Source organism: Mesorhizobium sp. LNHC252B00 (assembly GCF_000502955.1).
Taxonomy (GTDB): Bacteria; Pseudomonadota; Alphaproteobacteria; order Rhizobiales; family Rhizobiaceae; genus Mesorhizobium.
On sequence record NZ_AYWO01000019.1, the window covers coordinates 1 to 109594 of the forward strand.

123 protein-coding genes, 1 tRNA gene, 3 pseudogenes and 1 riboswitch (1 of these 128 cut by a window edge) are annotated in these 109594 nt (G+C 63.4%); of the genes and pseudogenes, 41 read left to right on the forward strand and 86 right to left on the reverse strand.

Annotation, left to right across the window (positions count from 1 at the left end):
• The first annotated feature begins 116 nt into the window (after positions 1–116).
• Positions 117–1253 carry a VWA domain-containing protein gene (locus X744_RS149165; RefSeq protein WP_023760973.1) on the forward strand — a complete coding sequence of 379 codons (1137 nt, stop codon included), beginning with the start codon at positions 117–119 and terminating at the stop codon, positions 1251–1253.
• Positions 1253–2140 carry an amidohydrolase gene (locus X744_RS149160; RefSeq protein ID WP_023760974.1) on the forward strand — a complete coding sequence of 296 codons (888 nt, stop codon included), beginning with the start codon at positions 1253–1255 and terminating at the stop codon, positions 2138–2140. Before X744_RS149165 ends, X744_RS149160 begins: the two co-directional genes overlap by 1 nt.
• A gap of 45 nt (positions 2141–2185) precedes the next feature.
• On the opposite strand, the gene X744_RS149155 is transcribed toward X744_RS149160, so the two are convergent.
• The 6 genes from X744_RS149155 to X744_RS149130 form a co-directional block, all read right to left on the reverse strand.
• Entirely contained in the window at positions 2186–2593 is a 408-nt protein-coding gene (locus tag X744_RS149155; RefSeq protein ID WP_023760975.1) for a carboxymuconolactone decarboxylase family protein, read from the reverse strand.
• A 341-nt stretch (positions 2594–2934) separates the two neighbouring features.
• The gene (locus X744_RS149150) at positions 2935–4431 is read right to left on the reverse strand and encodes a sugar ABC transporter ATP-binding protein (protein ID WP_023760976.1); all 1497 of its coding nucleotides are present in this window, start codon (positions 4429–4431) and stop codon (positions 2935–2937) included.
• Entirely contained in the window at positions 4431–5486 is a 1056-nt protein-coding gene (locus X744_RS149145; RefSeq protein ID WP_023760977.1) for a hypothetical protein, read from the reverse strand. Before X744_RS149145 ends, X744_RS149150 begins: the two co-directional genes overlap by 1 nt.
• Positions 5483–7606, reverse strand: a complete 2124-nt coding sequence (locus X744_RS149140) for an SMP-30/gluconolactonase/LRE family protein (protein ID WP_023760978.1) — start codon at positions 7604–7606, stop codon at positions 5483–5485. Before X744_RS149140 ends, X744_RS149145 begins: the two co-directional genes overlap by 4 nt.
• 75 nt (positions 7607–7681) lie before the next feature.
• The gene (locus X744_RS149135) at positions 7682–8707 is read right to left on the reverse strand and encodes a sugar ABC transporter substrate-binding protein (RefSeq protein WP_023760979.1); all 1026 of its coding nucleotides are present in this window, start codon (positions 8705–8707) and stop codon (positions 7682–7684) included.
• A 62-nt stretch (positions 8708–8769) separates the two neighbouring features.
• Positions 8770–9756 (reverse strand): ABC transporter permease, encoded by a 987-nt coding sequence (locus tag X744_RS149130; RefSeq protein WP_023760980.1) that lies wholly within the window; start codon positions 9754–9756, stop codon positions 8770–8772.
• On the opposite strand from X744_RS149130, the gene X744_RS0137675 reads away from it, so the two are divergent.
• Positions 9755–10009, forward strand: coding sequence for a hypothetical protein (locus X744_RS0137675; RefSeq protein WP_156938593.1), 255 nt, complete (start codon positions 9755–9757; stop codon positions 10007–10009). The genes X744_RS149130 and X744_RS0137675 overlap by 2 nt on opposite strands.
• Before the next feature lie 17 nt (positions 10010–10026).
• Here X744_RS0137675 and X744_RS149125 read toward each other — a convergent pair whose 3' ends face one another.
• From X744_RS149125 to X744_RS149075, 13 genes and pseudogenes are all read right to left on the reverse strand, one after another.
• Complete coding sequence (locus X744_RS149125) at positions 10027–11460, reverse strand: DHA2 family efflux MFS transporter permease subunit (protein WP_023760981.1); 1434 nt, start codon at positions 11458–11460, stop codon at positions 10027–10029.
• A 185-nt stretch (positions 11461–11645) separates the two neighbouring features.
• Positions 11646–12446, reverse strand: coding sequence for a 3-methyl-2-oxobutanoate hydroxymethyltransferase (locus X744_RS149120; protein WP_023760982.1), 801 nt, complete (start codon positions 12444–12446; stop codon positions 11646–11648).
• A 35-nt stretch (positions 12447–12481) separates the two neighbouring features.
• Positions 12482–12652 (reverse strand): annotated as a pseudogene (locus X744_RS0137685) (Rieske 2Fe-2S domain-containing protein); the annotation flags it as partial.
• Between the two features lie 4 nt (positions 12653–12656).
• Positions 12657–12905: pseudogene (locus X744_RS0137690) on the reverse strand (MocE family 2Fe-2S type ferredoxin); the annotation flags it as partial.
• 17 nt (positions 12906–12922) lie between these two features.
• Positions 12923–14005: a fatty acid desaturase family protein gene (locus X744_RS149115; RefSeq protein WP_031260701.1), complete on the reverse strand. Its 1083-nt coding sequence runs from the start codon at positions 14003–14005 to the stop codon at positions 12923–12925.
• A 49-nt stretch (positions 14006–14054) separates the two neighbouring features.
• Positions 14055–15236: an aldose 1-epimerase family protein gene (locus X744_RS149110; RefSeq protein WP_023760984.1), complete on the reverse strand. Its 1182-nt coding sequence runs from the start codon at positions 15234–15236 to the stop codon at positions 14055–14057.
• A 59-nt stretch (positions 15237–15295) separates the two neighbouring features.
• The gene (locus tag X744_RS149105) at positions 15296–16210 is read right to left on the reverse strand and encodes a sugar phosphate isomerase/epimerase (RefSeq protein ID WP_023760985.1); all 915 of its coding nucleotides are present in this window, start codon (positions 16208–16210) and stop codon (positions 15296–15298) included.
• A 55-nt stretch (positions 16211–16265) separates the two neighbouring features.
• Positions 16266–17351, reverse strand: coding sequence for a Gfo/Idh/MocA family oxidoreductase (locus tag X744_RS149100; protein ID WP_023760986.1), 1086 nt, complete (start codon positions 17349–17351; stop codon positions 16266–16268).
• Between the two features lie 35 nt (positions 17352–17386).
• The gene (locus tag X744_RS149095) at positions 17387–18448 is read right to left on the reverse strand and encodes an ABC transporter ATP-binding protein (RefSeq protein WP_023760987.1); all 1062 of its coding nucleotides are present in this window, start codon (positions 18446–18448) and stop codon (positions 17387–17389) included.
• 1 nt (position 18449) lies between these two features.
• Positions 18450–19541, reverse strand: a complete 1092-nt coding sequence (locus X744_RS149090) for an ABC transporter ATP-binding protein (protein WP_023760988.1) — start codon at positions 19539–19541, stop codon at positions 18450–18452.
• Entirely contained in the window at positions 19538–20497 is a 960-nt protein-coding gene (locus X744_RS149085) for a sugar ABC transporter permease (RefSeq protein ID WP_023760989.1), read from the reverse strand. The genes X744_RS149090 and X744_RS149085 overlap by 4 nt, the downstream gene beginning before the upstream one ends.
• On the reverse strand, positions 20494–21354 hold the full coding sequence (locus X744_RS149080) for a carbohydrate ABC transporter permease (protein WP_023760990.1): 861 nt from the start codon (positions 21352–21354) through the stop codon (positions 20494–20496). The genes X744_RS149085 and X744_RS149080 overlap by 4 nt, the downstream gene beginning before the upstream one ends.
• An 81-nt stretch (positions 21355–21435) precedes the next feature.
• Positions 21436–23049: an extracellular solute-binding protein gene (locus X744_RS149075; protein WP_023760991.1), complete on the reverse strand. Its 1614-nt coding sequence runs from the start codon at positions 23047–23049 to the stop codon at positions 21436–21438.
• A gap of 336 nt (positions 23050–23385) precedes the next feature.
• On the opposite strand from X744_RS149075, the gene X744_RS149070 reads away from it, so the two are divergent.
• Complete coding sequence (locus X744_RS149070; protein WP_023760992.1) at positions 23386–24414, forward strand: LacI family DNA-binding transcriptional regulator; 1029 nt, start codon at positions 23386–23388, stop codon at positions 24412–24414.
• Positions 24415–24472: 58 nt separating this feature from the next.
• On the opposite strand, the gene X744_RS149065 is transcribed toward X744_RS149070, so the two are convergent.
• From X744_RS149065 to X744_RS148990, 16 genes are all read right to left on the reverse strand, one after another.
• Positions 24473–25492 carry an aliphatic sulfonate ABC transporter substrate-binding protein gene (locus X744_RS149065; protein ID WP_023760993.1) on the reverse strand — a complete coding sequence of 340 codons (1020 nt, stop codon included), beginning with the start codon at positions 25490–25492 and terminating at the stop codon, positions 24473–24475.
• Between the two features lie 39 nt (positions 25493–25531).
• Complete coding sequence (locus X744_RS149060) at positions 25532–26431, reverse strand: ABC transporter permease (RefSeq protein ID WP_156938594.1); 900 nt, start codon at positions 26429–26431, stop codon at positions 25532–25534.
• Positions 26432–26443: 12 nt separating this feature from the next.
• Positions 26444–27280 carry an ABC transporter ATP-binding protein gene (locus X744_RS149055; protein ID WP_023760995.1) on the reverse strand — a complete coding sequence of 279 codons (837 nt, stop codon included), beginning with the start codon at positions 27278–27280 and terminating at the stop codon, positions 26444–26446.
• A gap of 47 nt (positions 27281–27327) precedes the next feature.
• Positions 27328–27654 carry a ferredoxin family protein gene (locus X744_RS149050; protein ID WP_023760996.1) on the reverse strand — a complete coding sequence of 109 codons (327 nt, stop codon included), beginning with the start codon at positions 27652–27654 and terminating at the stop codon, positions 27328–27330.
• Between the two features lie 70 nt (positions 27655–27724).
• On the reverse strand, positions 27725–29350 hold the full coding sequence (locus X744_RS149045; protein WP_023760997.1) for an FAD-binding protein: 1626 nt from the start codon (positions 29348–29350) through the stop codon (positions 27725–27727).
• A 38-nt stretch (positions 29351–29388) separates the two neighbouring features.
• The gene (locus X744_RS149040; protein WP_023760998.1) at positions 29389–29985 is read right to left on the reverse strand and encodes a thioredoxin family protein; all 597 of its coding nucleotides are present in this window, start codon (positions 29983–29985) and stop codon (positions 29389–29391) included.
• A 362-nt stretch (positions 29986–30347) separates the two neighbouring features.
• Positions 30348–30806: a DUF126 domain-containing protein gene (locus X744_RS149035; RefSeq protein WP_023760999.1), complete on the reverse strand. Its 459-nt coding sequence runs from the start codon at positions 30804–30806 to the stop codon at positions 30348–30350.
• Complete coding sequence (locus X744_RS149030) at positions 30803–32053, reverse strand: aconitase X (RefSeq protein ID WP_023761000.1); 1251 nt, start codon at positions 32051–32053, stop codon at positions 30803–30805. Before X744_RS149030 ends, X744_RS149035 begins: the two co-directional genes overlap by 4 nt.
• Positions 32054–32290: 237 nt before the next feature.
• Positions 32291–33358, reverse strand: a complete 1068-nt coding sequence (locus tag X744_RS149025; RefSeq protein WP_023761001.1) for an ABC transporter ATP-binding protein — start codon at positions 33356–33358, stop codon at positions 32291–32293.
• Positions 33358–34146 (reverse strand): ABC transporter permease, encoded by a 789-nt coding sequence (locus tag X744_RS149020; protein ID WP_023761002.1) that lies wholly within the window; start codon positions 34144–34146, stop codon positions 33358–33360. The genes X744_RS149025 and X744_RS149020 overlap by 1 nt, the downstream gene beginning before the upstream one ends.
• Positions 34146–35015 carry an ABC transporter permease gene (locus X744_RS149015; RefSeq protein WP_023761003.1) on the reverse strand — a complete coding sequence of 290 codons (870 nt, stop codon included), beginning with the start codon at positions 35013–35015 and terminating at the stop codon, positions 34146–34148. The genes X744_RS149020 and X744_RS149015 overlap by 1 nt, the downstream gene beginning before the upstream one ends.
• 254 nt (positions 35016–35269) lie before the next feature.
• Positions 35270–36331 (reverse strand): ABC transporter substrate-binding protein, encoded by a 1062-nt coding sequence (locus X744_RS149010; RefSeq protein ID WP_023761004.1) that lies wholly within the window; start codon positions 36329–36331, stop codon positions 35270–35272.
• 55 nt (positions 36332–36386) lie between these two features.
• A complete protein-coding gene (locus X744_RS149005) occupies positions 36387–37358 on the reverse strand; it encodes a PfkB family carbohydrate kinase (protein WP_023761005.1) in 972 nt (323 codons plus the stop codon).
• Entirely contained in the window at positions 37355–38395 is a 1041-nt protein-coding gene (locus X744_RS149000; protein ID WP_023761006.1) for an ADP-ribosylglycohydrolase family protein, read from the reverse strand. Before X744_RS149000 ends, X744_RS149005 begins: the two co-directional genes overlap by 4 nt.
• Positions 38396–38398: 3 nt before the next feature.
• Complete coding sequence (locus tag X744_RS148995; RefSeq protein WP_023761007.1) at positions 38399–39124, reverse strand: GntR family transcriptional regulator; 726 nt, start codon at positions 39122–39124, stop codon at positions 38399–38401.
• A 226-nt stretch (positions 39125–39350) separates the two neighbouring features.
• Positions 39351–39620 carry a DUF982 domain-containing protein gene (locus tag X744_RS148990; protein ID WP_023761008.1) on the reverse strand — a complete coding sequence of 90 codons (270 nt, stop codon included), beginning with the start codon at positions 39618–39620 and terminating at the stop codon, positions 39351–39353.
• A 74-nt stretch (positions 39621–39694) separates the two neighbouring features.
• On the opposite strand from X744_RS148990, the gene X744_RS148985 reads away from it, so the two are divergent.
• Positions 39695–39952: a hypothetical protein gene (locus tag X744_RS148985; protein ID WP_023761009.1), complete on the forward strand. Its 258-nt coding sequence runs from the start codon at positions 39695–39697 to the stop codon at positions 39950–39952.
• 443 nt (positions 39953–40395) lie between these two features.
• Here the strand turns inward: X744_RS148985 and X744_RS148975 are convergent, their stop codons facing one another.
• Positions 40396–41091, reverse strand: a complete 696-nt coding sequence (locus tag X744_RS148975) for an isoprenylcysteine carboxylmethyltransferase family protein (protein ID WP_023761011.1) — start codon at positions 41089–41091, stop codon at positions 40396–40398.
• 262 nt (positions 41092–41353) lie between these two features.
• On the opposite strand from X744_RS148975, the gene X744_RS148970 reads away from it, so the two are divergent.
• Together X744_RS148970 and X744_RS148965 are read left to right on the forward strand one after the other, a co-directional pair.
• A complete protein-coding gene (locus X744_RS148970; RefSeq protein ID WP_084025567.1) occupies positions 41354–42841 on the forward strand; it encodes a tetratricopeptide repeat protein in 1488 nt (495 codons plus the stop codon).
• A 47-nt stretch (positions 42842–42888) separates the two neighbouring features.
• A complete protein-coding gene (locus X744_RS148965; protein WP_245266796.1) occupies positions 42889–43644 on the forward strand; it encodes a hypothetical protein in 756 nt (251 codons plus the stop codon).
• A gap of 105 nt (positions 43645–43749) precedes the next feature.
• Here X744_RS148965 and X744_RS1000000174555 read toward each other — a convergent pair whose 3' ends face one another.
• From X744_RS1000000174555 to X744_RS148950, 4 genes and pseudogenes are all read right to left on the reverse strand, one after another.
• Positions 43750–44772, reverse strand: coding sequence for an ABC transporter substrate-binding protein (locus X744_RS1000000174555; protein ID WP_023761014.1), 1023 nt, complete (start codon positions 44770–44772; stop codon positions 43750–43752).
• Positions 44765–45531 (reverse strand): annotated as a pseudogene (locus tag X744_RS1000000174560) (ABC transporter ATP-binding protein). The gene X744_RS1000000174555 and the pseudogene X744_RS1000000174560 overlap by 8 nt, the downstream one beginning before the upstream one ends.
• Entirely contained in the window at positions 45528–46265 is a 738-nt protein-coding gene (locus tag X744_RS148955; protein ID WP_084025551.1) for an ABC transporter permease, read from the reverse strand. Before X744_RS148955 ends, X744_RS1000000174560 begins: the two are co-directional and overlap by 4 nt.
• Before the next feature lie 106 nt (positions 46266–46371).
• Positions 46372–46980 carry a YkoF family thiamine/hydroxymethylpyrimidine-binding protein gene (locus X744_RS148950; RefSeq protein ID WP_023761016.1) on the reverse strand — a complete coding sequence of 203 codons (609 nt, stop codon included), beginning with the start codon at positions 46978–46980 and terminating at the stop codon, positions 46372–46374.
• Positions 46971–47084: riboswitch (TPP riboswitch) on the reverse strand. It overlaps the preceding gene by 10 nt.
• Positions 47085–47301: 217 nt before the next feature.
• Here X744_RS148950 and X744_RS148945 point away from each other — a divergent pair.
• Positions 47302–47637 carry a hypothetical protein gene (locus X744_RS148945; protein WP_023761017.1) on the forward strand — a complete coding sequence of 112 codons (336 nt, stop codon included), beginning with the start codon at positions 47302–47304 and terminating at the stop codon, positions 47635–47637.
• Between the two features lie 282 nt (positions 47638–47919).
• On the opposite strand, the gene msrA is transcribed toward X744_RS148945, so the two are convergent.
• Positions 47920–48438, reverse strand: coding sequence for a peptide-methionine (S)-S-oxide reductase MsrA (gene msrA, locus X744_RS148935; RefSeq protein ID WP_023761019.1), 519 nt, complete (start codon positions 48436–48438; stop codon positions 47920–47922).
• A gap of 131 nt (positions 48439–48569) precedes the next feature.
• Positions 48570–50006, reverse strand: a complete 1437-nt coding sequence (locus tag X744_RS148930) for a glycosyltransferase family 39 protein (RefSeq protein ID WP_245266797.1) — start codon at positions 50004–50006, stop codon at positions 48570–48572.
• Positions 50007–50307: 301 nt separating this feature from the next.
• Between X744_RS148930 and X744_RS148925 the strand changes: the two genes are divergently transcribed.
• Entirely contained in the window at positions 50308–51015 is a 708-nt protein-coding gene (locus X744_RS148925) for a hypothetical protein (RefSeq protein WP_023761021.1), read from the forward strand.
• 203 nt (positions 51016–51218) lie between these two features.
• Here X744_RS148925 and X744_RS148920 read toward each other — a convergent pair whose 3' ends face one another.
• From X744_RS148920 to X744_RS148905, 4 genes are all read right to left on the reverse strand, one after another.
• A complete protein-coding gene (locus X744_RS148920; RefSeq protein ID WP_023761022.1) occupies positions 51219–51542 on the reverse strand; it encodes a hypothetical protein in 324 nt (107 codons plus the stop codon).
• Positions 51543–51711: 169 nt separating this feature from the next.
• Entirely contained in the window at positions 51712–51939 is a 228-nt protein-coding gene (locus X744_RS148915) for a hypothetical protein (protein WP_023761023.1), read from the reverse strand.
• A gap of 1 nt (position 51940) precedes the next feature.
• Positions 51941–52159 carry a hypothetical protein gene (locus X744_RS148910; RefSeq protein WP_023761024.1) on the reverse strand — a complete coding sequence of 73 codons (219 nt, stop codon included), beginning with the start codon at positions 52157–52159 and terminating at the stop codon, positions 51941–51943.
• Positions 52159–52878, reverse strand: a complete 720-nt coding sequence (locus X744_RS148905) for a glycosyl hydrolase 108 family protein (protein WP_023761025.1) — start codon at positions 52876–52878, stop codon at positions 52159–52161. Before X744_RS148905 ends, X744_RS148910 begins: the two co-directional genes overlap by 1 nt.
• A 183-nt stretch (positions 52879–53061) precedes the next feature.
• Here X744_RS148905 and X744_RS1000000173935 point away from each other — a divergent pair, with 183 nt between their 5' ends.
• Positions 53062–53445, forward strand: a complete 384-nt coding sequence (locus X744_RS1000000173935; protein WP_156938595.1) for a hypothetical protein — start codon at positions 53062–53064, stop codon at positions 53443–53445.
• Between the two features lie 200 nt (positions 53446–53645).
• Here X744_RS1000000173935 and X744_RS148900 read toward each other — a convergent pair whose 3' ends face one another.
• Both X744_RS148900 and X744_RS1000000174565 read right to left on the reverse strand, forming a co-directional pair.
• Positions 53646–54659 carry an EpsG family protein gene (locus X744_RS148900; RefSeq protein WP_023761026.1) on the reverse strand — a complete coding sequence of 338 codons (1014 nt, stop codon included), beginning with the start codon at positions 54657–54659 and terminating at the stop codon, positions 53646–53648.
• 158 nt (positions 54660–54817) lie between these two features.
• Entirely contained in the window at positions 54818–57313 is a 2496-nt protein-coding gene (locus tag X744_RS1000000174565) for a hypothetical protein (RefSeq protein ID WP_198032261.1), read from the reverse strand.
• Positions 57314–57518: 205 nt separating this feature from the next.
• Between X744_RS1000000174565 and X744_RS148890 the strand changes: the two genes are divergently transcribed.
• Together X744_RS148890 and X744_RS148885 are read left to right on the forward strand one after the other, a co-directional pair.
• Positions 57519–57788 carry a hypothetical protein gene (locus X744_RS148890; protein WP_023761028.1) on the forward strand — a complete coding sequence of 90 codons (270 nt, stop codon included), beginning with the start codon at positions 57519–57521 and terminating at the stop codon, positions 57786–57788.
• 102 nt (positions 57789–57890) lie between these two features.
• Positions 57891–58196: a hypothetical protein gene (locus X744_RS148885; protein ID WP_023761029.1), complete on the forward strand. Its 306-nt coding sequence runs from the start codon at positions 57891–57893 to the stop codon at positions 58194–58196.
• Between the two features lie 9 nt (positions 58197–58205).
• Here X744_RS148885 and X744_RS148880 read toward each other — a convergent pair whose 3' ends face one another.
• Positions 58206–58649 (reverse strand): DoxX family protein, encoded by a 444-nt coding sequence (locus X744_RS148880; protein ID WP_023761030.1) that lies wholly within the window; start codon positions 58647–58649, stop codon positions 58206–58208.
• 255 nt (positions 58650–58904) lie between these two features.
• Here X744_RS148880 and X744_RS148875 point away from each other — a divergent pair, with 255 nt between their 5' ends.
• The 4 genes from X744_RS148875 to X744_RS148860 all read left to right on the forward strand — a co-directional run bounded on the left by X744_RS148875 (position 58905) and on the right by X744_RS148860 (position 60268).
• Entirely contained in the window at positions 58905–59084 is a 180-nt protein-coding gene (locus X744_RS148875) for a DUF3606 domain-containing protein (protein WP_023761031.1), read from the forward strand.
• Positions 59085–59182: 98 nt separating this feature from the next.
• Positions 59183–59626: a GFA family protein gene (locus tag X744_RS148870; protein WP_023761032.1), complete on the forward strand. Its 444-nt coding sequence runs from the start codon at positions 59183–59185 to the stop codon at positions 59624–59626.
• Positions 59627–59773: 147 nt separating this feature from the next.
• On the forward strand, positions 59774–60010 hold the full coding sequence (locus X744_RS148865) for a DUF982 domain-containing protein (protein ID WP_023761033.1): 237 nt from the start codon (positions 59774–59776) through the stop codon (positions 60008–60010).
• A 12-nt stretch (positions 60011–60022) separates the two neighbouring features.
• Positions 60023–60268, forward strand: coding sequence for a DUF982 domain-containing protein (locus X744_RS148860; protein WP_023761034.1), 246 nt, complete (start codon positions 60023–60025; stop codon positions 60266–60268).
• 109 nt (positions 60269–60377) lie between these two features.
• Here the strand turns inward: X744_RS148860 and X744_RS148855 are convergent, their stop codons facing one another.
• Positions 60378–60680: a hypothetical protein gene (locus tag X744_RS148855; RefSeq protein ID WP_023761035.1), complete on the reverse strand. Its 303-nt coding sequence runs from the start codon at positions 60678–60680 to the stop codon at positions 60378–60380.
• A 148-nt stretch (positions 60681–60828) separates the two neighbouring features.
• Here X744_RS148855 and X744_RS148850 point away from each other — a divergent pair, with 148 nt between their 5' ends.
• Positions 60829–61737 carry an alpha/beta hydrolase gene (locus X744_RS148850; RefSeq protein ID WP_023761036.1) on the forward strand — a complete coding sequence of 303 codons (909 nt, stop codon included), beginning with the start codon at positions 60829–60831 and terminating at the stop codon, positions 61735–61737.
• Between the two features lie 23 nt (positions 61738–61760).
• Here X744_RS148850 and X744_RS148845 read toward each other — a convergent pair whose 3' ends face one another.
• Positions 61761–62825, reverse strand: a complete 1065-nt coding sequence (locus X744_RS148845) for a PAS domain S-box protein (RefSeq protein WP_031260707.1) — start codon at positions 62823–62825, stop codon at positions 61761–61763.
• Between the two features lie 81 nt (positions 62826–62906).
• Here X744_RS148845 and X744_RS1000000174570 point away from each other — a divergent pair, with 81 nt between their 5' ends.
• From X744_RS1000000174570 to X744_RS148835, 3 genes are all read left to right on the forward strand, one after another.
• Positions 62907–63125, forward strand: a complete 219-nt coding sequence (locus tag X744_RS1000000174570; protein ID WP_031260708.1) for a hypothetical protein — start codon at positions 62907–62909, stop codon at positions 63123–63125.
• A gap of 23 nt (positions 63126–63148) precedes the next feature.
• Positions 63149–63442 carry a hypothetical protein gene (locus X744_RS148840; RefSeq protein ID WP_023761039.1) on the forward strand — a complete coding sequence of 98 codons (294 nt, stop codon included), beginning with the start codon at positions 63149–63151 and terminating at the stop codon, positions 63440–63442.
• An 80-nt stretch (positions 63443–63522) separates the two neighbouring features.
• A tRNA-Gln gene (locus tag X744_RS148835) sits at positions 63523–63596 on the forward strand.
• A 21-nt stretch (positions 63597–63617) separates the two neighbouring features.
• Here X744_RS148835 and X744_RS148830 read toward each other — a convergent pair.
• Both X744_RS148830 and X744_RS148825 read right to left on the reverse strand, forming a co-directional pair.
• The gene (locus tag X744_RS148830) at positions 63618–63935 is read right to left on the reverse strand and encodes a transcriptional regulator (RefSeq protein ID WP_023761040.1); all 318 of its coding nucleotides are present in this window, start codon (positions 63933–63935) and stop codon (positions 63618–63620) included.
• Entirely contained in the window at positions 63932–64282 is a 351-nt protein-coding gene (locus X744_RS148825; protein ID WP_023761041.1) for a type II toxin-antitoxin system RelE/ParE family toxin, read from the reverse strand. Before X744_RS148825 ends, X744_RS148830 begins: the two co-directional genes overlap by 4 nt.
• A gap of 216 nt (positions 64283–64498) precedes the next feature.
• On the opposite strand from X744_RS148825, the gene X744_RS148820 reads away from it, so the two are divergent.
• Positions 64499–64705, forward strand: coding sequence for a hypothetical protein (locus X744_RS148820; RefSeq protein WP_023761042.1), 207 nt, complete (start codon positions 64499–64501; stop codon positions 64703–64705).
• 69 nt (positions 64706–64774) lie between these two features.
• Here the strand turns inward: X744_RS148820 and X744_RS148815 are convergent, their stop codons facing one another.
• Positions 64775–65014 carry a hypothetical protein gene (locus X744_RS148815; RefSeq protein WP_023761043.1) on the reverse strand — a complete coding sequence of 80 codons (240 nt, stop codon included), beginning with the start codon at positions 65012–65014 and terminating at the stop codon, positions 64775–64777.
• Positions 65015–65284: 270 nt separating this feature from the next.
• Between X744_RS148815 and X744_RS148810 the strand changes: the two genes are divergently transcribed.
• The 3 genes from X744_RS148810 to X744_RS148800 all read left to right on the forward strand — a co-directional run bounded on the left by X744_RS148810 (position 65285) and on the right by X744_RS148800 (position 67033).
• Positions 65285–65584, forward strand: a complete 300-nt coding sequence (locus X744_RS148810; protein ID WP_023761044.1) for a hypothetical protein — start codon at positions 65285–65287, stop codon at positions 65582–65584.
• A gap of 128 nt (positions 65585–65712) precedes the next feature.
• Entirely contained in the window at positions 65713–65958 is a 246-nt protein-coding gene (locus X744_RS148805; RefSeq protein ID WP_023761045.1) for a DUF982 domain-containing protein, read from the forward strand.
• Between the two features lie 73 nt (positions 65959–66031).
• Complete coding sequence (locus X744_RS148800; protein ID WP_023761046.1) at positions 66032–67033, forward strand: aldo/keto reductase; 1002 nt, start codon at positions 66032–66034, stop codon at positions 67031–67033.
• 196 nt (positions 67034–67229) lie between these two features.
• On the opposite strand, the gene X744_RS148795 is transcribed toward X744_RS148800, so the two are convergent.
• A complete protein-coding gene (locus X744_RS148795; protein WP_023761047.1) occupies positions 67230–67664 on the reverse strand; it encodes a hypothetical protein in 435 nt (144 codons plus the stop codon).
• Between the two features lie 341 nt (positions 67665–68005).
• On the opposite strand from X744_RS148795, the gene X744_RS1000000175380 reads away from it, so the two are divergent.
• A complete protein-coding gene (locus X744_RS1000000175380; RefSeq protein ID WP_084025555.1) occupies positions 68006–68197 on the forward strand; it encodes a hypothetical protein in 192 nt (63 codons plus the stop codon).
• A 78-nt stretch (positions 68198–68275) separates the two neighbouring features.
• Here the strand turns inward: X744_RS1000000175380 and X744_RS148790 are convergent, their stop codons facing one another.
• The 7 genes from X744_RS148790 to X744_RS148765 all read right to left on the reverse strand — a co-directional run bounded on the left by X744_RS148790 (position 68276) and on the right by X744_RS148765 (position 73589).
• Positions 68276–69040, reverse strand: a complete 765-nt coding sequence (locus tag X744_RS148790; RefSeq protein WP_023761048.1) for a slipin family protein — start codon at positions 69038–69040, stop codon at positions 68276–68278.
• Complete coding sequence (locus X744_RS148785; RefSeq protein WP_023761049.1) at positions 69037–70485, reverse strand: nodulation protein NfeD; 1449 nt, start codon at positions 70483–70485, stop codon at positions 69037–69039. Before X744_RS148785 ends, X744_RS148790 begins: the two co-directional genes overlap by 4 nt.
• A 173-nt stretch (positions 70486–70658) precedes the next feature.
• On the reverse strand, positions 70659–71018 hold the full coding sequence (locus X744_RS148780; RefSeq protein WP_023761050.1) for an SPW repeat protein: 360 nt from the start codon (positions 71016–71018) through the stop codon (positions 70659–70661).
• A gap of 124 nt (positions 71019–71142) precedes the next feature.
• Positions 71143–72216, reverse strand: a complete 1074-nt coding sequence (locus X744_RS148775; protein WP_023761051.1) for a D-alanine--D-alanine ligase family protein — start codon at positions 72214–72216, stop codon at positions 71143–71145.
• A gap of 24 nt (positions 72217–72240) precedes the next feature.
• On the reverse strand, positions 72241–72858 hold the full coding sequence (locus X744_RS148770) for a C39 family peptidase (RefSeq protein ID WP_031260709.1): 618 nt from the start codon (positions 72856–72858) through the stop codon (positions 72241–72243).
• 135 nt (positions 72859–72993) lie between these two features.
• On the reverse strand, positions 72994–73152 hold the full coding sequence (locus X744_RS1000000173945; RefSeq protein WP_023761053.1) for a hypothetical protein: 159 nt from the start codon (positions 73150–73152) through the stop codon (positions 72994–72996).
• Between the two features lie 8 nt (positions 73153–73160).
• Entirely contained in the window at positions 73161–73589 is a 429-nt protein-coding gene (locus X744_RS148765) for a VOC family protein (RefSeq protein WP_023761054.1), read from the reverse strand.
• 340 nt (positions 73590–73929) lie between these two features.
• Here X744_RS148765 and X744_RS148760 point away from each other — a divergent pair, with 340 nt between their 5' ends.
• The gene (locus X744_RS148760) at positions 73930–74184 is read left to right on the forward strand and encodes a hypothetical protein (RefSeq protein ID WP_245266798.1); all 255 of its coding nucleotides are present in this window, start codon (positions 73930–73932) and stop codon (positions 74182–74184) included.
• Positions 74185–74211: 27 nt separating this feature from the next.
• Here X744_RS148760 and X744_RS148755 read toward each other — a convergent pair whose 3' ends face one another.
• Together X744_RS148755 and X744_RS148750 are read right to left on the reverse strand one after the other, a co-directional pair.
• Positions 74212–75411 (reverse strand): PLP-dependent aminotransferase family protein, encoded by a 1200-nt coding sequence (locus X744_RS148755; RefSeq protein ID WP_031260710.1) that lies wholly within the window; start codon positions 75409–75411, stop codon positions 74212–74214.
• A 231-nt stretch (positions 75412–75642) separates the two neighbouring features.
• Positions 75643–76161, reverse strand: a complete 519-nt coding sequence (locus X744_RS148750; protein ID WP_245266799.1) for a hypothetical protein — start codon at positions 76159–76161, stop codon at positions 75643–75645.
• An 81-nt stretch (positions 76162–76242) separates the two neighbouring features.
• On the opposite strand from X744_RS148750, the gene X744_RS148745 reads away from it, so the two are divergent.
• Entirely contained in the window at positions 76243–76839 is a 597-nt protein-coding gene (locus X744_RS148745; protein WP_023761058.1) for a DUF922 domain-containing Zn-dependent protease, read from the forward strand.
• 76 nt (positions 76840–76915) lie between these two features.
• On the opposite strand, the gene add is transcribed toward X744_RS148745, so the two are convergent.
• The 4 genes from add to X744_RS148725 all read right to left on the reverse strand — a co-directional run bounded on the left by add (position 76916) and on the right by X744_RS148725 (position 80429).
• Positions 76916–77908 carry an adenosine deaminase gene (add, locus tag X744_RS148740; protein ID WP_032907865.1) on the reverse strand — a complete coding sequence of 331 codons (993 nt, stop codon included), beginning with the start codon at positions 77906–77908 and terminating at the stop codon, positions 76916–76918.
• Positions 77909–78025: 117 nt separating this feature from the next.
• Entirely contained in the window at positions 78026–79084 is a 1059-nt protein-coding gene (locus tag X744_RS148735) for a Gfo/Idh/MocA family oxidoreductase (RefSeq protein WP_023761060.1), read from the reverse strand.
• A 46-nt stretch (positions 79085–79130) separates the two neighbouring features.
• On the reverse strand, positions 79131–79835 hold the full coding sequence (locus X744_RS148730; protein WP_023761061.1) for an SDR family oxidoreductase: 705 nt from the start codon (positions 79833–79835) through the stop codon (positions 79131–79133).
• A 126-nt stretch (positions 79836–79961) separates the two neighbouring features.
• Positions 79962–80429 (reverse strand): Lrp/AsnC ligand binding domain-containing protein, encoded by a 468-nt coding sequence (locus tag X744_RS148725; RefSeq protein ID WP_023761062.1) that lies wholly within the window; start codon positions 80427–80429, stop codon positions 79962–79964.
• A gap of 181 nt (positions 80430–80610) precedes the next feature.
• On the opposite strand from X744_RS148725, the gene X744_RS148720 reads away from it, so the two are divergent.
• Positions 80611–81552, forward strand: coding sequence for an ornithine cyclodeaminase family protein (locus X744_RS148720; RefSeq protein ID WP_023761063.1), 942 nt, complete (start codon positions 80611–80613; stop codon positions 81550–81552).
• A gap of 268 nt (positions 81553–81820) precedes the next feature.
• Here X744_RS148720 and X744_RS148715 read toward each other — a convergent pair whose 3' ends face one another.
• Positions 81821–82384 (reverse strand): cytochrome b, encoded by a 564-nt coding sequence (locus tag X744_RS148715; RefSeq protein WP_023761064.1) that lies wholly within the window; start codon positions 82382–82384, stop codon positions 81821–81823.
• 289 nt (positions 82385–82673) lie between these two features.
• Between X744_RS148715 and X744_RS148710 the strand changes: the two genes are divergently transcribed.
• The gene (locus X744_RS148710; RefSeq protein WP_023761065.1) at positions 82674–82868 is read left to right on the forward strand and encodes a hypothetical protein; all 195 of its coding nucleotides are present in this window, start codon (positions 82674–82676) and stop codon (positions 82866–82868) included.
• Positions 82869–82922: 54 nt separating this feature from the next.
• On the opposite strand, the gene X744_RS148705 is transcribed toward X744_RS148710, so the two are convergent.
• Positions 82923–85094: an EAL domain-containing protein gene (locus X744_RS148705; RefSeq protein ID WP_023761066.1), complete on the reverse strand. Its 2172-nt coding sequence runs from the start codon at positions 85092–85094 to the stop codon at positions 82923–82925.
• 224 nt (positions 85095–85318) lie between these two features.
• Between X744_RS148705 and X744_RS148700 the strand changes: the two genes are divergently transcribed.
• Positions 85319–85768 carry an ester cyclase gene (locus X744_RS148700; protein WP_023761067.1) on the forward strand — a complete coding sequence of 150 codons (450 nt, stop codon included), beginning with the start codon at positions 85319–85321 and terminating at the stop codon, positions 85766–85768.
• A 290-nt stretch (positions 85769–86058) separates the two neighbouring features.
• Positions 86059–87129: a phosphatase PAP2 family protein gene (locus tag X744_RS148695; RefSeq protein WP_023761068.1), complete on the forward strand. Its 1071-nt coding sequence runs from the start codon at positions 86059–86061 to the stop codon at positions 87127–87129.
• 80 nt (positions 87130–87209) lie between these two features.
• On the opposite strand, the gene X744_RS148690 is transcribed toward X744_RS148695, so the two are convergent.
• Positions 87210–87710 carry a hypothetical protein gene (locus X744_RS148690; protein WP_023761069.1) on the reverse strand — a complete coding sequence of 167 codons (501 nt, stop codon included), beginning with the start codon at positions 87708–87710 and terminating at the stop codon, positions 87210–87212.
• A gap of 184 nt (positions 87711–87894) precedes the next feature.
• Positions 87895–88221, reverse strand: a complete 327-nt coding sequence (locus tag X744_RS148685; protein ID WP_023761070.1) for a DUF1330 domain-containing protein — start codon at positions 88219–88221, stop codon at positions 87895–87897.
• A 176-nt stretch (positions 88222–88397) separates the two neighbouring features.
• Here X744_RS148685 and X744_RS148680 point away from each other — a divergent pair, with 176 nt between their 5' ends.
• The 5 genes from X744_RS148680 to X744_RS148660 all read left to right on the forward strand — a co-directional run bounded on the left by X744_RS148680 (position 88398) and on the right by X744_RS148660 (position 92088).
• Entirely contained in the window at positions 88398–89090 is a 693-nt protein-coding gene (locus X744_RS148680; protein WP_023761071.1) for a helix-turn-helix domain-containing protein, read from the forward strand.
• Between the two features lie 65 nt (positions 89091–89155).
• Positions 89156–90283, forward strand: a complete 1128-nt coding sequence (ada, locus tag X744_RS148675) for a bifunctional DNA-binding transcriptional regulator/O6-methylguanine-DNA methyltransferase Ada (RefSeq protein WP_023761072.1) — start codon at positions 89156–89158, stop codon at positions 90281–90283.
• A 99-nt stretch (positions 90284–90382) separates the two neighbouring features.
• Positions 90383–90517: a hypothetical protein gene (locus X744_RS1000000176045; RefSeq protein WP_280948959.1), complete on the forward strand. Its 135-nt coding sequence runs from the start codon at positions 90383–90385 to the stop codon at positions 90515–90517.
• Positions 90518–90793: 276 nt separating this feature from the next.
• Entirely contained in the window at positions 90794–91348 is a 555-nt protein-coding gene (locus X744_RS148665) for a methylated-DNA--[protein]-cysteine S-methyltransferase (protein WP_023761075.1), read from the forward strand.
• The gene (locus tag X744_RS148660) at positions 91345–92088 is read left to right on the forward strand and encodes a 2OG-Fe(II) oxygenase (protein WP_023761076.1); all 744 of its coding nucleotides are present in this window, start codon (positions 91345–91347) and stop codon (positions 92086–92088) included. The genes X744_RS148665 and X744_RS148660 overlap by 4 nt, the downstream gene beginning before the upstream one ends.
• Positions 92089–92109: 21 nt before the next feature.
• Here the strand turns inward: X744_RS148660 and X744_RS148655 are convergent, their stop codons facing one another.
• The 3 genes from X744_RS148655 to X744_RS148645 form a co-directional block, all read right to left on the reverse strand.
• Complete coding sequence (locus tag X744_RS148655; RefSeq protein WP_023761077.1) at positions 92110–93045, reverse strand: sigma-70 family RNA polymerase sigma factor; 936 nt, start codon at positions 93043–93045, stop codon at positions 92110–92112.
• Positions 93046–93120: 75 nt separating this feature from the next.
• Complete coding sequence (locus tag X744_RS148650; protein ID WP_023761078.1) at positions 93121–94074, reverse strand: alpha/beta hydrolase; 954 nt, start codon at positions 94072–94074, stop codon at positions 93121–93123.
• 102 nt (positions 94075–94176) lie between these two features.
• Positions 94177–94776, reverse strand: a complete 600-nt coding sequence (locus X744_RS148645; RefSeq protein ID WP_023761079.1) for a dihydrofolate reductase family protein — start codon at positions 94774–94776, stop codon at positions 94177–94179.
• A 143-nt stretch (positions 94777–94919) separates the two neighbouring features.
• Between X744_RS148645 and X744_RS148640 the strand changes: the two genes are divergently transcribed.
• Together X744_RS148640 and dinB are read left to right on the forward strand one after the other, a co-directional pair.
• Complete coding sequence (locus X744_RS148640; RefSeq protein ID WP_023761080.1) at positions 94920–95336, forward strand: helix-turn-helix domain-containing protein; 417 nt, start codon at positions 94920–94922, stop codon at positions 95334–95336.
• Between the two features lie 135 nt (positions 95337–95471).
• Positions 95472–96719 (forward strand): DNA polymerase IV, encoded by a 1248-nt coding sequence (gene dinB / locus X744_RS148635; protein WP_023761081.1) that lies wholly within the window; start codon positions 95472–95474, stop codon positions 96717–96719.
• Positions 96720–96737: 18 nt separating this feature from the next.
• Here dinB and X744_RS1000000171085 read toward each other — a convergent pair whose 3' ends face one another.
• The 11 genes from X744_RS1000000171085 to X744_RS148585 all read right to left on the reverse strand — a co-directional run bounded on the left by X744_RS1000000171085 (position 96738) and on the right by X744_RS148585 (position 108124).
• Positions 96738–97769, reverse strand: coding sequence for a cupin domain-containing protein (locus tag X744_RS1000000171085; protein ID WP_050589572.1), 1032 nt, complete (start codon positions 97767–97769; stop codon positions 96738–96740).
• A 118-nt stretch (positions 97770–97887) separates the two neighbouring features.
• Positions 97888–99489: an FGGY-family carbohydrate kinase gene (locus X744_RS148630; protein WP_023761082.1), complete on the reverse strand. Its 1602-nt coding sequence runs from the start codon at positions 99487–99489 to the stop codon at positions 97888–97890.
• Positions 99490–99595: 106 nt separating this feature from the next.
• Entirely contained in the window at positions 99596–100324 is a 729-nt protein-coding gene (locus tag X744_RS148625; RefSeq protein WP_023761083.1) for an SDR family oxidoreductase, read from the reverse strand.
• A 22-nt stretch (positions 100325–100346) separates the two neighbouring features.
• Positions 100347–101606 carry an ABC transporter permease gene (locus X744_RS148620; RefSeq protein ID WP_023761084.1) on the reverse strand — a complete coding sequence of 420 codons (1260 nt, stop codon included), beginning with the start codon at positions 101604–101606 and terminating at the stop codon, positions 100347–100349.
• Positions 101603–102436 (reverse strand): ATP-binding cassette domain-containing protein, encoded by an 834-nt coding sequence (locus X744_RS148615; RefSeq protein WP_023761085.1) that lies wholly within the window; start codon positions 102434–102436, stop codon positions 101603–101605. Before X744_RS148615 ends, X744_RS148620 begins: the two co-directional genes overlap by 4 nt.
• 90 nt (positions 102437–102526) lie before the next feature.
• Entirely contained in the window at positions 102527–103591 is a 1065-nt protein-coding gene (locus tag X744_RS148610) for a sugar ABC transporter substrate-binding protein (RefSeq protein WP_023761086.1), read from the reverse strand.
• Positions 103592–103868: 277 nt separating this feature from the next.
• A complete protein-coding gene (locus X744_RS148605) occupies positions 103869–104753 on the reverse strand; it encodes an AraC family transcriptional regulator (protein WP_023761087.1) in 885 nt (294 codons plus the stop codon).
• 281 nt (positions 104754–105034) lie between these two features.
• Positions 105035–105754: a DUF982 domain-containing protein gene (locus tag X744_RS1000000176290; protein WP_348626174.1), complete on the reverse strand. Its 720-nt coding sequence runs from the start codon at positions 105752–105754 to the stop codon at positions 105035–105037.
• Positions 105755–105829: 75 nt separating this feature from the next.
• Positions 105830–106054 carry a hypothetical protein gene (locus X744_RS148595; protein WP_023761089.1) on the reverse strand — a complete coding sequence of 75 codons (225 nt, stop codon included), beginning with the start codon at positions 106052–106054 and terminating at the stop codon, positions 105830–105832.
• Positions 106055–106120: 66 nt separating this feature from the next.
• Positions 106121–107752: a chaperonin GroEL gene (gene groL, locus X744_RS148590; protein ID WP_023761090.1), complete on the reverse strand. Its 1632-nt coding sequence runs from the start codon at positions 107750–107752 to the stop codon at positions 106121–106123.
• 57 nt (positions 107753–107809) lie between these two features.
• Positions 107810–108124 carry a co-chaperone GroES gene (locus tag X744_RS148585; protein WP_023761091.1) on the reverse strand — a complete coding sequence of 105 codons (315 nt, stop codon included), beginning with the start codon at positions 108122–108124 and terminating at the stop codon, positions 107810–107812.
• A 350-nt stretch (positions 108125–108474) separates the two neighbouring features.
• On the opposite strand from X744_RS148585, the gene X744_RS148580 reads away from it, so the two are divergent.
• From X744_RS148580 to X744_RS148570, 3 genes are all read left to right on the forward strand, one after another.
• Positions 108475–108819, forward strand: coding sequence for a hypothetical protein (locus X744_RS148580; protein WP_023761092.1), 345 nt, complete (start codon positions 108475–108477; stop codon positions 108817–108819).
• 23 nt (positions 108820–108842) lie between these two features.
• The gene (locus tag X744_RS148575; RefSeq protein ID WP_023761093.1) at positions 108843–109121 is read left to right on the forward strand and encodes an usg protein; all 279 of its coding nucleotides are present in this window, start codon (positions 108843–108845) and stop codon (positions 109119–109121) included.
• Between the two features lie 338 nt (positions 109122–109459).
• Positions 109460–109594, forward strand: partial view of a hypothetical protein gene (locus X744_RS148570; protein ID WP_031260715.1) — the start only. The gene runs 756 nt beyond the window's last position; 135 of the gene's 891 nt are visible here — the first part of the coding sequence; it begins with the start codon at positions 109460–109462; the stop codon falls past the right edge of the window.

Below are 109594 nucleotides of genomic sequence, written 5' to 3' on the forward strand. Positions count from 1 at the left end.
AGAGGTCCTTTCAGAATCGATTTCCGCACACCACACAAGAGTCCCTTTGTACTCATGTGCGATTCCCCTGCCCTTGAGGGGGAGATGGCCGGCAGGCCAGAGGGGGGCGCCACGCAATGATGCGGGGGAAAAGCTTGCCCCGCGCCGCCGCGCCCTTGCTCGGCTTTGCCCGCCTTCTGCGCCGCTACGGCTTTGCCATAGCGCCGGATCAGGTCTCCAGCTTAATGCAAGCGGTGACATTGCTCGGGCCGCGCTCGATGGCCGATATCCGCGAGGCGGCGCTCGCGACGCTAGCGCCGCCGCCCGACCGCCGCGACGAATTCGAGGCGCATTTCCAGAGCCATTTCTACGGCAATACATCGGCGATGGTCGAAGGCGACGCCGACGAGGAAACCTGCATCAAGGATGATGGCGGCGCCGACGAACAACAGATCGAAGCCGACCGGCAGCAAGAAGGCGGCGAGCTGTCCTCGGCCCTGGAGCAATTGAGCCGCCGCGATTTCCAGCGCGACGATGACGGCCTTGCCGCGTTCCGCCGCAAGCTGGCGTCCGCCCTGCCCGCCCGCCGCTCCTTCCGCACCATGCGCACGCACTCGCGCGGCAAGCTCGATCTGCGCAGATCGCTCAGGGAAATCGTCAGTGCCGATGGCGACGTGCCCTCACCGCTGCTGCGCCGCCGCCAGACCGTCCCCCGAAAGCTGCTGCTGCTGATCGACGTGTCCGGCTCGATGAAGCTGCATACAGCGGATTATCTCAAACTGGCGCATGTCGCGGTGCAAGGCGCCGATCGCGCCGAAATCTTCACCCTCGGCACGCGGCTGACCCGTATCACCTCAGCACTGCGTATCCGCGACCGCGACCAGGCATTGGCCCGCGCGGCCGCCCAGGTTGACGACTGGGACGGCGGCACCCGCATGGGACCGACACTGCTCGCCTTCCTCTCAGTGCCGCGCTTTTCCGCTTTCGCGCGCGGTGCCGCGGTCGTCATCCTGTCCGACGCGCTGGAACGCGGCGACCATGGCGAGCTGGAAATGGCGATGCGCCGGCTGAGCGCCCGCGCGTTCCGGCTGTCGCTGGCAACGCCTTTGGCCGGCGACCCGCGCTTCAGGCCGGCAACGGCGGCACTTCGCGCCATCCTGCCGGTGATCGACGATCTCGTCGACGGCTCGTCGCTCAAGGGTCTAACCGATTTCATCCTGTCGCTCGCCCGCCCTGCCCCGGCGGCGACGACAATCTGGAAGAGGGTTTCGTGATGCAGAAGGTAATCGACGCACATTTTCACATCTGGCGCCAAAAGGACCAGCCCTGGCTGGTCGGACCGATGCTGCCGCGCATCTTCGGCCCCTACGAGCCAATCCGCCGCGACTATCCGATCGAGGAGTTTCTGGCCGATCAGAAGGGGTCCGGCGTCGAAAAGGCGGTCTATGTCCAGACCAACTGGGCCAGGGAGGATTTCGAGAATGAAGTCGCCTTCCTGCAGAAGACCGCTGACGAGACCGACTGGCCGCATGCCATCGTCGGCTACGCCGACATGACCGCCGACGACATCAGGCCCCAGATCGATCGCTTGAAAAAATATCCGCTGCTGCGCGGCGTGCGCATGCAACTACACTGGCACGAGACGCCGGCCTTCCGTTTTGCGGCTTCGGCGGACCAGGTCATCGACCGCAAGGTGCGGGCGAATGTAGCGCGGCTGAAGGATTATGGCTTGTCCTTCGACCTTCAGCTCTTCCCTGCTCAGATGAAGGACGGCCTGACGCTGGTCGGCGAAAACCCCGAAACGAATTTCATCCTCACCCATGCCGGCATGCTAACCGGCATGGAGCCGGAAGCCATCGAAGCCTGGAAGACCGGCCTGCGCACGCTGTCGGCCGCACCCAATCTCTACGCCAAGCTCTCCGGCCTCGGCACCTTCGTCCACCGCAACGACCCGGCGCTGATCGCCTACATCGTCGACCACGCGATCGAGATCCTGGGCGCTGACCATCTGATGTTCGGCTCGAACTTCCCGATCGAGAAGCTATGGACCAGCCACGCCGAACTGATCAAGGCGCACCGCAATGCGATCGCCAATCATGGCGCGGCGGCGGAGGCTGATATTTTCTGGAACACGGCGGAGAAGGTTTACCGGCCGGTGTGAGACGCGCGCTTCCCGCCCCACAAGTGAGAAGATAAGGTAAGCCGCCTACTTCACCTCGAACTGCGGATCGACCGGGATCTGCAGCGCCGTGACCAGATGGTTGGTCTGGCCTGCGAGCCCGATGATCGACACCAGTTCGCCATGCTGCGCGTCGGTCATGCCCTTGGCGCGAGCTGCTGCCGTGTGCGAGTGGACGCAGTAGGAGCAGCCATTGGCGGTCGACACCGCGATGTAGATCATCTCCTTGGTCAGCGGATCGATGGCGCTGTCAGCGACCATCACCACCTTCAACTGTTCCCAGATCCGCTTCAACGCCGGCGGATCGTTGGCCAGCCCACGCCAGAAATTGTTGACGAAATCGGATTTGCGCGTCGCGCGGATATCGTCGAACACGGCCTTCACCGCCGGGACTTTCTCCACCTCGGCATCGCTGAGAAGTCTTGTGGTGGCCATGGCGTGATCCTTTCGTTTCGATCGATGAACGTTAAATCAAGTTCCGAGCAAAGGCGGCTAACCAGCTTCTCTGACTCAATTTTTTGGCGCGCAATGGCCTTAACTTCGTCATCCTAGGGCGAAGCAGGAGCGAAGCTCCGTCGCGGAGACCCTGGGATCCATTCCGTGACCTCTGCCGAAGAGTGCAGCGAAGCGGAATTCTGCACCGCGGCAGCGCTACGGAGTAACGGCATGACAGGATCCTCGGGTCTGCGCCGCGTCGCTACGCTCCTTGCTTCGCCCGTGGATGACGAAGGGATGAACGTCCCAGCCAATTATCGACGTACGCACCACCCAGAGCCCTAGTGAACCGCCGCGTACATGATCTTCTCCTCGGTGGCCTCCGCCGGCGAAAACTCCTCCACAATACGCCCTTGCCTACAGACAAGAATACGGTCGGACAGGTTCATGATCTCCGGCAGGTAAGACGAGATCACCACCACGGCGAGGCCCTCGTCGGCCAGCCGATTGATGATCTGGTGGATCTCGGCGATTGCGCCGACATCGACGCCGCGCGTCGGCTCGTCGAAAATGACGATGCGCGGCTGCTGCACCAGCCCCTTGCCGATCACCACCTTCTGCTGGTTGCCGCCGGAGAGTTCGACCACACGCGCATTGTCGTTGATCGCCTTGATATTCAGCGTCCTCGTCCATTCGGCCGACAGCGCGCGCATCTCCTGCGCGTTGATCACCCACGCCTTTTCGCGGCCTGCCGCCAAAAGCCCGCCGAACAGGTTCTCGGCAATGCCCATCGTCTCGAAGATGCCTTCGCTCTTGCGGTCCTCGGTGACGTAGACGATGCCGTCGGCCACCGCTTCGCTGGGCACGAGATAGCGCACCGGCTTGTCGTCCAGTTCGATGGCGCCGCCGCGCAGGAAATCGCGCTTGTAGATGCCGGAGACGATCTTGAAGGTCTCGGTGCGGCCGGAGCCGATCAGCCCGAACACACCGGTGATCTGGCCTTCGAAGATCGAGAAGGAATTGTTGCGCACGACATTGCTCATCGAGATGTCCTGCACCGACAGCACCTTCTTGCCAGCCTTGCGCAGCTTGGACTCGTCGCGCTGGCGGTAGATCTGCCCCGACAGCGTGCGCCCGACCATGGCGGCGACGATCCTGTCACGGTCGAAGGCCGATGTGTCGTCGGTGATCACCAGTTCGCCATCGCGCAGGATAGTGATGCGGTCGGCAATCAGCAGCGCCTCTTCCAGAGCGTGGCTGATGAAGACGATCGACACGCCGCTCGCTTTCAGCCTGCGAATCAGCGCGAAGAAGTGTCGCTTCTCTTCCGGCGTCAGCGTCGCCGTCGGCTCGTCGAAGATGATGATCTCGGCATTGTGGTGCACCGCCCGTGCGATCTCGACCATCTGCCGCTTGGCCGCACCCAGCGTTGCCACCATGGCGTTCGGGTCGACCGGAAAATTCAGCGATTGCAGGAACTGCTGCGCGGAGATGTAGGTACCGCGCAGCCGGTTGAGGAACTTTTCGGTGCCGAGATAAAGGTTCTGCGCCACCGTCATCGACGGCACCAGGCTGGTTTCCTGGAACACCATGGCGATGCCGGCTTCAAGCGCGGCATGCGGCGAGGCGTAGGCGATCTCCTGGCCATGGTGGACCATCTTGCCTGATGTGGCGTCGACGACACCGGCAATGATCTTGGTCAGCGTCGATTTTCCCGCGCCGTTCTCGCCGAGCAGTGCGTGGATCTCTCCCTTGCGCAGCTCGAAGCTGACGTTCTTCACCGCCGGCACGCCGCGATAGGTCTTGGTGACGTTCTCCAGCCGAACGATCGGTTCCATCAAAAACCTCCCGACGCGAGGTCGACAGCCAGCACGCAATCGCCGCCTCTGGAGGCGATGAACAGGATGCCGTCCCTTTCCGCCACGCTGCAGATGCCGTGGCGCGTGCCGTTGGCGCGGCTGTGCAGGCTGAATTGCGGCTGCATGTCTTGGTCGAGCCTGACCACCAGCCCGTAGGAGCGGCTCGGCGACCATGGCTTGTGGATTCCCATGGTGCGGATGCCGCCACATTGCAGCGGTTCGAGAAAGCTGCGGCTGGAGGCCAGCGCGGGCGCGATCCAGTAGGCTGGCGGCACTTGGCTCAGCATGTCCTGGCGGTAGTGCTTCTCCTGCAGCACGAATTCGATCAGCCGGTTGCGCGGCGCAAACAGGGTCAGCCAGGCGCCCCCATCGGCGGAGGGCGACAGTCGCGCGGGATAGCCTGGCAGATGCGTCAGCACCGTCGAGCGGTTGCCCGTCGCGCCATCAAAGCGGACAAGCTGATGACGCCAGCTTTCACTGACCAGAACATCCCTGCCGACGGAATAGAGCCCATAGGGGAAGGCGATGTCGCCAGAGACCTTGCGGAAGCCGCCGCCTGCCGCGTCCCGCCTCCAAAGCGAACCGGACGCCCCCTTCCTCATCAGGTCGGCGGCCCATTGCGAAGGCGCGCGCTCGGCCGAGCCATTGGCCAGCCACAGCGTGCCGTCATCCGCATAGGCAAGTGCGGTGATGCAGCTGAGAGCAGCCGGCAGCGGAACCTCCTTGCCTGATATCAGCAGCTTGCCACTTTCCAGCCCCACGGTCAGTTCGCCGGATGGCGAGAGCGCCAGCGCCGTGACAGCAGACGGAAAGGTTTCGACAATTTTGGGCTCGGTTCGGGCAGCAAGCGAATAGATAGCGTTGCCGCTGGAAGCCAGCACCCTCTCACCAGAAACCAGCAGGTTGTCCGGCTCCGTCAATTCGGCAAAAGCTGGCGCATCGTCCAGCCGCGTATTGGGCCGAAAAGCGCCGTCGAGCGGCGGAATGGTCACGGCCTTGCCGCGAAACAGGTCGAGCACGGGATCAAGGATCATGACTTCGCTCCCCAGTAGGAAGCGGGGCTGGTCCAGTTCGGGTCGGCGCCAGCAACCTTGTAGCGGCCGATGCGGTTGTTGAGGATGCCGCCAACGAACAGATATCCCTTGTGCTCGCGCATCGAGGTGACCATCGGATGCGCGCCGCCCGAGAGGTCGCCCATCGCCTCGACGATGCCGCCCTTCTCAGTGAATTTCACCACGCCGCCGGTGTTGATGTTGGGGAACAGCCATTCGTCCTGCGGCAGCCGGCGCGTCATGCGCTTGCGCATATCGGGGTGGCGCAGCGACAGGTCGAAGCTCGGTGTGCGCATGCCGAGCCACGCCATCCAGTAATTGCCGTCGGAGGCACGGTTGATGTTGTCGGGATAACCAGGCATGTCGCGGATGACGCATTCGGCTGTGCCGGCCTTCGGCCCTTCCAGCCAGTAGCGATGCACGCGGCAGGCCCAGCTTTCGGCGAAGAACAGCGACTTGCCATCATGCGCCATGCACACACCATTGGTGTAGCGGTAGCCGTCGAGCAGCGTCCTGGTCGATCCGTCCTTCGGGTCGTAGACCAGCAGACGCCCGGTGGCGCGGTTCTCGATCGAGTCCAGCGCCCAATCGTGGGCATCGTAGCGCTTGGTCGAATCGGTGAAATAGATCCGCCCGTCCGGCGCGATGTCGCAGTCGTTGGGATCGCGCAACCGCGCATCGTCAACGATCGAAGTCCACGAGCGCGATGTTTCCGCTGACAGGCGTTTGACCTCCCGATCGGGCGAGACCGAATAAAGCCCCATGGCGCCGACGCAGCTGATCAGATTGCCCGATTTGTCGAAGGCGAGGCCGAGCGGGAATCCACCGATGTGAGCGAATACTTCCGATTTGACATAGTCCGGCGCGAAGAAGCGGACGATCTCGCCGTGGCGCGTACCGCAATAGAGGTTGTCGTCGCGGTCGAGGATGACGTCTTCCGGCCCCTCCAACTCGCCAAGCCCGATATGGTCGGCGGCCGACAGCCGGTTGTCGAGCTCGTATGATGTGCCGGAGCCGGGCGCCGCCGACTGCGTTTTGCCCATCTTGAGATAGACCGGCGCGACATAGACCTCGTTCAGCACCTTGTGGCGGTTCTTCAGCCAACGGATGTCGATCGTCACCGCCACCGCCAGCATGATGCCAAGCACCATCTGGTTCGTGCCGGTGCCATAGCCCATCCGGATCAGCCCATTGGTCATGGTCAGCACGATGATCGCGCCCATCAGCCCCTTGATCACCGAGCCGCGCCCGCCGCCAAGGCTGACGCCGCCGACCACCGCCGCTGTCAGCGCCATGATCTCGAGGTTGAGGCCTGTGCCCGGCCCTGCCCCACTCAGCCGGCAGGCGATGAGGAAACCACCAATCGAGGCACAGAAGCCCGAGAAGACATAGGTCATGAACACGGTGCGGCGCACGCGGATGCCGGCATTGTGCGCCGAGCGCCTGGAGCCGCCGACCGCCAGCACGTGCCAGCCAGGCCGCGACCGCGTCAACGCAATATGGGTGACGATCGCCAGGATGATCGCCAGCCACACCGAGACGGAGAGCCCCCAGAAGGTGCTGTCGCCGATGAAGTCGAGCACATCCGAAGTGGCGGTCGAGAGCTGCACATCGGCGGCGTAGGTGGTGACCAGGATGTCGAACAGCGCCCGGCCGAAGATGAAGGTGACCAGCGTGGTGAGAAAGGCGCGCAGCCTGAGGTAGCCGACGAGATAGCCGTTGATGGCGCCGAAGACGAGTCCGGTGGCGACCGACGCGGCCAGCGCCAGCCAGATCGACTGTTCGAGGATGAAGAAGACATAAACGGCGGAGAAGCAGGACAGCGCGAAGATCGAGCCGACCGACAGGTCGATGCCGCCGCCCAGCATCACCACGGTCATGCCGGTGACCACCATCGAGAATTCACCGAGCTGGCGGGTCGATTCCTGCAGCGCCGTCAGCTTGAAGAAGCCGGGAATGATCGAGCCGAAGGTTGCCAGCGTCACCACGAGCGCCAGGAACGGAATGGCGTTGTCGGTCCAGCGTTTGGTCAGGATCTCGCCGACGACATGGTCGGGCACGAGATTGTAGCGCCAGGACTGGAGGCGTTCGCGAAAGGACATCAGGTCACTGCAGCAAGAGAAGGAGGTGGCCGGGCAATCCGGCCACCTCGTTGATCGGTGTTGGAGAGTAAGGCCTTATTTCGCCGCCGCTTGCGCCTGCAGCGCCTTCAGGTCCCAGCAGCTGTCTGGCTTGAGGTCGGCCTTGGTGGTCGCCTTTTCCAGCGTGTAGATGTAGGTGTGTGAGGTGCCGGCCGGTTGGCCGCTCTGCAGCAGGAACTTGATGATCGCGTTCATGTCGCCGGACTGGCGGGCAAGTTCGGTCATCACCACGGCGCCATAGGTGCCGTCCTGCAGCTTGTCGCAATCGGCCGCCTTCTCGCCGCCGCCGGTGGTGACCAGGAACACCTTGCCGTCGAGCTTGGCGTCGCGGATCGCGGCGGACGCGCCGGTGGCGTCACCATCCCAGAAGTCGATGATCGAGCAGATATCCGGGTTCTGCTGCAGCATCGTCGTCGTCACGTTGCGCGAGGTCGTCGCATCCCAGTTGGAATCGGGCTTCGCCACCACCTTGAAGTCGGGATGCTTGTCCAGCACCTTCATGATGCCGGCATACTGATAAAGGCTGGAGGAGTTCGCCTGGTCGCCCTGCACGAGGCCGATCTTCTTCGACGAATTTTCGCCGCAGCCCTTGATCGCCGCTTCGGCCTCGAGCTGGCCAAGCCGGTCCCAGTCGCTGCCGACAAAGGCGTCGGCCGGGAAGTTGGCGGGATTGTCGACCAGGATCACGTAGGTGCCGGCGGCCTGCGCCTTCTTCATCAGCTTGGAATAGGAGTTCAGGTCCGGTGCATGGATGATCAGCACGTCCGGCCTGGTGTCCGACGAGATGGCGTCGGTGATCGCCTGCGCGCCGGCATCGACCACCCAATTCGGGTCGCGCGTTTCGAACACGCCGCCCCAGGCTTCGACCTCGGTCTTCAGGTAGTGCGCCCAACCCTGCGCCAGGTCGAAGCCCATCGCCAGCGGCACCAGCATGACACGCTTGCCCTTGAGTGCCTGCGCGTAAGCCGCTGGGCCGGGATCGTCGGCGGCGAAGGTTGGCGCCACGAAGGCGGTGACGGCGAGTGCCGTGGCGGCGGCCATCAATGTCCTGATGAATTTCATGTCAGATCCTCTCGTTTCGATTTTCATTGCCGGCCGATCGGGATGGATCGGACCGGGTACCCCTAAATGTCGCCCTGTTGAGCGGTCTGCTCGTCACGTGGATTGATGATGCCGTCGACGATGATCGCCCCCAGCAGGATCGCCGCCTTGATCAGGTTCTGGTAGAGCAGCGGAATGTCGATGATGGTCATGGCGTTGAGCAGGATGCCGATCAGCGCCGCACCGACCAGCACGTTGCGCACCCCGCCCCGCCCGCCGGACAAGCCGATGCCGCCGATCACCGCCACGAGCACGATGTCGTAGAGCAGCGTCGAATTGACGATGCGGGTGTTGATCGAGTGCAGGCTGGCCGCCGTCAGCAGGCCGGCGATCAGGGCCACGAAGGCGGAAAGCACATAGCGCAGCATCAGCATCGGCCGCACCGGAATGCCGATGTTGCGGGCCGCCACCGGATTGTCGCCGGCGAAATAGATGTAACGACCCCATTTGGTGTAGCGCAGGAACAGGAAGAACAGGAACGCGAGGCCGACGAAGATGAACACCTCGATCGGAATATCGAGAAAGCGCAGGCCGCCGAGCAGTTCGACCCAGTGGCCCTGCGGCACCGGCACGGCGTCCTGCGTGATCAGTTGCGAGCGCACATAGCCGAAGACGAAAGAGCCGGTCGCCAGCGTCACGAAGATCGCCGGTACATCGGCATAGGCAACGAGAAAACCGTTGAGCAGGCCGATGGCCAGCACACCGGCCAGGACATAGGCGAAGGCCAGCCCGTCCGGCATGCCCGAATTCAGCAGTTGCAGATACCAGGCGACCGACATCGCCATGATCGCCACGGCGGAGAGGTCGATGCCGCGCCCGATGATGACGACGGCCATGCCGAGCGCGAGGATGCCGAGCACCGACACCGAGCGGACGATGGCGACAAGATTGTTGGGGTCGACGAAGCCCGGCAGGCCTATCGCCGCGGCAACGAACAGCACCACCGCGATTGCAAAGACAATGCCTTCCTGATTAAGGCTCCTGAAATTCGGCCAGCCGATCGTGTTCATGTCTGCGTTTGCCCCGATGGCAGTGCTGCCATCCCTGGGAAGAAAGCTAATCGGCCCGGCGCCGGTTCGTCAAATGAATCCGCGTTCAGAACCTGGGCTGGCAGTGATATTCACCGAGTGGACGCATCGATTGCCGAAGCTGGCGCAATCCATGGAAAACCCTGCATTTTTGGCAATCGGTTCCGCCATCACGGCCACCGGTGAAAGAACCACTTCAACACGAAAGCGCAAGGCGGAATTTATCTCCGCATGAGGTGGAAAAATTCGATGTCAATTTCCCGGCGTATGCCCGGAGACCTCGGCGCCCGCACCCGCCGGCAGAGCGAGAAAACGCAACGCCGCCACCAGCCCAATGGCGCCGATCACCAGGAAGGCGATTCGAAAATCCACAAGGTCGAGCGCCGGCCTGTCCCTGGCGATCTGCGACAAGTTGAGGACCGCCGCCGCCACCGCCACGCCGAACAGCATCGCCACCTGCTGCAGCATCGAGGACAGTGTCGCCGCCGAGCTACGCTGCGCCGCATCGATATCGGCGAAGGCCAGCGTGTTGAGTGCGGTGAACTGCATCGAGCGCGACAGACCGGCGATCAGCATCAGCGCCACCACCAGCGCCTGCGGCGTCTGCGGCGAGATTGCCGCGCTGGCCATGATCGCCGCCGAGGCGATCAGGCCGTTGACGACCAGCACCGAACGAAAGCCGAAGCGGCGCAGCGTCGGCGTCGTCACAGTCTTCATGCCGAGATTGCCGAGGAAATAGGCCAAGATCATCATGCCGGCATCGACGGGGCTGAGGCCAAAGCCGACCTGGAACAGCAACGGCAGCAGGAATGGCGTGGCGTTGATCGCCACCCGGAAGATGGTGCCGGCGGCCAGCGTCGAGATGGCGAAGGTCAGCACCTTGAACGACGAGAGATCGAGCAGCGGATGCGGCGCGCGCCTGAGATGGCACACCGCCAGCCAGCCGATGACGATCCCGGCAGCGATCAGCGCTACGGTCGGCAGAACACCGTCTTCCGGATGCGCGATGCGCTCGAGGCCGTAGAGCAGCAAAGCGAGCCCGGCCGATGTCAGCACGAAGCCCGGCCAGTCCAGCGGTTTGGGGTCTGCTTCGCGGTCGCCCGGAATGAAGCGGGCGACCAGCGCCAGCCCGATCACGCCGAGCGGGATGTTGATGAAGAAGTTCCAGTGCCAGGACAGATAGGTCGTGATGAAGCCGCCGAGCACCGGCCCGACCACCGGCGCAAACAGCGCCGGCCAGGTGATCAGCGCGGTGGCGTTGAGCAGCTCGGACTTCGATGCATTGCGCAAGACGAGAATGCGCCCGACCGGCGTCATCAGCGCGCTGCCCAGCCCTTGCACGACACGCGCGGCGACGAATTGGCTCAGGTCTTGAGAGAAGCCGCAGGCGAGCGAGGCCAATGTGAACAGGATAATCGCCAGCAGGAAGATGTTGCGTGCGCCGAACCGGTCGGCGAGCCAGCCCGACAGCGGCACGAACACCGCCATGGTCAGCATATAGGCGGTGATGCCGATGCTCATCGCCACCGCCGGCACGCCGAACGACGCGCCCATCTGCGGCAGCGAGGTCGAGATGATGGTCGAATCCAGCAGCTGCATGAAGAAGGCGATGGCGACGATCAACGCCACGCGCCGCGCATTGGTGGCCGTTTCGGGTAAGGTCTCGGTCTCGGGAATGGCAGTCATGACGGAAGCGGTTTGAACAGCATTTGTTAGCAGCGTCCAGGCACAGCGCAACAAACTTTCGTGTCGCGCCGCGCAAAAGCGAGGGCCAGACGGTGTTCGAGCCGCATGTCCATCTCGAGCCAATGCTCGGCATCGACGCCGAGATGCGCTACGCGGCGCTCGCCAGCGGAAGTTGGCAGACGGACTTAGCTCCGGCCGACCTTGTCCAGGAACAGGCGTAGCTCGGCCGGGTCCATGTGCACGACATGCCTGTCTTCGGGATAGGCCAGGCTGTTGACGTCGGCGACATATTCCGAGAACGCGGCGATGCGCTCGGCCTGCAAGCGATCATATTCGGCGGCGAAATTGCGATAGACCTTGGAGTGACGAGGCATGTGGCCACGGTTCTGTCCGAGAATATCGTCGGCGAACAGATATTGCGCGTCGCAGCCGGTGCCCGCCCCCATCGACAGCATGATCAACGATGTTCGTTCCGAGATCGCCTTGGCCACCTCGACAGGCACGACCTCGATCTCGGCGCCGATGGCGCCGGCGGCCTCCAGCTGCTTTACCGCTTCGAATATCTGGATGGCGGTGTCGGCGGTCTTGCCGACCGCTTTGAAGCCGCCGGTCCAGGTCGCGCGGGAAGGAATGAGGCCGACATGGCCGATCACCGGAATGGCATCGTCCGCCATCCGCTTGATCGTGGCGTAACCGGCGCTGCAATAGACCGCGTCGGCGCTGGCCTTGTAGAGCCGAAAGGCCCAGCGCACGAAATCGTCCGCCGTGCCGATCTCGTAGAAATTCTCGCCGGGCATTGTGAACAGGCTGGGCGCCGCATCGCGGTATTGCGGGTTGAGCACCAGTTCGGGCGGTACCGAGACGATGTCGACCCCTGCCCGCTCGGCGGCCTCGGCCTCGTCCATCGTCAGCACGCGTAGCATGGTCAGCTGGCGCTTGCCCTTCATGGCGCGCAGGTCGGCGACGGTCGGTCTTTTTCGGCTCATCGAAAGGGGTCCCCTCTGTTACATGGTGCGGCAGGTCAGCCGATCTCGATCATAACCTTGCCAGCTTCGATGCGCACTGGATAGGTCTTGAGATTGACGCACACCGGCGCGCCTTTGGCGACACCTGTCTTGTAGTTGAAGCGGCCATTGTGCTTGGGGCATTCGATGATGTCGTCCATCACCAGCCCGTCGGCCAAATGTGCCTTCTNGGTTGACGCAGACCGGCGCGCCCCTGGCCGCGCCCGTCTTGTAGTTGAAGCGGCCATTGTGCTTGGGGCATTCGATGATGTCGTCCATCACCAGCCCGTCGGCCAAATGTGCCTTCTCATGCGTGCAATAGCCGTCGGTGGCGAAGTACTCGTCATCCGGGCTGGCGAAAGTGCGTCCGCCGTGGTCGAAGCGGATGACGTCCTCTTCCTCGACATCATCGACGGCGCACGCTTCAACCCAGTCGGCCATCTCTGTCTCCTGCAACTCTATTCCGCCGCCGCCGGAACGGTCAGCGCGTGGAATTCCTCGCGGTACGGCCGCGCCGTCGGCGGCAATTCGCGCTTGAGGAAGTAGTCCTCGTACTGGAGCTGCTTGATCAGCACCGGCCAGACCTCGCGATAGGCATGCCAGATCGATGGATTGGGCTCCGGCAGGTCATGTTTGATCATTTCGTGCAGCTTCGGCAGCGCATGATAGGGCACCATCGGGAACATGTGATGTTCGACATGGTAGTTCATATTCCAGTAGATGAAGCGGCTGATCGGGTTCATGTAGACGGTGCGCGTATTCAGCCGGTGGTCGGTGACATTGTCTGCCAGCCCGATATGCTGCAGCAGGCCCGTCAGCACCATGTGCCAGCTGCCATAGAGGCGCGGCAGGCCGATCAGCACCAGCGGCAGGAACGACCACAAATAGAGCGCCAGCGCGATCGCCGCGACATAGATGGCGATATGCCAGCGCGCGGCGGTGACCACCTTGCGCAGCTCCATCTCGGGGATAAAACTCCTCTCGTCGGGCGAGATGCTGCCGAACGCATTGCGCACCAGTGTGGGCAGCGAATAACGGAAATCGAGAATGCCGGTGAAGGCAAGCGCGGCGCGCAAGAGGTCCGGCGGACGCATCACCGCGATCTCGGCATCGCGGCCGACGATGATGGTGTCGGTGTGGTGGCGTGCATGGCTCCAGCGCCAGGTCACCGGATTGCGCATCAGCATGAAACTGGCGATCTGGTAGACGACATCGCTCATCCAGCGGGTGCGGAAGGCGGTGCCGTGGCCGCACTCGTGCCAGCGCGAGTCGCTGGAGGAGCCGTAGAGCACGCCGTAGACGAGCAGGAACGGCACCACCCACCACGTGCCCCAGAACCAGATGATACCGGCGGCGGAGCCCAGTATGGCTGATATCCAGATGATCGTGTCGCGGATCGCCGGCCCGTCCGAGCGCTGCATCAGCTCCTTCATTGCCTTGCGAGGAACGTCGGTGTGGTACCACTCCGCCGAGGCCAATCCGGTCTCGATCGCGATGCGTGTGCTTTCGCCGACCAGGCTGTAGTCGCGCTTTTTTCCCATCACATCGACCTCCGATATCCGACCCGCCGGCCGGAGCATTCGTTTCGCATCATGCCCTGCCCGCCAGTCTCGGAAAGTTGCGCGACGGCGCAGGATAATCCTGTTGCGGTTGCCTGGCGATCGAGACGATCCTCCGTTCGGCAGCAGCGATCGCGCCGGCGCCGTCGATCACCCGGAATACCGCATCATAAGAGCGGCCTTCGCCATGCTCCAGCCAGATCATCTCGCCACGCTCGCGCGCCGCGAGATTGCCGAGCACATGATGCGTCGAGGGTTCGATGCCCAGCGCATATTGCCCGGCCTGGAAATTCTGCCATTGATAGGCGCAAGGCAGCTGGTCCTTGCGGGTCACGACCTCGAAGCCAAGTCCGAGGCGGTCGTTGACAACAGCCACTGGCACCTCGCCATTGCCGTCCGCCGCCATGTCGTGCTGCCAGACCTGTTCGCTGAAACCCAGTCGCGGCGCCGGCACGGTGCGGTAGCCGACCTTCTGCGCCTCGTAGCGCTCGCCATCATGCCCGGCCCAGACGACATCGCGGATCGGCGCCAGATAGCGCGCGCCCTCATCGAGCAAGGGGTGGCTGACATTGACATGGTAGAAATACATGTGCGGCGTGCGGTTGAAGCCGTGATTGACGACGCGGTCTGACAGCCGGATCTCGTTGCCGCCGACATCGGCCTCGATGCGCCGCAGCAAATGCAGGTCCTCGCCGAACACCGCCGATTGCTGGACGATGCCTTCGGCCCACAGCACGCAGCGGTCGCCGTCCCAGGCCTCGCCATAACCGGTCAGCCGCGCCGGAATGGTGCCGACGCGGCCGTGCAGCGAATGCACCACGGTCTTCCTGCCCGGATAGTTGTAGCTGTCGGCCGGCACTTCTTCCCGGCCCAATATGTGATCGAGGCCGCAGGTGACGAGCAGCCCGGAAAAAGAGCGCGCCCAGGCGAGCCCCCCTTCCCCTTCATAGTCGTGCAGGCCGGGATGACGAAAGCCGCTCGGCGAATGCCAGCCGATCGCCTGTCCCCTGAAGTCGCAGTCGGCGATATCGAGTGCCCGGTCGACCAGCGCTGTGAAGCGCAGGCCCGAGCCGGTGCGGAACTCCAGCATGCGGATGCCGCGTTCCACCCCGTCGCCAAGCGTCATCAGCCGCACGCCGGCAAATTGCGACAGCATGCCCGAGCGTTCCGAGACCTGCCGGCGCGAAAGCGTCTTGCCGTAAAGTTCTACCATGTCACGGCCGCTTCATTCACTGCACTGTCGTCCCCTCAATCGGCTGCGCTAACCACCTCTCACAGACCGTTTTCGCGGAACTTCCCGTCGAGGAATTTTTTGGCGCGCGGCACATCGTCTTCCGAGAGATGCTCGATGATGACAGGGATGTTCGGATGCTTTTCCGCCAGCCGCTGGAGATAGAGGTCGTAGTTCAGCGAACCGAGGCCAGGGGCCGGCAGTTCGATCTCACCGACGCCACGGAACGTGTGGCTCTCCAGCGCGTCCTCGTCGCCGATATCGGCGTGCTTCTCGGACTTGTCGCCGCCCGAACGCTTGACGTCCTTGGCGTGGGCTATCCTGATCTTGTCGGTCAACGTGTCGAACACCTGGTTCAGGATCTGGTCCATGCGGTCGATGTTGTGCGTCTCGAAATAATTGGTCGGATCCATCAGGAGGCCGAGGCCGGGATGATCGACCTGCGCGAACATCTTGACCGTCTCCTCGACCGAGCCGACGACGTTGTTGACATAGGTCTCGAGCAGGAACACCGCGCCGTGGTCATAGGCCGTCTGGGCAAGATCAGCGACCACCTTGCGGCATTCCTCGAAGCCTTCCTCGGTCTTGTTCTTGGGGTGATGCACCCAGTCGGATTCGGTGTTGTAGGTGCCGGTTTCCGAGATCACGTAGGGGCTGCCGAAATGGCGGGCATTGCGGATGATCTCCTTGAGGTAGCCGACGCGCCTGTCGCGCTCGGCCTTGTCGGGATGGATGATGTTGGTGTAGCCCGACACGCAGCAGACCGGCAGATTGTGGTCGCGGAAGACGTCGCGCACCGTCTTGGCCTTGTCCCTGGTGATCTGCCCGGCCGACAGGTCGACATCCTTGAAATGAAGGTCGAGCTGCACCGTGTTGAAACCGAGCCCGCGGATCTTCTTCGCCGTCTCTTCGAGACCGTACGGGAAATAGCCCGTAAAAATGCCAGCCTGCATCATGGTGTGAATTCCTCCCTGTAAGCGATTCAGTTGTCTGGTGTTTCAGTAGCGGTGATCAGGTAGCGATTTCGGAAAGCTTGACCGTGCGGCCTTCGTCGATCGAGCGGTAGCCCGCCTCGACCAGCGCCATGGTCTTGACGTTGTCGGCGACCGACAGCGCCGGCGGCGTGCCGGTCTTCACCGCGTGCTGGAGCTGTTCCATCACGCCGATAAAGGCATGCGGGAACCACATCGTGTCCCAGCTCGGGCTGATCCATTCGCCGCCGGTGGTCTCGGTTGAGGCATAAGTCAGCGTCGAGGCCGCTCCCGTCGGCCAGCCGATGGTGCCCTTGGCGACGCCCTTGGTGCCGTCGACGCGCCAGTTGATATGCTGGTCGTCCTTGTAGCCATCCTGGCGCGGACCGGACCAGACATCCTCCAGCGACACGGCGAGCACGCCGGAAGGGAAGCGCAGCGTCGACACGGTGATGCCGTCGGAATGGTCGAATTTCGTGCGCGGATCCTTGCGCGTCAGCGTGGTGATTTCGTCCGGGTCGCCGAACAGGAAGCGCAGCACATCGAGATGGTGCACGCTCATATTGGCGAGCGTCAGCCGGTCGTAGTCCTCCAGGAAGCTCTGCCAATGCGGGATGGCGTGCATGTCGATCTGCGCGAAGACGATGTCGCCCAGCGCACCGCTGTCGATGATCTGCTTCAAGACGCGCATCGACTGGTCGTAGCGCATGTTCTGGTTGACCGAGAGGATCTTGCCGGCCTTGGCCGCCTCGTCGCGCAGCTTGACCGCTTCGTCAACCGACAACGCCAATGGCTTCTGCGCCAGGATCGCCTTGATGTGCTTCTGCTTCAGCGCGTGCCGGATCAACGCCGGCTGCTGGTCGGGCGGAAAGGCAAGGTCGATGATCTCGACATTCGTATCCTCGATCAGCTGCTCCGGCGTATCGTGCACCGTCCCGATGCCCCAGCGGGTCGCCACCTTCTCGGCACTGGCCCGGGTGCGCGAGGCGATCGCCACCACCGGGAAGCCAGCTTCCTTGTAGGCAGCGAGATGACACTCGGCCATGATCATGCCGGCGCCGACGCAGCCGATCCGGTATTCCTTGGTTCGGACCTTCACATCCGGCTCGAAACCCTTGTGTGCCATCTGATCCTCCCGAGACTCTTTCCTTGCGGCCGCCGTCATCGTGCCAGCGCTCCCCCGCTCTGTCCGAAATAATGCACCCTGGCCGGCTCGCAGGATATCGCCACCATCGCGTCCGGCCGGATGTCGGGCTGGCCGCGCAGCAATGCCTTCAGCCGCGCCTGCCCGGCAGCGAGCGTCACCACGGTGTAGCCGCCAAGCGGCTCGACCTCGAACACCCGCGCCGGGCGGCCCGAGCCCCCGTCCGCCCACGCTGTAACCTTGATATCTTCCGGCCTGAGCCCAATCTCGACGGCATCGGCTGGAGCAGTCTTGTCGGCAATGCGGATCGTGCCTTCAGCCGCTTCGACACCGCCCTCGCCGCGCGCCGATTTCAAGATGTTCATCATCGGCGAGCCAAGCAGCCGCGCCACATAGGTGCTGGCCGGATGGTCATAGAGTTCGGCTGGTGCACCAATCTGCCTGATCCTGCCGTCCTCCAGCATAGCGATGCGGTCGGCGACCGACATCGCCTCTTCCTGGTCGTGCGTGACATAGATTAGCGTCTTGCCGAGCTCGCGCTGGATGCGCTTCAACTCGACGCGCGTTTCTTCGCGCAGCCTGGCGTCGAGCGCCGAGATCGGATCGTCCATCAGATAGGCGTTGGGATCGCGCATCAGGGCGCGCGCGATCGCCACGCGTTGTCGCTCGCCACCCGAAAGCTGTCCCGGCGGCTTATGCAGGATATGGCCGATATGCAGCTTCGCCGCGACGTCGGCGACCCGCCTTTTGATCTCGACCTCGGCGACCCGGCGTTCGACAAGGGGAAAGCGGACATTGTCGAGCGCACTCATATGCGGGAACAGCGCCAGGTTTTGGAACACCATCGCCACGTTTCGCTCGGCCGGCGACACAGTGTTGACCGGTCTGCCGCCGATCAGGATTTCTCCCGAGTCTGGCGTCTCCAGCCCGAGCACCAGACGTAGGATGGTCGACTTGCCCGACAGCGGTGGACCGAAGAAGCAGAAAAACTCGTTGTCGTTGACCGTGAACGAGGCGTCGTCGACAGCGAGTGTGCCGCCGTAGCGCTTGGTCACATTGCGAAAGACGATATCGGCCATCTCAACCTGCCTTGATCGCAAGGCCGCTGGCGGCGTCGAAGACGCGCACCGACGACGCGGCGGGAGCGACGATAGCGGTGTCGCCGATCGCCAGGCCGACATCATTGTCGAACACTGTCTTTACGGCAGCCTCGCCCTGCCCGAGATGAACGATGGTGCGCGCGCCGATCCGTTCGACGAAGGTGACCTGCATGGCGAGACCCTGACCATTCTGCACCAGCGTCGCCTGTTCCGGCCGGAATCCGTAAAGCACCTCGCCGCGCGCGCCGCGCATAGCCGCCGCGAGATCACTCGGCAGCGGCGGGGTGATGCCCAACGGTCCGAGATCGACGACCAGCCCGCGGTCGCTCTCCGCCGGTCTTCCCTTGAGCAGGTTCATGCCCGGCGCGCCGATGAAGCGGGCGACGAAGACATTGGCCGGATCGTTGTAGACCTCGAGCGGCGTGCCGACCTGCTGCAGCACGCCATGATCCATGACCGCGATGCGGTCGGCCATGGTCATCGCCTCGAGCTGGTCGTGGGTGACNTAGACCATGGTCTGGCGGAACTGGCGCTGCAGTTGCTTCAGCTCGGTGCGCATGACCGCCCGGAAAGCAGCATCGACATTGGACAGCGGCTCGTCGAGCAGGAAGATCGCCGGCTCCATGATCGCCGAACGGCCGATCGCCACCCGCTGCAAGATGTTGACCGACAGCCGGTCGGCCTTGCGGTCGAGCAGCGGCGTCAGTTGCAGCATCTCGGCGATCGCACCAACACGGCGGTCGATCTCGGCTTTCGCTGTGCCGTGCATCTTCGGCCCGTAGGCGAGGTTCTGGCGCACCGTCATATGGGTGAAGATGGCGTAATTCTGGAACACGAAGCCGACGCCGCGCCGCCCCATCGGCACGCCGGCCATGTCGCGCTCGCCGAACAGGATCTTGCCGCCGGTCGGTTCCTCCATGCCGGCGATCATATTCATCGTCGTCGACTTGCCGCAGCCCGACGGCCCGAGCAGCGCCATGAACTCGCCGTCTGATATTGCCAGGTCCATCGTCTTCAGCGCGGTAAAGTCGCCGAATTTCTTGACCAGGTTTTGCAGGTGAATGGCGCTCATGCCGGCACCTCGCGTGCCCGCACCATGCGCTTCATGGCGAACACCGCGACGATCGAGAGCACGATCAATATGGCGAGTGCTATCGCCGCCACATAGCCCCAGATCAGGTCCTGGGTGGTGAGCTTGTAAATGTAGACGGAGATGGTCTCGGTGGCGACGCCGGGGCCACCGCCAGTCATGATGTAGAGCGTGTCGAAAATCTTGAAGTTCTCGATCACCCTGATCGCCAGTGCGATGATGATGATCGTCTTCATCTTAGGCAGCACGATGGTGACGAAGCGCTGCCACGGATTGGCACCGAGCAGCGTCGCCGCCTTGATCTGATCCTCCGGCACGCCGATCAGGCCGGCGAGCAGGATGAGGAACATCAGCGGCGTCCACTGCCAGATGTCGGCGACCATGACGGCCATCAGCGCCAGCGTCGGGTCCGACAGCCAGGCGATGGTGACGGGAGAACCGGTGAGCGCCGACAATATGTCGTTCACCGGGCCGCCCGACTGGAACAGCATGAAGAACATGTAGCCGGCCACCGCCGGCACCACCATCATCGGCATCAGCAGGACCGAGTAGAAGATGCGCTTGCCCGGAAAGTCGTCGGCAAACAGCGTCGCCAGCGCCAGCCCGAGCAGGAACTCCGCCGGCACGCAGACGATCATGACGATGGCCGTGCGCTTCAACGCGCTCCAGAAGCGCGCATCGGCGGCAAGGTCAGTGTAGTTGGCAAAGCTGTTCCACAGCGACCAGGCATTCCACCAGCCAAGGCCCGACAGCGGCGACCAGTCGGTCACGCTGATGTACAGTTGCATCAACAGCGGGAAGGCCGAGATGAACAGCACCAGGATCTGCGCCGGCAGCGTCAGGCGGAAACCCAACCTTGCGCCCTCGTCGTGCGAAACCGGCCTTGCTCCGACGGTCTTCATTTCGTCCTTCAAGATCATGGCAGTCACCGCGCTCATTGTTTGAGCGCCCCGAATGTCAGCCCGCGCACCAGATGGCGCTGGATGGCGATGCCCATGATGACCGGCGGCACGGCAGCGATCAGGCCGAGCGCTGCCTTGGCGCCATAGAGCTGCCCGGTCATCGAGGACGACAACGAAGCCATGTAGACCGGGATCGTCACCCATTCGCGCGTCGTCAGAAGCAGCGCGATCAGATAGTCCGACCAGTTGAGGATGAAGACGAAGAGCGCGGCACTCGCCAGCGGCGCGCGCATCATCGGCAGCGTGATGCGGGTGAAGACGCGCAGCCGCGAACAGCCTTCGACAAGGGCCGCCTCCTCGATCTCGCGCGGCATGTCGTCGAAGAAAGTCTTCATCAGCCAGAAGGCGAAGGGCAAGGTGACGATGCCGTAGATCAGCGCCAACCCCCACCAGCTGTCGGTGAAGTTGAGGAAGGCCCACATGATCATCACCGGGATCATGACCGCCATCGGCGGAAACAGCCGCAGCTGGATCAAGGCCAGCGGCAAGTTCTGGCCGGAGCCGAAACGCGACAGGCCGTAAGCCGCGGCAGTGCCCGCCGACATGGCGATCACCGTGCCGAAAACCGCCGACAGCAGCGATGAGAGGATCGGCTTCAGCGCCGTGTGGTCGAGCGCGACGATCAGATTGTTGGTCGACTCGCCGAACACGAAACGGAAATTGCTGAGCGTCGGGTTCTTCGGCCACCATGTCAGGTCGGCGCCGGTCGCCGACCATTCCGCGATCGGCTTGAAGGCCATCGACACCATCCACAGGATTGGCACCAGCGTCACCGCCATGGTGGCGAAGATCGCGGCGTAGCGGAATATCTCGAAAGGAATCGAACGCTTCATCTGGCGGCTTTGCTGGTGGCGTTGTGGGCGGAGGGGAGAAGCACGCTCCTCCCCTCCTTCGGTGTGATCCAGGGAGACGGATCAGACGATTGGATCAAGAACAGTCGGCCAGGCCTCCTTGTTGGTCTTGATAGCTTCGAGCAATTTGTCCTCGCCGGTGCGCCGGGCGATCTTCTTCCACTCGGCCTCGGTATCGGCCATCGCCTGCTCCGATGTCTTGGCCTTGGTCAGCGCCGCCATCAGGTTCTCGTCGAGCGCATTGTGGAAGGCTGTCGCGCCGGGATAGTTGATGGTCGGCACGGTGCGAGCCACCGTCTCGCGCACCACGTCCATGTGGTAGGCATGATAGGTCTGGCGCACCAGCGGATCGGAGAAATCGGATAGCCGGAACGGGTCCAGGTAACCACCGGGGTTGGCGCTCATCCATGCGTAGATGCGGGCGGAACCCAGCCACTGCAGCAGGAGGTAGGCGGCCTCCTGGTTTTTCGACTGCGCCGAGACCATGCCGGTAAGCGAGAACCAGAGCACGGAACGGCTGATCAGCTTGCCGTCTATCTCGCGCCCGGGCGGCAGCATCGAGCCGATCTTGCCGGTGACAGCCGAATCCTTGTTACCGACATTGTCGAGGAATTTCGGCAAGTTGGAGAAGGCGCAGGTCATCGCCGCGCCGCCCTTGGCGAAGTTGCCGTATTGCTCGGGCCAACCCCAGGAGATCGCATCCGGCGAATGATGCGCGAGCGAAGCGACATATTCGTTGGTCGCCGCAATGCCTTGTTCCGAATTGATCATCGGCTTGCCGTCGTCGCCAAACAGGAACTGGTTGGGCGAGGCCATCGAGACGTAGCGCTGATACCAGTTGGTGTAGCCCCAGCCCTGGTTGCGCAGATCGGTCGAGCCGAACAGGCCCTTGTCCGGGCGCTGGAAGAAGGCGGCGATATCGCCATGCTGCTTCCAGGTTCTCGGCGGGGCCAGATCGTAGCCGTATTTGTCCTTGAACGCCTTCTTCTCGGCTTCGTCGCCGAACAGGTCTGCGCGGTAGACCCAGGTCTGGAAGTCGCCGTCCAGCGACACGCCATAGTTCGAGCCGCGGTATTTGTTGAGCAGCGATACGCCCTTGGCGCCGTTGACATAGCCGTTCGTGGGATCGTCCCACTCGGGCTTGTGCTGCGCGACGAAGTCGTCGAGCTTTGCGATGCCGCCGGTTTCGGCGAGGTCGCCGAGGCGGTTCCATTCAGTCGAATAGATGTCGTAGGCCCCACCCTTGGTGGAGATGTCCTGCATCGTCTTGGTGAATTCCTGGCCGTTCGGCAGTCCGACGATTTCGATCGGAATGCCGGTCTCCTTTTCCCACAGATCCTTGATCGAGGGCGCGCCGGCCGGGAATGGCTGCGTGAGCTGGCCGATCGAGCCGTCGGACAGGCCGAGCACGATCTTGGCCGGCGCCTTGCCGGCCCCCTTTAGCGCCTTGGCCGCCTCGATCGCGCGGCCTTCCGGCGTTTCGGCGCTATACTGATAGCGCTCGGCCCCATCGAAGCCCGTCGGGCCGCCGATCATGCCCGGCGCCAGCGCGTCGGCCGCATAGGCCCGGCCGGGACGAATGAATTGCGGCGCAATGCCGGTGGCGGCCACGATCACGGCCGCCTTTCCTCCGGACGCCAGCAAGCGACGCCGCGAGATGCGGATCAAATTGGACATTGAAACTCCTCCCTTAGGGCCACGTTTCCTCCACGACCCTGTGAGGGATATTGACGGCAGCATGGGAAGCCTGTCAACATCATAAGTAGTCAAAACACATCACAACATCGCAAATAGGGTGAGGAAATGCGCAAAACCGGGATCTACAGGTCTCTTCTGATGCCTCGATTTGAGGGGAAACGGCTGCTCCCGGCGCCGCGCAGCCTTGCCGGACGAGCTGATTTAGCGCGGCGGCTTGCGCATCGGCTAAGGGCGGATACATCATTTCCCATCAGAATCGCGGACGGCGCGAAAGCCGTCGCCAGCCGACCTGACGCATGCAGGAGATGAAAGACGGTGCGGTCCACCCTGACTGACATAGCCCGGGAAGCCGGTGTCTCGGCCGCCACGGTCGACCGAGTGCTCAACAACCGCCCCGGCGTGCGGGCGCGCACGCGAGAAATCGTGATCGAGATGGCGCAGCGCCTCGGCTATATCGCCGAAAGCCCGAACGGGGCGCCGCCGCGGCACTCGCAAGGCGATGTCATCCGGCTCGATTTCGCGCTGCCCGCCGGCACCAATTCCTTCATCAAGATGCTGCACCGCCAGATCGAGGCGCAGGCGCAGTTACGGCCCGACCTCGATGTGCACATCGCCACCATCGAAGGGTTCAACCCGGACGGCCTCGCCCGCCTGCTGCAGGACTTACGCGGACAGACGCAAGGCGTTGGCGTCATTGCGCTTGACCACCCGACGGTGCGCGAGGCGATCCGCTCGCTTTCGGCCAACGACATCAAGGTGGTGACCATCGCCTCCGACATCCTGCATGTGCCCAGGGTCGCTTATATCGGCATCGACAACCGCGCTGCCGGGCGGCTCGCCGGCTATCTGCTCAGCCGCTTCATGGGACCGGGACGGCCGGGCAAGGTGGCGCTGTTCGCCGGCTCGCTGTCCTATCGCGGCCATGAGGAACGCGAGATGGGGTTCCGCCATATCCTGACGGAGGAATCACCCAATTTGCAGATCGTCGAAATGCGCGAAATGCTCGACGACCGCGAAAAGGCCTATTCGGAGGCATCTGCCCTGCTGGAGCGGCATCCCGACCTTGCCGCGATCTACAATGTCGGCGCCGGCAACACCGGCATCGCGCGCGCGCTCAAGGAGCGCGGCCGCGCCCGGTCCATGGTCTTCCTCGGCCATGAGGTGACGGACGGCACCAAGGACCTTCTGCTCGATGGCACGCTCGACGCGGTCATCGACCAGAATCCGCGCGTCGAGGCCCGCGAAGCGCTCAACACCCTGACCCATGCTGTCAGGGGGCTGCCCTACGAGCTGCATCAGCCGAGGCTGCAGGTGATCTTCAAGGAGAACATCCCGGAGATCTGACGGACCGAACGAGCGACGCGGCGCGCCAAAGGCGCCCGCCCCGCTCGGTCTTTCCGGTCTACTGGACGGCAGCGACTTCCGCGGCCGCACCATCGACAAAGCTCTTGTCGACCCACTTGCCGTAGTCGATCGAGCCCTTCAGCAGCCCGGCGCTCGCCATGAATTTTTCCTCGCCCTGCAAAGCGGTGATCGCATCGTCGGTGAGTTTCGGGTCCTGGTGGAACACGCCGTCGGCATAGGTCTTGCGCACGGATTTTTCCGACGACTTGGTCGCCTCGACAAAGGTCTTGATCGTCGCGTCGGGGTGCGCGTCGGCCCAGCGCGAAATCTGGATATCGACCTTGAGCAGCCGCTTGACCAGATCCGGGTACTTTGCCGCGAAGGCGCCGTTGACCGAGATGACGTTCGGCACGCTCCATTCTGGATGCGTGCCGGTGTCGAACAGCACGCGCGCCTCGCCGGTGTCGACCAGCTTGGCCGCCGTCGAATCCGTCTCGACGATGGCGTCGATGTCGCCGCGCAGCAGCGCCGGACCGGACGCCTCGAAAGGCAGGTTCAACCCTTCGACATCATTCGTGCTCAGGCCGACACTGTTCAACGCCTTGCTGAAATTCGAATGCCGCACCGTGCCGGTGAGATAGGCGACCTTCTTGCCCTTGAGATCCTGCAGCGTCTTCAGCGGCGAGTCGGCTTTGACGATGATGTAAGAGCCGCCTGCCTTCACGTAGCTCGACACGCCGATCAGCTTGACGTCGGCACCGGACGCCGCGACGCGCAGCGCCGGATTGTTGCCGGTGTAGGTGAACTCGATCGCGCCGGTGGCCAGCGCCGTCGTCGCCTCTGAACCGCCATTGAAGGTCACCAGCTCGACCTTGATGCCGTCCTTGCCGAATTCCTTCTCCCACCAGCCGTCCCGCTGGGCGAGAATGAATTTGAGGTGTCCGGGCGCCGTGCTGCCGATGCGGATGACATCTGGCTTGTCCTGCGCAAAGGCGGGCATGCCGCCAAGGCCGATGACGACGGCAATGGCGCCCTTCAGGAGCAGCCTGCGAAATCCATTGAACGAGATGCTGGACATGGAAAAATCCTTCCTGATTGGGATGAATGAATGACGGGCTTAAATGAGCGAAGTGTCGGACTGGCTCTTCCAGGCGGTCGCCCAACGCTCAAACCAGACGAGCAGGTAGTTCACGGCCAGGCCGATGACGGTCAGCGTCAGGATGCCTGCGTACATGTCGGCCGTTTCCATCATCAGCTGCGAGTTCTGGATGAGGAAACCGAGGCCGGATTTGGCCGCCAGCATCTCGGCGCCGATTACGGCGAACAACGAGGATTTCACCGCCAGCCGCGCGCCGGCGACGATCGAGGGAATGCTGGCCGGCAGGATGACCTTTCGGAACAGATCGAAATCGGACGTGCCCATCGAGCGCGCCGCCTTGATCAGCAGCGGATCGACCGACTTCACGCCGCTGATCGTGTTGACGAGAAGAAAAAAGACCGAGGAGTAGAAGGTGATCGCCACCTTCGATTCCTCGCCAATGCCGAGCAAAAGTATGAACACCGGCAGCAGCGCGAATTGCGAGGTGTTGCGCAGCGTCTGCACCAGGAGATCGCTGACCTTCTCGAACAGCGAATAGCGCCCCATCAACAGGCCGAGCGGAATGGCGACCACCACGCCGAGCGCGAAGCCGATGGCCGCGCGCTGCAGGCTGATGCCGATATGCTCGACCAGCACCCCCGAGGCGAGCAGGTCCCACCAGGCGACCAGCACCTCGCTCAGCGGCGGAAAGAAGATGCGGTTCAGCCAGCCAAGCCGTGGCGCGATCTCCCACAGCAGGAAGAACAGGCCGAGTAGCGGCAGGCCGTAGACAAAGGTGCCGTGGCTCGCTGTCTTGCTCCGGGTTTTGGCACTGTGGGCCTTGATGGCCGGGACTCTGGCGGCGGCTACCGTTTCGCCAGCTCCGGCAAACAGATCAAGGGCTCCAGCAGTGCCAAACTTTTCGGTCAGATAAGCCATGGGTCCAGCTCCTCAGTGACTGAAGGCTGGCGACAGGGTCCAGTCCTTCTGCGCCTTGTTGACCTCGTCGCGCAGCACGTCCCAGACGCGGGCGCGATAGGTGTTGAATTCGGCGCTGGCGCGGATGTCGCCATCGCGCGGCCGTGGCAGGTCGATGTCGATGATCTCTTTCACCGCGCCCGGCCGCGCCGTCATCACCACCACGCGGTCGGCGAGGAAGATCGCCTCGTCGATCGAGTGCGTGACGAAGATCACCGTCGTCTTGATCTTGCCCCAGATCCGCAACAGCTCGCCTTGCAGGAGCTCGCGCGTCTGCTGGTCGAGCGCCGCGAACGGCTCGTCCATCAGCAGCACTTCCGGATTGCTGGCCAGCGCACGCGCGATCGCCACGCGCTGCTGCATGCCGCCGGAAAGCTGGTTGGGGAAACGGTCTTCGAAGCCGGCAAGCCCGAACAGCGCCAACAGATGGTGGGCGGTAGCGGTGCGTTCCGCCTTGGCGACGCCGCGAACTTCCAGCGCATATTCGATGTTGGCCAGCGCCGTGCGCCAGGGAAACAATGCATATTGCTGGAAGACATAGCCGGTCTTTGGATCGGGCCTGGTGATGCGCCGGCCGTCGAGCTGGACGTCGCCACCAGTCGCCTGCGTCAACCCCCCGATGATGTCGAGCAGCACGGACTTGCCCGAGCCGCTGGGTCCGACCAGCGTGATGAACTCGCCCGTGCGGATGGACAGATCGACGCCGTCGAGCACGGTGACGCGGTCGGTAGCCTCGCCATCGACGGTGACGAACTGCCCCGGCTTGAGCTGGAAGGTCTTGCTGATGTCGCTGACGACGATGCGGTCCACGTTTGGGCGGTCCATGTTTGGGCGGTCCATGTCTGTCTCCGATCGGTTCACTGCGCCACGCGGATGCGGTGCGTCGGGTCGAATTCCGAGCCGCCGGCCTTGCCTCGCTTCCAGCCGAGGGCGCGGGCATAGGAGCCGAACAGCTGGCGTGCATCGGCCTCGGCCTCTGTGATGCCGGTCGGCCCTTCGGCGAATTCGGCGACGTAAAGCGCGTCGGTCGGGCAATAGATCTCGCAGAGGAAGCAGGTCTGGCAGTCCTCCTGGCGGGCGATCACCGGCACGCCGTTGTCGGTCGCGTCGAAGACGTTGGCGGGGCAGACCTTGACGCAGATGTCGCATTGGACGCAGCGCGTGGCCGAGACGATCTCGATCATGACGCCAGCTCCGCCAGCCGCTCGGGGGCGCCTGCAATACGGAACGCATCGACCCCCGTGATCANCTCGATCATGACGCCAGCTCCGCCAGCCGCTCGGGGGCGCCTGCAATACGGAACGCATCGACCCCCGTGATCACCAGCCGGTGCGCGAAGACCGGGCTCCTGCCGGGCAGGTCGGTACGGCGATGCATGCCGCGACTCTCGGTGCGGTGCAGTGCGGCGGCCACCGACCAGCGCCCGGCAGCCGCGATCGATGCCGCCTCGCGGGTGCGGACTCGCTCCACCCCCTCGCCCTGCAGATGGTCGCGCACGTCGCGCCAGACACTCTCCAGCCGCTCGCTGCTTTTCTCCAGGCTCTCGCCAGAGCGGAAGAAATTCTTGTCGAGCGGCGTGACTTCGCTACGCACCGCCTCGATGATTTCGCCTGCCGATATGTCGGCGCGCGGCGTTGCCGCCGGGCGCAACCCAGCCTGGCCGAGCGACTGCGCAGCACTGCGAAACGCCTTACCGTTTCGACGTTTGGCATGGGTAGAGGCGCCCTTGCCGGCCCACCAGCCGCTGGCCAGCGCCCAGGACGAATTGACGGCGCCGCCGCCCGAAACAGCCCCGGTCATGATCTCTCGGCTGGCGGCATCACCGGCAACGTAGAGGCCGGGCACGCCGGTGGCGCAGTCGTCGGAGACGATTTCGATGCCGCCTGTGCCGCGTACCGTGCCTTCGGCGCGCAAGGTGATGCGGAACAGTTCGCTGAACGGATCGATGCCGGCGCGGTCATAGGGCACGAAGCAATTCGGTTGGCCCTGGCGCAACCAGCCTTGCAACGCCGGTTCGGCCTGATCGAGCCGCGCATAGACAGGGCCGTCGATCAGCGCTCGCGCCACTTCCTCCTCGCGGTCGCCGATGCCGTTGCGCAACGGCTCGCCGGTCGGCCCGAGGATCGGCGAACCGTCCTCGCGATGGAACGACGCCCAGCGGAACGGCAGCCCCTTGTTCAGCGAAGAGCCATAGGGTGCCAGCGTGTACTTGCCGGTGAACTCCATGCCCGACAGGCTGGCGCCGGCTTCCGCCGCCATCAGATAGCCGTCGCCGGTGAGCCCGGTCGCGCCCAGAATGCGCTCGCGGAAGGCGCAGCCGCCGGTCGCCAGCACCACGGCATTGGCGTCGACGCGCCAGTCCTGGCCAACCTGCCTGGCGACACCGGCGGCCCCGACGATGGCGTCGTCATCCGACAGCAATTCAAGCGCGGGATGGTGGTCGAGCACTGTGACGCCAGCCAGGAGCACGCGGCGGCGCATGAAGCGCATATAGTCCGGGCCGCGCAGATTGGCGATATAGAGGCGTCCGTCATCCTCGCTCGGAAACGGATAGCCCCATTCGGACAGCCTGAGCAGATTGCGGTAGGCGGTGTCGACGCAGCGCAGCATCCAGCGCGGGTCGGCGAGTTCGCCGGTGCGCTGCCAGCGCCGCTCGACGACGGCATGCCTGTTGTCACCCGGCGGCACGCACCAGGTGCCGGTGTTGGACGGCGCCGTGGCGCCGCTGGTGCCGAGATAGCCCTTGTCGGCCAGGACCACCTTGGCGCCGCTTTCGGCAGCAGCGACAGCCGCCCAGGCAGCCGACGGCCCGCCGCCCAGCACCAGCACATCGGCTTGGAGGTGCAAGCTGTCGGAAGCGGATTTTTGCGACTTGGGCATAGATGCTCGGTGACTGAGTTCGCGACAGCGCGAGAGGGCTACGCAGCGCGATCGGCGTTTGCGAACCACACCGGCTCGTTGCCGGCGCTCCACTTGATGTTGCAGCCGATCGACGGCACCTGTTCGGCAGTGGGCCTGCCGCCCTCCAGCACCGTGTCGACCGCCGCGCGCAGATCGGCACCGGTCACCGGCTTGCCATTGCCGGGCCGCGCATCGTCGAACTGGCCGTGATAGGCGAGCCGCCGGTCGGCATCGAACAGGAAGAAGTCGGGCGTGCAGGCCGCGCCATAGGCTTTGGCCGTCTGCTGCGAAGCGTCCTTGAGATAGGGGAAGGAATAGCCGATTGTTTCAGCCTCCTCGCCGATGCGGGCAAGCGTCTCCTCGGGATGCGCCTCATGATCGTTGGCGTTGATCGCCACCACTTGCAGCCCCTTGCCGGCATACTCCTTGGCGAAAGCGGCAAACTGATCGCGGATCAGTACGACGAACGGGCAGCGGTTGGAGATGAAGGCGACGAGCAAGGCCGGCTTGGCATCGAAATCGGCGAGCCGGTGCAGCACGCCTTGCGCGTCGGGCAACAGGAAATCGGCGGCCCTGGTGCCAAGCTCGATCGGGTTGGATTCTGTCTTCGGCATAGATGCGCTCCCCCAATTTTTGCGGCCGGTTTTTACAAACCCAACGTGCGAGCGTTTAAGCGTCCGTAGTTAGTCTATGAATTTAGTATAATTATAGGCCGAAGAACACATTCACGGTCAACCGCGTGGCTTGGAATATCGTGCCAATGTTTCGAGCCGAGCCGGCACGTTTGTCCAAGCAGGGGCCCATCTGAAGAAATCCGGACGGATGAGGTTGTATTGAGGCCCCAGGGTCCGCCCGCGCGACGATGCCATCGCAGACACGCCGAACGTCAGGGCACCATCATCCTTACGGATAAAGCGCCCTGCCAGGATCGCATCTAATGTGCGCGGGCCAAAGCCGATGAGACGCTGGCCGCTGCCTACTGGCGGCGTGGCGCTGCGGGATTGATGGTTGGCCGAATGCTGACGATCGCAGCACCGTCCTCGCCGATACCAATCATGATCCTGTCGCCGGAGGCTATGCCGGCAATGTCGCACGCCACCAGCGGCATGCGGATCTCATAGAGAAATTCGGCAACGATCGCGCCAACCGCCAGGATCGGATCCTGCCGCTCCAGGAGCATGCCGGCCGGCGCGGTGCCCCTGCGGATCGCCTCGGCCAGGACCGAAGATGAGGAGGACGAGCCACGCCCGCTCGGCATGACCAGGATCTTGCCGGCGACATTCTGGCCAAGCCCAGGATGCGAATGGTCCGTTATGTCGCCAGTTTCGGCATTGATGCCGCCCCAGAAGCTAAGCGGCTGCGAGAACACCAGCGCCTGACCCTCGGCCGCGCCCGCCAACTGGAAAGTGCCGGTTCGCTCCACCGGTCGCGTCATGAGGCGGTCCGCACGACATGGCCGGCCGCCGCCGAACGGATGCAGTCCTTCATCTCGGCGAAGGCGACGGATACGCCGATATTGCCGGGCGCATAATGCGCCCATTTGCCGGAATTGGTCATCACCACGCCGTCGAGGCGCTGAAGGATCGCAGTGACATAGGTGCAGGTATCGGCGACCGGGATCAGGCCGAACGCCTCCATGCCATCAAGCGCCCCCTCCGCCTGCAGTCGCGTCAGGGTAGCTCGGCCGGTGTTGACATAGATCGGAATGTGCCTGCCCGGTGCGATCTCGCGCAGCAACGGCAGCAGCCGCATCCATTCCTCATGCGAAAAATGCGGCGTGCCGAGCGACACCGCCCCCAGCGGCGCACCGTCAGGCACTCCAGACAGCTTCGCCAGCGCCTGGTCGATATCGGCGCGCGTGATGCGGATCGTCTCCTCCGGCACCTGACCGTGAAATGCCTCGTCCAGAGTCCTGCCTTCCGGGGTGATGCCGACCGCATGGAACAGCGCCACCGCTCCGGTCGTTGCCGCCGCCGCGCCCAGCGCCTTCAACTGGTCCTCGTCGCGCGGCCGCGGCAGGCCGGCAATCACCGGAACGCGGTCGCCGCTCGCTTGCCCGATCACCAGCCCGATGCCGACGAACAGGCTGTCGCTCGGCTGCGGGTCGGCAATGGCCAGCTCGAACAGGATCCGGCCGCGCCGGTTCTCGCTCAAATGCAGGCCCCAGGCCGGCGCCCGTCCGGTCATGGCGCAGCACAAATCGATGAAATCGCCATAGCGGTTGGTCCGCGCGCCGATCACCGAATTGGCAAAGACGATGGCGTTGGATTCGCCCCAGGCGATCTGCTGGCCAAAGTCTGGCCGGAACCGTGTCTGATAGGGCGCGCAGGTGAATGTCGCCTGGCAGCCGAGCTCCAGATGCGCCTTCATCAGCCGCCGCGCCGGCACCTCTTCCGCCGCCGGCATCTTCACCATGCCGGGATGGATGAGATCGAAAGAGCCGACGTTCAATGTCGTCGGCACCTGGACGCGGCCGCCGCCCTCGACCAGCCGCTCGACGAAATCGAGACCGGCCTTGCCCTGGTAGAGACAGCCATCGATATGGGCGCCGGCAATGTCGAGCAAGCTGCCTGCCCCGACCGCATTGGAAAAAGCGACCAGGATTTTCATGGCAGCGGCTGCGGACGGGCCTTGCTCGCCGTCGAGCATGGATCGGTCGTGCGCACTCAGTTCAAGTGTCATCGGTACTCCAGCCGCTTACTCGATCGCATAGCGGGACAGCACCCCCCTCTGCCCTGCCGGGCATCTCCCCCGCAAGGGGGGAGATTGGCAGCTTCGACCCCGGCACTCATTCTTGCAATGTAGGAGATTTGCGAAAACATCGATGACGGCCAATCTCCCCCTTGCGGGGGAGATGTCCGGCAGGACAGAGGGGGGTGCGAAGGAACGCCAACAGTCCCATCTATCGAACCGCGTCGACTAGCCCGCCGCAATCAGCACCGTACTGTCAGGCGACCACCGCAGCACCACCTCCTGGCCCTCCGCCAGTCTGTCGGCGCCGGTGTTCTGCACGATCACTTTCAGCATCTGGCCCTCGCGCTCGACGAAATACGTGCTGTTGTTGCCGGCGAAGATGCGCTTGGAAACCTGCCCCTTGAGCACGTTCGAATTGGCCGCATCCGAAGCCCCGCCATCCGTCGCGATGCGGATGCGTTCGGGCCGCACGGCACAACTCGCCTTGGCGCCGGCGGCAAGCTTTGCACCCACGCCCGAGGCAATCGCCGTGCCGTCCGGCAGCCGGATGCCGTTGCCAGTGCTGTCGCCACGAAAGATGTTGGCGTCGCCGAGGAAGGTGGCGGCGAATTCGCTCTTTGGCCGGTCGTAGATCTCTTCCGGTGGTCCCTCCTGCACCAGCCTGCCGTCGCGCAGGATGCCGATGCGGTCGCTCATCGTCAGCGCTTCTTCCTGGTCGTGGGTGACAAAGATGGTGGTGATGCCGATCTCGCGCTGGATGCGCTTGAGCTCGATCTGCATGTCGACGCGCAACGCCTTGTCGAGCGCGCCGAGCGGCTCGTCGAGCAAAAGCACGCGCGGCTTGGTGACGATGGCGCGGGCGAGCGCGACGCGCTGGCGCTGCCCCCCGGAGAGTTGGTTCGGCCGGCGGACACCGAGCTTGCCGAGTTGCACTAGGTCGAGCGCACGCTGCACCTCGGTAGAGATGGTCGCTTTGGCCTCGCCGCGCACCGACAAGCCGAAGGCGACATTGTCGGCGACGCTCATATTGGGAAACAGCGCATAGTTCTGGAACACCATGCCGATGCGGCGTTTTTCGACCGGCACCCGTTCGACGCTCTCGCCGCCGATGGTGATGCGACCCGAGTCAGGAAAATCGAAACCGGCGATCTGGCGCAGCAGCGTCGTCTTGCCACTGCCCGATGGCCCCAGCAGCGCATAGAAGCCACCGTCGGCGAAATCGATGGAGACGTCGTCCAGCGCCTTGTGCGCGCCAAAACTGCGCGAAACATCAGATACCTGCACGCCGGCCATTATTTCTCTCCGCCGAATTTGAAGAACCGCGCCGTGAGAAGCATCAGCGCCATCGACACGACGATGATGATCGTCGAGACCGCGTTGATCTCGGGCGTAAAACCCTTGCGGATCGCGGCGTAGATTTCGACCGGCAGCGTCGTCTGGCCAGGCGTTGCCAGGAAATAGGACACCACGAACTGGTCGAACGAGACGGCAAACGCAAACAGCCCGCCGGCGATGACGCCGGGCATGATCCACGGCAGCGTGACACGCCTCGTCACTTGCCACTGGTTGGCGCCGAGCGAGCGCGCCGCCTCCTCCAGCTCCGGCGCGAAGGTCTGCAGCCGGGCCGAGACGACGACGATGACATAGGGCAGCGCCAGCGCGACGTGGCCGAGAAGGATCGCGTGCAGGCCGCGGCCGATGCCAACGCCGAAGAAGAAGATCAGCATCGCCGTGCCGGTGATGAGCCACGGTATGGCGATCGGCGGAAACAGCAGCGCCTGCAGGAATTTCTTGCCGCGAAATTCATGGCGATAGAGCGCCAATGATGCCGCCGAGCCGAGCACCGTGCAGATAACGGTGGCGATTACGGCGATCTCGACGCTGTTCCAGGTGGCGGCGATCAGCTGGTCGTTTTGCCACAGCGAGGCGTACCATTCGGTCGTCCATTCGAATGGCAATTGGTAGAAGGGCGAGACGTTGAACGACATCAGCGCCATGATGATGATCGGCAGATAGAGAAAGGCGAGCAGCAGTCCGATGTAGAACCGGCCGAGCCCTTCGAGGATGCGGGTGGTCGCCATCACGCGGCTCTCCGCAACGCCGGCGACGCCACCGCCAGGATGACCAGCACCACCGCCAGCAAAATGAAGGACAGCGCGGCACCCAGCGGCCAGTTGAACACGGCGACGAACTGGTCCTCGATGACTGTACCGTAGAAGGTGCCGGTGCGGCCGCCGAGGATGCGCGGTTCCATGAACGAGCCGACGACCGGCACGAAGATCAGGGCGGCTCCCGCCACCAGCCCCGGCATCGACAGCGGTATGATCACCCGCTTCAGGAGCTGCAGCCGTGAGGCGCCAAGCGAGCGTCCGGCCTCGATCAGCGAGTCGTCGATGGCCTGCAACGTGAGATAACAAGTCAGCACCATGTAGGGCACATAGGAATGCACCAGCCCGATGATGACGGCCGGATAGGAATACATCAGGTCGATGTTGACCTTGAACGGCAGCACGGCGTTGAGCGCGGTATCGAGGATGCCGCCCTCGCGTAGCACCATCGCCCAGGAGAAGATGCGCACCAGCCCGTTCGACCAGAATGGCAGGATGACGAGCAGGAAGATGGCCTCGCGGCTGCGCCCTTTCAGCACTTTGGCGAGCACGTAAGCCGCGGGATAGCCGATGATGACGCACCACAGCGTCACCTCGAGACCGAGGCGCAGCGAGGCCAGCAAAAGCGTCAGATAGAGGCTTTGCGAGAAGAAGGCGGCATAGTTGCCAAGGGTGAAGGCCCACGGTTTTCCCGACAGGGGCAGCTCGGTCATGAACGAGAAGAAGACCATGGCCGAGAGCGGCAGGAAGATCGCCACCGTCAGCCAGAGATAGGCCGGCGCCAAAAGCGGCAAAGCCGATCTCAGCCCGCCGCGCGCCGCGACCGCGCCCTGTGCCGCCATGCTACCCCACCTCCCCAGGATTGAGNAGGCCCACGGTTTTCCCGACAGGGGCAGCTCGGTCATGAACGAGAAGAAGACCATGGCCGAGAGCGGCAGGAAGATCGCCACAGTCAGCCAGAGATAGGCAGGCGCCAGCAGCGGCAATGCCGATCTCAGCCCGCTGCGCGATGCTGTTGCAGCTGCCATGACAGCCTTCTCTCCCCAGATTGGAAGAACCAGCCGGCGCGAACCGCCGGCTGATTCCGATGCCGGCTTTATTTCACGTCGACCTTGAACTGCTGCCACAGCGCCAGATAGGCCTCGCGCTGCGCGTCGGTGATCGGCGCCTGGAACTGGATGCGCTTGGCCACTTCGGGGTCACCCATGACCTTGCGGTTGAAGGCATCCGCGGGCAGCGCTTCCACCGCCTTGGTGTTGGCCGAGACCGGCGCGCCGACCTTGGTGACCCATTCGACGTAGAATTTCGGGTCGATCATGTAATTGATGAAGGCCTCGGCCCCGGCGACGTTCTTGGCGCCGACCGGAATGGAAAAGGCGTCGAGCCAGGCGACGGCTCCTTCCTGCGGCACGACCAGCGAGACCGGCAGCTTGAAATGCGTCTTGGCGCGATCGGCCGAGCCACTCCAATAGGTGCCGATGTCGATCTGGTTGGAGGCGACCATCTGGTTCCAGTCGTTCTCCGAGCTCCAGAAGGTCTTGATCTGCGGCATCAGCGAGGTGAGCTTCGCCTTGACGGCGCCCATATCCTTGATGTCGTTGATGTTCTGGCCGGTGGCGATGGCGCCGAACTGCACCGCCTCGACGGCGTCGTCGCGAATGACGACGCGGCCCTTGTGCGCGGCATCCCACATTTCGGCGATGCTCGTCGGCGGCTTGTCGAAGGATTTATCGTTGATGGCGAGCGCCGTCAGGCCCCACACCCACGGCACGCCATAGACCTTGCCATCATGGACGAGCATCGGCGATCCCGCCTTGTCCTTGTTGATATCGGCATAGTTCGGCAACCTGGAGATGTCGATTGGCTGGATCAGTTTCCCGGCCATAGCCTGGTCGTTGAAGGCGGCATTGATCATGACCACGTCGTAGAGGCCAGGATTGGTCCGGATCTTGGTCAGCATTTCCTGTTCGGAATTGAAGAAATCGTTGACGACCTTGTTGCCGGTCGCCTTTTCGAAAGCCTCTACGGCCCACGGCTCGTCGGTGCCGTAGCCCTTCCAGTTGAGCACATGCACCTCGTCGGCCTTGGCGGCGAACGCGAGTGCGGAGGTAAAGACGGCGGTCGCCGTCAGCAGAGCAGTCAAATCAGGCATGCGCATGGTTGGTTCCTCTCTGTGTTTGCCCGCTTCCCGGGCTTGTCAGGCTTTCCGGCAATTATGCATTGGCCTTCTGTGTCCGGCCTGTCCCCGACGGGTCGGCGGCATGGCTCAGGAATGTCTGGATTTCGCGGTCCGTCGGCGCCGACGAGCCGCCATGGCGGGTGACCGAAATGGCGGCCGCCGCATTGGCGTAGCGCGCCGCGTCGAAGGGCGGGGCGCCCCGCGCCAGCGCGCTGACGAAAGCCCCGATATGGGTGTCGCCGGCGCCATTGGTGTCGATTGCGGTGACCGCGTAGCCGGCAATGGTCCGCGCTGGCCCGCCGGCCAACCGCAGGTGGCAGCCCTTTGCGCCGGAGCGGATGACCACGCCGGCAGCCTGCGGACAATGCTCGTCCAGAAGTCGTGCCGCGACAGCCTCGACATCGCCCGGGCCGGCAATCTCGGCCGCTTCGGTCGTGTTGCAGCTCAGCCATGTGGTGCGGGCAAGCACCCGCGACAGGATCGGGCGCGGAATGTCCGTGATGACCGGAGCCGGGTCCAAGACGAAAGGGGTTTCGTCCGGCAGCGACTCGATCCAGTCCGCCAGCGTGTCACGGCTTGCGGGGTAGCTCAGCGTGTAGCCGGAGGTGAACACCCAATCATCAGGCGCCACCGCGACCGGCGCCAGCAAGTCGAGGCTGAGCACACTTTCGGCCCCCGGCCACGACACGAAGGTGCGTTCGGCATCGCTCGAGATCATGGCGACGCAATTGCCGCTGTCCATCAAGGGCGATGGCGGTGTCAGTGTCGCGATGCCCTCGGCGGCGAAAGCGGTGCGCAGGAAGTCGCCATTCGGCCCGTTGCCGAGCTGGCCGCCGAAAACCACCTTCATCCCGGTGCGGCTGGCCGCGACCATCATGTTGAATCCGCCGCCGGCCACCTGGGCGAAGCTCGATGCCGTCTTCTCCATGCCGGGCGCCGGCAAGGCGTCGATGCGGTAGACATAGTCGACCACAGCACTACCGACATGGACGAGACGGCCATTCATGCCGCCGCGTCCTTGCCGGAGGCACTTTTCGCCACCCGTGCCGTCACGAGGTCGGCCGCAAGCGCGCGAACCTCTGACATGTCGATGCCCTTTAGCCGGGCGATGTGCTGTTGCGGCAGCCGGGAAAAGCCGGTGCAGGCGCCGGCCATGCCGGCCGCGATGGCGCCGATCGTGTCGGTATCACCGCCGAGATTGGCGCTGATGACCGCTGCTTTCCATGCATCGCCCCGGGCGACTTCCAGCACCGCGAAGGCAGCAGGAACGGATTCCTGGCTGGCGACGCCGGTGCCGACCAGATCGGTGATCAGCCGGATCGCATCCCTGATCGCCTTGCCTCGCACGATGTCCTGTGCCCAGACGATACGCGCGGCGATGTCGCCACCGGTGACCCAATGGCCGAGCGTCGCCCCTCGCCTCGCCGCCGCGACAGCGCTGGCGGAAGCATCGCGCCAACCACCGCCGGCGACGCCGCGGCTGACAGCGGCGGCAACAGCAGCGGCGGAGGCGATGGCGATCGAGGTGTTGTGCGTGGCCCGGCAGGTCTCCGCCACCTTGTCGACGAATGCCCCCAATGGTTCAAGCGGCATCATGATGCCGACCGGGGCAATGCGCATGGCCGCACCGTTGGTGTCGCCACTGCGTCCCGCTTCCTCTTCAGGCACGCCACTGTTGATAGCGTCGATGGCACGCTTGGTCGACGGTCCCAAAAGATCATAGCTGCCGCGCGCCTTGACCGCGCGTTCCCAGTCGAGCAGCGCATTGACCCAGCGCTTATGGTCGAAGCGGTCGCCGGATTCGACGAGAATGCGGCCGAGCAGCAGCGCTTGTTCGGTATCGTCGGTGATGGTACCGGCAGCCAATCCCTTCGACACTGGATGATTGGCGAAAGGCGCGATGAAATCCTCGACATGGCCGTAGAGTTCGGCAATCCGGGCCGGCGACAAAAGCTGCGTCGGCATGCCGAGCGCATCTCCCAGCGCTCCGCCGACAAGCGCGCCCATGGCGCGATCGAGCGGGTCCTTGGCTGTGTCCGGCATCGCTCAGAACCTCATATGCAGCGCGAAATGCGCGGGGTTGAGCAGGCTGGTGACATATTCGATCGGCCGGTCGTCGACGGCGCGCGTCAACCGGCGGCCGCGCAGGAACGGCGTGCCTTGCGGGCAGCCGAGGATAGTGGCGTCCTCGGCGTTGAGCATCTCGATCTCCACCCATTCCTCGCCGTGGTCGGGAATGAGGCCGGCGGCGCGCAGCGTCTGGTGCAGCGAGCCCTCGCGCAATCCGCGCAACGGCACGTCTTCAAGCTCGGGTGACAATGGCAGCCGGCTGCGCTCGATGGAGATCGCATGGCCGTCGCTGGCGTTGGTACGCACCCGGTCGACGGCGATGAAGAACGGGCTTTTGATACCAAGCAGCGAAGCCAGATCGGTATCCTCGATGACCTCCAGCCGCAGCGTCCGCGTCTCGGCATTGGCGCCCGCATCGGCCAACGCCCGCGACCAGCCGATGGCGTCGTCGACCGGCTTGCCATCGAAAGTGACGAAGGAGCCGATTCCGACCTTGGTGGTGATCAGCCCGCGGCTGGACAGTTCCTCGAGGCCCTTGCGGACCGTATTGCGGCTGACGGAGAAACGCTGGACGAGCTCGTTCTCGCTTTGCAGGCGGTCGCCGAAACCGAGAACGCCGGAGCGGATTTCATGTTCGAGAACGGTGGCGATCTGTTCGGGCTTGCCCGTGCCTGGAGACAGTTGAACTGCGCGCCGCTTCATATAGGTACCTGTTCAGTGAACCTGTATAATCCTGTTCAATACAGATCTACGGACGCCGTGTCAACGTGACCTGAGGACTAGCAAACGGGCGCGGATGTTGGAGGAACGCCTACAAAAGCGCCGACGACGGGCGGGCATACGGACTGCGAAGGCCGACCACCATCAAGAAGACCGACCACCATCAAGAGGATAGCGCTGGTTCTTGATTCAATCGTGGCCGGACCTGTTACGGTATCGACACTTCACGGGGCTCAACGAGGATATCCGCCTCGATCGCGGCGTTGATGAATGCCGCCCGCGCCGCCGAGGCTTCTTTCTTCCCCTCAAGCACGGCCAGGCAGACCTTGCGAGCAACCATGTGCCGTTGACCGGTCGCAACCGGCCAGCGGTTCATCAGGATGTCGGCAGCCTGGGCGACCCGCTCCACGTTGAAGATCGAATTTCGCGATCGGCCGAGCGCAATCCGGACCGGCTCATCGAAACGCTGGTCTTGCACCACCCCACCTCCCGGAATCGAACGAGCCGGCCCAATTCCCTGTATTGTGATAGGTTTCGCGCCTAAGGTGCAAGATGTCCGATTCCAGTGGCCAGAAAAATCCCAGGCTGATCGTCGTGGTCGCATTCGATCGCGGCGAGGACGGCGACGTATTTCCAGCCTTTGGACCCGCCGACCAGCAGAGCGAGGATCGCGCCATACGCACCGCCAGGGCTCTGGCGGCAAAGCATGCCGGCGTCATCGCCTGGAGCCGCGAGGCCGATCCGACGCTGGGCGAATATGGCCCGCCGAACACGCTCTTCGTCAGCGGCGATGTGCCTGACATGGAGTAATCGATCGGCGCCAGTACCTGACCCGAACCAAGCGTCCGGCGGCTAGGAGTGACGTTCCCCGGAAAACCGTTGCCCTCCTTGACGCTTGACGCAAGCGGCTCTTCGGCCGCCAAGCAAAAGCCCGCCACGGGCGAACCGGGGCGGGCCTTGGAGGAGGACAAGGTGTGGGACCCTCTCCTCTTGTTTCCACGGGGGGTGTGGACCGCGATTACTTTACGAAAATTCCCAAACGAGCCGGATCACAAACGGATCGTGGCACATCACAATCGGGTGCGTGCCGGCATCAAGGCGGTCACGAGATCGCGATCGCTCTTGATGACTGACGCTATACTCCGACGATTGCGGCTGCGCCCATGGATGACGCCCAGGGCAACGCATAAGCCCCTGGCCAGGGATCGCATCGCCGCCGAGATGGCTGTGATCGCAGCCGATAGGCCTGCTTATCAGGCGATCCCGTAGAACAGCCTGTAGTGGACGCGCTTCATATAGTCCCGATACTCCGGCGTGGCGGCCAGCAGCGCCTCTTCGCGCAGGATGCGATGCACCTGGAAGAAGGTGATCACGGCGTAGACGGCGAGATTGTAGAAGGAAAAGGCGGACAACAGGAACAGGACATGGCCGGCAAGGTAGCCGGCATAAATCGGGTGCCGCACCAGACGGTAGGCACCGCCGGTCATCACACCGCGATTGCCCGGCAGAATGGCAAACGAACGCCCCAGAGATATCTTTCCCCAGATCACGAACCCCAACGCCAGGGCTTGCAGCGGCGCGGCGGCATAGACCGGGATGATGGCTGCCCCAGGCTCCAGGTCGATGAAGCCGACACCGAAGCTGGCGATCACGGAGACAACTGCCGTGAGCGGGTCCCAGTCGCGAACCTGCGGTCGCCGCGACAGAAGCAGCCAGGTAAAAGTCAGAACCTCGGAAATCGCCACCAGCGCCACGTTGAGGCGGGTCGGGTCGAGCATGAGGTGATACACGCCACGGTAGACGAACATCCCCGCGAAAGCCAGCGCGCAGATCCGAAAGAAACCCTCCCGCAAATCGACCAGGATTTCGCGCTTCCGGGCCGCGGACAAGATCCTGTCGTCATTGATGTGCGAAAGGGTTTCGCTTTTTGATATGAGCAAGGCAAGCACCCCAATGATCCCTCGGGGCAACCTTTGCACGCAACCATTGCCGGGCGGTTAATCAACAAGATCAGATCAGCACTAAACGGGATATGACGCACCGAGGATGCAGCGCGAAGCGCGCCCTAGCGGCTCGCAAGAAGTCGGGCCGGCACCATGGCGGCAGGCAGGTCTGATCCATTCCGCTCTGCAATTTCTGCTTGCATTTTTGGAACAAATGACGAACAATAGGCAGATCACCGCTGAAGCGGGTGTTCGGGGGGCCAGCGAAATGGCGCGTTGGAAAGGTGCGGGGCTGGCTGCCGCCGTAAGCGGATTATTTGCGCTGACGACAGCCCTTCCATGGGTGCGCTTGTCGCTGGAAAGCCTTGTCGTCCTCCTTATCCTGAACACATCCGCCCTCGCCACCGGCAAGGATTACGCTGTCTGCTTCAGCGACCGCAAGGTCGGTGCCGATCAGCTCATCGCCGCCTGCACGCCGATTGCCGATGACAAGACGGCACCGTCGCGGAACCGTGTCATCGCCTATTTCCGTCGCGGCCTCGCCTGGGACGACAAGCATGATTACGACCGGTCGATCGCCGACTACAGCGAAGCGATCATGCTCGATGCCAGAGATGTCTCGGCCTACTTCAATCGCGGGGCTGCCTGGTACAACAAGGGGGAAAACGACCGCGCCATCGCTGACTTCAATGTCACAATCAGCCTCGAGCCTGGCTCTGGCGACGCCTACTACAGCCGTGGCCTGGCCTTCTTTCGCAAAGGCAAGACCGACGCGGCTATTATCGATTTCGAGCAGGCGCTCACTGTCGATCCGCAAAACCACAATGCGCGCAACAGTCTCGGCGCCACCTGGCAACGCAAGGGCGACCACGACAGGGCTATCACCGAATATGACGAGGCGATCCGCCTCGATCCACAAGGCGCCGCAGTGTATGTCAACAGAGGCATCGCCCACGCTTCCAAAGGCGACTACGACCTTGCGATAGCTGATTTCGACCATGCCATCAGCCTCGATCCGGAAAGCGTCGACGCCTACGCCAATCGAAGCGCTGCCTGGATTGGCAAGAGCGACTGGCCGCGCGCAGTTGCCGATGCCAATCGGGCGATTGGGCTCGCCCCCGACAGCGCGGACGGCTACTACAACAGGGCCGTCGCCTGGACGAATACAGGCGACAATGATCGCGCCATAGCTGATTTCGATAAGGTGATCGACCTCAACGCGAAGGATGCTGCCGCCTATTTCGGCCGCGCGCTCGCATTGACCCGCAAAGGCGATCGTGACCGCGCGACGGCCGACTGCCGAAAAGCCATGGAACTCGAACCACAACGGTCCGGCGCCTGCAACGAGCAGGTGACAGGCGGTGAAGCTCCGTCTGCGGATGCATCTATGGCCGCTCCCCAGCAGGACAATTCAGCGGCTATCGCCTGGAATCTGCAACGGGGGTTGAACCAGCAGATTCAAGGCTATGTCGGAGGCGCGATAGACTCGTTCAGCTTTGTAATCGGGCTCGATCCCAACAATGCCGAAGCCTATTACGATCGCGCCCTGGCCAGGGCGTCTGTAGGAGACTACGTGATTGCCGCTGCCGACTGCAGACAGGCAATCAAGCTCGATCCGAAACGGACAGGTACCTGCAACGAACAGGCCGCAGACGACAGGGTCCGGCCAGTCGAACCCGTTGCGTGGGAGGCCAAGGACAATCACAAGCGCGCCGAAGCTGACCGCAAGAAGGCGCGGACCCTCGGCGCGAACTAGACAGGTTCAGGGAGGGCCGGTGGATGGGACGTTGGAAAGGCTTTAGCGTGGCGGCGGTCGCAGCTTTGTCGTTTGTTGCGATAAAGGTATTGCCCTGGGCGCTCGGCTTTGCCGGCGGCAAATATCTTTACCAGACAGTGGCGGGTTCGCCCGATCCACAAATGCTGACCACAGCTCAGGTAAGCGAACAGATTGAAAGCCAAGGAAGCCAGATTTTCAAGGCAATCAAGCAGGAGTTTCCAGACGACTACGACGTCGTCGTGGAAAAAATCACGGCCGTGGCCAGACTTGGAAATGTCGATCAGGTGCGAAATGCGAGCAGGATGGCTGTCGCCGATCTCAGGCGAAGATACGCATCCCTGCTGTCCTCGGCTCCGGACGGCAAAGCCGCCGAAGCGCTGCGTGCACAATCGGATATGCTCAACCATGTCATGGCGCGGGAAACCGCTGCCATCTGCAACAACTACCTTCGTGAAGGGCCGGATGCACTCGGCACGCCGGACCAGGATTTCCTGATCGACATGGACAAGGTCGGCGCCACCCTGTTCCACGCTTTCGGCGCAGCGAAGAATGGCAGTCTGCCGGCCGCCGCTGCCAGCGACGGAGACTGGTCGCTGCTGGCCGACGCTTTCATCAACGCTGGCGGCACTCCCGCCGAGATGACTGCCATTGCCAATATGAGCCGGGAATTCGAAGGTCTCTGCCCAGCCGTAGCAAAACTCTACGCAGCCGCCCTGTCGCTGCAGGGTGAACCCGGGCGACACATCAAAACCACTCTGCTCTATGAGATCGTCCGGAATTGAATCGGTCGGGTCTGCTGATCTGTGGGTCTGACGTAAAGCTGCCGCACCTCGTGAGCTTCTTGGCTGGCCAGCCATTTCCTCGAAGGTCGAGAGCCGATTGGCTCCCTACCCCAGAGCTGAATTGCTGAAATACTTCGCGAAATCAGGGCGTTGCGTCAGAACTTTGCCATTGGCATCGCGCAGGATTCCGGACGCGAAGAGGTAGTCGCCGATCGCTTCCATCTTGGCCGTATCCATCGTCCCGATGGCGCCGCTTTGGCTCCGCAGATAATGGCCGTCGACCAGCATCTTCAGTGAAGCTTCGATCAGTGCCGGGTTGGTCAGCGTATCCTTGTTGGCGGCGACCAATAGGGCTGCCGCCTCCTCGCGATGATCAACCGCGAACTGGTAACCGCGCCGCGTTGCCTGGACGAAGGCGGCAGCAGGTTTCGGATTTGCCTCGAGATAGGCTTCGCTCGAAGAGATCAGTGTCGTGTGCTCATCGGGCACGCCGTAATCGGCATAGACGAAACTGCGCTGCTTGATACCTTTCAACTCGGCATCAACGCCTTCCCAAGTCGAGACTTCGAGCGTGAAATCGACCGAACCATTGGCCAGCGCCTCATAGGCTGAGGTGCCGAGCGTCACCGTCTCGAAATTGCCCTTGCCGCCGTCGTGACGGATGATGGTGCCGATCAGTGCGTTCTCCCAGGCGCTGCCGAAGCCGCCATAGATCAGGCCGTCGAGATCCCGCGGCCTTTTGATCTCGCTGCGAGCCGCGTTGAAAACCACGCGGCCGGTTTCGGATTGCACCACCGCGTAGACGCCCTTCAGGTCGGCCCCGGCGGCTTTTTGGGTGAACAGGCTGATGGTGCCGTTGATGCCGAAATCGGCGACGCGGTTGGCAACCAGCGTGCCAGCACCGGTATCGCTGTAAGGCAGGATCCCGACCTCGAGTCCAGCTTCGGAATAGAACCCCTTGTCGCGGGCGACGAACAGGCCGATGTGATTGGTGTTGACCGTCCAGTCGAGTGCGACGGTAACCTTTTGCGCCGCCGATTGTGCCCGGGCTCGCCCCGATCCGGCAAACAGCGGAAGGCCGGTGGCAAGGGTCAGCAGCAGAGCCTGCCGGCGCGTCAAGTCAGTCATGGTCGTTTCCTTTGGATGGGTTGGGTTGAGGATGATGTCGAGGATCTCGGCCTCGAGCGCACTAGCCTGGCGCGCAGCGTCGCTGCCGAGGCTGCGCGGTCGCGGCAGCGGCACCTTGATTTCGCGCACGATGCGGGCCGGGCGCGCCGACAGCACATAGATGCGGTCGGACAGGAACACGGCTTCGCGCACATCATGGGTGATCAGAAGCGCCGTCCAGCGGTGATCCCGCCACATCCGCTCAAGCCAGCGCTGCATCGCGGTGCGCGTGAGCGCGTAGAGCGCGCCGAACGGTTCGTCGAGCAAAAGCATGTCGCGCTCCTGCACCACCGTGCGCAGCAGGGCCGTACGCTGGCGCATGCCGCCGGACAGTTGAGCAGGAAAATGCCGCTCGAAGCCAGCAAGCCCGAACTCGGCAAACAGCGGCGCAACACGTGCCCGCGCCGCCTTGCGCCCGATGCCCTGCACTTCGAGCCCCAGCGTCGTGTTGTCGAGGATGCGTCGCCACGGCATCAGCGCGTCGCGTTGCGGCATGAAGGCGAAATGCCTGCCGTGGTCATCGAGGGGAGCGCCGTCGAACAACATCTCGCCCTCGCCGTGCTCGGCGCCGGTCAGAAGCTGGAACAGCGTCGACTTGCCGGCACCCGAGGGCCCAAGCACAGAGACGAACTCACCAGCGCCGACACTCAGCGATATATCGGCCAGCACGTCGAGCCCACCGAACGCCTTGCGCACATGCCGCAGTTCGAGCCGGCTCATCGCCGCTTCCCTGCGGTTTGCTTGCCCTCCCAAGGCATGGCAAGGCGCTGCAACAGTACAGTCAAGCCGAACAGGACAAGTGTAAGCGCTGCGCTGACGCCGACAGCGGCCAGCACCAGGTCGGGGCGGAAATTGTTCTTGGCGTTGAGCATATAGATGCCTAAGCCCTTCGCCGCACCCGCATATTCGGCGAAGATAGCGCCGACCACGGCATAGGTGATGGAGATCCTCAAGCCAGCAAAGAAGTAAGGCAGCGCCGAAGGCAGCCGTGCCAGCACGAAGACGCGCCAGCGCCCTGCCCCCATGGCGCGCAGCATCTGGCCGATCTCGGCCTCGGTCGACTCGTAACCCTCGACCAATGCCACCAGCATCGGAAAGAAGGTGACCAGCGCCACCAGCATGATCTTGGGCGCCAGTCCGAAGCCGAACCACAGCACCACCAGCGGCGCGATCGCCACCAGCGGCAATGTCTGGCTGACGATGAAGACGGGAAACAGCGCGCGGCGCAGCGGCTGGAAAAAGTCGACCAGTATCGATAGCGCAAAGGCGACGCTGAGCGAACAGGCAAAGCCAAGCAGCGTGGCGCGGATGGTCGGAATGGCGTTGTCGACCAACGCCTCGCGATTGAGCATCGCTTGCGCGAGGACGCGTGACGGCGCCGGCAGTGTCGTCGGCTTGATGCCGGAATAGGTGGCATAAAGCTCCCAGGCCAGCAGGAGCAGTCCGACCGACATCGTCACCGGTACCGCCTTGATAAGAAGGCTCGCGATCGGGCGCGAAGAAACTGGGGATGGGACCAGGCAGGTAACCTTTGACGGCCGCGCATAGGCGGCGGCTGTTTCAGACGGCCGACGGGCTGTTGGCTGAAACCGTGACGTCAAGGGTTACGTGGCCGGCACCGGGTCCGAAGCGGCAGAATGCCGCGTCAAGCGCCGAAAAGATCGGGCCCGCATCACCGCGCAATTTCGTACAGAAATGCTTGGAGCGCTCATAGACGCCCGACTGCTTGAGAAAATCGATGCAGCCGTAGATCTCGTCCATATGGTCGTCGGTGCCCATCACATAGAGCGAGAACTGCGCTGCCGCCGGCTGGCCAGTCGAAGCCGCGCCGCGCACCGCCGCGATGGCCGCATCCCTGCGCGGGCCGAGTGGCCCGACAGGTCCGCCAAGAGCATCGGAGCGGCAGATCGGATCGTCCGGCTCGCCCGGGCAGCCGCGTGAGATGGTGGCTGACAGCACGCAATGTTTACCGCTGCGCGCCGCCGCCACGAAGAGGTCGCGCATGGCTGGAAACAGCACCTCGGGTGGCCCAACCAGCAGGGTCGAGATGTCGTCGGTCTCGATCCGGAGCTTGTCGCGATAGGGACCGAGCGCGCCCAGCGCGCCAAGGATGACGCCGACGAAATCGTCGGCCATGGGATATAGGGAAATCTGTGCGCCTGAAAACATGGCCCGCCTCGCTCCGCTGGTATTACCCAGATCAGCTTTTAGGGTCTGTGGGCTTGCCGCCCCCGTCTCAGCCCCGACCGTACGGAGCACCCCTGTGGATGCGCGGGTTAAAGCACCAATCAAACCGAAGTGAAAGCCATTTTTCAGCGCGCTGCACCAAAAAGCATTGCGCCAGGCGTGGTTCCTGAGTCGAAGCCGCCGATGTTTCTGGAGCGAAATTTTATCGGGAACCTTCGCTGCCGCGACCGGTTGTTCCCATAGTCGCAAATGCGATCACCTTCGTAGAAACAAGCGACGAGTTCACAGAAATGGAGACAAACCATGTTCATGAAAATCCTCGCAGCTTCGGCTCTCACGATTGGTCTGGCCATGTCAGCCATGGCGCAAAGTGCCGGTAGCAATAACGCAAGTGGCGATGGCGCCGGCAGCGGGAAGTCGGTGACTGTGGAGCCGAACACCCCGGCTTCGCCGAATACGGTCAGGCCCGGTACTGTCGACCTCGGCATAACCAACAGCACGACCGGCATGCCCGGCGACATGAATTCGAACGCAGATCGAAATTGCCCGGCCGGCCCGCAGGGCGCGCAGCCTGACGCCACCCACACCTCGCCGGGCACCTCTGTGCCGACGGTCAATGACAACCACTGCGGTAAGTAGGCCATTGCTGGCAACCGAAGAAGCCGCGAGCGCATGCTCCGCGGCTTCTTTTGGCGTCCGCGGAACCGGGCACTCCGCCAAGTTGGCATTATCGGCCTGTTCAAGGCAGGCGTGCGGCGCACCGTCACCGCGGGCGGCTATTGCCATATTGCCGCCGGAGACGACCAGAGGACCGTTGACCGCAACCCATTGGCCATCCCTGGCGGCTGCACCAAGGCGACAAGGCGCACCGACCGCGAGCCCTGTGGTGGCAATGCATGGCACAGTCGCCGGTTGTGAAGTCTACGAAACAGCCTTTTCGCGAACCGGCAGCTTCCAGCCCGGCCTGACGAAGTGGCAGGTGTAGCCGTTGGGATATTTCTCCAGATAGTCCTGATGCTCAGGCTCGGCTTCCCAGAAGTGACCGACCGGCGCCACTTCGGTGACGACCTTGCCCGGCCACAGACCCGAGGCATCGACATCGGCGATAGTGTCCTCGGCGACGCGCTTCTGTTCGTCGCTGGTGTAATAGATCGCCGAGCGGTAACTCAGCCCGACATCGTTGCCCTGCCGGTTGCGGGTCGTCGGATCATGGATCTGGAAAAAGCGCTCCAGCAGCGTGCGATAGCTGATGATGGCCGGATCGAAATTGATCTCGATGGCTTCGGCGTGGGTGCCGTGGTTGCGATAGGTGGCATTGGGCACGTCGCCGCCGCTATAGCCGACACGGGTGGAGATGACGCCGGGATAGCGCCGTATCAGATCCTGCATGCCCCAGAAGCAGCCACCGGCAAGAACTGCACGTTCGGTCGAAGTCGCCATATCACGTCTCCTCAAAAGCAATTCCAGGAAAAGCGTGTAGCGATTTTCCGTCTGGAATTGCGCAAAATCAAGTTGGATCTCCCATAAATGGGCATTGTCTCTTGCTCCGTCCAGCGGACCGCCGACCTGCTTCAGTTGCTCGTTTGGCCGAGGCTGTCGATCGCATTCGGCAACTGTGGCGCGCCGGGCGGAATGGCGGCAAAGCTGACCACCACCGGCGGCGCCCTGAGCGACCAGTCGAAAAGAACGGTTTTGACCGGGACGTTGCCCACCCACGCCTGCAGTCGAGGTGGCACGTCGCGCCCAGGCCAGACCAGCAGTATGCCGTGGTCGCGCAGCCGCTCCTTGGTGATCCAGGGGGCATACTGCAAGTTCAGGTCGGTGAAGATCGACGGCTTGTCATAGGCGTTGAGGCCCGCCAGCAACGCGATAAGGGGATGGCCGCCGACGATGTCGAGCCGACCGGGCGCGGCCGCGTGCCAGACGACCTCGGCCTCATCCGATATCTTCTGTGCCGGCCAGCAGACGGCATCCATGCGTCCACGCAAATTGCATTTCGTCCAGCGGATCCCCGCATAAGCACCAGATATGCCGATGATGCAGACGAACGCGCAGATCGCCAGCTTTCGCATCTCGACGGTGCCGAGGCGGTGGCCCAGCAAGGCAAGCGCCACAACGCCAGCAAGATTGTACATCGGCGCGCCCCAGGCCTCGCCTGCACCTGTGAACAGGGACGCCACCATGACGAGGAGCGCCGGGCCAAGCCCCATCCATAAGAGATAGACGAGGATACCGCGCCCAACGGGCTCTTGCGGCGCCGCCGAGCGCCGCAGCAGCCCTGATATCGCCAGCACCAGAACAAAGCCGCAGAGCCCGGCCATCTGGACGCCGATATAGTAGAAGCGCGAGCGATGGGCCAGCACCCACTGATCGCGCCAGGCGGCATAGGTCAGCGGCAGGAAATCGACGCGGTTGAGTTCGACGGCCAGCGGCGCGGCGACAGCGACGAAAACCACAAGGCCAAGCCATGGCCAAGGCGTGGCGAGCCGACTGCGTGCCCGCGGGTCGGACAACTGCCAAATCGCGCCGAACAGCAACAGCAGGGCGGTGGAAAACTTGGCGTAGAGCCCGGCGCCCGATACGAGTCCGAGCGCAAGCCACCAGCCCGGCCCACCACCACGCCCTGCACGCCACAACAGCCAGCAGATAGCGGCCCAGAAGGGCATCTGCGCGTAGTCATGATTGAACTGCGGGGTCGGCCAGCCGAAGAAATAGAGAGACGGCATCAAAAGCACGGCAGCCAGCGCACGCTTCTGCCCTATCAGGTCACGGGCCAGCAGATAGACCAGGACGAAAGTCGCCGAGATCGTTAGCTGGGCCAGGAAATATTGCGGCCAGCGGAACGATCCGGTCAGAAGATGGCTGGTCTCGAGCAGCCATGCGGGAAGCTGTGGATGCTTGTAGCTCAACAGCACCCATTCGCGGCCCCACATGAAGCCTTCGACGACATCGTTGGGCGGTGAGACGTTGACAAGTGCGGGCGCCACCGTCCAGCAGAATATCTGCATCAGGCACAAAATTGCCAGCAAATACAAGGGATTACGGATTAGACTGGACAAAACCGATGGGGAATCGACGCCGGCGGCAACCAATCCCGCCGGCACCCAGTCGTCCATGGATCCATCTATCCCCGCCATGCGGCGCTTAGATCACATAGTCCGGTTTGACGAACAGCCCAAACGTCGAAGCTTACAAAAAAGTATAGCTATGTGCCATTGCAGCACCATTATCGAGCAGGAGTATCGGCGCTCCTCTCTCCAGCCACGATAGCACTGCACGGCTGACCTAGCCTGAAAAATCCGGATCCCAATGCGCCACCACCACGCCGTCATCCACTACCGTGCGCTCGACTTCTGGATGGCGCGCGCGGCCGTTCTGGTTATCATCTGCCTGCAGCTTCTGGTCATCAACAACCTCTCATTTGGGCCGCGCTGGCTGGCGCCGGTGCTGGAGGCCGCCCTGCTGCTGCCCTTGTCGGTGGCCACGGCCTGGACACAGGCCGCCACCCGAAAGGCGATCGATGATCACGAGTGGCACGCGATCGGCCAGTTTCGCATCATGATCCGCAGAACCGCGCTGGCCATGACCGCCATCATCAGCCTCATGAATTGCGGTTCGCTGTTCTTGCTGGTGCGTGCCTTGCTGGAGGGCCATGCCGGCAACAGCGGCACGACGCTGCTGATCGATGCGCTCAACATATGGGTCACCAACGTCATCGTCTTTGCCTTGTGGTTCTGGAGCACCGATCGCGGTGGACCGCCGACCTGCGGGCTCGTCAAGCTCGCGCAGGCCGACTTCCTGTTCGCACAGATGACGCTGAACGACCGTGACCTTCGCGATTGGCTGCCCGGCTTCGTCGACTATTTCTTCCTTGCCTTCACCAATGCGACAGCGTTTTCGCCCACCGATACGTTGCCACTCTCCCAGCGCGCCAAGCTGTTGATGATGGCGGAATCCATGATCTCGCTGCTGACCATCGCGCTGGTCGCGGCACGCGCGGTCAACATCCTGGCTTGAGGCTTGCCAATCCGAGTCGCCGCTGCATCGGGCCGAAACGCAAAAAGGCCCGCCCCGGCGCGAGCCGAGGCGGGCAAAAATGGCAGTCGTGGAATGAGGACTATACCGCGTCTGGCGGCTCTTTCTGCGCGGCTCTATGCCGAAAGTGTCTCGGGCATGCTGTCAAGCAGATGCCAACAGACAACGCCGACCGGAGCCGGCAGCTACTCATCTGACGGCGGCTTGAATCGCCTCGCGACAAACTCGAACAGGACGTCCGAGATCCACATGGCGCAGACGCCGATCAGGAAGGCCGCTGCCAGTGTGGTGGTGTCGTCGACGGGATCCGGCATCGGCAGGCCGGTGATCCTGGCGTAGGACACCGCCGGCAGCGTCAGATATGCCGCCGCCAAGGCGCCACAGATTGGCGACGCTATCATTTCGCGCAATTTGTAGCGATGCCGCGAGAGCGCGCGCAGAACGCCGCCGGCAAGGCCAGCCGCCACGACCGGTCCCTTGATGCCAAGCAGGTCGAAAATTTCGTGCATCACGGCCTCCATCGACAGAGCTTCTGACCCTTTTCGTTATGAGCCAGGATCGCCGCTGCCGACGCGTCGGATAGGGTCGCCACCTCTGCCTGTGTCGGCCGGATGGGATGCTCGGCCGCGCAGAATGACCCGCCCGATGTGGTGCAGCCGGCCAGCGTGAGGGAAAGCGCTAGGATTTTGACCATTTGCCCAGCCTCCTCCGGTTGTCGTCCGGCGTCCGGCCGGCAACGGCATCATCGATCTTCTGGGCTTCGGAGCGAGCCGCGGCGTCGGCGGCATCTTGCCTGGCCTTCTGGTTGGCCTTGCCCTTGGCGTAGGCAGTCCACAGGCCCGCGAGCGCGGCACCCGTTGCAAGGAGATATGGCCAGACCTGGCCAAGCAGTGCGAGCGTTCCCATCTCATGTCTCCTTGGCCGGCGGCACGATCATGCCGCGCGGACCGTCACGCACCGCGTTGATGATTATCTTGGCAAGGGCGATAGTGCCGCTGATCTGAAGCGCGGCGCGGTCGCTCACCCCGAACATCGTCCAGTCGAAGCCGGCAAGGGCGCCGCCGCAGATGATGGCGATCAGCGTGTTGAGGAGATTGTGTAGGGCGTTGGTGTTGAACCATGTCATCAAAAGAGGCTCCCGAAAAGAATGGTGAGGTGATGCCGGAACGCCGCCAGCGCTGCGGCCACGAGTACGAGAATGCCGGCCGCTGCAGCCGTCTTGCCGCCGGATGGCGGTGCCAGAGGCACGGGCTGGACCGTCTGCGCCTCGGTAGCGATGGCATCGGCTTTGGACGGTTGCGGGACAGACGCCGGCGCGGCCACCGCGGGATGTTGCGCCGACATCAGCAAGGCCTGGACCCGCACCGACCTCACCCGATCGGACCAGCCGCGCCCGAACGTTGCCCATATCGGCAGCCGTTTGAGAAACGCCAGCCGCGCATCGCAGAGCGCATCGATGATGACGCCGGCCGGTTTTGCCTTGACTGCTGCGAGGGTCACCGGTCCGATCCGGCCGTCCTGGGCAACGCCCACCGCCGCCTGCAGGTATTTCGCCGCCCGGCCAGGCCCGCTGTTCACCGCGAAATCTAACACCGCAAAGTCGACGCCATCGGGCAGTTCGGAGCCGAGCACGGCGTCCCAGTAGAAACGGCGGTAGATCGTGGCAACCTGCGCGTCGCCGATGCTGCGGAGGTCCGCCTTCGTCGCGTCGGCCTTCACGTAGCGGCGGAAATTGGCGAGCGTCACCCCCTTCATGGTGGCGCCACCTGGATCGGCTGGATTGTCCGACCAGAGCCCTTCAGATTTCAGAACGAGCGCAAGCGCCCGCGCGAAGTTGCGGTCCATGGTTATGTTTCCTTTCGGATCGGTTTTGCTAGGCTGGGAGGATGGACACGATGGTTCAATCTGCTCGCGACATGTCCCGGCGAGCGATGGGCTGGAGCATCACGGATTTGATTGGCGCAGCCATGCCGGTGGGCAGGGCCATGGTGTTCTTGCTCAGCACAGATCTTGTGGAGAGAGGGCAAGATGACGGACAACGTCGAGGTGCGATCACCGACACCTGCGATCGGCCGAACGCAATCCACTGGGTTCCTGGCTCAGTGCGGCAACAATATCATTCGCGCTTGTTGTTCTCGCGCTACGCGCCTCGGCCACAGCTATCTACTCAAGGCCGACGGACCGGCTTTTCGCAGCCTGGTTCATCGCTTTGGGAACGATTTCTGCCGCCGTTTCGATCGGGCGGGCGGCAGTTTACGCGGTCTCAAATGCGAACTTCGCTGGATGGTTCTTTTGAGTCGGGTTCCTCGTGCTCCCGATTTCGGTGGCACTTTGTGCCTCAACAACGTGGCCGCTCGCTTGGTACTTCTGGTCGGCAATGACGATCCGCACGCATCGAGCACGACAGTTTAGGGGGCTGCCTCTGAGAACGGGCGCAGGTGCCCGCGAGTTGCTATCTACGGTGACGGTTGCTTGAAGATTGAGCGATATTTCCCGGGCGGACAATAAGATTTCACGGTCGAGGGGATGCGATCCAGAAAGCAGCCCACGGCACCTCAGTCGATGCGCAGAATATGAGTTAAGCGCCTAGCCAACGCCTAGTCGAATGATTTTCACTGATATGCCGAAGAACGGCGTGGCGCGGTTATACGAGCATATAGCGTCACGAGCACCACCGGGAGCAAAAGCATCGGCATCATGGCGACTCGGTTGTAATAAGGTAGTCCGCTCGCCAACATGTATATAACCGTCATGAGGACACAATACTTTCCAAGGCGCTCGTCCGACTTCTTTGCCGCCATATTAATCAATAAGATACTGGCGATGCATTGGACCAACGAATAGGAAAAAAACAAGGCCTTGAATCCTATTCCGTAGCTCATAAACATGTCGGAGGAGTACTGAGTGTATAGGCCAGCCTGCGCCAGAATCGGGGTAACTATTATATTAGAAATGATAGTAGTAGAATTTGTAACATAAGCAGCGAAAATCAGGGCGATTGCTGAAAATACAAATTTTCCTGAACGTGGAACAATGTCCGCCAAGACATAGATCGCAACGAATAGAGCAGCGCTATAGTGGCTACCGATCGCCAAAGCGGCAAAGAGGATGGCTCGGTATTTCTTCCCGTCGTTAATCGCGAGAAAGAACGCGAGAATGAAGATAAGCGAAAATCCTTGACGCAACGTGTTTTGACCCAATTGCTCAAACCATGGCAGCATGATCAGCCCGACAGCCGATATCGCTCCAAGGATTACGCTATCGCTTTGTCTGACCGAGTAGAGATAGTAGACTGAGACCATAACCATGCTGTTGGCTAGCATGCTGTCAGAGATCGAAAACCCCAGGTTGGCGTAAAGCCAATGCATGGCGATGAACACAGGCTCATGCGCCACTGCCGTCATATAAACCAGGAATGTTGCCCTGGTCGCATAGGCGAAATCTCTTGAGTAGGCGACGATATCACCTTCCAAGGCATACGAGGCATAATTCGCATAGTCGGTTCGAGAAACTGCGAAGAAGAGTACCGGGGCTAGAAAGAGCAACTTTGGGAGCCCGAAGTGGCGAAGGGGTCGCATTCGAATGCCTTTTTGATTCTTGGCGACACGTGCAATAAACACCTTCATTATTGTCAAGTGAAACGCAAGATGCTTACGCCATCCAAATAACGCTGCCGGCTAGCGCTACGTGAGCTTGCCAGACATTGTCCTAGGGGGTGATCGCGAATCACACCGCCCGCTGATCAACGTTAAAGCACACCTTCAGTCGTTCCCGACCGCAGGCTTCAAAACTCGATGAACTCAACCGTTACGCCAAGCCCTATCAGAGCCCTGCCTGCGCCGACTGAATTTGAGTTGACGAATATGACATCGCCCGGCTCCAGGTCAGCCCCGGCTGAGTTGGCAGCAACAACGCCGTCGCGCATGACGAGCGCCGTCAACCCTATTGCGCTGGTATCAATGGTCGACACGTTTGCCGAAGCACCTGCCCGAAGGCGTCGCAAGATCAGATTCCGGTAATTGGCCGCATCGGCCATGGCATCGGCAGTCGCTTGGTAGCTGGCCCGAACAATCCGGCCACGGCGACGCGCTACGAACACGCTCTTGTTTATCAACCCCGTTGCAGCATAGTCACCGAATTGAGCGGCGATGCTTTCGCCGAATATGTACCTCTGCACGTCACCTTGGAGGGTGACCATCCCCTTGACGTGATTGTTTTTCCCCCACGTAAGAGAATACGGAAAAAGCAGATATTCCCACGTCACCGCGCCACCAAATGGCCGCCAAACTACAGTACCATCGGCGATCCGATGATCCGTCCCAGCCGGACCACCTGCAACAGCCGAAATGCCTGCCGTCACACAGATGAAATACGCGCCACCGTTCGATCGTACTGAATCCGCACTGTAAACGGTCGACGGCGCCCACATCGCAATCGATGCCGAGCCGTCATCTGTGACAGAAAGTGCCGTTCCGGTTGGCCCGCCATTGCTGGCCGATTTCCCCTCGGCTGTTGCGCGATAGAAATTCCCGCCGTTGGTCACAATAGCGTTGCGCTTGTAGATCGTGTCACCAGTCCAAGCCGCTATGGCGGTGCTGTCGCCGTTCAACACAACATTGCCGCCGATATCGCACTCGTCGACGGAAGCGCGTCCGGCACGAGTGGCAAGCCCCGTGATTGTTAGATCCGTAAATGCACCACCAAGCGTGTTGTTTCCCCGCGTGATCAGTCGCCTAACTTTTGCCTGTGAAGGTGTCGAAATATTCAGGCCGCCTTTATCAGATGCCTCGATGCGCAGTCCGTCGATATCCACGTCGAGATCAGACCATGCGATCTGATCGGCATTCGACGCGGCTGAAATGCAGTTCACGGCATGGTTGAAGCCACACTGTGCCCGGCGGGAGGTGATGTCCTTGAGCTTCAGGTTGACCGCCTCGCGAATGTCGAAGTAGCCGTGATCGTCGAGCATAATGTTTTGCAGGGTAATGTCCTGCACCGGGGCCGCACCGGCGTGATTTCCTGCCGACCAATCCCAACCGATGTAAAAAGCCGGAGTGGCCGCTGAGCCGACTGCGGAACCCGAGATGTTTGACAGAAGGATGCGCTTTCCGACCTGGAAATTCCTGACAATCGTGCCTGCGACATATTCCGCAAACGTATCGGGCGTCGTCGTCTTATAGTTTATTGTGACGATATTTCCGGTGTTGTTGACTGAAAAATCACCGATCGAAGCGTCGAGTTGGTCGTTGACGTCGATACACTGGTTCACGCGCGCGGTCGACTTGAACGCTCCATTGCGGATGACAACACGTTGGCTGGCGCCGTCGAGATCGATCGCTTCCGAGAAGTCTTCGAAAAGGAAATTCGTCATCACGAAGCCATCGACATAGCGAACATTGAAGCCGCCCGTAATCTTCTGGTGACGATGTCCGTCAACCTGCACATTCTTGCTGTTCTGGATATGGGCGTAGTAGCCACGCCGGTTGCCGCTGGAACTGCCCTTAGTATCCAGAAACCTCAGTCCGTCGACGCCGACCGCATATACAAAGCGTTGGTTGCTGTTCGTTGGATCAGAATTATTTTCAGGGTCGAAGGTAATACTGTCAAACGTGATGTTCTTCCGGGTGCCGACAATCATGTTCTTGTCGGTCGAGAAGACCGGCTGGACATCCGCCGCGATAGCGCTGGCTCGGCTCACACCGTGCAATACCGCCTCATGGCCATTGAAGGTGACATTGTCCGCAGTTAGAGCGACCGCACGATAGACGTTCACGGTGGAGAAATTGCCGAAGGTGAAAGGCGAGACTGAACTTGGCACCATCTTGTAGGAACCGGCTGGCAATCTGACCCCGCCCAGCGCCAGGTCGTGTGACGCTTGCACCGACGGCGCATCGTCATTGGAGTTATTCTTGCGAGCGCCTTTCTGTGATGCAATCGGCGTGTCTGCCAGCCCATACCCCGCCTTCGTCACGCCGTCGCTCAAGGTGATCACCAGATCCCCTGCCGAGGTCCCGTTCTTGCGGTAGACGGCGCCGCTGCCCGCCACTTGGTGGCTGTCGTAGAACGCAGTGCGGATGTAGGTCGGGGCGATCGGCGGGGAAAACGCCTGGGCGGCGGCGAGCGTGGCGAATTGGGGATCAATTACCGTGGTCATCGCTTCGGCCGCGAGATTGGCCGCTGCTTGGGCCTGGTCGATGATGTCTTGCGCGGCTTCCCGAATATCCCCGACCGTGTCGTCGGACTGGTAGAACGACAGGACAATGTCGTCGGTACCGATCACGGGGTTCAGCGTCTGGAAGGCAAAGCTGCACTCACCCGTCAACGGAATTCTGAGAAAAAATTCCTATTTCGGTCGAAGCCGCTGCCCCGACCGGCGCCAGGAGTTCCCGTTTTCACCGGCCGGCTGGCCATGAGCCGGCGGGTGTGGGATCATTAGACGAAGCTCATGGAATGATTCCCGTCGCACGGCCTAATGGGAGAGGACGATGGACAGACCAGCCATGGCATCCGTGTTCAGGATGCGGCATGCACCGGCCACGGTTTCCGGCGTGCGCAGCACTGGCCAGGGCCAGGCCGATCCGATCATCCGCGTGCGTTCGCTTGGCGAGGCGATCCGCTTCGTCGCCCACGCCTATCCCCAATACGACATCAGCGCCGTCGCCATCAGCTGCGGCGATCCTTCCATCGCGCGCCTCGGCGACCTGGAGGTGAAGGCGCTGTGGCGCGAATATGGCGAGCGCCTGACGCAGGAATAGGCCGTTTGGCTCCGGCTTGCTGGTCATTCCAGCCGGCAATCCGCCGCCTCGGAGCGAAAACGGCGCTCGCGCGTTTCGATCGTAGTCACGGGAGCAATCACCATGAATGTCGCCAATCTGCAACTTGAGGGCCTGCTGATGGCCGTCGCATCGATCAACCGACTCCTGGTTCAAAAGGGGGTGCTGACGGCAGAGGAAATAGACCTCGCCTTGCGCAAGACCGAGGCCTGCGAAACCAGCCAGGAGCGATCCGAAGCCATGTCCGCGTCCAGCCGCGACGCCATCAACTTTCCACTCCGGCTGCTGGAACTGGCCAATCAGTGCCAGCCGGAGGTCGACATGCCCTCCTTTTCGAAGCTGGCCCGCATGGTCGGCAAGATAAAGGAACCCTACAACGACCAGCTGTGATCCTTCGCCTCAAGCCCTACCCGGCCATCCCAGATTGAGCGAAAGCACCTTGCCCGGCCCATGCACGGCGGCAAACAGCAGTCCGGCCAGGAAGGAAAAATGGTCGACGAAGAAGCCGAACTCGGCCTGGTTTCCGGCCCAGTGGCTGGGTCCGTGGAAGGCAAGGCCGAGGAACAGCACATAGGCGGCAGCGATCAGGGCCGCCTGCGAGAAGAAGGCACCGGTCAGGAAACACAGCACCAGGGCGACTTCCAGGATCGCCGCGCACCAGGCCAGGAACAGTGGAAACGGAAAGCCGGCCGCAGCGATGTAGCCGGCGGTCGCCGCCATGCCCATGAACTTGAAGCTTACGGCCATCAGGAAGACGCCGGCGAAGATCAGGCGGGCGATGAGAAGCGCCGTGGTCTGCCACGGCGACTGTGTGATTTGCGACTGTGTGATTTGCGACGGCATGGTCGTTCTCCAGGTTTGCAATGGGTTCCGACCCAAGGACGCGCGACCGACGCCCGGTCCGACACCCCCGGAGCAGATTTTTGTCTGGAAACCCGCTTTATCCGGAGTGCCCCTTGAATCCATGACCGTGCCGGAACCACCCAGGCTTATTGTCGTGGTTGCGGAACCCGCGGCGCCGATCTGTGTTATGTCCTGTTAATCGCGGGATCGTGCGCCGACGGCTGCATGTTCCCGACAACAGAAAGCGAGACCGACATGGCTGACGACAAGTCGAAGACCAAACAGGACCGCAAGCTGGTCTCGAGCGACGAGACCTACGAGGTCGCTGCCTTTGCCCGCAAATACGGCATTCCGCCAAGCGAGGCGCAGACCATCATCAAGCGCTACGGGCCATCGCGCAAGAAGCTCGACGCCCATATGGCGGCACGCGGCTAGAGCCTGGCGCGACGATCGGGTGGGGATCGTCTCTGATGGATGAGCCCATCCCGCCCGGCCCGGCAGCTCGCAGGCTGACAAGGATGGAGGCCACGACCATGTCCGACAGCATACGCAGGACCGGCAGTTGCCTGTGCGGTGGCGTGCAGTTCTCGGTCAGCGGACCGCCGCTGCGCGTTGGCCTTTGCCATTGCAAGGATTGCCGCAAGGCCGGCGGCTCGGCCTATTCCGCCTTTGCCGTCTGGCCGCGCGAAGCCTTCGAGACCACCGGCCTCATCAACTCCTACGGCACGCGCAGCTTTTGCCCGACCTGCGGCGGCCGCGTTGCCTGGGTCGACGACACCGAGGCCGAGGTGGCGCTCGGCAGCCTCGACGTCGCGCCGACCGATCTCGCGCCCGAATATGAATTGTGGACCTCGAGGCGCGAAGCCTGGCTGCATGCCTTGCCCGGCACCGAACAGTTCGAGCATGACCGGCCGACGGCGCACGCCACCGAGGTGCCGGCGCCAAGATCGCTGTCGGATATCGATGCGGGCGAGTGAAATTTGATCCTTCGTGAAGGGAACCCTGCCCTGTCGCCGACGTTATCCGGCGCCTCGTTTTTTGTGCATGTCGTTGTCCCAAACCGCTGCGCAGCCTCGGGTCAAGCCCGCGGACATGCGTTTGGCATCAGTCATGGAGACGACCCGTTGAACGACAAGATGTTTCCCCGACCCATCCGGCTGAAATTCGCCCCCGAGGATGAGCGCATCGTCCGCAGCGCCTGGGAAGGCCTGGAATGTCTCGGCGACTGGCCGGCTGGCCAGGGCCAGCGCTACAGGGCGGCCCTGCGCAGCTGTCGCGACGCGCTGGACGGCTGGACGCCGCCGGAAAAGGCGATGCGGGCGATGATCGACGCCGCGCGCGAAGCAAAACTCCTCCAGTGACGGGAACAAGACATGGCCGACTTGATGCTGCCCACGCCGATGCGGATCAAGGCACATGGCTCGGACACTATCCGCGACGTCACGACGGTCAAGGATGCCAGCGAAATCCTGATCGACTGGCCGCAGGCCAAGCGTGGTCCGTTTTATCAGGCGGCGCGCGAACAGGTCGAGGCAGCGATGGAAGACAAGGCAAGTGCTGCCCAGGCGCAGGAAGCGTTCGCTGCGCTCTGCAGCCACGCCGGCGTGATTGTGCGGTAAGAATGTGTTGGCGCCGATGGACCCACGGAAAGGGTCGCCTTGTACGACTGGGCGAGAGGTCTCGAACCCCAGACGAGGTTGCGCCGCCCGACGATAACAGGCCCTGCCTCTATTGCTTCGGCGGCTGGGGCGGCACTTCGCCAGGCTTGATCACCGGCGTCTTGCCTTCGTCGGGCGCCGGCGCGGCCATTCCTTGATCACCCGTGGGGGGCGGTTTCAGCACACCGCCGCAATCGCTGAGCTTCTCCGTCAGATTGCCGCTGTCGGGCTGCTGTTTTGCACCTTGCTCCGGCTGCGCACGGCATTTGTCGGCCTGCGGCGCCGTGCTGTCGTTCTGCTGGTCGGTCTGGGCAGCCGCCGGCGCCGCCAGCGCCAGCATCAGACCGCATGGTATGATGGCGAGAATTCTCATCCCGGGCCTCCTTTCCTGTGACGGCCGCCCGCGGCGGCCTTCCCTTCACAGGGACAACGCCTGTCGAGGAAAAAGGTTGGCCGCTTCCGCCCGGACCGTGTTGCAACCAAACCCGTTCGCCGGCCGTTGGCGTGTGCCGGAGGCGACCATGTTCGATGACTTTCAAAGTACGGAAATCGACACCGGCGACGCCGTCATCTTCTCGCTGCGTGCCGGCAGCGGGCCGCCGCTGCTGTTGCTGCACGGCTTTCCGCAAACGCATCTGATGTGGCGCGACATTGCGCCCACGCTGGCCAGCCGGTTCAGCGTCGTCTGCGCCGATCTGCGCGGCTATGGGGGCAGTTCCTGTCCGGCGTCGGCTGCGGATCACGCGCCCTATGCCAAGCGCGCCATGGCCGCCGACATGGTGGCGCTGATGGCAAGGTTCGGTTTCTCAAGCTTCATGGTCGCCGGCCATGACCGCGGCGGCCGTGTCGCCTACCGGATGGCGCTCGATCATCCGGACCGCATCGACCGGCTTGCCGTGCTCGACATCGTGGCCACGGCCGATGCCTGGGATCGGACCGACGACAGGCTGGCGCTGGGCTACTGGCCATGGTCGTTGCTGGCACAGCCCGAGCCGCTGCCGGAAAAGATCCTGGCAGGTGCCGCCGAGGCGATCGTCGACAATGCACTCAGCGGCTGGGGCTCGTCGCCTTCGGTGTTTCCACCCGAGGTACGGCGGGCCTATATCGATGCCTTGCGCGTGCCTTCCCACATCCATGCCATCTGCGAGGAATATCGGGCAGCGGCCACGCTCGACCGCGAGCATGACCGGTCGGACAGGGCCACCGGCCGGCGCATCCGCTGCCCGCTGCTGGCGCTGTGGAGCGGCCAGGGCGCACTCGCGGAGTGGTACGCCGGTGAAGGCGGGCCGCTGGCGCTGTGGCGCGGCTGGGCCGATGACGTGCGCGGCCAGGCGATGCCGGGTGGACATTTCTTTCCCGAGGCGAACCCGGCACAGACCGCCGAGGCGCTGGCCGGCTTCTTCGGTGAAGCCCATCCGGACAGATCGTAGCGGGTGAAATGGCTGAATAGACCTCAAAGGCGAAAAGACGTCTCGCTGTCGGCAGCAGCGATTTCGGCGCCGAGCGGCGGAACGATGATCGATTCCAGCGGCGCCGTCAGCGACCAGCTGAGATGGCTCGGGCTCCGCTTCAGGACCGCCGAGCCGTTCAGCGACTGCGGAGCGACCCGTTGCAGCACGACGGTGCCGAAGCCCTTGCGCGTGCTTTCGTCCCGCCGCTCCCCTTGCTCCGGCATCGTCTCGTCCCAGGCGAGATGGATTTCCCGGTTTCCCGAAACGCCATTGGCGATCTGCCAGGAGATCTCCAGCCGCCCGGCATCGCACGCCAGCGCGCCATATTTGAAAGAGTTGGTACCGAGCTCATGAAATGCCATGCCGAGGTTTTGCACGGCGTTCGGCTGCAGGGTCAAAACTGGTCCGGAGAGCGATACCTGTTCCTCGCGGCCGAATGGCTTGAGCTGCTCCTGGACGAGGTCGAAGAGGCTGGCACCCGCCCAATCCGAGTTCACCAGCAGATCGTGCGACCTCGACAGCGCCATGATGCGGGAGCGGATCAGCTCTTCGAACTCGCGAGGATCGGTCGAGCGTTTGCTCGTCTCCCTGATCATCGAGAGGATCACCGCGAACTGGTTCTTGACGCGATGGTTCACCTCTCGCAGCAAATGCCGGATTCTGCGCTCGCTCTCCCTGGTCGCGGTGATGTCGCGGGCGATCTTCGAAGCACCGATGATCTCGCCTGTAATATTCCTGATTGGCGAGATGGTGAGCGACACGGCAATGAAGCTACCGTCCTTGCGTTGCCGGATCGTCTCATAGCTGGCCACCCGTTCGCCGTTGCCAACCCGGCCGATGATGTCGGCCTCCTCATCCCTGAGATGATCGGGAACGAGCATCAGCATCGACCGGCCGACAGCCTCCTCGGCAGCGTAGCCGAACATGCGCTGCGCCGCCCCGTTCCAACTGGTGATGATACTGTTCAGATCCTTGCTGATGATGGCATCGAAGGACGAATCGACGATGGCCGCCAGCCGTGCGTCGGCGCTGACGTTGGTCGACGCCTCAAGGTTCGCCAATTCCATCAATGTCCCATCCCCTCCTTGCGCAGCTTTCTCGCCCATTGGACAGGTTCCACCAGCGCCAGCAATGCACGGCGGTCCGATTTGGTTGCAATCGCCGCGCAAGATTCTGTTTCCGTCAGCGGATTGGCGGCGGTCTCCAACGACCGCGCCAAGACGAAGGAGCTGTGCTCGACGCCGGCCGCGGCCGCCCATCCGCGTGCGCGACGCCCCGTTTGGTTGCGCCGCAAGGAAGCGGCCAGTTGGCTGTTGCGGAACTTCGGGCCGAAATGCGAGTTTCGCCTGACACTTCAGTTCACGTGACACGTCATCTCGAGGGAACCGCCATGCCGATGCGCCAAATTGCCTTGATGACGGCAGCGATCCTGCTCGCCGCGACCGGCCTCGCCGAGGCCCGGCCGGATACCCGCACGATGAGTTGCGATCAGCTCCAGCAACTGATCCAGACCCATCGAGCCGTGGTGCTGACCACCGGCCCCGACACCTATGACCGCTATGTCAGGCAGTTCGGCAACGAATGCGACTGGCCCGAGGTGCCGATGTCGGCCTATGTCCCGACCCGTGACGGCGGCTGCCCGGTCTACCGCTGTGAGGAGCCTGTCAACAACTTCCCGAACTGATGCCAGCCACGCGCCTTTGCCGCAGCACTGCGTTGATCCCGGCGCGCGAACCGGCTACGGGTGTTAGCGTAATTGCATCTTCCCGCTTCGTCTAATGGTAGGACAGCGCCCTTTGAAGGCGTGAATCGTGGTTCGAGCCCATGAGCGGGAACCAGCAATTGATTTCAACAGATGCCTAGCCGGCAAGCCGCGCCTCGGTCTCCTCGGCGCCAAGTGCCTGCTCCACGGCCTCGGGGTTCTTCTTGATCACGGTGAGATAGGCGCGCACCGCGCTGTCGGGCGCTGACCTGCCCTGCTCCCAATCGCGCAAACGAGCAAGGCCGAAGCCGAACCGGGCTGCGAAGGCCTCTTGATTGAGGTGGAGGACTTTGCGAATTGCGCGGACATCGACCCGCTCCGGCACATGGATCACGGCCCCGTCGGTATCACCCTCAGCGAACGCGATGGCGTCGTCGAGACCGGCCCTGATCTTGTTGAACGCACTCTTGCTCATTTCGCTTTTCCCTTCTTTCCGTAGGTGTCGATCAAGATCTTCGTCAGCTTTGCGAGGTCATTGCACTCGGCCTTCGACAAATTGTCCTTCTCGCCCTTGCCGAACACGGTCAGGAGGAACACTGGAATATCCTCACCGCCGAACACGGTCACGATTCGATAGCCGCCGCTCTTGCCATGCCCGCGACCGGCAACACGGAATTTCCGACAGCCGCCTGTGCCCTTCATCACCTTGCCGTACCGAGGCTCGTCTCCGAGAAGTTCGACAACCTCTGTCCGCTCCTCCTCGGACATGCCGGCGGCGTGGCCGGCGGAAAGGTATGCTGGCGTTTCGACGACTGTGTGCATGGCCAATACTACGGAATTTCCGTAAAAGGGCAAGTCAAACTACGGACGTCCCGTAGTTTTCCCTTCGGATTTCGGGCTTGCGCGCGAGAGGCACAGTGGTCAATGTGCTCATTGCCAACATGCCGTCGCGGCAGGTACCGCCAAGAAAGCTCTCCCTGAAACCATTTCGCAGACCCTGCGTTGACGACCGCACCCGTCAGACACAGGAGATATCCCATGACCGTCAGTTGCCGCATATCGATCGACAACCGACCTGAGGCCACCGATGCAATTTTCCAGGCGGTTCCACGGATCGGGGAAAGCGTTTCGCTGTCGATCGATGGAAATACACAGTATCTGCGGGTGTCCCGCGTCGTGCATGTGACCAACGGTTCGCTGGAAGGTGCAACGATCGTCGTCGAAGTGACGACCAACATTCTATAGAGGCAACAGCAAGCCGCGTGCCGGCAATATCAGCCAGCACGTTGCTGGTCGCGATCAGCGCGGCGGCAGTTAATCCTTGCCGCCTTCGGCAATCCCGTCGCCGGCGGTGGGCAGGATTCCAAAATCCCGCGACTTCAACCCGTGCTCCGCGGTCAGGAATCCATCCGAAGTCAAGCCGCGCCGCAGCAATTCCCTAACCGCGGCCGAGCGGCTCGGCATACGCTTGTCGTAGCGCCAATTCTCCAGCGCCGCCAACTCATCGGACGTAAGCATGATTTGCAACCGTTCGGGGCGTTCCAGTTCAGCCATGGCGTTTCCTCGCTCAGGACCTAGAATGTGTCGAATTAGTATTTACCTCACTCGACTGATAATTAGGATAGCACTCATAGTGCGTCAAGAGCCGGTGGTGGGTGAACGGCGCATTGCGCACATAATGAGGTATAGACGCCGACTGGGCATTCGTGTAATTATTCTAACTGATTGATTTTCAACGTAATTTCGTAGATTTTCCTTGCCGCGAGTCGACGCTCGGCGCATACTCCCAGCAACAGAAAACCGATCCCCTTCGGGAGGTTTCGAATGCGGTATGATTATTCGACGCGCCTGCGCGATGACGTTACGTCAGCGGTTCTGGTGGCGTTTGAGAAGAACGGCATCATCAACATCACGGCGGTGGCGGAACGGGTGAGGGTCCGGAATCTGGCCGAGAACGTCGCCCTTGAGGACATTGAGCATCTGGTCCTGCAGGCGGCGCAACTCGTTGGCGTGGCAATCGAATTCGACTGCGTGGCCGGCCTGTTCGCGGACGGCGTCGCTGACGAGGATGGCGAGCGCGCGAGCTCTCCACTCGATCTGCCCCGCCCAACTTCGATCCAATAGGGCAATTTCCGGAACGGTCTTCCACCCGAAGACCGCATGTTTCGGAAAACTCACGCCAGAGTGATTGGCACCGACGAAACCTTGGGCTGCCCAATGCGTTTATGGCTTCAGCCCAGTCGAGGTTTCCAATGCAAACTGCATGGTTTTCCAAACCGGTGGCGGTGTCGGTCGGAGTCGCCGGTTCCATCTACTATCTGTCCAATACGCAGCAAGCCATTGAATTGCTCACGACACATTGGCGCGACCCCGGCAGCCCAAAACATCAAACGGCTTTGCGCGCCTGCCGCCGGGCGACGAGCGGCGATGTTGCCCCCGATATCGCCAGGTCGGCGCTTGTCGAGGCCGCACGTGAAGCCCACATCCTTGTCGAGTAGGCCGCGTCGATTAGATCGGCCAAAGTCGGTGCGGCTGCTATAGTCGCGGCATCCCCCTCCTGGAGACCCCATCATGACCCTGAAGACACGCAAGCTCGGCAGCCAGGGGCTGCAAGTCTCGGCCATCGGCCTCGGCTGCATGGGCATGAGCCAGTCCTACGGTCCGGCCGATGAGTCCGAATCCATCGCCACGCTGCACCGCGCCATCGAACTCGGCTGCACTTTCCTCGACACCGCCGAGGTCTATGGTCCTTTCACCAACGAGGCACTGCTCGGCCGGGCTTTGAAGGGAAAGCGCGACCAGGTGACGATCGCCACCAAATTCGGCTTCCGCATCGAAAACGGCAAGCAGGTCGGAACCGATAGCCGGCCCGAGCACATCCGCGAGGCCGTGGAAGCCTCGCTCGGCCGGCTCGCCACTGACCATATCGACCTCATCTACCAGCACCGCGTCGACCCGGCGGTACCGATGGAGGATGTCGCGGGCGCCGTCCGCGAACTTGTCGCCGAGGGAAAGGTGCGCTTCTTCGGCCTGTCGGAGGCGGGTGCGGCCAACATCCGCCGGGCGCATGCCGTGCATCCGGTGTCGGCGGTGCAGAGCGAATACTCGCTATGGGAGCGCAATCTCGAGCCGGAGATCATCCCGCTGCTCAGGCAACTCGGCATCGGCCTTGTGCCGTTTTCGCCGCTCGGCCGCGGTTTTCTTACCGGCGAGGTCAAGCGCGCGGAGGACTATGCCGAAGGCGACTACCGCCGCAACGACCCGCGCTATCAGGGGCAAAACTACGACGCCAATGTCGAGGCGGCGGCCAAGGTGCGCGACGTCGCGACTGCCCGGGGCGTCAAGCCCGGCCAGATCGCGTTGGCCTGGCTGCTGCAGAAGGGCGGCGGCTTCGGCATCGACATCGTGCCGATCCCCGGCACCAAGCGGATCAGATATCTGGAGGAGAACGTCGCCGCCGCATCGCTGAAACTCGACGCCTCCGAAATGGCCGCGCTCGACGACGCCCTGGCGCCCGGAAAAATCGCTGGCCCACGCTACACCGAGCGCGGCATGGCGATGGTCGATCGGTAGAGCGGCGGCGCCGTAGCCTTCCGATATTCGACGCAAAGCATTGGCCGGCATCATGTTCGGCGGGCGACTGCGTCAAGCGGCGCCATCCAGCACAATCGACAGGAGGCGGAGAGGCCCGCTTCCGCCTCATTGTTCTTCAAGTCGTTCAGCCCAGCTCGATACCGCGCGCGATTTTCTGCCAGCCGGGCATCGGCCTTTAGTGCATAAACGCTCCTCGCAGCCAGGCGAAGAAACCGGATCTTCCAGACATTGCCGCGCGGACACGGGATGCGGCCCATCGTGCCGTCATCGTGGCGCCTACATGGCAGTGGCAGACGATCCCGTGGAGCTGCCAATCGGTCAGTTCGAAGAAGCGCTTGGCTTCACCGTAGGTATCTTCCTTCAAGCCGAGCGCGCGAAACACCGGATCTTCGAAAGCAATCGTGATCGGTGATCCCGCGGAACGCATTCTTTCGCGCGTCTCCACAGATTGGTGCTCGGTCCCCGTCAGCGCCCCTAGGACCCTGTTGGGATTTTGCTCCAGAAGCTGCGCCCAGCGTTCGAGGCGTTCGCCTCGGGTCGCGAGAAGATGGGTTGCCTCGGCGTGGACGTCGGCAACGGCATTCAGTTGGTCAACGGTTTGATGCTTCACGGACGCCTCCTATTCAGCGGCTGAATTCGGTTCAGCCTTGAATGGAATTATGGCGCCCGGTGAGGTCGGCAAGACCCGGAGGTGCGCGCTACGGCGATTCATTTGGGCGGCGTGGCTCCTTTCCGCTAAGCTGCTCGCGATCCCGCGTCCCGGTCGCAATCGAAACCGCGGCGGAACCAATCCGCAAGCCCGACCGTTCTGCCCGCATCAGCCCTGGTCGAGACGCTGTCAAGGACGCGCGAGACTAAGATCGCTCGATGACTTTCTGACTGAGGACACCTGGATGTCGGTTGGTCCCGCCGGATGTCGACCAACCACCAAGCGCCCACGCAGGAGTTGTTATGGCCATTCTGCCTAACCCCGACCCAACGCCTATTCCAACACCCACGCCGCCGCCGGTTCCCCAACCGAAGCCCATGCGCGAGCCGGATCCGGACGGTCTTCCGGATGAAGAGCCGGTCCCCAATCCGGATGAAAACGACCGGCCGCCCAAGCACACGGGTCCCGGTCCGGACCGCCGGCAATGGTCATGATCATCATGCGGGAGACCGGCATCTTGCTGCACGCGGTTCACCATCCGGCGGCAGTGCGCCGTCGGGAACGAGGCCGGTTCACTTGGCGCTGTCCGACTTTTTGTTGAAGATCGTGAGCAGGTCCACCGGCAGCGGGAACACCACCGTCGACGAGCGCTCGCCGGCGATGTCGTGCAACGCCTCGAAATAGCGCAACTGCATTGCCTGCGGCTCGGCCGCCAGCATCTTGCCGGCCTCGACCAGCTTTGCCGCCGCCTGCTGCTCGCCATCGGCATTGATCACCTTGGCGCGCCGCAGCCTTTCGGCCTCGGCCTGCTTGGCGATGGCGCGGATCATGCTCTCGTTGAGATCGACATGCTTGATCTCGACATTGGAGACCTTGATGCCCCAGGCGTCGGTCCGCTGGTCCAGTATCTCCTGGATGTCGCTGTTCAGCTTGTCGCGCTCGGCCAGCATCTCATCGAGTTCGTGCTTGCCGAGCACCGAGCGCAATGTGGTTTGCGCCAGCTGGTTGGTAGCGGTCATGAAGTCCTCGACCTGGATGATTGCCCGCTCGGCGTCGACGATGCGGAAATAGAGCACGGCGTTGACCTTCACCGAGACGTTGTCGCGCGAGATCACGTCCTGCGGCGGCACGTCCTGCACCACCACGCGCAGGTCGACCCGCACCATCTGCTGAACGAAGGGAACGAGGAGGATCAGGCCGGGGCCCTTCACCCCGGTGAAGCGGCCGAGCGTGAAGACCACGCCGCGCTCATATTCCCGCAGGATGCGAATGGCCGCGGAGAGGAACATCAGCACGAGAAGGGCGAGTATCAGATAGGCCACGTAACCGATGATCATTGCCTTGCTCCATTGTTCCTGCGCCGGACCGTCAGCATGAGACCGCTGACATCGGCCACCTCGACGCTGTCGCCAGGGGCGAGCGGTTCGTCGCCTTTGGCCCGCCAGCGCTCGCCTTGGGCCAGCACATGGCCCTCGTTTCCCGACCAGTCGAGGATCTTGGCCGGCAGTCCGTGCATGGCCTGCGCGCCGACACGCGGCAGGCGCTTGCGTGCCGCCCACAGATAGCTGCCGGCCAGCAGCGCCAGGCCAAGCGTCAGCGCGGCTGCGGTGCCGATGACCGCCCATGACATCTCGAAGCCGGGACCCTCGACCTTGAGCAGCATGGCGGCGCCGAGCAGGAAGGCGGCCACGCCGCCAAGCCCAAGCACCACCGTCGGATTGAAGGCCTCGATGACGAGGAAGGCGATGCCAAGCAGCATCAGGGCAAGGCCGGCATAGCTGATCGGCAACAGGTTGAGCGCATAAAGCCCGAGCAGAAGACAGATGGTGCCGATCACGCCGGGTGCCACCGCGCCGGGGCTGGTGAACTCGAAGACGAGGCCGTAGAAGCCGGCCAGCATCAGGATGACGGCGATGTTGGGATCGGTGATGACGGCGAGAAGCCGGATCAGCCAGCCGGGCTCCAGCGTCTCGACCGGGAGGTCCTTGGTCGCCAACACCCGTTTCTTGCCGGCTGCCTCGACCATGCGGCCGTCGGCAAGCTGCAGCAGTTCGGCCGTGTCGTGGGCGACGAGGTCGACGACATGTGCCTGAAGTGCCGCGTCGGCGGAGAGGCTGGCCGCCTCGCGCACGGCCTTTTCCCCCCAGTCGGCATTACGCCCGCGCAGTTCGGCCAGCGAACGGATCAAGGCGACCGCGTCGTTCGTCACCTTGCTCATCATCGCGTCGCCCGCCGGCGCCCCGGTGGCGTTCTTCTGGTCGCCCTTATCCTGGTCGCCGCCACCGGGCAGAGACGGCAGCCCGCCAAGTTCGACCGGTGTGGCGGCGCCCAGGTTAGTGCCGGGCGCCATCGCCGCGACATGGGTCGCATAAAGAATATAGGTTCCGGCACTTGCCGCATGCGCGCCGGCCGGGGCGACATAGCCGATGACGGGAACGGGCGAGGCAAGGATATCGGCAATCATCTCGCGCATCGAGGTGACCAGCCCGCCTGGTGTGTCGATCTCGAGGATGAGAACCTCGGCGTGCCGCTCGGCGGCCTCGGCCAATGCCTCCTTGAGCTGCCTCGCGCTCGCCGGACCGATGGCGCCGTCCATCTCGACGCGCAACGCCAGCTTCTGCGTCGCCTCTCCGGTTGCGGAAGAGGGACTGGCGACCGCGGCGGCCATGNTCTCGACGCGCAACGCCAGCTTCTGCGTCGCCTCTCCGGTTGCGGAAGAGGGACTGGCGACCGCGGCGGCCATGAGGGCCGCGGCAAGAACCGCCATCCGCGCGAGGTTCACGCTCTAAACTCCCTGGGCAGGATACCGGACCCGATCCCACCGAACTCCCTGGCGCGGTCGCAGGATTGCAAGCCGACAACCCGGCTCCGCGGGCCGGACGGCAAAAGCATGGGGCGCATTTTCAAATCCGGAGGAGCCCGCCGCTCGCGCGCCGGACCCCCACCCTTTACCGGTCACGCATGCGCGTGCGGATGACGGAAGTCCCAGACGGCCCAACCTGATACGGCAACCACCAGCACGCCGAGAACGACGTGGGTGGCCATCGCGTGGCTGTTCGCCATGAAGCCGAGCAGCCAGGGCGAAACGATCAGCCAGACCCCGAGAACGACACTAACCCATTCCTCCCACTCGGCGAACGCGGCAAGCGCCGCCAACGCCATGACGCCCAGCACGACGCCAACAATCCAGGCGTTCCATGCGGGAGCGGTCGCAGCAGCGAAGCCGATTATCCAAGGTGAGATGAACAGGCAGATGGCAAGGACCAGATTGAGCCAGTCCTGGCCCTTCTTTCCTTCCATGAGCGTAATAGCCATGACAACCTCCACAGATGAAGCTTGACCAAAGCGTAAAATTCGCGTGCAAATGCACGCTTAGTTATTGATGTAACTACGCTTCACACGGCCTTCAAGGCCCGGCGCCAATCCACTCCCGAACGGATCATCGCGCCGCATGCCTTGCCAGTGCGTGCTCGATCAGCACGTCGATGGTCTGGCTGTAGCCGATGCCTGATGCCGCCAGCGCCTTGGCATACATGGAGATGTCGGTGAAGCCTGGAATGGTGTTGACCTCGTTGACCAGCAGGCTGCCGTCCGCGCGCAGGAAGAAGTCGACGCGCGCCATCGCCTCGCAGCCGAGCGCCTGAAAGGCCTGTCGCGCCATCTCCCTCGCTCTTTCGGCGACCGCGGCCGGGACATCGGTGGGCACCTTGACCACCGCGCCGTCGGCATCGAGATATTTGGCTTCATAGGTGTAGAAGCCATGCTTGCCGGCAGGAATGATCTCGCCGGGCAGCGACACCGTCAGCGTGCCGTCGGCCCGCTCCAGCACCGAGAACTCGATCTCGCGGCCTTCGACGAACTCCTCCACCAAAACCTTGCTGTCATGCCGGAAAGCCGCCTCGACGGCCGTGGTGAAGCCGGAGCTGTCGATCGCTTTGCTGACCCCGAAGGACGAGCCCTGGCGCGCCGGCTTGACGAACACCGGCAGGCCGAGCTTCGCCGAGACATCCTCGAAGGTCACGTGCTCACCCCGCCGCAAGGTCAGCGAGCGGGCAACGGCCAGTCCCGCCTCGCGCATCAGCCGCTTGGCGACATCCTTGTCCATGGCCGCGGCCGAGGCGAGGATGCCGCAGCCGACATAGGCGACATCGGCGACTTCGGAATAACCCTGTACCGAGCCGTCCTCGCCGAATGGCCCGTGCAGTACGGGGAACACAACGTCGACCGGGGCCAGGTCAGATTGGATTCCATCACGCGACACCGCGACCAGCCTGCCCTTGCCGCCGGGCAGCAGGGCGACCTCGATGCCGTCCTCGGATGCCGGCGCCCCTGCCCCGTCGCCGGCAGCCAACTGTTGCAGCAGCCAACTGCCGCTGCGGGAAATGGCGATCGGCACGATGTCGTAGCGCATCCGGTCGATCGCCTTCAGCACATTGGCCGCCGACAGGCGCGATACGTCATGCTCGGCCGAACGCCCGCCATAGAGGATGGCAACCCTTGTCTTAGCGGTCATGGACGTTCCTCAATTCTCAAACGATCAAATTTCGACTGAAATGTCGCGATTGGCGAAAAAGCGGTCGAACTCGGCTGGCGCCAACACTGCGTTTGCCTGTGTGGCGCTGGTATGGCCGGACGGATTGTGGAAGCGGAAACCCTTGGCGGAAGCCGCCGTGACCAGCACCAGATGGCCGCCCTTCGACGGCGGCTCGCGCTCCGGCCAGCGGATCCAACTGCTGACCGACGCGATGAAGAAGCGAGACCGATCGAGAATTGCCGGCATTTCCGCTGTCGCGACATTGGTCATCACTTCGGCCCGCAGGCCGAAGACCTCCTGCACGAAGCTGACGAAGGGCGCGTAGATCAGCCCCTTGATCGACCTCTCGGTGACGACATAGCCGCCATATCCGGTGCACCGCCTGGCAAGCTCGATCGTCGGCATGATCTCGCCGCGGCTTGCCAGGATCATCTTCAGGCAGGCCATGCCGCAGATATTGGCGGCCCAGACCGCGTATTCGTCAAGCGTTTCCGCTCCCGACCCCTGCCACAGGGGATCGCGCCTAAGCGCGATTTCGGCGCCCTCAGCGAGTACGTCCAGGGTCATGTCGGGCGTTTCCCACTGGCTGAAAAACGGCACGGTTTCAGGCAGTGGACTCATGCGGTCTCCCCGGGCGGTTCGGCCCATGTCGTCTACGAGGATACGAGATGGATGAATAGCTCCAACGTCGTCATCCCCGGGCGAAGCGAACGCAAGCGACCCGTCAAAACGTGCAGAGGTAGTGAGCGGCGCCGCTTACTCGGTCTTCGCCCAGCCGAAAACCAGCCAGGCGTATTTCGATTTTTCGTCCGGTTCGGCGGTGTAAGTCATCTGCATGTCGCCGTCCTTGGCCGCCGGCCCAGCACCAATCGGGTGAGAAACCGAAGCGCCGTAGGACCGGCTGAATATCAGCACGCTTTTAGCTAGAAGGTTATCTTCACCGAAGCGGCACTGCGCGTGTGCGGGCCGTGGTGGACGGCCTCGATGTTGTTGCCGTCCGGGTCAAGCAGGAAGGCGGCGTAATAGCCGGGATGATAGGGCCGCTCACCCGGCGCGCCATTGTCCTTGCCGCCGCCGGCGAGCCCGGCCTTGTAGAAGGCCTCGACCATGGCATGATCCTTTGCCTGGAAGGCAAGATGATGGCGGCCGGTGAGTTTGCCCAACGCCGCCGGGCTGTCGGCGCTCGAGATGAACAACTCGTCGGCCCAGAAATAACCGTCGCCAACACCACCGATCGGGATGTCGAGCACCTGCAGGACAGCTTCGTAGAAACGCCGGCTGGCTGGGAGATCCCTGACCACCAGTTGGATATGGTCGATGAGCCGGCCGCGATGCAATTCCTGGGTTTCCATGCAAATTCCTCCTCGCAGGGCACGAATCTAGGTTCGGACGGCGCCGCGTCAACGCGGATGCAAATCCGGCCGATCGTCCCGACCCATCCTTCAAACAAAGAGCCCGCCGGGAGGGGAATCCGACGGGCCTTTGGAAAGCCGATATAGAAGCTTTCAGGTGTCTGCGGGGGTCAGACAATGATGAGAACTCCATTTTGCAACAGAAGTTCCACCGGGACGAAAAAAGGTCGCCAGCGAGTTATCATCACGAGCCGGACGATGCGTCAGGCGGTTAAAATCGGTTCAGCCTGGAACCTTTTGTCCGGAGCCAGGTTTTGTGGCGCGGCTGGAGGAACTGGAATTGGATGGTTTTCAACGGCTCGAAGCGCTCGTCGACAGGGCTGGTGCCGACGATGTCGGAGAAGCAAACGCTTTGCTGCGTCGGTTCAAGGGCAGGACGGACGAGATCGATACCGCGATCGACGAATTCATACTGGATTTCATGACGCTGGTCTTCGTCGTCGAGACCGGCGAGGAAGGCTTTGAAAAACCGGTCCGCGAGCTGGCCGGCACCAGGCTTTCGAAGCTCAAGCACCTGGTCAATGTGCCGGCATAGGAGCCACGCGAGATCCGGCGCGGAAGCCTATTCCTTCAGGATGGCCGCCAGCCGCGGGACGCCCTCGGTCACCGCGCGCCGGTCGGCGAGCGTGAACGACAGCCGCAGCGTGTTGCGCCCGGTGCCGTCGGCATGAAAGGCACTGCCAGGCACGAAGGCGACGCGCGCCTCTTTCACCGCCCGCGCCAGCAGCGCGGTGGCGTCGGACCCTTCCGGCAGCGTCACCCAGACGAACATGCCGCCTTCCGGGCGGTTCCAGCTCACGCCGTCGGGCATGTGGGCTTCCAGTGCCGCGAGGAGGCCATCGCGGCGCTCGCGATAGGCGCCGATGAGTTTTTCGACCTGAGCGTCGAACGCCGTCTCGGCGACGCGGTGCATCACCACCTGGTTGATCGATGGGCTGTGCAGATCGGAGGCCTGCTTTATCAGCACCAGCTTCTCGACGATATGGCGCGGCGCGCACACCCAGCCGACGCGCATGCCCGGCGACAGGATCTTCGAGAACGAGCCGCAATAGAGCGTGCGCGCCTTGTCGATGCCGCCGGATCGGGCGCAGTCGAGCGCCAGGATCGGCGGCACGCCTTCGCCGTCATAGCGCAGTGCGCGATAGGCGGCATCCTCGATGACGGCGATGTCGAGTTCGCCGGCAAGGTCGAGCACCGCTTCGCGCTGCCTTCGGTCCAGCGAGTTGCCGGTCGGGTTGGCGAAATCCGGCACCAGGTAGGCGAACTTGACCTTGCCCCCATTCGGGGCAGCCGCCGCTCGATAGGCATCGGGCGTCATGTTGCCGCCGGCCGGGGTCAGCCGGTCGTAGCGCGGCTCATAGGCGTTGAACGCCTGCAGCGCGCCGAGATAGGTCGGCCAGGTCACCAGCGCGGTATCGCCCGGCGACAGGAACAGTTTGCCGAGATAGTCCAGCGCCTGCTGCGAGCCGGAGGTGATGAAGATGTTGGCCTCATCGCAGGCAACACCGAGCTTGCCCATCTGCCCGGCCAGCCAGCGCCGCAACGGCAGATAGCCTTCCGAGACCTGGTACTGCAGCGCCGTCCCCGCCTCCGCGCCGCCAAGCACATCGGCATAGGCATCGCGGATCGCTTCGGCCGGAAACAGCGCCGGATCGGGAATGCCGCCGGCAAACGAGATGATGTCGGGCTGGTCGAGCAGCTTCAGGAGTTCGCGGATTTCGGACGCTTTCATGCGCGACGAGCGCGAAGCCAACAGGTTCATAAGGGTCAAGTCACGCCTCCCGCGACAATTCTATTTAGGTCAACCTAGCTGACCTATATCTGCTTTATCGGGCGATTTGAATAGAGCCTGAAAGCCTTCCGCTATACGCCAGTCACCGCCGGGGCGACGGACTGGGTGAGGTGATGCTACAGCAAGCCCGGTGAGCCAACGAGAACCGCCTCATTCCTGCGCACCCCCCTCTGTCCCGCCGACATCGAACTGTGGAGCCCCTCAATCCCCGTCCGCGGGCTTGGCCTTGCCGCACTGCGCCAGCACCTTGGCAATGGCGGCGCTCGAGCCCTTCAGCGCAAAACTGCTCTCGCCATATTTGGCGGCACTGACCGACACATCGCCTTTCCCGCGCATCAGGTCCAGCAACGGGTCGGCCCGAGCCAGGTCCGCCACAAAGTAGTTGTACATGGCCTCCAGCTGCAGCGTTTTCGTCACCGCCTTGCCGTCGGTCTTGAACTCGAATGAACCGCTGATGCCTGGCTCCAACTGCTGACCGGTGTCGCCCAGATCATAGCTCAGCACCGGCGTTTCGAAACAGGTTAGCATCAGATGCGCATCGCCTTTCGGCCCGCCACAGACCGAGGCGGTCAGCACGCTGCCGCCCTCGTCCTCCTCCATCCTGGCAGCCCAGCCACTGCACGACGCGGCAAACCCCGGCTGCGCGGCCTGCAAGACCGCAATCGCAACGGCAATGATGAGATATCTCATGACTTTCCCCTCCGGCATTTGCAGCCGCACCTGTCGGCATCCTATAGGAAAAGCTCGTCCGGTGGCATTGCCTGTCGCGGCGACCGGTTTTGCTTCTCGCGGAGAGCGGTGTTGAGAGTTTTTGTCCGTCTGGGTCTGTCGATCACCGCGCTTGTAGCCTTGCCGCTCGCCGCCCATGCCGATTGGAAGCCGGTCGAGAAAGTCGAGACATACGCCATATCAGGCCAGTCCGGGCCGGAGCTCTATCGCTCGATCGGCGAAAACGGCCCCAAGCTCGGCATCACCCGCGCCATCGCCCACACCAATTTCAAGCTGACCTGGACCCGGGATTATCAAGCACGGGCCGGCGCCTGCGTGCTGGCCACAGCGCGGCCGAAACTCATCATCACCTACACCTTGCCAAGCCCCTCGGCGCCGCTGCCGTCGGCGATCCAGAAGAACTGGGAGGTGTTCATCGCCGGCGTCAGCGCGCACGAGAAGGTGCATGGCGCCGAGATCGTCGACATGGTGCGCAAGATCGAGGTGGCGACCGTGGGACTCAGTATTGCCGACGATCCCAAATGCAGCAAGATCCGCACCGAAATGACCAAGCGCCTGTCCGACCTGTCACAGGCGCAGCGGCAGGCGAGCCGCGATTTCGACCGCGTCGAACTCGGCCAGGGCGGCAATTTGCAAAAGCTTATCCTCGCGCTGCTGAATGGCGGCTGACGACATCGTCGCCTTGCTCGGCATCCTGACTGACGCCGACCAGCAGGAGTGCCTGCGGATTGAATCCCTGGCCTAGCTAGCTCCGCCAAGCCGCCAGATCGGCCAGGATCTGCGCCTTCAGCGAAGCGTCGGCGTAGCTCGCGTGCACCGACGTTTTGGCGAGCTGGCGGATGGTTTCATCGTCCCAGGCGAAGGCCTCGGCGCAGGCGGCATAGGATGCTTCGAGGGTGGTATCGAGCAGTGTCGGATCATCGGTGTTGATCGACACAAGGACGCCGGCCTTGCGCAGAGCGTCGAGCGGATGTTCGGCAAGTGAGGGATACACGCCGAGCGCCACGTTGGAGATCGGACAGACGCCTAAGGGAATCTGCCTCCGTGCCAGCAAGTCGACAAGCCCGGGGTCCTCGATCGCCCGCACGCCGTGGTCGATGCGGTCGGCGCCCAGCAGTTCGATCGCGTCGCGAACACCTTCCGGGCCGCTCGACTCGCCCGCATGAACGGTGCGCCGCAGGCCCGCCGCGCCAGCACGGCGAAACGCTTCGGCGAAGCGCGGCCCGGTGCGCCCGGCAGCCGCCTCGTTCCCGTCGATCGACAAGGCGACGACGCGCTTGTGCCTGATTTCGCTCAACAATTCGACGAGTTCGATCGCTTCCGCCGCCGACTGGGTACGAAGCAGGCTTACGCACAGTCCGACCGGCGGGNGCCCGTCCTGTTCTGCGGCCGAGAAACCCGCGTCGAATGCATCGATCATACCGGGGATATTCCTATGCCAATGCGGCCAGTGCGTAGGGTTGACGATGACGTCTGCATAACGCACGCCGCTTCGACCCATGCGCTGTGCAAACTTGTAGGCCGTGGTGGCGAGTTGCTCGCGCGTCCGGAACGTCCCGCACAACCAGTCGAGCATTTCGAGGAAGCTCCTGAGATCATGGGCTTCGAAGAGCCTGTCGCGCGGCGCGCGCAGCGGAATGCCGGCTTCCTCGCAATTCCTGATTACATCATCGGCCTCGAAGCAGCCCTCGACGTGGATGTGCACTTCGGCTTTCGGCAGCCCGATATAGTCGGTCAATGACGCCTCCCCTATTTCAAGCGTCATCAGATCATGAAACGGCCGGTCCCCATTTCAAGAAATGATTGAAAGAATTGCGCGCGGCGCGCCGGATTGACGGCGCTTCTCGGAGCAAGCCTACCGCGTATCCGCGCTCGCCCTCAGCTCCGCACGCTTCTCGTCCGAGATGACAGCCAGATCCAGCACCTTCTGCAATTCGGCCGCATGGTGGAATGATGGTTCGGCCTGTACGCCGGTTCGCACCGCATCGGCGAAACGCTGGTAATTGGTCGGCACCGTGCCGGCGTCGAGCTCTACCCATTTGGCGTTGTCGATATTGTCGCCGGCGCAGAGCTTGAGTGAAGAGCCATCGAGATTGTGCACCACCTCGATGCCGCCTCTCTCGCCATAGATGCGCAGGCGGAGCTCGTTGAGATGGCCGGTCGCCCAGCGGCTGGCATGCACCACGCCGAAGGCACCGTTGGAAAAATCCAGCGTCATGGCGAAGCTGTCATTGGCGTCGAGCCCGTAGTCGCCGATGCGGTTGCCAGGTGCCTTGTCGAAGCTACGCAGCCGGCAGAAGACATGGTCGATGTCGAGCGCCGCGCCATAGCTGGCGAAATCCAGGATGTGGATGCCGACATCGCCGAGTACGCCATTCGAGCCGTGGCCGCGCGACAGGCGCCAGAGCCATTTCGGATCGGTGCGCCAGTCGCCCCAGAATTTCGACACCAGCCAGCTTTGCAGATAGGACGCCTCGACATGCCTGACCGTGCCGATTTCGCCCGCCTGCACCATCTGGCGGGCCTTCTGCAGCGCCGCGACATTGCGATAGGTCAGGTTCACCATGTTGATGATGCCGGCCGCCTTGGCGGCCTCGGCCATCTCGGTGGCCCTGCCGAAGTTGTCAGCCAGCGGCTTTTCGCACAGCACCGGCTTTCCGGCGGCGATCAGCGCCATGGTGGTCGGGTGATGGATGCGGTCCGGCGTGACGTTGGCCACCGCGTCGAACTCACCCCATGCCAGCGCCGCCTCAAGCGAGGTGAAGCGGTTTGGAATGTTGAAACTGTCGGCGAATTCGCCGACGCGCGCAGGATCGACATCGACGGCGCCGACGATGTCGACGCCCTCGATAGCGCTGAAGCGGCGCGCATGTTCCTGCGCCATCCAGCCGGTGCCGAGTATCAAAAGCCGCATTTATTGCTCCTTGGAGATATCGGAATCCCCCGTCCGATCGACGCCCTCAAATAGCGCGGATGATACCGCCGTCGACCCGGATGTTCTGGCCGGTGATGTAGCCGGCGCCTTCGGACGCCAGGAAGGCGATGGTCGCGGCGATCTCTTCGGAAGTTCCATAGCGCTGCATCGGCACGCTGTCACGACGCTCCTCGGTGGCCGGCAGGCTGTCGATCCAGCCGGGCAGCACGTTGTTCATGCGCACATTGTCCGCGGCGTAGGTGTTGGCGAAGATCTTGGTGTAGGCGGCAAGACCGGCGCGGAACACGGCGGAAGTCGGGAACATCGGGCTCGGCTCGACCACCCAGGCCGTCGAGATGTTGATGATGGCGCCGCCCTTCTGCTTGACCATCTGCGGCGCCACGATGCGCACCGGCCGGATGACGTTCAGGAGATAGACGTCCATGCCGGTGTGCCACTGCTCGTCCGTGATCTCGAGGATCGGCGCACGCGGTCCGTGGCCGCCGCTGTTGACCAGCACGTCGATGCGGCCATAGCGGTCCAGCGTCAGGTCGACCAGGCGCTGCAGATCGTCGTTCGACTGGTTGGAGCCGGTGACGCCGAGCCCACCAAGCTCCTTGGCAAGCGCCTCGCCCTTGCCCGAGGAGGACAGGATGGCGATCTTGAAACCGTCCGTAGCCAGCCGCTTCGCCGCCGCTGCACCCATGCCGCTGCCGCCGGCCACGACCACGGCAACTTTCTCTACACTCATTGGATTTTCCTCTCAGGATTGGCGGGCGCGAAGCTTGGCAGTTCGCGGTGTATAGCCGGTTTCATCAGGCAGTTCGAACCAGAAAGGCTGAACCAATATGCAGAAAAACGCGAGCTCGCTGCGACTTCAGGGATCGACAGGCAGCAAGGCGTCGGGCTTCACATTGGCAATCGAGGCATAGGTGTGCGTTTCCCGGACACCGGGCAGCGGCAGGATTACCCGCTGCAGGAAATCCTGGAACACTGCCATGTCGGCGATGCGCGCCTTGACCAGATAGTCGAAACCGCCGACGACCATATGGCACTCGATGATCTCGGGCGCCCGCAGAACAGCCTCCGCGAAGCGGTCGAAGACATGCGGCGCCGTGTGGTCGAGCCGCACCTCGATGAAGACGAGCTGTGCCCGTCCGATCCGGGCCGGGTCGAGAACGGCCCGCACTGCGCGGATGAACCCTTCGGCGAACAGCCGCTTGACACGCTGCGCCGCCCCGGTCGGCGACAGGCCGACCCGCCGCGCCAGATCGAGCGTCGTGCGGCGGCCATCCTCCTGCAGCAAACGCAGCAGCGCGCGGTCGATACGGTCGAGGTCTTCCATTTCGGGATTCACGCCTTTGAGCCAGAAGAAGCGTGATAGTCACGCCAAAATTGCGAAAACAGCATATTTCATCACGCTCCCGGATCGCAATACCGTTGTCGTGCAACAGACAACGAAAGCGGATCCCATGACATCAGCGGTATCAACCTCCTGCAGCGCCCAGACTAAAGGCGACACGCCCGTGCTCATCCTGAGCGAGGCCGAGGTGAAAACCTGCATCGACCTGCGCCAGCTTCTCGACGCGCTCGCCGGCGGCTTCAAGGCGCTGTCTGGCGGCAAGGTCGTCAGTCCGGCGCGGCCGCAGCTCGATATTCCGCAGGCCGGCTATTCGCTGGCCATGCCAGCCTGGACGGCGGGCATGCATCTGACGGTGAAGATCGTCAACGTCTTCGAGGGCAACATCGCCAGAGGCATCCCCAGCCACCTCGCCACCATCCATCTGTTCGATCCGGATACCGGCATGCCGGTCTGTGTCATGGACGGCACTTATATCACCGCCGTGCGCACCTCCGGATCGGCCGTGCTCTCGGTGCGCGAACTCGCCCGCCGCGACGCCAGGGTCGCAACGGTGGTCGGCGCCGGAGTACAGGCCGGCCAGCACTTGCATCTTCTGCCACTGGCGCGCGACTTCACCGAGATCCGCGTCGTCTCGAAGGAGTTTTCGGATGCGCAGGCGCTCGCCGCCCAGCATCCCGGCGTCGTCGCCATCAACGATGTCGAGGCTGCGGTGCGCTCGTCCGATGTCGTCTGCCTGGCAACGCATTCCTACGAACCGGTGATCTCAGCCGACTGGGTACGGCCCGGCACGCATATCTCGTCGGTAGGCGTTGCCCCGCCCGGGGGCGAACTGCCGGTCGAGCTTATCGGCAGGGCCAGCCTGTTCGTCGAGACCAGGGAGGCCTTTGCCCCGACGCCGGTCGGCTCTTGCGAACTCGCTGGCCTCGATCCGCAAACCGGAACCGAGCTCGGTGAAATGCTGCTCGGGCTGCGGCCGGGGCGGGTCAGCGCCGACCAGGTCACCGTCTACAAGGCCATGGGCGTCGCCATGGAGGACATGGTTGCGGCCGACCTCGCCTATCGCGAGGCGGTTCGGCGGGGAATGGGGCGGGTTGTTGCGCTGTAGTGGAGCCGCTTGATTGTTGAAGCCAGCGCCGCCCCTCATTGCCCTGCCAGACATTTCTCCCCGTAGAACGGGGAGAAAGAAGCTCTTCGCCGCCCTTCTTCGCCGAGATGATGTTCGAGCACCGCGTGCCGGCAAGTTTCCCCGGCACCCGCATGCGCGAGACGGGCGCCGGCATGTTCCAGAGCGCCTACGCCGACCGCGCCTTCCACGGCCACCAGGGCAGCATCCCGTGGTCGACAAGGCGATCCGCATCATTCTGGGGTAAGCATCAAGGCCGCACTTGCCGCGCCGGATCGGACAGGCCGGGCACCATCTGGCTCAGCACGCGGTCGCGAAGGAAGAAATGATGGAAGATCGCCGCAGCGGCGTGCAGGCCGGCGAGCCAAAGGATGATGTCGCCAAGCGTACCATGGATTTCCGCCAGCGAAGCGCCCCAACTTCCGGGAAACGGGCCGATCGCTCCCAAGCCGTAGACCGTCACCGGGTGACCGCCGAACCAGGCGCCGAGCATCGCGGTCGCCGGAACCGCCAACAGCAGCGCGTACAGCGCCCAATGCGTTGCCTTCGAAGCGACCTCCATCCAGGCGGGCATCGGCGGGGGCTCGGGAATGCGATCGAACGGTCGCCAGATCAGGCGAATGACCAGCAGCCAGAAAACGGCGAAGCCAAGCGACTCGTGCAGCAGGAGCGTCGAGGCCCTCGCCGCTGAATAGACCCGCTCCGGCGGACCACCTGCCGAGACCAGGAAGGCGATGAGCACGAGCAGAGCCGTCAGCCAGTGCAATGCCTGGGCGAGGCCTCCGTAGCGGACTGTCGTACCGAACAGCGACATGCGAGAGCTCCGAAACACATGGACACGTCCTCCCGCACCCGTCCCTGAACGTGCCTTCGTTTCGCTTGTTCCTCAAGTGCGTTTGATGGATTTGCCGATGTTTTCCGTGCCGCCCGTCTGCCCTGCCGGGTATCTCGCCTACAAGGGAGGAGATTGGCAGCGTCTCCGGTAGCACACTCTCCTCTGCAACTTTCGCCGGCATTTGAATAAAAGCCGCCTGTGGATATTTACCCTCCGTTCCGCCAGGCCCGGCAAGATGGACATTAGGGCGGGATCATGGAGGGAACCATTGACCAGCGATTTTTCAGCCGCCCGCATCCACCTCGAACGTGCCTATCACTATCTGCAAGGCAATGACGAGACGAGCCGCGCTGCCTGTGACGCCCTGGATCTGTTGATCGAAGCGGTGGCGGAAGCACAGCACAGGCGACCCGAGGCTGGCGTGCTGGAGTTTCCGCGATCGACGGCGCGGCACACCGGCTGAGATGTGTCGCGTTTCAGGTGAGGCCGGGCTCACCTGAAATGCGACACGCCAGGATCAGGATGCCTTTCGGGCCATCGATGGCTCGGTCGCGCGCGAAACAATCGCCTCCAGCGGCTCCGGCCGGTGCAGCAGGAACCCTTGGCCGAACGCAACGCCCATATCGCTGAGCATGGTCAGCGTATCCTGCTTTTCGATCTTCTCGGCGACCACGTCGCAGCCGATGCTGCGGGCGATGCTGGTGATGGCCAGCACGATTTCGCGGTCGAAGCGGCTTTGCGTGATGTGCTCGATGAAGGAGCCGTCGATCTTGATCGTGTCGACGGGGAAGCGCCTGAGATATTCGAACGAACTCATGCCGGCGCCGAAATCGTCCAGGCTGACCCGGCAGTGCCGCTCGCGCGCCTTGCGCACGAATTGTTCGGCGGCGTCGAAATTGGTGACGGCGGCGGTTTCCGTGATCTCGAAGCCGATGCCCGAATGCGGCGCCCCGGTCTCTTCGATGACGTTGTCGACGAACGCCCACAGCTGCGGATCGCTCAACGTCTGCGCCGACAGGTTGAAGCCGAGCGTCAGCGCGCCCGAGCGCAAGGCGGCACCATGCCGCGACAGCGCGGTGCGGATGATCCAGCGGTCGAGCCGCGAGGCGATGCCGAAGCGTTCGGCCACCGGAATGAACTCGCAGGGCGGCACCAGCCGGCCGTTGCGTGCGACGAGCCTTGCCAACACTTCGACATGGCGGCTTTCCTGCCAGGGCCGGCCCAGCCGATGGATTTCCTGGCCGAACAGTTTCAGTCGTCCGTCTTCCATGGCATCGACGGTGTCGGCGGCGATGCGCGCGGCATTCAGCCCGCCCGAGCCCGCTTCCACTGTCGCCGAAAACACCGCGAAACGGTTGCGTCCGGCGGCTTTGGCCGCGTAGCAGGCGTCGTCGGCGCATGCGAGCGCGTCGGCGATCGTGGTGTTGGCATTATCGATAAAGGCGATTCCGATCGAGGCCGCCAGCTTGCGCGTCGAGGCGGCCAGGCCGAGATCGGCCTCGCGCACGGCGCCGAGCACGCCAGTGGCGATCCGCTCGGCCTGTGCGGCATCGCAATGCGGCACCAGCAGCGCGAATTCGTCGCCGCCCAGCCGCGCCGCGTGTGCTGCCGGCGGCAGGCAGCCCCGAATGCCGGCGGCAACGCTCTTCAGGGCCAGGTCGCCGGCGGCGTGGCCGGCAAAGTCGTTGAGCGCCTTGAAGTAGTCGAGATCGACATAGAACACCGCCAGCGGCGCACCCGCCGCGATATGGTCGGCGAGCTGCCGGTCGAAGGCGGAGCGGTTCCACAGGCCGGTCAGCGCGTCGTGGCGGGCGGCATAGGCGAGTTCCTGCTCGCGCAGCTTGTCCTCTGTGATATCGCGCACCGTGCCGAGGATTTGGCCGGCAGCACCCGCACCGGTGATGAAGCGCACCAGCGATTCAACATGCCGGACTTCGCCGTCCCGCCGGATGATGCGGTATTGCGAGGCGGTGACGCCGTCCGAGCCGCGCGACGGCAGGTGAGCCTGCTCGGTGGCCTCCTTGTCGTCGGGATGCAGATAGCTGTGCCAGAGGTCGGCCGTTACCTCGTCGGTGTCGGCAACGAGGCCGAATATGTCCCTGGTGCGGGCGTCCCAATAGCTCCTGTTGGTGGCGATGTCGTAATGCCAGATGCCGGTGCCGCTGGCGGCGAGCGCCAGGCGGAAGCGCACATTGACCTGTTCGAGCTCGGCTTCGGCCGCCTTCTGCTTGGTGATGTCGGTCTGCACGCCCATCAGCCTGAGTGGTTTTCCGGACGCGTCGCGCTCGACGATGCCGCCGCGATCGAGCACCCACACCCAGTGGCCCTGCTTGTGCTTCAGCCGCAGCTCGGTCTCGATGGCGTTGGTCTNGCCGCGATCGAGCACCCACACCCAGTGGCCCTGCTTGTGCTTCAGCCGCAGCTCGGTCTCGATGGCGTTGGTCTGTCCCGCAATGTGGCGGTCGCCGCTGGCCAGCGCCCGCTCGCGATCGTCGGGGTGGGTCAGTTGCAGCCACAGGTCGCTGCTGCTGGCAAGCTCGCTCTCGTCATAGCCAAGCATCCGCGCCCAGGTCGCGGAATAGAAGCAGTCGCCGGTGCGAAGATCCCAGTCCCAGACGCCAAGTTGGGCGCGCTCCAGGGCCCTGGCCCAGAACGTTCCGTTGCGACTCTTCTTGTCCTGACCAACCATCATCTGTTTCGCTCATCCCCGCCACGGACCAATCTGCGGCAAAACCAGAGAAGAAAGCGTTACCTTGGCTGAGGCAGGCGGTTGCGCCTCCTCACCTGCCATCTCTTGCCCTTTCGATTGGCCGGCAAGAACCGGAGTTTCGCGTCGGGCGGATCGTCCTAGTGATCGCCCCAGGTCGTCGGCCAATCCGACGATCGCGTTGCAGAGACAAAGAGGACCTCCCAATGACCAGCCAAGAAGACAACAAGGCCGTCGTCGTCAGATGGTTCACCGATTTCTGGGGTGAAACCTGTGACCTGTCCGTCGTCGACGACATCGCCGCGCCCGACATGCTGTTGAAATATTCGCTGCACGAGCCGCGCCGCGGCCGCGACGACATCAAGGCCTTCATGACCGACTTCCGCGCCGCCTTCCCGGACCTCAACTTTTGGGCCACGGCCGACCTGATTGCCGAGGGGGACTATGTCGTCGGCCAGTGGGAAGGCGGCGGCACGCACACCGGCCCGGCCTTCAGCGATTTCCTCGTCGGTTCGCTGCCCGCCGCCACCGGCCGCACCATGCGCTTCACCGGCATCACCGTGCTGAAGGTGGTCGACGGCAGGATCGTCGAGGAGATCGGCCTCGATGACGGCGTCGCCGCCCTTACCCAGCTCGGCCTTATCAAGGCCGCCTGATCGAACCGCCCGATTGGAAAGCGGCCATCGCCGCCCAGGCGATGGTCCTCTCTCGATCGTGATCGAAGCTTGACGAGAAGCAGCCTGCAACCGTTGAAAGCAGCGCGGCAGCGACGATGCGTAGCGTTGCCGGCGCAACATCTTTGTCAATGAATCGTTGCCAACAAATTGTGAATTATAATCATCTAATGTAGAACTGTCTACTTGAATGCGCGTGTAACCAGATGGTAATACTTGATCTGCGAAATACTCCATAACAGTCTTTCGGGCAGCTGGCGGGATGTCCTTCGATGAATGCGCACACCGGGCAGCACGGCGATAATCGCCGCTTGGCTGCCATCGTTGACCTGGACATCGCGACAACCAGGAGGAGAGGCTGGCTGCTGACCGCGCTGTGTCTCATCTATGCCGTGACCGCTTTTTGTCTGCAGCCGGATCGCTACCTGCATCTGGCGCTATCCTATGCCGAGCCGTTCGCCTTTTTCCTGCCAGCACTCCTGGCTGCCGGCCTTGGCGTGGCGGCGCTGGCATTTGCCCGACATGCTCCGACAAGGTTCATCCTCGACACGCTCGGACAGCGCTGGCCGACAGCCGCATCCGTGATCCTTTTGTTCTTTCTCGGCATCACCGCCTTCACCACCTTGAAGGTCGCCATTCCCGACATCGTGCCGTTCTACGCCGACCGCATCTTGGCGGAGCTGGACTTTCAGTTGCATGGCACCGATCCCTGGGCATGGGCGCACAGCGTCGTTTCCGAACCGGTCTCGGTCGTTATTTTCGCTGGCTATGGGTATGGCTGGCTCGTGCAATGGTTCGGTGCCGTGCTCTTCGTCGCCTTCTGGAACGAACCGGCCAGGCGGTTGCGCTATCTATGGGCGTTCGCGCTGACAACGATCCTGTGCGGCACCGTTCTGGCGACCCTGCTGTCGTCAACCGGCCCGATATTCCACGACCAGTTCTACGGCGGTGACCGGTTTGCCGGGCTGCAAACCGCCCTGGCGCAGAATGGCTACGGCGCATCGGTCCATGTCTATGCCAACTATCTGCTTGCCGCCTACCAAAGTGGCCGCCCGGAACTTGGCGGCGGCATCTCCGCCATGCCAAGCATGCACGTCGCCATCGCCACCCTGAACGCGTTTTTCCTGGCAGGCTTCGGTCGTCGGTGGGCCATCGCAGGCTGGGCTTTTGCCGCGTTCATCCTGTTCGGCTCGGTTTACACCGGCTGGCACTATGCCGTGGATGGCTATGTCTCGATCCTTGTGGTGTCCCTGCTCTGGTACGCGACGGGACGCTTCGTCCTGCCGCAAGCGAGCCGGGATGCCATCGAGGTGGGACTGGCGCTTCCGGATCAAGCGTCATAGCGATCTATCTATCCGACGCCACCAGGAGCGAATCCAGGCAGCATTGGCGCCGCCTGGCTTCGTTGCTTGCTGGCCGACGCTTACTGGCTAGGCGCCATCGCGTGCTCGCATGACACTTTCGGGTTCATGTCGGCGAAAGTGCCGGTCGGGTTGCCCTTCCAGGCCCAGACATGCAGTTCATGGAATTCACCCAGGCCGTAACGGTTGGGCGCGCTGTTGAAGTTGAACAACTGGCCGTCCAACGATGCCGGCCCCTTCGAGGTGATGTATTCGACAGCCACCAGTTGCAGCGTGCCGTCGGCCATCGGCTCGTACATCACGGCTTCGGGACGGGCGATGTCGATCTTGTCGTCCTTCAGATACTGGCCGTTGACATAGTGGATGCCCATGGCGCCGCCGGTGATGCCGCTGGCGCAGGGAATGGGCGCATAGCCCTCCGATGTAGCGGCCTTGACATCGAGAAACCGGCTGTTGGCGGCCCGCACCTTGTCGGCCAGCGGATTGGGGACGGACGCAAGCGCGGCCGCTTCCTGATGCGCCTGTGCGAAGCTGGTGCAGACAGCCAGCATGGCCCCGGCCATGACAAGCCTGTCGCAAAAATTTGGCCTGTCGCAAAAATTCGGCCTGTTGCGAAAGTTCGATATCATCTTCATTCCATTCTTCTTGAAAAAGCACAGCTGGCCGGCCGCCGAAAATACGGAGCCCCGGCAGGCAAGCGCTGTGACTGTTGTTGCTTGGAGATCCCGAAAACGATGCCAGGAATGGTCATCCCTTTGGCAGATACGGGATCGTTCCGGCCAGATCGGTGTTGTCGATCATCTGGAAACGGCTTTCGCTGCCGCTCTGACGGGCCGAAACGAAGGGCGCATAGGCCGGATCGTTGGTGAAGGCGCGGGCCGCCGCTTCCGACGGGAACGCCATCAGGGCGATCAGCGTGGTGTCGAGCGGCTTGCCTTCGAGCGTCTTCACATTGCCGCTGCGCGACAGATATCTGCCGCCATGCTTGTGGACGAGGTCGTGCACCGATGCGGCATAGGCCGGCACCCACTGCGGGTCGTTTATCTTGATGTCTGCGATAACGTAAGCGGTCATGATAGTCTCCTGATTGCGGCGCACAGGAGCATCCCGTGCAACCGGCCGAAGGGCTCGCATGGCAGGACCCTCGCCAACCAGTCCGCGATCTGTACTGGGGTAGTACAGTTTCCGTACTGGCCGCCTCAATCATGAAGGCCTAATGTTCGACCCAAGTTGGAGGGAGAGGCACAATCATGACCCAGCACGGATACAAACAGTTCTGCCCGCTATCGATGGCCGCCGAGGTGCTGTGCACCCGCTGGACGATGGTGCTGATGCGTGAACTGGTGGCGGGTTCGACCCGCTTCAATGACCTGCGCCGTGGCGTCCCCAAAATGTCGCCAAGCCTTCTGTCGCAACGGCTGAAGGAGCTTGAGATCGCCGGGATCGTCGAGCGCAAGGAGATCAAGGGCGAGAAGGGGATCTTCGACTATCGGTTGACGGAGGCCGGCCGGGACTTGCGCCCGGTCGTCGAGGCAATGGGCTTCTGGGGGCAGAAATGGGTCGAGTCCCGGCTGTCGCTCAAGAACCTCGATCCGTCGTTGCTGATGTGGGACATGCGGCGCAATTTGAACCCCTCGCCGCTGCCCGAGGGGCGCACGGTGATACAATTTCTGTATCAGGATCTACCGGCGTCCAAACGGTCGTGGTGGCTGATCGTCGAGAGGCATGGCGAGGTCGATCTGTGCTGGTACGATCCGGGCTTCGACGTCGACCTCTACGTCTCGACCGACCTGCACACCATGACGGCGATCTGGATGGGATTGCTGACCGTCGAGAAGGCCGGTGCGAAGGTCGCGCTGACTGGCGACCAGGCCATCGGCAAGAAGATGCAGACCTGGCTCGGGCTCAGCCCGTTCGCGGTGGAGCCCAAACGCGCGGCTTAGGAGAGCGGGGTGTTCTTTGCAGGAAACGGGTGGCGGGGCCGGCTTTTGGCGGCTTCAATGCGGCCATGTTCATCACCCTTGCCAAAAATCTGAAATCCGCGCCGCTGCCGGTCGCCGACGATCCGCGCTGGGCGCGCATTGTCGCCCGCGACAAATCGGCCGATGGCGAGTTCTGGTATTCGGTGGCGACGACCGGCGTCTATTGCCGTCCCTCCTGCCCCTCGCGGCGCGCCAACCCCAGGAATGTGCAAGTGCACGGCACACTGGATCAGGCCAGGGCAACCGGTTTTCGCCCGTGCCGGCGCTGCAATCCGGAAGGCCCATCGCTCGAGGCCGGCAACGCTGCGATGGTCGCCGTCGCCTGCCGCAGGATCGAGCAGAGCGAGGAAGAACCGTCGCTCGCTGAATTGGCGGACGCCGCCGGCCGCAGCGCCGGCTATTTCCACCGCATCTTCAAGGCCGTCACCGGGCTGACGCCGAAAGACTATGCCGCTGCACACCGCGCCGCCAGGGTCCGCCGTGGCCTGGAAGACGGCGCCAGCGTGACGACGGCGATTTACGATGCCGGCTTCAATTCGAGCGGACGTTTCTACGAGAAATCGACCGGCATGCTCGGCATGACGCCGACGCGCTATCGCGCCGGCGGCGCCCATGAGAAGATCCGCTTCGCCGTCGGCGAATCCTCGCTCGGCACCATCCTGGTCGCCTCGAGCCAGAAGGGCGTCGCCTCGATCCTGCTCGGCGACGATCCCGACGCGCTGGTGCGCGACCTGCAGGACCGTTTCCCCAGGGCGCGCCTGATCGGCGGCGACCGTGACTATGAGGCGCTGGTAGCCCGCGTCGTCGGTTTCGTGGAAGCACCATCGCTCGGCCTCGACCTGCCGCTCGACGTGCGCGGCACCGCCTTCCAGCAGCGCGTCTGGCAGGCTTTGCAGGACATTCCGGTCGGCCAGACTGTCTCCTACGCCGAGATTGCAGAGCGCATCGGCACGCCAAAGGCCACCCGCGCCATCGCCGTCGCCTGCGCCGCCAACAAACTTGCCATCGCCATCCCCTGCCATCGTGTTATCCGCAAGGATGGCGCCCTGTCCGGCTACGCCTGGGGCGCAGAGCGCAAGCGCGCGCTGCTCGATCGTGAGGCGCTGCGCGGTGGGGCGGCGAAGGATAATGCACGCCGGCCTTCGCGGGCCTGACGAGGACCGGCAATGCGCGCGATGGCAAGCTCTCCCGATGCGAACAGCCGGACCCAAGCTGCCGCCAGCCGCCGCATCCAAGAAGCGAAGTCACGGGTGATGGCCGTCATCGGCACGCTTGTCGATGACGGCAGAGCCGAGTGGAGCCGCACCGCGACCGGCGAGATCGAGCTGCGGCTGTGGACCGGAGAGGTGTTCGTGCTTGGCGAGATATTCGTCACGCGCGTCGAATGAGCACCATCAGCGCTCTACGGCGCCCCCCTCTGTCCTGCCGGACATCTCCCCCTCAAGTGGGGAGATTGGCTGTCATCGCGGCCTTCGCCAATCTCCAATGTTGCAAGAATGAGCGAGGCGCTGAAGCTGCCAATCTCCCCACTTGAGGGGGAGATGTCCGGCAGGACAGAGGGGGGCGCCGTAGAGCACCTACCTTGGAGATTCGAATTTGAAAGCAAGCACCGGAGTGAGTGCGAGAAGCCGTCTCTGTAGGGTTCAGGCAAAGGAGTAAAGGCAATGAACCTCATGCAAACTCAAATCGCCGCACCGGCAACCATCCATGCCACCCTCGACACCATCGTCTACGCCATCGGGCAATCCGCGATCGGCAACATCCTGGCGGCGCGCAGCGATATCGGTATCTGCGCCATCCTGTTCGGCTCGGATTCCGACGCACTGGGGCAGGACCTTGGCCATCGCTTCCCCGGCAAGATGCTGGTCGAAGACAAGGCCGCCTTGCGCGACGATCTCGCGGCAATCGCGCGCTTCGTCGAAACGCCGGCCGCCGGCCTCGACATGCCGTTCGACATGCGCCACGGCACGCCATTCCAGCAACGGGTCTGGGCCGCGTTGCGCGCTATCCCGTGCGGCGCTACCATCACCTACACAGCGCTGGCCCGGCGGCTCGGCCAACCGAGCGGCGCCCGTGCCGTGGCAACGGCCTGCGCGGGCAACGCCATCGCGCTCGGCATTCCCTGCCACCGCGTCGTCCACACCGACGGCACGCTGTCCGGCTACCGCTGGGGCGTCGAGCGCAAGCGCACTCTGCTCGACAAGGAGGCTGCGATATGAACGCCCACGCCAAGGTCGCCCCATGCGTGGTCGAAGCCGCCGAGACACGCATCGCCGGTTACGACTGGCCGGCGCTTGCCGCCGAACTCGACGGCTTCGGCTGTGCGGTGATCGAGAAATTGCTCTCGCCGCAGGAGTGCCGGCAGATCGCCGGCCTCTATTCGGATGAGCAGCATTTCCGCAGCCATATCCATATGGCCAGGCACGGCTTCGGCAAGGGCGAGTACCGCTATTTCCGCTATCCCATGCCGGACTTGCTCGGCGCCCTGCGCAGCGCGCTCTATCCCAGGCTGGCCGAGGTCGCCAACCGCTGGAACGAGCGCATGGGGCAAGCCATGCGCTACCCCGCGACGCATGCCGCGTTTCTCGAACAATGCCATGCCGCAGGCCAGACGCGGCCGACGCCGCTTCTGCTGCAATATGTGCCTGGCGACTTCAACTGCCTGCACCAGGACCTCTACGGCGACCTCGCCTTCCCGCTGCAGGTGGCTATCCTGCTGTCCGAACCGGGCCAGGATTTCACCGGCGGAGAGTTCGCGCTGACCGAGCAGCGGCCGCGCATGCAGAGCCGGGTCGAGGTTGTGCCGCTGCGCCAGGGCGACGCCGTTGTCTTCGCCGTCCACAACCGGCCGGTGCAGGGAACCAAGGGCAATTACCGCGTCAATCTGCGCCACGGCGTCAGCCGCCTGCGCTCAGGCATGCGCCACACGGTCGGCATTATTTTTCATGATGCGAAGTGAGCGTCATGGAGGAGGGGCGCTTCATTCCGCGTCCTCGGAGACCATATCCAGGATCCACGGACATGCATAATAGTCGGCGATGCGGTCGATCAGACCGTCGGCGGCATGGATCCGCACCAGATACGCCGGCCGCCAGACCTCGCCATGCAGCCTGTCGACGACCAGCACGATCTTCCCTTCGATCACGCCCGGCCGCATGCGCCAAGGCAGCTCGCTGCGCTCATATTCGATGAAGTAGGGCGAGCCTGACAGCAGGCCGTTGTAGCAATCCGAGACCCGCAGCCGCGCATCGGCACTGGTCAGCGCCCGCACCCCGTCCCAGTCTCGCCTGTTGAACAATTCGACATAGCGGCCGAGCAGCCGCGCCAGTTCGGGGTCGTGTGCGGGTGCTGCGCCCGGTTGCGCCGGCAAGGCGGCGAGCTTGGCACGGCCACGATTGAGCGCCGCCTTGACGCCACCGGACGTCGAGCCGACCAGGTCGGCGATTTCCTCAAGCGAATGGTCGAAGACATCCTTGAGCAGCACGCAGGCGCGCTCCTTCGGCGGCAGGTGCATGACCAGCCGCTCGATGGCACGGCCGGCGCCGGGACCGGCGGGCTCGACAGGCAGCACGATGTCGTCGCCGGCATAGCCAGCCTCGGCTCGCTGCCGCGCGCGGCGGCTTCTGATGAAGTCAATGCAGCGGTTGTGGGCGATGCGGAACAGCCAGGGCCGCAGCGCCTGCGCATCGTCGAGCCGTTCGATCTTGCGATAGGCCTCGAACAGCGCCTCTTGCATGATGTCCTCGCCATCGAGGGCCGAACCGGTCATGCGCGCGCAGTAGCGGTGCAACCTGACGCGCAGATGCGAGACGGTCGCCAGGAACGCCGCGTAGCGCAGGTCGTACAGGCCTTCGGGGTCGAGACTCGGTTGCATCCCTTGCGACGTCTGACGGGATTTGCGGATCTGCTGGTTCATCGCGGCATCACCACACCTTTGCGCAAGCGCCACGCTTCCACAAGTGAGAGTTCGACACGATCAGCTGGCGCATGGTCAGGCCGCCCTGTCGCCAGCAGCCTTGCTGGCATCGGGCAAGCCCAGTCTCGGCCGCACCCAGGCGGCCAGGCGGCCGATCGCGTCATCTGCTTCCGGCGCCCGGCCGGCCATCATCTGGAAGGAGTGCAGCATGCCGTCAAAGACATCGAGCCGCGTCTCGACCCCGGCCAGCCTGGCGCGCTCGGCGAACATGCGGCTTTCGTCGACCAGCGTCTCGTCCGCACCGGCCTGCAGGAACACAGGCGGAAAACCGGTGAGGTCGGCATAGAGAGCGCTGACCTCCGGATCGAGCCGGTCGCGGTCACCGATGAAGTTGGTCACCAGCCAGTCGACGGCGGCCTTGGCGAAGGCCGGGTCCTTGTCGCGGTTGGTCTCGTAGCTGGCGGCGGTCAGCGCCATGTCGAACCAGCCGGAGATGATCAGCGCGGCGACGGGCAGCGGCCGCCCTTGCGCACGCAGCCGCTGCAGGACGCCATAGGTCAGGATCGCGCCGCAGGAATCGCCGGCAAGCACGATGTGGCCGGCATCGAAGCCCCGATCGGCGAGCCAGTTCCAGACCTTCATCGCCGCATCGAGCTGGGCCGGATACTTGGCCCGGTGCGCCAGCGGATAGTCGTAGAGCGGATAGTCGTAGAGCAGCGCCCGGCAGCCGACGGCCTTGGCCAGATGCCCGACCAGCTTGCGGTGCGTATAGATCGAGCCGCCGATGAAGCCGCCGCCATGCGCATAGAGCAGCACACGCCCCTCGTCGGCGCCCTTCGGCACCGTCCACATCGCCGGCACGCCGCCGGCATCGACCTCGATATAGTCGACGCCGCCCGGTTCGCCGGTCAGTGCTGTCCAATGCGTGTCGTTGTGGTCGATGATCGCTTGCGGGCTGGTCAGCTTGCCCGCATTGGCGGCGATCGTCGCGTAGTGGTTCCTGTTCGCCTCGCTCTGTATGCTCGCCATGCTGGTCTCCCGGGTTACGGATCGCGGGCTGCGCGACCTTCAAGGACAGAGACGAACGGGCGGACAAAAAGGATACGTCAGGTCCCGGATCTTCTCTCTCCCTCACCCCACCGATCCGTAACGGTTGACCACCATGCCGCAGCTATAGGCCTTCGAGCCGAGCAGCCGCAGGTTTTGGAAACCGCCCTGGTCGAAGATCCGGCGTCCTGCCCCCAACACCGCCGGATTGATGAACAGCTGGAACTCGTCGACCAGCCTGGCCGCGATCAGCGCCGACGCAAAGCCAGCACCGCCGAACACGGCCATATCGCCGCCCTCGCCCCCCTTCAGCGCATCGACTTCGCGCGGCAGGTCGCCGCTGGCCACCCTCGTGCGCTCCCAAGCCGGCTCCCGGGCCGATTGCTTGAGCTTGTCGCTCAGCACCACCTTCCGGGCGTCGACGACGCGCTGCGCGAACGCATAGAAGGGATCGCGCGGAAATTTCTTCGCCGCATTACCCCAATGGGCAAGATAGCCCTCCTGCGCCATCTTGCGGCTGAGCAGGATGGTGTCGATGCCGGCGAAGACGGCGTTGAAGTCCTGCTTCAGCTCGTCGTCCCAGGCGCTCTCGTCACCCCATTCCCAGAGCTGCCAGGCATGATCCTCATTGGCGCCGACAAAGCCATCGACCGACATCTGCATTTGAAGGATCAGCTTTTTCATCGTTACTCTCCTTCGGTTTGTGCCGGCTTAAAGCGTGCGCCCAGTGAGCCGTCGCGACCAGCGTTATATGGTTTACATTTGGAACCATTGACATAGGACGAAAACGGTATCAATAGTAAATTGCTTTAAAAATGGAACCATAGATGTCGACGCGGAAAAGATCCGGCTGCCCGATCAACTTGTCGCTCGAATTGCTCGGCGACCGCTGGACTCTGCTCATCATCCGCGACTTGGTCTTCGCCGGGAAAAGGCATTTTCGTGAATTCCTGCAGTCCGACGAGGGCATCTCGTCGCGCACGCTGGCCGAGCGGCTGCAGACCCTTCAGGACGAAGGCATCCTCACCCGCAGCGAGGACCCGACGCATGGGCTGAAGACAGTCTATCGGCTGACCGAGGCCGGCATCGACCTGCTGCCCGTGCTGGCCACGCTTGGCGCCTGGGGAAGCAAGCACCGCAAGGCCGACGACAAGCTCGCACGGGTCGCCGACGAGCTGGCGGCGGGCGGCGAGCCCGCTCTGGAGGCCATGAAGGCGGCGCTGCTGGCGGAGCATATCGTCTAGGCGGTCGCAGTTCCGGACCTGAGAAAAGCAGCACTGCTGCGGATGGGCTCCAAGAAACCACCTCTTGCTTGACAACCACCCCCTTTTGTTCTCTATTTGTTCACATCCATCAGCAACTGCGGATGTGCCTTCGGGATGGAAACCACAGCCACCATCCTGCATGCCGATCTCGACGCCTTCTACGCCTCGGTCGAGCAGTTGCTCGACCCGTCGCTACGCGGCAAGCCGATCGCGGTGGGCGGCGGCGTGGTGCTCGCCGCCTCCTACGAGGCGCGCGCCTTCGGCGTGCGCGGCGGCATGCCGGGGCGCAAGGCGCGCGAGCTCTGCCCGCAGTTGATCTTCGTCGGCGGCAATTTCAGCCACTACCAGCGGCTGGGCGATGCGGCGATCAAAGTGCTCGACGATTTCACGCCGCTGGTCGAGCGCATCTCCATCGACGAGGCCTTTGCCGATGTCGCCGGCTGTACGCATTTGTTCGGGCAGCCTGAAGAGATCGCCACGACCATCCGCCGTCGCGTGCGGACCGAACTCGGCCTGCCGATCTCGATCGGCGTCGCCCGCACCAAGCACCTGGCCAAGATCGCCTCGCAGGTCGCCAAGCCCGACGGGCTGGTGGTGGTCGAGCCCGGCACCGAGATCGCCTTCCTGCACGATCTGCCGGTCGGGCTGATGTGGGGCGTCGGCCCGGCGACTAGGGCGCGGCTGGCCGAAATCGGCGTCGAGACAATCGGAGAGCTGGCCAGGACCCACAGCGGCGCGCTGACGCGGCTGCTCGGTCCCGCCGCCGGCGAAAAGCTCGCCGCCCTGTCGTGGAACCGCGACCCGCGCAAACTGGAGACGAAGCGCCGTGCGCATTCGGCCGGCGCGCAATCGGCGCTTGGCCAAAAACCTGCCATGGAGCGGGTCATCGTGCCCACGCTGCTGCATCTGGCCGACCGTGTCGCCAGCCGGTTGCGCGCCAAGGCTAGGCCCGGCCGTACGGTGACCGTGCGCGTGCGCTTTGCCGATCTGAGCGCCGTCACGCGCTCGATCACGCTTGACCAGCCGATCTCAGCGACAACCATGCTGGCCGAGATCGCCGGCGATCTGGTGCGCGGCGTGCTCGCCGACCACCCGCACGAGAAGCTGATCTCCCTGCTGGCGATCTCGGTCTCGCATCTCGAGGAAAGCTTCGAGCTGCAGCTCGAACTGCCGCTCGGCCTCGTCGACGACAAGCGCCGCCCGGGCTCGAGGAAAGGTCTGGCACGCTTCGACGCCGACCGCGCCATCGACAAGATCCGCGAACGCTTCGGCAAACAGGCGGTCGGCTACGGCACGGTGGCGCTGGAAGCGGCGCGCTCGGTTCCCGACGAATTCAGGGAACTGGCGGAGAAGCAATTGTGAGCGGAAGACAGCGAGGCGCTATTGCGTCTCTTCGCCGTCCCAGTAACGCCTCACCGCGGCCATGTCGAAAATGCCGTCGCGCCGGCGCAAAGCGTCGACAGCCATCTTGTTGGAATCGGGATAGACGCAGACTTCATTGGGATTTCTTTCGCCGATCATCAAATAACGGCACGGTCCCGTGCCGCTGTTGAGGAAGGAATGCCCGACCGCCAGGCCGGCGGGAAAGCAGACATAGTCGCCGGCTTTCATCTCGTGGCGCTCCTCGCCAAGCAGCAGCGTCACCTGCCCTTCCAGGATCAGCGCGTGCTCCTCTTCCAGCATGTGGTAGTGCCGGGGCGCCAGGCGCATGCCGGGCGCCGGCGCCTCGATCAGCATGCCGACATGATAGTCGGACCGCCCCAAGGCGGCATAGGTCAGATGCCTGGACCGGCCGCCGAACCGCGGGCCTTCGCCTTCGACCTTCCATTCGACAGAATCGCTGGCGATCGGCGGGATCGGCGCGGCCGGGGGTCTGGTGACACCGGTCGTACCATCCGACGGCGACGGATCGCCGGCGGCAAGGCCGGTATCCTCGCCATCCCAGTAGCTTCGGGTTGCCGCGAGATCGAATATCGGGCGGTTGCCCAGCGCGCGCACCAGAACCTTGTTGGAGGCGGTGTAGACGACGACGTCGTTCGGGTTGCGCTCGCCGACGATGACATAGCGGCACGGCGCGTCGCTGGTGTTGATGAGGCAATGCCCCGCCGCCGCACCCGCCGGAAAGCAGATATAATCGCCGGCCTTCATGGCATAGGCGGCGTCGCCGACATAAGTGGTGAGCGTTCCTTCGAGGATGAAGACATGCTCTTCCTCGAGAATGTGGTAATGCTTCGGCGAGCTCTGCTTGCCCGCCGGCAACTCTTCGATCGCCACGCCGACATGGTGATTTTCGCCCAGCGCGGCCAGCGACAAATGCCGGTAGCGCACGCTGAAGCGTGGCACGGCGGACCATTCCGTCCATGGCACCGCATCCGATGCGAATGGCACGGGCGGTTTCGCTTCGTCTGCCATCAGGCCTCCTGCTTCTGCCGCCTAATCTCGTCGCGACGGAACAAAGCTGCCAGCTTCCGGCATCGTCGCCAAGCGGTGTTCGCGACGCTCCTGACAGAGCCGGACAGGAGCCGCTGCCTCAGCCTCGGATGGCCTTGCCGGCTTGCTGCAGCAGCTCGAAAGCGGCGAAGCGCTTGGCATGCCAGCCGGCCAGCGTAGCGTCGGGATGATAGACCTCGCCGAGTTCCGACATGCCGGCCATGGCCGCCGCGACATCCTTGTAGGTTCCCGCGGCGACAGCGCCCAGCATCGCCGAGCCGAGCAGCACCGGCTCCGGCGAGGTCGACGCGACCACCACCATGCCAGTCGTGTCGGCCAGCAGCTGGCGCACCAGCGGGCTTTGGCCAGCGCCGCCGCTGACGACGATGGTGTCCACCGGTATGCCCTTCTCATGCTCGGCCCGCACGATCTGGCGCGCGCCGTAGCCCAACCCGCAGACGCCGGCGACATAGAGCCCGACCAGGCTGTCGAGACTGGTGTCGAGATCGAGCCCGGCAAGCAGCGCACGCGCGTCCGGATCGGCGAAGGGCGCGCGGTTGCCGAGGAATTCCGGCACGACATGGATGCCGCCGACCAGGGCCGGCGTCGCCGCGGCTCCCTTACGGCTTTGCGCCTGCAGCGATAGCCAGGCGCTGAGGCTGAGGCCGTCGGCCTGCGCCCTCGCCGTGGCTTCGCCGCTTGCCGGGTGCATGCGCACCAGATGGTCGATGGCCGCACCCGCCGCCGATTGGCCGCCCTCGTTCAGCCACAGGCCCGGCACCATGGCCGAGAAATACGGACCCCAGACGCCGTCGACGAAGGCCGGTTCGGCGGTCGACGACATGGTGCAGGCCGAGGTGCCGAAGACATAGGCCATGCGCGACAGAACGCTGCCGAACGCGCCGCGCGCGCCGACCGTGCCGACGCCGCCGGCATGCGCGTCGATCAGGCCTGCCGCCACCGCGGTACCGCCGATAAGCCCAAGGTCCGCTGCTGCCTGCGCGGTCAGTCCACCACCGAGTGCGGCACCTGCCGGTACGATCTCGGTGCCGATGCGGGCGAACCCCTCATCGGCAAGCGCGCCCAGGCCGATCTTGCGGAAATAGGCCTCGTCCCAGCGGCTCTCATGCGCCAGATACGTCCATTTGCAGGTCACCGTGCAGACCGAGCGCGCAAGGCTGCCGGTCGCACGCCAGGTAAGGAAGTCGGCGAGGTCCAGGAACTGCCAGGCGGCATTGAAGGTGGCGGGCAGGTTTTCGGCCAGCCACAGGAGTTTCGGCGTTTCCATCTCCGGCGAGATGACGCCGCCGACATAATTCAGCACCGCTTCGCCGCTGCGGTTGATGCGGCGCGTCTGCTCGACCGCACGATGATCCATCCAGACGATGATGTTGCGTTCGGCATTGCCGGACGGGCCAACCGGCAACGGCACGCCGCCCTCGCCCAGCACCACCAGCGAACAGGTGGCATCGAAGCCGATGCCGTCGATCGCCTCGGGCGCTACACCCGATTGCGCGACGGCCGCGCGGACGACGATGCACACCGCCCGCCAGATGTCATCGCTCGACTGCTCGACAATATCGCCGGCCTCGCGCCAGACCTCGATATCCTGCTTGGCCGAGGCAAGCAGGTTTCCCGTGTGGTCGAACACCCCGGCCCGCGCGCTGCCGGTGCCGACGTCGATGCCGAGATAGTGGGACATGGGGGAGAAACCTTTGGTTTAGCGAACGGCGAATAGCGAATAGCGAATAGCGAATAGGTAAGTCGTTGGATTCTTCCCTATTCGCTACTCCCTATTCGCTACTCACTTAGAGATCATTGCTCTGCGGCAAAATCACCAGATCCCGGATCGTCACGTTTCTTGGCCGGGTCAGCATGAACATGACGGCCTCGGCCACTTCGCGCGGCTGCATCAGGCCGCCGGCGGCGAGCTCTTCCTCGAGCTTGGCCTTCGGCCAGTCGTCTACCAGTGCCGTCACCACTGGGCCCGGCGCCACCGCACCGATGCGTAGCCCGTGCTTGGCGACCTGCCGGCGCACCGTGTGGACGAAGGCCTGCACGGCATGCTTGGAGGCCGTGTAGATCGGCTCCCAGACCACAGGGACCAGCCCGGCGATCGAACTGGTGACGATGATGTCGCCGGTCTTGCGTTCGATCATGTGCGGCAGCACCGCCTGTATCGAACGGAAGCAGGCATTGATGTTGAGGTTGAGCATGCGATCCCAGACGTCGGGATCTCCGGTCGCCACCTCGCCGCCGACATAGGCGCCGGCATTGGCATGGAAGATGTCGAGCTGGCCGGCCTTCTCCAGGATCCGCGGCATCATGGTGGCGACACTCGCCGGCTGCACCAGGTCGATCACCAGCGGGATCGCCTTGGGGCCAAGCTCGGCGCACAGTTTGTTCAGCGTCGCCTCGGCGCGGTCTACCAGCACGACGGTGGCGCCGGCCGCCAGCATATGCCTGGCGCATTCGAGACCGATGCCTGATGCCGCGCCGGTGACGGCGGCAACTTTTCCGGACAGTTCTTCGCTCATGTCTTGCTTCCTGTTGATGGGTTCAGGCCCGGCCATGCGAGACACGCGAGCGGCGTGCCAGCGAGTCGACGATGACTGCGATGGCAAGCACGGCGCCGGTGATCATGTACCGAAGCGACGAGGACAGATCGAGCAGCGTCAGGCCGCTGGCGATCGACTGGATGACGATGATGCCGAGCAGTGCCGAATAGGCGCTGCCGCGGCCGCCGAACAGGCTGGTGCCGCCGATGACGGCGGCCGCGATGGCGTTGAGGTTGACGTCGCCGGTGCCTGCCTGCTGGCTGGCCGAGGCAAGGCGGGCCGCCGACAGCACGCCGCCGAAAGCCGCAAGCATCGAGCACAGCACGAAGGCGCTCGAATAGATCAGCCGCACATTGATGCCGGCGCGCCGTGCCGCCTCGCGGTTGCCGCCGACCGCCGACATCGAACGGCCCCATTTGGTCCGCGTCAGCGCGTAATGCATTGATATGACAAGGCCGACGAACAGACCGAACATCCACGGAATGCCGCGCGCCTGGTTGAGATAGAAGACGATGAGTTCGAGAATGACCGTGATGACGACCGCACGCGTGATGAGACCGCTCGTCGAACGTGCCGACAGGTTGGCGGCGCGGCGGCGCGCAACCGTGCGCAGGCCGGTGATCAGCATGACGATGCCGGGAACGGCCGCCAGCCCGAACGACAAGAATTTAGGCATCACCAGCAGCTGGCCGAAATTCACCAGGTTCGAGCCGTAAGGCAGGTTGATCGAACCGGTCGAGCCGAGGATGTAGAGCTGCAGTCCAAGCACCGCCAGCAGGCCGGCCAATGTCGAGACGAAGCTCGGCATGCCGAGCCGGTTGAACAGCAGCGCATAGAGCGCGCCGATGAAGCCGCCGACGGCGATAGCGGCGAGAATGGCGAGCGCCACCGGCCAGCCCTGGTTGACCCACAGCGTGCCGACCATCGCCGAGGCAAAGCCGCTGATCGAACCGACCGACAGGTCGATCTCGCCAACCATCAAAACGCAGACGATGCCGAGCGAGATGACGCCGACTGTCGAGCAATCGAACAGCAGGTTGACCAAATTGCTGCTCGACAGGAAGATAGGGTTGATGCTGGCGAACACCGTCCAGATGATGACCAGCCCGACGATGACCGGCAACGAGCCGAGATCGCCGGAGCGGACCCGGTCGAAGAACCTGCGGATGGCGCCGCTTAAGCCGGCCTCGTGCTTGACGCGCACGTCGGCGCGGTCGAGCTGCGGTGCGACTGGGGCAGCTTGTTGCACGTCGCGGTTCATGGGCGTGGCTCCTGGGTCTGGTCCTGCCGGGGAGTTTGCTGGGACTGTCTGCGCTCGGCGCGTCGCGACACCGAATTGTTCGACGCGCCGGTGATGGCGCTGACCAGTTCCTGGTTCGAGGCATCGGGGGAGAAGATGCCGTTGTTGCGACCGAGCCGCAGCACGACGATGCGGTCGGCGACAGCGCGCACGTCTTCCATATTGTGGCTGATGATGACGACGCCGAGGCCGCGGTCGCGCACCCGCTCGATCAGATTGAGCACTTCCGCCGTCTGCGCCACACCGAGCGCCGCCGTCGGCTCGTCAAGCAGGATAAGCTTGGGTTCGAGCAGCAGCGAGCGGGCGATCGCCACCGTCTGGCGCTGGCCGCCCGACAGTGAGGCAACGACTTCGCGGACACTGGGGATGCGCGCCGACAGCTCGTTGAGCAGCGTCCAGGCGCGGACTTCCATCGCCACCTCGTCCAGCCGCAGCGGGCTGAGTTCGCGGCCGAGGAAGATGTTGGCGACGATGTCGAGGTTCTCGCATAGCGCCAGATCCTGGAACACGGTGGCGATGCCGAGCGTCAGCGCCGCACTCGGGTCGGCCAGCGTCACCTGCTTGCCGCGATAGCTGATCGTGCCCGAGCTCGGCTGATGCACGCCGGCAAGAATCTTGACCAACGTCGACTTACCGGCGCCATTGTCGCCGACCAGGGCCACCACCTCGCCGGCATGGACATCGAGATCGATGTCGGTGAGCGCCGAGACGGCGCCGAAATGCTTCGAAATGCCGCGCAGGCTGAGCACCAGCTCGCCTGTCGGAACCGGTCCGTTCGGGGTGTCAATCATGCCAGAGACCTTTCAAAGACCGGTTCAAGGATCGAGCGCTGTCTGGCCACCGCCAGGGTGGCCAGACAGCGGAGCGGGCAAGGGTCGCGGTCAGTCCCCGATGCCCAGCTTCTTGCAGCCTTCCGCGTAACGATCGACGCAGAGTTCGGCCGCGGTGTTGATCTTCTTGTCGATGATCTCGGCTTTCAGGTTTTCCTGCGTCACCACCGCCGGCGTGAACAGCTGCGAGGGCGTGTCGTACAGCGTCATCTCGGCCTTCGGCTTCTCGCCCGAAAGCAGCTTGATGGCGACGTTGGCGGCAGCCGCCGCCACGATCTCGCTCGGCTTGGAGATGGTGTTGTACTGGTCGCCGGCGATGATCAGCTGCAGTGCCGCGATCGTCGCGTCATTGCCGGTAACCGGCGGCACCGGATCGACGCCGGCGGCCTTGAAGGCCGCGATGGCGCCGCCACCGGTGCCGTCATTGGCCGCGACCACGCCGAGGATCTTCGGGCCGAAGCGGGTGATCTGGCCGCCGGCCCATTGCTGCGCCTTCGGCGGAGCCCATTCCGGCGTGTCGTATTCGGCCAGGATTTGGTAGCCGCTGTTGTCGAGACCTTCGTGGATGCCCTTCTTGATCAGGCCGGCCGCCGCGTCGGTCGGCGAGCCGTTGATCTGCAGTACGCCGCCGGTCGCCGGATCGACCTTGAGCGCCTTCAGGTGCTCGACCAGCGAGTCGGCGATGGCCTTGCCGATGCCTTCATTGTTGAACGAGACATAGAAGTCGGCCGGTGCTGTCGGGATCGGCCGGTCATAGGCGATGACCTTGATGCCCTGGCTCTGCGCCAGCTTGACCAGCGAGGCTGCGGCGGTCGAGTCGACCGGGTCGAGCACGATCGCCTTGGCGCCTTGCGAGATCACCGAGTTGAACTGCTGCTGCTGGCGCGAGGCGTCGGCATCGGCGTTCTGGTAGAGCACTTTGCAGCCAGGGCACAGCTTCTTCATCTCGGCGGCGAAGCCAGGATAATCATGCTGCTCGTAGCGGGTCGAGGCCTGGTCGGGCATCAGGAAGGCCACGGTGGCGTCGGTGACCGGCTCGGCAAAGGCAGCCGTGCCACCGAGGAGAGAGAGTGCGAGCGCTGCCGCACCGGTCGATTTCCAAGCAAATCTGGTCATTCGAATGTCTCCGTTTCAAAAATGGTTTCACGAAACCTGATCGCCACATGGCGCCAAGCTTGACTTCAAGTCCGACTGTTGCGAGGAGTGCGACCCGCGCCCCTCTGGCGGATCTGCTCGATCCCCAGCCAGCCGTTAACGCATCCTCCTGGGCATGATCGAAGACGATCAGCCACAGTTGCTGGATTTCAGGACAAGCGATCTCCAGCACGGGACGCCTCGAGCGCATCCCGCGTCATTCCTTCCCTAAGTCTCGGCTCCTCCCGGTTCCTCCCTGTTAGGCGGCAATCTCCGCATTGATGTTTTCCGCCAGCAATACCCGGAAACGCGAAGGCGACATGCCCTTCTGCGCCAGGAACCGGCGGTTGAAGTTCGAGATATTGTTGTAGCCAGCGGCGTAGCAGATCTCGGTGATCGACATCTGGCCCTCGCTCATCAACAGCTGGCAGGCGAGGTTGATGCGCAGCCGGTTGACATATTCCACCAGCGCCATGCCGGTGTGGCGACGGAAGCTGCGCGAAAATGCGCTGGGGCTACGCCCGGCGATTTCGGCAAGGTCGCCTTCGCTGAACGGCTCGGTCAAATGACCATTGATGTAGGCCAGCGCCTTGTTGATGCCTGCCGACATGAAACCTGACGGATCGGGAAGATAACCGGCGCTGGTCAGGGTGCGCACATCGCTGGCACGGCTCAGGATATCGAGCACGCCCATGAACAGCGAGAGGCGGCGCACGCCCTGCGCCTCGACCAGTTCGGCAAGCAGCGGCGCGGCAAGCTCGGCCGTCGCCGGCGAGAACAGCGCGCCGCGACGGCTGATTTCCAGGATACCGGCGCAGGCGGCAAGTTCGGGAAGGGCCGCCGTCGATTCGGCGATGAATGCTTCCGAGAACTGGACGACACGTCCGCGCAGCGGCACAGTTTCGCCCGGCGGTACGTCGCTAACCCAGTTGTGCGGCAGATTGGGGCCGGTGAGCACTAGATTGCCCGGCTCGAACTCGCCGATAAAGTCGCCGACGAAGTAGCGGCCGGTGGTGGCGACAACCAGGTGGATCTCGTATTCAGGATGGAAGTGCCAACGCACGGTGCGGAAGGGATAGCCGTGAGCCCACGCCTTGAACGACTCACCGCGTCTGATCTGGACGACTTCCAAGTCCGGATTCATGCCCGTTCCTCCCGGCACCGGTCCAGTCATGCGACCAGTTACAGCGCCCTCTCCGCAGGCCGCGTATGCCGCTCTCTGCAGTGATCAAAGCTTAGGCGGCAATCCCTGCCGCCGCCACCACGGTCTGTCCATCTGACCGATACTTTTTTGACGTTTTTGTGGTCAAAGAGAACGGCTGTCGGGAAAGATGGCTCCGGCTGCAAAGCGCCAAGGAACCCGGAGCCCATGGTTGGGCGGTTTCTTCGAACCATTGGCAACGCCCGAGCGGCCATGCGTCGTCGTCAGCTCACCTCGTGCTGCGCACCATTCGCTACCGCTGCCGGCGGCGACGCCATATCCGGCACAAGTATGTCGTTGCGGCGCGCGAAGGTGACCAGGGTGGCCCGCACCGTCTCCGCATCGATCTCACCGGCGATGCCGGCCCTGCAAGCGTTGAGCGCGACGGCATGGGCGCCATTGCGGCTGGCGGCCGGCCAATCCTGCAGCAGGGCATAGGCTTCCATCACGCTGTCGATCTTCCTCGGAAAACCCATTCCGACCAGAAGGGTGACCGGTTCCTTGAACTGCCCATGATTCATGGCTCGTGCCTCCTCTCGATTGTGCAGGACCTGCGGCGGACCGAAGACCGAAGAGCGCTGCCCGCCGGGGCTAGGGTGGGTGGGGCTGGACGTCTTGTATCGAGGATTGAATAGCCGTTTCGGTGCCGCCGATCGCGCCCGGATCGCCGCCCAGTTCGGTCCTGGCAAGCTCGATCCGGTCAGTTCGAGCTTGGCCGGCCCGACACTGGCCGCGCCGAGCGACGGAACGCATCGGCCCGGCGCCGGCAGCGCCCTGTGCGCCTTCACCAGCGCCTCCAGCCAAGCGACGACGGCAAGCGGAGACGGATTGCGGCCATCAAGCCAGGATGCGACCTCGCTTTGCGGACGGCCAAGTTCGGCCGCCAGGTCGCCCGCCTCCCATCTCAGTATTTTCAGGCATTCACGCAACCGGCCCGCAATCACATCTCCACCTCCACAACAGCAAATGTTTTCCGTCGCATGCAACAGGACGAAGATCGCTAAACAGCGCTCGCCAGTTCAGCCGCCGGCGGACGCCTTGGCAGCGGCCGACACCTGCTGCGCGGCAAGGAACATCAGCGTCGACGCCGCGGTACGCCGGTTCCAGCCGGCGGCTTCGGCCATGTCGAGCAGCCCCGCCAGCAGCGGCTGCAGTGCGCTCCTGCATTCAGTCTCGTAGGCCAGGAATTCCTTTGCCTGATGCGTCGGCGCCGGTACGGCTCCGAGGCCAGCCATTGCATCCATGTATACCTCCACTTTTTTCCGACTGATGCCCGCTCCCCGTGGGGAGCGGGCGGATTGGCCGCGACCTCAGAAGTCCATACCGGCGCCGGCCGGCATGGCCGGGGTGGCGGCTTCCTTCTTCGGCTTCTCGGCTACCATCGCTTCGGTCGTGACGAGCAGGCCGGCGACTGATGCCGCGTCCTGAAGAGCTGCGCGTACCACTTTCGCCGGGTCGATCACGCCCTGGCTGTAGAGATCGCCGAATTCGTTGGTCTGGGCGTTCCAACCCCAGCCGAACTCGTTCCTCTCGCGCAGCTTGCCGACGATGATCGACCCCTCCGCGCCTGCATTCTCGGCGATCTGGCGGACCGGCGTTTCTATGGCGCGGCGAACGATCTCGACCCCGGTTCGCTGATCCGCATTGTCGGTCTGCACGGCATCGAGCGCCTTGGCGGCCCTCAGCAACGCGACGCCGCCGCCGGGCAGCACGCCCTCCTCCACCGCAGCGCGGGTCGCGTGCAGCGCGTCGTCGACGCGATCTTTGCGCTCCCTGACCTCGACCTCGGTCGAGCCGCCGACCCGGATCACCGCGACGCCGCCGGCGAGCTTGGCCAGCCGCTCCTGCAGCTTCTCGCGGTCGTAGTCGGAGGTGGTCTCCTCGATCTGAGCCTTGATCTGGGCAATGCGGCCCTGGATCTCTTCCTTGCGCCCGACACCATCGACAATGGTGGTGTTCTCCTTCTCGATCACCACCTTCTTGGCGCGACCAAGCATCTGCAGCGTGACATTCTCCAGCTTGATGCCGAGATCCTCGCTGATCGCGGTGCCGCCGGTGAGAATGGCGATGTCTTCCAGCATGGCCTTGCGGCGGTCGCCGAAGCCTGGCGCCTTGACGGCCGCGACCTTCAGGCCGCCGCGCAGCTTGTTGACGACCAGCGTCGCCAGCGCCTCGCCCTCGACGTCCTCGGCGATGATCAGCAGCGGCTTGGAAGACTGCACCGCGGCTTCGAGCACGGGCAGCATCGCCTGCAGGTTGGAGAGCTTCTTCTCGTGGATCAGCACATAGGGCTCCTCGAGCTCCACGCGCATCTTGTCCTGGTTGGTGATGAAATAGGGCGAGAGATAGCCGCGGTCGAACTGCATGCCTTCGACAACTTCGAGTTCAGTCTCGGCGGTCTTGGCTTCCTCGACCGTGATCACCCCTTCATTGCCGACCTTTTCCATCGCCTGGGCGAGGAAGCGGCCGATCTCGGCATCGCCATTGGCCGAGATGGTGCCGACCTGCGCGATTTCGTCGTTCCTGGTCACGTTGCGGGCATTGGCCTTCAGCTCGGCGACGATCGCGTCGACCGCCTTGTCGATGCCGCGCTTCAAATCCATCGGGTTCATGCCGGCGGCAACGGCCTTCGCGCCTTCCTGGACGATGGCCTGCGCCAGAACGGTCGCCGTCGTGGTGCCGTCGCCGGCAATGTCGCTGGTCTTGGAGGCCACCTCACGCACCATCTGCGCGCCCATGTTCTCGAACTTGTCCTCAAGCTCGATCTCCTTGGCGACAGTGACGCCGTCCTTGGTGATGCGCGGCGCGCCGAATGACTTGTCGATGACGACGTTGCGCCCCTTGGGGCCGAGTGTCACCTTCACCGCGTTGGCGAGGATGTCGACGCCGCGCAGCATCTTCTCGCGCGCTTCGGTATGGAATTTCACCTCTTTGGCAGCCATTGGATCACTCCTTCATCTAGGCAGCATTCGTTGACTGGTTGGATCTGGAAGGAGCCGTCATGCAGCCTTCTTCACTTGCTCGGCCTGCTCGATCACGCCCATCACGTCGCTTTCCTTCATGATGAGCAAATCCTGGCCGTCGAGCCGGATCTCGGTGCCCGACCATTTGCCGAACAGGATGCGGTCGCCGACCTTGACGTCGAGTTCGGTCAGCTTGCCGCTGTCGTCGCGCGCGCCGGGACCCGTGGCGAGCACCTCGCCTTCCTGCGGCTTTTCCTTTGCCGTGTCGGGAATGATGATGCCGCCCGCCGTCTTTTCCTCGGCTTCGACGCGGCGGACCAGGATACGGTCATGCAATGGACGGAACGCCATTTCGTTCTCCTTTTGGACAAACAAATTTCTACGGCTCCTCCGCGCCGGACCGACCATATCGGACCGGCACGGGGACGCTGCGACCCTTTGCAGCATCGCGCGCGCATATCGAGCTAGTTTGCCGGTTTGCGGTTTCAAGAGCCCGGCCAAAAAAATTTGGCACTCGGGCACTGCGAGTGCCAAAAGCCTGTTAACGCAGGCTTATTCCGCGAGGACGCCCTTATTCCGCGAGGACGGGCCGCCGCTTGAATCTTCCGCCACCACCCAACAAATTATCTCCCCGCCGGCGCCATCGCGGGCGCCGGAACCGCTTACCCTCCTAAGGAGTTGTTCGCAGACGGAGCATATCGATGGAACGACAGGCTTATTCACCGATCACTTCCACCCCGGCCGCCGAAACATCCGACTACGCGCTTGACCGCCTGCTCCAGCCGGCCAGCCACTTCAACCATCCCGAAGAGGTGCTGAGCGACGACACGCTCGACCTGTGGGAAAAGCGTGCCATCCTGTCTTCCTGGGCGTCGGATGCCTGCGCCGTCTATTCCATGCCGGCACTGCGCCAACCGCCGGGCGCCAGCCAACCAGTGTCGTTCGACCAGATCATGGACGCGCTGTTCAAGCTCGACGGCGACGCCTCGGCGCCACCTCATGAGCCCGGCGAGTTCCCTCATCTCTTCGACAGGCTGGGCGCCTGATATCCGACAGAAAGGAGAAACGAATGGTCGCAAGCGTCAGCAAGGAATTCCGCCTCCAGATGGAAGGCTATGGCCTGACCACGGCAGAGATTCACTATCGCCTGCCCGACCATCCGAGCTTGCTTCAGCTCTATGTCTGGCAGGACTACGACCTTGCCCCCGACTTTCCCGAACTCCACGGGTTTTTATCCTACTGGGAGCGCGAACTCGAGGGCCCGCTGCATTCGGTTCGGGTGGCCCACCACCGGCTGATCCGGCCTTCGGAATGGCGGGCCATCGACGGCATCATCGCCATCCAGTAAGCGATTCGCACGGCTCGAGCGCCGCGCTCACGGGAGCCGATAAACGACCCCAGCATCGCCGCGCGAGCGTCCCGGCCTGAGGCTTCGCTCTATGCTCAGATCACTTGGACTATCGACAGTCCAATGACTGAGCATGGCGGTGGCCGAAGAATCGGCTTCAAAGGTTCTTCGCCTTCATGACTTAAGCAACTATATTAGTTGCTGGTGAATTATATTTCACAAACGATTTTGGCGCCAGGATAACTATTTTTGCCGGACTCCACTTCAACCATTGTTTAACTGCCGTGCTTCATTCTGTGTATTGCACCCCAAGGCATGTGAAATTCAAGGATCGCTCGATGCAGATCACCTCGGACCTAACCTTCACGATACAGAAGCTGATGTCGGCCAGAAGCGGTTTTGCCGGCGCCGGCCAGCCGACCTTCGTCAAAGCGGGCACAGCGCTGCGGACCGAGGCCCCGGTCATTCGTCCG

Bases quoted from the DNA above. Each gene is read 5' to 3' on its own strand.
- X744_RS148885 (WP_023761029.1), top strand. From the start codon at position 57,891: ATGAATGTCGCCAATCTGCAACTTGAGGGCCTGCTGATGGCCGTCGCA.
- X744_RS148790 (WP_023761048.1), bottom strand. From the start codon at position 69,040: ATGATCATCGGTTACGTGGCCTATCTGATACTCGCCCTTCTCGTGCTG.
- X744_RS149155 (WP_023760975.1), bottom strand. From the start codon at position 2,593: ATGGCCACCACAAGACTTCTCAGCGATGCCGAGGTGGAGAAAGTCCCG.
- ada (WP_023761072.1), top strand. From the start codon at position 89,156: ATGTTCATCACCCTTGCCAAAAATCTGAAATCCGCGCCGCTGCCGGTC.
- X744_RS148755 (WP_031260710.1), bottom strand. From the start codon at position 75,411: ATGAACCTGTTGGCTTCGCGCTCGTCGCGCATGAAAGCGTCCGAAATC.
- X744_RS148985 (WP_023761009.1), top strand. From the start codon at position 39,695: ATGTCCGATTCCAGTGGCCAGAAAAATCCCAGGCTGATCGTCGTGGTC.
- X744_RS148830 (WP_023761040.1), bottom strand. From the start codon at position 63,935: ATGAGCAAGAGTGCGTTCAACAAGATCAGGGCCGGTCTCGACGACGCC.
- X744_RS148650 (WP_023761078.1), bottom strand. From the start codon at position 94,074: ATGGCGAGCATACAGAGCGAGGCGAACAGGAACCACTACGCGACGATC.
- X744_RS148925 (WP_023761021.1), top strand. From the start codon at position 50,308: ATGCGCCACCACCACGCCGTCATCCACTACCGTGCGCTCGACTTCTGG.
- X744_RS148920 (WP_023761022.1), bottom strand. From the start codon at position 51,542: ATGCACGAAATTTTCGACCTGCTTGGCATCAAGGGACCGGTCGTGGCG.
- X744_RS148845 (WP_031260707.1), bottom strand. From the start codon at position 62,825: ATGGAATTGGCGAACCTTGAGGCGTCGACCAACGTCAGCGCCGACGCA.
- X744_RS148850 (WP_023761036.1), top strand. From the start codon at position 60,829: ATGTTCGATGACTTTCAAAGTACGGAAATCGACACCGGCGACGCCGTC.
- X744_RS148955 (WP_084025551.1), bottom strand. From the start codon at position 46,265: ATGTCGGTCGGACTGCTCCTGCTGGCCTGGGAGCTTTATGCCACCTAT.
- X744_RS148855 (WP_023761035.1), bottom strand. From the start codon at position 60,680: ATGAGAATTCTCGCCATCATACCATGCGGTCTGATGCTGGCGCTGGCG.
- X744_RS148645 (WP_023761079.1), bottom strand. From the start codon at position 94,776: ATGAAAAAGCTGATCCTTCAAATGCAGATGTCGGTCGATGGCTTTGTC.
- X744_RS149140 (WP_023760978.1), bottom strand. From the start codon at position 7,606: ATGTCCTTTCGCGAACGCCTCCAGTCCTGGCGCTACAATCTCGTGCCC.
- X744_RS148950 (WP_023761016.1), bottom strand. From the start codon at position 46,980: ATGTTTTCAGGCGCACAGATTTCCCTATATCCCATGGCCGACGATTTC.
- X744_RS149125 (WP_023760981.1), bottom strand. From the start codon at position 11,460: ATGACTGCCATTCCCGAGACCGAGACCTTACCCGAAACGGCCACCAAT.
- msrA (WP_023761019.1), bottom strand. From the start codon at position 48,438: ATGGCGACTTCGACCGAACGTGCAGTTCTTGCCGGTGGCTGCTTCTGG.
- X744_RS148765 (WP_023761054.1), bottom strand. From the start codon at position 73,589: ATGGAAACCCAGGAATTGCATCGCGGCCGGCTCATCGACCATATCCAA.
- X744_RS148575 (WP_023761093.1), top strand. From the start codon at position 108,843: ATGGTCGCAAGCGTCAGCAAGGAATTCCGCCTCCAGATGGAAGGCTAT.
- X744_RS149015 (WP_023761003.1), bottom strand. From the start codon at position 35,015: ATGGCGGCACAGGGCGCGGTCGCGGCGCGCGGCGGGCTGAGATCGGCT.
- X744_RS148680 (WP_023761071.1), top strand. From the start codon at position 88,398: ATGACCCAGCACGGATACAAACAGTTCTGCCCGCTATCGATGGCCGCC.
- X744_RS148860 (WP_023761034.1), top strand. From the start codon at position 60,023: ATGGCCGACTTGATGCTGCCCACGCCGATGCGGATCAAGGCACATGGC.
- X744_RS148915 (WP_023761023.1), bottom strand. From the start codon at position 51,939: ATGGGAACGCTCGCACTGCTTGGCCAGGTCTGGCCATATCTCCTTGCA.
- X744_RS148695 (WP_023761068.1), top strand. From the start codon at position 86,059: ATGAATGCGCACACCGGGCAGCACGGCGATAATCGCCGCTTGGCTGCC.
- X744_RS148735 (WP_023761060.1), bottom strand. From the start codon at position 79,084: ATGCGGCTTTTGATACTCGGCACCGGCTGGATGGCGCAGGAACATGCG.
- X744_RS149035 (WP_023760999.1), bottom strand. From the start codon at position 30,806: ATGACGCGACCGGTGGAGCGAACCGGCACTTTCCAGTTGGCGGGCGCG.
- X744_RS148905 (WP_023761025.1), bottom strand. From the start codon at position 52,878: ATGGACCGCAACTTCGCGCGGGCGCTTGCGCTCGTTCTGAAATCTGAA.
- X744_RS149145 (WP_023760977.1), bottom strand. From the start codon at position 5,486: ATGATCCTTGATCCCGTGCTCGACCTGTTTCGCGGCAAGGCCGTGACC.
- X744_RS149130 (WP_023760980.1), bottom strand. From the start codon at position 9,756: ATGAACACGATCGGCTGGCCGAATTTCAGGAGCCTTAATCAGGAAGGC.
- X744_RS148930 (WP_245266797.1), bottom strand. From the start codon at position 50,006: ATGCAGATATTCTGCTGGACGGTGGCGCCCGCACTTGTCAACGTCTCA.
- X744_RS148970 (WP_084025567.1), top strand. From the start codon at position 41,354: ATGGCGCGTTGGAAAGGTGCGGGGCTGGCTGCCGCCGTAAGCGGATTA.
- X744_RS148780 (WP_023761050.1), bottom strand. From the start codon at position 71,018: ATGGCTATTACGCTCATGGAAGGAAAGAAGGGCCAGGACTGGCTCAAT.
- X744_RS149065 (WP_023760993.1), bottom strand. From the start codon at position 25,492: ATGTCCAGCATCTCGTTCAATGGATTTCGCAGGCTGCTCCTGAAGGGC.
- X744_RS149040 (WP_023760998.1), bottom strand. From the start codon at position 29,985: ATGCCGAAGACAGAATCCAACCCGATCGAGCTTGGCACCAGGGCCGCC.
- X744_RS148630 (WP_023761082.1), bottom strand. From the start codon at position 99,489: ATGTCCCACTATCTCGGCATCGACGTCGGCACCGGCAGCGCGCGGGCC.
- X744_RS148665 (WP_023761075.1), top strand. From the start codon at position 90,794: ATGAACCTCATGCAAACTCAAATCGCCGCACCGGCAACCATCCATGCC.
- X744_RS148825 (WP_023761041.1), bottom strand. From the start codon at position 64,282: ATGCACACAGTCGTCGAAACGCCAGCATACCTTTCCGCCGGCCACGCC.
- X744_RS148815 (WP_023761043.1), bottom strand. From the start codon at position 65,014: ATGGCTGAACTGGAACGCCCCGAACGGTTGCAAATCATGCTTACGTCC.
- X744_RS148585 (WP_023761091.1), bottom strand. From the start codon at position 108,124: ATGGCGTTCCGTCCATTGCATGACCGTATCCTGGTCCGCCGCGTCGAA.
- X744_RS149005 (WP_023761005.1), bottom strand. From the start codon at position 37,358: ATGAATGGCCGTCTCGTCCATGTCGGTAGTGCTGTGGTCGACTATGTC.
- X744_RS149095 (WP_023760987.1), bottom strand. From the start codon at position 18,448: ATGGCCGATATCGTCTTTCGCAATGTGACCAAGCGCTACGGCGGCACA.
- X744_RS149080 (WP_023760990.1), bottom strand. From the start codon at position 21,354: ATGAAGCGTTCGATTCCTTTCGAGATATTCCGCTACGCCGCGATCTTC.
- X744_RS149060 (WP_156938594.1), bottom strand. From the start codon at position 26,431: ATGGCTTATCTGACCGAAAAGTTTGGCACTGCTGGAGCCCTTGATCTG.
- X744_RS149110 (WP_023760984.1), bottom strand. From the start codon at position 15,236: ATGGTAGAACTTTACGGCAAGACGCTTTCGCGCCGGCAGGTCTCGGAA.
- X744_RS149000 (WP_023761006.1), bottom strand. From the start codon at position 38,395: ATGCCGGACACAGCCAAGGACCCGCTCGATCGCGCCATGGGCGCGCTT.
- X744_RS0137675 (WP_156938593.1), top strand. From the start codon at position 9,755: ATGTCTGCGTTTGCCCCGATGGCAGTGCTGCCATCCCTGGGAAGAAAG.
- X744_RS148910 (WP_023761024.1), bottom strand. From the start codon at position 52,159: ATGACATGGTTCAACACCAACGCCCTACACAATCTCCTCAACACGCTG.
- X744_RS1000000176045 (WP_280948959.1), top strand. From the start codon at position 90,383: ATGGCCGTCATCGGCACGCTTGTCGATGACGGCAGAGCCGAGTGGAGC.
- X744_RS149025 (WP_023761001.1), bottom strand. From the start codon at position 33,358: ATGGCCGGCGTGCAGGTATCTGATGTTTCGCGCAGTTTTGGCGCGCAC.
- X744_RS148620 (WP_023761084.1), bottom strand. From the start codon at position 101,606: ATGAACCGCGACGTGCAACAAGCTGCCCCAGTCGCACCGCAGCTCGAC.
- X744_RS148580 (WP_023761092.1), top strand. From the start codon at position 108,475: ATGGAACGACAGGCTTATTCACCGATCACTTCCACCCCGGCCGCCGAA.
- X744_RS149150 (WP_023760976.1), bottom strand. From the start codon at position 4,431: ATGGAACCGATCGTTCGGCTGGAGAACGTCACCAAGACCTATCGCGGC.
- X744_RS148595 (WP_023761089.1), bottom strand. From the start codon at position 106,054: ATGGATGCAATGGCTGGCCTCGGAGCCGTACCGGCGCCGACGCATCAG.
- X744_RS148805 (WP_023761045.1), top strand. From the start codon at position 65,713: ATGCAAACTGCATGGTTTTCCAAACCGGTGGCGGTGTCGGTCGGAGTC.
- X744_RS149020 (WP_023761002.1), bottom strand. From the start codon at position 34,146: ATGGCGACCACCCGCATCCTCGAAGGGCTCGGCCGGTTCTACATCGGA.
- X744_RS149045 (WP_023760997.1), bottom strand. From the start codon at position 29,350: ATGCCCAAGTCGCAAAAATCCGCTTCCGACAGCTTGCACCTCCAAGCC.
- X744_RS149085 (WP_023760989.1), bottom strand. From the start codon at position 20,497: ATGAGCGCGGTGACTGCCATGATCTTGAAGGACGAAATGAAGACCGTC.
- X744_RS148820 (WP_023761042.1), top strand. From the start codon at position 64,499: ATGACCGTCAGTTGCCGCATATCGATCGACAACCGACCTGAGGCCACC.
- X744_RS148995 (WP_023761007.1), bottom strand. From the start codon at position 39,124: ATGAAGCGGCGCGCAGTTCAACTGTCTCCAGGCACGGGCAAGCCCGAA.
- X744_RS148810 (WP_023761044.1), top strand. From the start codon at position 65,285: ATGCGGTATGATTATTCGACGCGCCTGCGCGATGACGTTACGTCAGCG.
- X744_RS148700 (WP_023761067.1), top strand. From the start codon at position 85,319: ATGACCAGCCAAGAAGACAACAAGGCCGTCGTCGTCAGATGGTTCACC.
- X744_RS148945 (WP_023761017.1), top strand. From the start codon at position 47,302: ATGTTCATGAAAATCCTCGCAGCTTCGGCTCTCACGATTGGTCTGGCC.
- X744_RS148715 (WP_023761064.1), bottom strand. From the start codon at position 82,384: ATGTCGCTGTTCGGTACGACAGTCCGCTACGGAGGCCTCGCCCAGGCA.
- X744_RS148725 (WP_023761062.1), bottom strand. From the start codon at position 80,429: ATGGAAGACCTCGACCGTATCGACCGCGCGCTGCTGCGTTTGCTGCAG.
- X744_RS148660 (WP_023761076.1), top strand. From the start codon at position 91,345: ATGAACGCCCACGCCAAGGTCGCCCCATGCGTGGTCGAAGCCGCCGAG.
- X744_RS149075 (WP_023760991.1), bottom strand. From the start codon at position 23,049: ATGTCCAATTTGATCCGCATCTCGCGGCGTCGCTTGCTGGCGTCCGGA.
- X744_RS148730 (WP_023761061.1), bottom strand. From the start codon at position 79,835: ATGAGTGTAGAGAAAGTTGCCGTGGTCGTGGCCGGCGGCAGCGGCATG.
- X744_RS149105 (WP_023760985.1), bottom strand. From the start codon at position 16,210: ATGATGCAGGCTGGCATTTTTACGGGCTATTTCCCGTACGGTCTCGAA.
- X744_RS148900 (WP_023761026.1), bottom strand. From the start codon at position 54,659: ATGAAGGTGTTTATTGCACGTGTCGCCAAGAATCAAAAAGGCATTCGA.
- X744_RS148605 (WP_023761087.1), bottom strand. From the start codon at position 104,753: ATGAATCCGGACTTGGAAGTCGTCCAGATCAGACGCGGTGAGTCGTTC.
- X744_RS149100 (WP_023760986.1), bottom strand. From the start codon at position 17,351: ATGGCACACAAGGGTTTCGAGCCGGATGTGAAGGTCCGAACCAAGGAA.
- X744_RS149120 (WP_023760982.1), bottom strand. From the start codon at position 12,446: ATGAGCCGAAAAAGACCGACCGTCGCCGACCTGCGCGCCATGAAGGGC.
- X744_RS148625 (WP_023761083.1), bottom strand. From the start codon at position 100,324: ATGAGCGAAGAACTGTCCGGAAAAGTTGCCGCCGTCACCGGCGCGGCA.
- X744_RS149160 (WP_023760974.1), top strand. From the start codon at position 1,253: ATGCAGAAGGTAATCGACGCACATTTTCACATCTGGCGCCAAAAGGAC.
- X744_RS149050 (WP_023760996.1), bottom strand. From the start codon at position 27,654: ATGATCGAGATCGTCTCGGCCACGCGCTGCGTCCAATGCGACATCTGC.
- X744_RS148640 (WP_023761080.1), top strand. From the start codon at position 94,920: ATGTCGACGCGGAAAAGATCCGGCTGCCCGATCAACTTGTCGCTCGAA.
- X744_RS1000000173935 (WP_156938595.1), top strand. From the start codon at position 53,062: ATGACGGACAACGTCGAGGTGCGATCACCGACACCTGCGATCGGCCGA.
- X744_RS149115 (WP_031260701.1), bottom strand. From the start codon at position 14,005: ATGGGAAAAAAGCGCGACTACAGCCTGGTCGGCGAAAGCACACGCATC.
- X744_RS148800 (WP_023761046.1), top strand. From the start codon at position 66,032: ATGACCCTGAAGACACGCAAGCTCGGCAGCCAGGGGCTGCAAGTCTCG.
- groL (WP_023761090.1), bottom strand. From the start codon at position 107,752: ATGGCTGCCAAAGAGGTGAAATTCCATACCGAAGCGCGCGAGAAGATG.
- X744_RS148880 (WP_023761030.1), bottom strand. From the start codon at position 58,649: ATGCCGTCGCAAATCACACAGTCGCAAATCACACAGTCGCCGTGGCAG.
- dinB (WP_023761081.1), top strand. From the start codon at position 95,472: ATGGAAACCACAGCCACCATCCTGCATGCCGATCTCGACGCCTTCTAC.
- X744_RS148890 (WP_023761028.1), top strand. From the start codon at position 57,519: ATGGACAGACCAGCCATGGCATCCGTGTTCAGGATGCGGCATGCACCG.
- X744_RS149010 (WP_023761004.1), bottom strand. From the start codon at position 36,331: ATGCGCATGCCTGATTTGACTGCTCTGCTGACGGCGACCGCCGTCTTT.
- X744_RS148770 (WP_031260709.1), bottom strand. From the start codon at position 72,858: ATGAGTCCACTGCCTGAAACCGTGCCGTTTTTCAGCCAGTGGGAAACG.
- X744_RS148655 (WP_023761077.1), bottom strand. From the start codon at position 93,045: ATGAACCAGCAGATCCGCAAATCCCGTCAGACGTCGCAAGGGATGCAA.
- X744_RS1000000171085 (WP_050589572.1), bottom strand. From the start codon at position 97,769: ATGGCAGACGAAGCGAAACCGCCCGTGCCATTCGCATCGGATGCGGTG.
- X744_RS1000000174555 (WP_023761014.1), bottom strand. From the start codon at position 44,772: ATGACTGACTTGACGCGCCGGCAGGCTCTGCTGCTGACCCTTGCCACC.
- X744_RS149165 (WP_023760973.1), top strand. From the start codon at position 117: ATGATGCGGGGGAAAAGCTTGCCCCGCGCCGCCGCGCCCTTGCTCGGC.
- X744_RS148685 (WP_023761070.1), bottom strand. From the start codon at position 88,221: ATGACCGCTTACGTTATCGCAGACATCAAGATAAACGACCCGCAGTGG.
- X744_RS149030 (WP_023761000.1), bottom strand. From the start codon at position 32,053: ATGACACTTGAACTGAGTGCGCACGACCGATCCATGCTCGACGGCGAG.
- X744_RS148690 (WP_023761069.1), bottom strand. From the start codon at position 87,710: ATGGCCGGGGCCATGCTGGCTGTCTGCACCAGCTTCGCACAGGCGCAT.
- X744_RS149135 (WP_023760979.1), bottom strand. From the start codon at position 8,707: ATGAAATTCATCAGGACATTGATGGCCGCCGCCACGGCACTCGCCGTC.
- X744_RS148870 (WP_023761032.1), top strand. From the start codon at position 59,183: ATGTCCGACAGCATACGCAGGACCGGCAGTTGCCTGTGCGGTGGCGTG.
- X744_RS148610 (WP_023761086.1), bottom strand. From the start codon at position 103,591: ATGACCAGATTTGCTTGGAAATCGACCGGTGCGGCAGCGCTCGCACTC.
- X744_RS148840 (WP_023761039.1), top strand. From the start codon at position 63,149: ATGCCGATGCGCCAAATTGCCTTGATGACGGCAGCGATCCTGCTCGCC.
- X744_RS148875 (WP_023761031.1), top strand. From the start codon at position 58,905: ATGGCTGACGACAAGTCGAAGACCAAACAGGACCGCAAGCTGGTCTCG.
- X744_RS1000000175380 (WP_084025555.1), top strand. From the start codon at position 68,006: ATGGCCATTCTGCCTAACCCCGACCCAACGCCTATTCCAACACCCACG.
- X744_RS148615 (WP_023761085.1), bottom strand. From the start codon at position 102,436: ATGATTGACACCCCGAACGGACCGGTTCCGACAGGCGAGCTGGTGCTC.
- X744_RS148775 (WP_023761051.1), bottom strand. From the start codon at position 72,216: ATGACCGCTAAGACAAGGGTTGCCATCCTCTATGGCGGGCGTTCGGCC.